At 56.2% G+C, this 115,073-nt stretch carries 105 protein-coding genes and 3 pseudogenes (1 of these 108 cut by a window edge); 68 read left to right on the top strand and 40 right to left on the bottom strand.

Features of this window, described 5'->3' with window-relative positions; translation table 11 throughout:
- Positions 1 to 309, top strand: the final stretch of a protein-coding gene (locus EBA31_RS16245) for an IclR family transcriptional regulator C-terminal domain-containing protein (RefSeq protein ID WP_122079719.1). Its footprint begins 525 nt before the window's first position; the window shows 309 of its 834 coding nt (coding positions 526-834); its start codon lies off the left edge, out of view; its stop codon occupies positions 307 to 309.
- Between the two features lie 54 nt (positions 310 to 363).
- Here EBA31_RS16245 and EBA31_RS16240 read toward each other — a convergent pair whose 3' ends face one another.
- From EBA31_RS16240 to EBA31_RS16230, 3 genes are all read right to left on the bottom strand, one after another.
- Positions 364 to 1,320: a Dyp-type peroxidase gene (locus tag EBA31_RS16240; RefSeq protein ID WP_122079718.1), complete on the bottom strand. Its 957-nt coding sequence runs from the start codon at positions 1,318 to 1,320 to the stop codon at positions 364 to 366.
- Between the two features lie 723 nt (positions 1,321 to 2,043).
- Positions 2,044 to 2,394: a hypothetical protein gene (locus tag EBA31_RS16235; protein WP_122079717.1), complete on the bottom strand. Its 351-nt coding sequence runs from the start codon at positions 2,392 to 2,394 to the stop codon at positions 2,044 to 2,046.
- A gap of 247 nt (positions 2,395 to 2,641) precedes the next feature.
- Positions 2,642 to 3,868, bottom strand: coding sequence for a Xaa-Pro peptidase family protein (locus EBA31_RS16230; protein ID WP_122079716.1), 1,227 nt, complete (start codon positions 3,866 to 3,868; stop codon positions 2,642 to 2,644).
- Positions 3,869 to 4,468: 600 nt separating this feature from the next.
- Here EBA31_RS16230 and EBA31_RS16225 point away from each other — a divergent pair.
- The 9 genes and pseudogenes from EBA31_RS16225 to kynA all read left to right on the top strand — a co-directional run bounded on the left by EBA31_RS16225 (position 4,469) and on the right by kynA (position 13,081).
- A complete protein-coding gene (locus tag EBA31_RS16225) occupies positions 4,469 to 5,677 on the top strand; it encodes an MFS transporter (RefSeq protein ID WP_044552129.1) in 1,209 nt (402 codons plus the stop codon).
- Positions 5,678 to 5,739: 62 nt separating this feature from the next.
- The gene (locus EBA31_RS16220; protein WP_197022773.1) at positions 5,740 to 6,606 is read left to right on the top strand and encodes a cupin-like domain-containing protein; all 867 of its coding nucleotides are present in this window, start codon (positions 5,740 to 5,742) and stop codon (positions 6,604 to 6,606) included.
- Positions 6,593 to 7,816 (top strand): aminotransferase class I/II-fold pyridoxal phosphate-dependent enzyme, encoded by a 1,224-nt coding sequence (locus tag EBA31_RS16215; RefSeq protein WP_122079715.1) that lies wholly within the window; start codon positions 6,593 to 6,595, stop codon positions 7,814 to 7,816. The genes EBA31_RS16220 and EBA31_RS16215 overlap by 14 nt, the downstream gene beginning before the upstream one ends.
- Complete coding sequence (locus EBA31_RS16210) at positions 7,813 to 8,676, top strand: CoA ester lyase (RefSeq protein ID WP_122079714.1); 864 nt, start codon at positions 7,813 to 7,815, stop codon at positions 8,674 to 8,676. Before EBA31_RS16215 ends, EBA31_RS16210 begins: the two co-directional genes overlap by 4 nt.
- Positions 8,673 to 9,560 (top strand): acetaldehyde dehydrogenase (acetylating), encoded by an 888-nt coding sequence (locus tag EBA31_RS16205; protein WP_122079713.1) that lies wholly within the window; start codon positions 8,673 to 8,675, stop codon positions 9,558 to 9,560. The genes EBA31_RS16210 and EBA31_RS16205 overlap by 4 nt, the downstream gene beginning before the upstream one ends.
- A pseudogene (dmpG, locus tag EBA31_RS16200) lies at positions 9,544 to 10,544 on the top strand (4-hydroxy-2-oxovalerate aldolase). The gene EBA31_RS16205 and the pseudogene dmpG overlap by 17 nt, the downstream one beginning before the upstream one ends.
- A gap of 2 nt (positions 10,545 to 10,546) precedes the next feature.
- Positions 10,547 to 11,497 (top strand): ornithine cyclodeaminase family protein, encoded by a 951-nt coding sequence (locus EBA31_RS16195; protein ID WP_122079712.1) that lies wholly within the window; start codon positions 10,547 to 10,549, stop codon positions 11,495 to 11,497.
- Positions 11,491 to 11,985 (top strand): MaoC family dehydratase, encoded by a 495-nt coding sequence (locus tag EBA31_RS16190; protein WP_122079711.1) that lies wholly within the window; start codon positions 11,491 to 11,493, stop codon positions 11,983 to 11,985. The genes EBA31_RS16195 and EBA31_RS16190 overlap by 7 nt, the downstream gene beginning before the upstream one ends.
- 253 nt (positions 11,986 to 12,238) lie before the next feature.
- The gene (gene kynA, locus EBA31_RS16185; protein WP_020827548.1) at positions 12,239 to 13,081 is read left to right on the top strand and encodes a tryptophan 2,3-dioxygenase; all 843 of its coding nucleotides are present in this window, start codon (positions 12,239 to 12,241) and stop codon (positions 13,079 to 13,081) included.
- 34 nt (positions 13,082 to 13,115) lie between these two features.
- On the opposite strand, the gene EBA31_RS16180 is transcribed toward kynA, so the two are convergent.
- Positions 13,116 to 14,045, bottom strand: coding sequence for a LysR family transcriptional regulator (locus EBA31_RS16180; protein WP_122079710.1), 930 nt, complete (start codon positions 14,043 to 14,045; stop codon positions 13,116 to 13,118).
- A 98-nt stretch (positions 14,046 to 14,143) separates the two neighbouring features.
- On the opposite strand from EBA31_RS16180, the gene pcp reads away from it, so the two are divergent.
- A complete protein-coding gene (gene pcp, locus EBA31_RS16175; protein ID WP_116691135.1) occupies positions 14,144 to 14,791 on the top strand; it encodes a pyroglutamyl-peptidase I in 648 nt (215 codons plus the stop codon).
- A 44-nt stretch (positions 14,792 to 14,835) separates the two neighbouring features.
- Here the strand turns inward: pcp and EBA31_RS16170 are convergent, their stop codons facing one another.
- The 3 genes from EBA31_RS16170 to ydgT form a co-directional block, all read right to left on the bottom strand.
- A complete protein-coding gene (locus EBA31_RS16170) occupies positions 14,836 to 15,870 on the bottom strand; it encodes an NADP-dependent oxidoreductase (RefSeq protein WP_122079709.1) in 1,035 nt (344 codons plus the stop codon).
- 77 nt (positions 15,871 to 15,947) lie between these two features.
- Positions 15,948 to 16,367, bottom strand: coding sequence for a universal stress protein UspC (uspC, locus tag EBA31_RS16165; RefSeq protein WP_122079708.1), 420 nt, complete (start codon positions 16,365 to 16,367; stop codon positions 15,948 to 15,950).
- A 151-nt stretch (positions 16,368 to 16,518) separates the two neighbouring features.
- Positions 16,519 to 16,734, bottom strand: coding sequence for a transcription modulator YdgT (ydgT, locus tag EBA31_RS16160; RefSeq protein ID WP_012145712.1), 216 nt, complete (start codon positions 16,732 to 16,734; stop codon positions 16,519 to 16,521).
- A 1,408-nt stretch (positions 16,735 to 18,142) separates the two neighbouring features.
- On the opposite strand from ydgT, the gene flhD reads away from it, so the two are divergent.
- The 17 genes and pseudogenes from flhD (at position 18,143) to umuC (ending at position 36,123) form a co-directional block, all read left to right on the top strand.
- The gene (flhD, locus tag EBA31_RS16150) at positions 18,143 to 18,493 is read left to right on the top strand and encodes a flagellar transcriptional regulator FlhD (protein WP_122079707.1); all 351 of its coding nucleotides are present in this window, start codon (positions 18,143 to 18,145) and stop codon (positions 18,491 to 18,493) included.
- Positions 18,493 to 19,077, top strand: coding sequence for a flagellar transcriptional regulator FlhC (gene flhC / locus EBA31_RS16145; protein WP_020827541.1), 585 nt, complete (start codon positions 18,493 to 18,495; stop codon positions 19,075 to 19,077). Before flhD ends, flhC begins: the two co-directional genes overlap by 1 nt.
- A gap of 158 nt (positions 19,078 to 19,235) precedes the next feature.
- A pseudogene (gene motA, locus EBA31_RS16140) lies at positions 19,236 to 20,125 on the top strand (flagellar motor stator protein MotA).
- Positions 20,122 to 21,087: a flagellar motor protein MotB gene (gene motB / locus EBA31_RS16135; protein WP_020827539.1), complete on the top strand. Its 966-nt coding sequence runs from the start codon at positions 20,122 to 20,124 to the stop codon at positions 21,085 to 21,087. Before motA ends, motB begins: the two are co-directional and overlap by 4 nt.
- Positions 21,088 to 21,091: 4 nt before the next feature.
- Positions 21,092 to 23,065, top strand: coding sequence for a chemotaxis protein CheA (gene cheA / locus EBA31_RS16130; protein ID WP_115058580.1), 1,974 nt, complete (start codon positions 21,092 to 21,094; stop codon positions 23,063 to 23,065).
- Positions 23,066 to 23,097: 32 nt separating this feature from the next.
- The gene (gene cheW / locus EBA31_RS16125) at positions 23,098 to 23,598 is read left to right on the top strand and encodes a chemotaxis protein CheW (RefSeq protein ID WP_020827537.1); all 501 of its coding nucleotides are present in this window, start codon (positions 23,098 to 23,100) and stop codon (positions 23,596 to 23,598) included.
- 171 nt (positions 23,599 to 23,769) lie between these two features.
- Positions 23,770 to 25,440 carry a methyl-accepting chemotaxis protein gene (locus EBA31_RS16120; RefSeq protein WP_046373238.1) on the top strand — a complete coding sequence of 557 codons (1,671 nt, stop codon included), beginning with the start codon at positions 23,770 to 23,772 and terminating at the stop codon, positions 25,438 to 25,440.
- Positions 25,441 to 25,524: 84 nt separating this feature from the next.
- Entirely contained in the window at positions 25,525 to 27,150 is a 1,626-nt protein-coding gene (locus EBA31_RS16115; protein WP_020827535.1) for a methyl-accepting chemotaxis protein, read from the top strand.
- Between the two features lie 28 nt (positions 27,151 to 27,178).
- A complete protein-coding gene (gene cheR / locus EBA31_RS16110; protein WP_046373240.1) occupies positions 27,179 to 28,051 on the top strand; it encodes a protein-glutamate O-methyltransferase CheR in 873 nt (290 codons plus the stop codon).
- Positions 28,051 to 29,100 carry a chemotaxis response regulator protein-glutamate methylesterase gene (locus tag EBA31_RS16105; protein WP_048760294.1) on the top strand — a complete coding sequence of 350 codons (1,050 nt, stop codon included), beginning with the start codon at positions 28,051 to 28,053 and terminating at the stop codon, positions 29,098 to 29,100. The genes cheR and EBA31_RS16105 overlap by 1 nt, the downstream gene beginning before the upstream one ends.
- Positions 29,101 to 29,385: 285 nt before the next feature.
- Positions 29,386 to 29,775: a chemotaxis response regulator CheY gene (gene cheY / locus EBA31_RS16100; RefSeq protein WP_020827532.1), complete on the top strand. Its 390-nt coding sequence runs from the start codon at positions 29,386 to 29,388 to the stop codon at positions 29,773 to 29,775.
- 12 nt (positions 29,776 to 29,787) lie between these two features.
- Positions 29,788 to 30,432 carry a protein phosphatase CheZ gene (gene cheZ, locus EBA31_RS16095; protein WP_041414707.1) on the top strand — a complete coding sequence of 215 codons (645 nt, stop codon included), beginning with the start codon at positions 29,788 to 29,790 and terminating at the stop codon, positions 30,430 to 30,432.
- A gap of 173 nt (positions 30,433 to 30,605) precedes the next feature.
- A complete protein-coding gene (gene flhB, locus EBA31_RS16090) occupies positions 30,606 to 31,757 on the top strand; it encodes a flagellar biosynthesis protein FlhB (protein ID WP_020827530.1) in 1,152 nt (383 codons plus the stop codon).
- Positions 31,750 to 33,828, top strand: coding sequence for a flagellar biosynthesis protein FlhA (flhA, locus tag EBA31_RS16085; RefSeq protein ID WP_020827529.1), 2,079 nt, complete (start codon positions 31,750 to 31,752; stop codon positions 33,826 to 33,828). Before flhB ends, flhA begins: the two co-directional genes overlap by 8 nt.
- On the top strand, positions 33,828 to 34,232 hold the full coding sequence (locus EBA31_RS16080; RefSeq protein WP_020827528.1) for a flagellar protein FlhE: 405 nt from the start codon (positions 33,828 to 33,830) through the stop codon (positions 34,230 to 34,232). The genes flhA and EBA31_RS16080 overlap by 1 nt, the downstream gene beginning before the upstream one ends.
- Before the next feature lie 210 nt (positions 34,233 to 34,442).
- Positions 34,443 to 34,877: a translesion error-prone DNA polymerase V autoproteolytic subunit gene (gene umuD / locus EBA31_RS16075; protein ID WP_122079706.1), complete on the top strand. Its 435-nt coding sequence runs from the start codon at positions 34,443 to 34,445 to the stop codon at positions 34,875 to 34,877.
- Positions 34,861 to 36,123 (top strand): translesion error-prone DNA polymerase V subunit UmuC, encoded by a 1,263-nt coding sequence (gene umuC / locus EBA31_RS16070; protein WP_046373243.1) that lies wholly within the window; start codon positions 34,861 to 34,863, stop codon positions 36,121 to 36,123. Before umuD ends, umuC begins: the two co-directional genes overlap by 17 nt.
- 61 nt (positions 36,124 to 36,184) lie before the next feature.
- Here umuC and EBA31_RS16065 read toward each other — a convergent pair whose 3' ends face one another.
- The 3 genes from EBA31_RS16065 to flgA all read right to left on the bottom strand — a co-directional run bounded on the left by EBA31_RS16065 (position 36,185) and on the right by flgA (position 37,795).
- Positions 36,185 to 36,619, bottom strand: a complete 435-nt coding sequence (locus EBA31_RS16065) for a flagella synthesis protein FlgN (protein WP_020827525.1) — start codon at positions 36,617 to 36,619, stop codon at positions 36,185 to 36,187.
- Between the two features lie 47 nt (positions 36,620 to 36,666).
- A complete protein-coding gene (flgM, locus tag EBA31_RS16060; protein ID WP_048760265.1) occupies positions 36,667 to 36,993 on the bottom strand; it encodes a flagellar biosynthesis anti-sigma factor FlgM in 327 nt (108 codons plus the stop codon).
- 148 nt (positions 36,994 to 37,141) lie between these two features.
- The gene (gene flgA, locus EBA31_RS16055) at positions 37,142 to 37,795 is read right to left on the bottom strand and encodes a flagellar basal body P-ring formation chaperone FlgA (protein ID WP_020827523.1); all 654 of its coding nucleotides are present in this window, start codon (positions 37,793 to 37,795) and stop codon (positions 37,142 to 37,144) included.
- Between the two features lie 163 nt (positions 37,796 to 37,958).
- Between flgA and flgB the strand changes: the two genes are divergently transcribed.
- The 11 genes from flgB to flgL all read left to right on the top strand — a co-directional run bounded on the left by flgB (position 37,959) and on the right by flgL (position 48,429).
- Complete coding sequence (flgB, locus tag EBA31_RS16050; RefSeq protein WP_020827522.1) at positions 37,959 to 38,372, top strand: flagellar basal body rod protein FlgB; 414 nt, start codon at positions 37,959 to 37,961, stop codon at positions 38,370 to 38,372.
- A gap of 5 nt (positions 38,373 to 38,377) precedes the next feature.
- Positions 38,378 to 38,782: a flagellar basal body rod protein FlgC gene (flgC, locus tag EBA31_RS16045; RefSeq protein ID WP_122079705.1), complete on the top strand. Its 405-nt coding sequence runs from the start codon at positions 38,378 to 38,380 to the stop codon at positions 38,780 to 38,782.
- A 12-nt stretch (positions 38,783 to 38,794) separates the two neighbouring features.
- Positions 38,795 to 39,472 carry a flagellar hook assembly protein FlgD gene (gene flgD, locus EBA31_RS16040; protein WP_122079704.1) on the top strand — a complete coding sequence of 226 codons (678 nt, stop codon included), beginning with the start codon at positions 38,795 to 38,797 and terminating at the stop codon, positions 39,470 to 39,472.
- A 186-nt stretch (positions 39,473 to 39,658) separates the two neighbouring features.
- Positions 39,659 to 40,882: a flagellar hook protein FlgE gene (gene flgE / locus EBA31_RS16035; RefSeq protein ID WP_020827519.1), complete on the top strand. Its 1,224-nt coding sequence runs from the start codon at positions 39,659 to 39,661 to the stop codon at positions 40,880 to 40,882.
- A gap of 12 nt (positions 40,883 to 40,894) precedes the next feature.
- Entirely contained in the window at positions 40,895 to 41,650 is a 756-nt protein-coding gene (locus EBA31_RS16030; RefSeq protein ID WP_020827518.1) for a flagellar basal body rod protein FlgF, read from the top strand.
- A gap of 18 nt (positions 41,651 to 41,668) precedes the next feature.
- Positions 41,669 to 42,451, top strand: a complete 783-nt coding sequence (gene flgG / locus EBA31_RS16025; RefSeq protein ID WP_020827517.1) for a flagellar basal-body rod protein FlgG — start codon at positions 41,669 to 41,671, stop codon at positions 42,449 to 42,451.
- A gap of 235 nt (positions 42,452 to 42,686) precedes the next feature.
- The gene (gene flgH, locus EBA31_RS16020) at positions 42,687 to 43,385 is read left to right on the top strand and encodes a flagellar basal body L-ring protein FlgH (RefSeq protein WP_020827516.1); all 699 of its coding nucleotides are present in this window, start codon (positions 42,687 to 42,689) and stop codon (positions 43,383 to 43,385) included.
- A 145-nt stretch (positions 43,386 to 43,530) separates the two neighbouring features.
- The gene (locus EBA31_RS16015) at positions 43,531 to 44,631 is read left to right on the top strand and encodes a flagellar basal body P-ring protein FlgI (RefSeq protein WP_046373247.1); all 1,101 of its coding nucleotides are present in this window, start codon (positions 43,531 to 43,533) and stop codon (positions 44,629 to 44,631) included.
- Positions 44,631 to 45,572, top strand: a complete 942-nt coding sequence (gene flgJ, locus EBA31_RS16010; RefSeq protein ID WP_122079703.1) for a flagellar assembly peptidoglycan hydrolase FlgJ — start codon at positions 44,631 to 44,633, stop codon at positions 45,570 to 45,572. The genes EBA31_RS16015 and flgJ overlap by 1 nt, the downstream gene beginning before the upstream one ends.
- Positions 45,573 to 45,761: 189 nt before the next feature.
- On the top strand, positions 45,762 to 47,411 hold the full coding sequence (gene flgK, locus EBA31_RS16005; RefSeq protein ID WP_115058585.1) for a flagellar hook-associated protein FlgK: 1,650 nt from the start codon (positions 45,762 to 45,764) through the stop codon (positions 47,409 to 47,411).
- 58 nt (positions 47,412 to 47,469) lie between these two features.
- Entirely contained in the window at positions 47,470 to 48,429 is a 960-nt protein-coding gene (gene flgL, locus EBA31_RS16000; RefSeq protein WP_122079702.1) for a flagellar hook-associated protein FlgL, read from the top strand.
- A gap of 317 nt (positions 48,430 to 48,746) precedes the next feature.
- Here the strand turns inward: flgL and EBA31_RS15995 are convergent, their stop codons facing one another.
- The 14 genes from EBA31_RS15995 to fliF form a co-directional block, all read right to left on the bottom strand.
- Entirely contained in the window at positions 48,747 to 50,186 is a 1,440-nt protein-coding gene (locus EBA31_RS15995) for a DUF1996 domain-containing protein (RefSeq protein WP_122079701.1), read from the bottom strand.
- Positions 50,187 to 50,682: 496 nt separating this feature from the next.
- Complete coding sequence (fliR, locus tag EBA31_RS15990; RefSeq protein ID WP_044552050.1) at positions 50,683 to 51,462, bottom strand: flagellar biosynthetic protein FliR; 780 nt, start codon at positions 51,460 to 51,462, stop codon at positions 50,683 to 50,685.
- Between the two features lie 2 nt (positions 51,463 to 51,464).
- Positions 51,465 to 51,734 (bottom strand): flagellar biosynthesis protein FliQ, encoded by a 270-nt coding sequence (gene fliQ, locus EBA31_RS15985; RefSeq protein ID WP_041414697.1) that lies wholly within the window; start codon positions 51,732 to 51,734, stop codon positions 51,465 to 51,467.
- Between the two features lie 35 nt (positions 51,735 to 51,769).
- Positions 51,770 to 52,546 carry a flagellar type III secretion system pore protein FliP gene (fliP, locus tag EBA31_RS15980; protein WP_046373249.1) on the bottom strand — a complete coding sequence of 259 codons (777 nt, stop codon included), beginning with the start codon at positions 52,544 to 52,546 and terminating at the stop codon, positions 51,770 to 51,772.
- Positions 52,543 to 52,947 carry a flagellar biosynthetic protein FliO gene (fliO, locus tag EBA31_RS15975; protein ID WP_048760257.1) on the bottom strand — a complete coding sequence of 135 codons (405 nt, stop codon included), beginning with the start codon at positions 52,945 to 52,947 and terminating at the stop codon, positions 52,543 to 52,545. Before fliO ends, fliP begins: the two co-directional genes overlap by 4 nt.
- A complete protein-coding gene (gene fliN, locus EBA31_RS15970) occupies positions 52,947 to 53,360 on the bottom strand; it encodes a flagellar motor switch protein FliN (protein ID WP_020827506.1) in 414 nt (137 codons plus the stop codon). Before fliN ends, fliO begins: the two co-directional genes overlap by 1 nt.
- Positions 53,357 to 54,358 (bottom strand): flagellar motor switch protein FliM, encoded by a 1,002-nt coding sequence (fliM, locus tag EBA31_RS15965; RefSeq protein ID WP_020827505.1) that lies wholly within the window; start codon positions 54,356 to 54,358, stop codon positions 53,357 to 53,359. The genes fliN and fliM overlap by 4 nt, the downstream gene beginning before the upstream one ends.
- Positions 54,359 to 54,363: 5 nt before the next feature.
- Positions 54,364 to 54,846: a flagellar basal body-associated protein FliL gene (gene fliL, locus EBA31_RS15960; protein ID WP_020827504.1), complete on the bottom strand. Its 483-nt coding sequence runs from the start codon at positions 54,844 to 54,846 to the stop codon at positions 54,364 to 54,366.
- A gap of 430 nt (positions 54,847 to 55,276) precedes the next feature.
- Positions 55,277 to 56,491 carry a flagellar hook-length control protein FliK gene (locus EBA31_RS15955; RefSeq protein WP_122079700.1) on the bottom strand — a complete coding sequence of 405 codons (1,215 nt, stop codon included), beginning with the start codon at positions 56,489 to 56,491 and terminating at the stop codon, positions 55,277 to 55,279.
- On the bottom strand, positions 56,488 to 56,934 hold the full coding sequence (fliJ, locus tag EBA31_RS15950; RefSeq protein ID WP_020827502.1) for a flagellar export protein FliJ: 447 nt from the start codon (positions 56,932 to 56,934) through the stop codon (positions 56,488 to 56,490). The genes EBA31_RS15955 and fliJ overlap by 4 nt, the downstream gene beginning before the upstream one ends.
- A 22-nt stretch (positions 56,935 to 56,956) precedes the next feature.
- On the bottom strand, positions 56,957 to 58,318 hold the full coding sequence (gene fliI, locus EBA31_RS15945; RefSeq protein WP_020827501.1) for a flagellar protein export ATPase FliI: 1,362 nt from the start codon (positions 58,316 to 58,318) through the stop codon (positions 56,957 to 56,959).
- On the bottom strand, positions 58,318 to 59,022 hold the full coding sequence (gene fliH / locus EBA31_RS15940) for a flagellar assembly protein FliH (protein WP_115058588.1): 705 nt from the start codon (positions 59,020 to 59,022) through the stop codon (positions 58,318 to 58,320). Before fliH ends, fliI begins: the two co-directional genes overlap by 1 nt.
- Complete coding sequence (fliG, locus tag EBA31_RS15935; RefSeq protein ID WP_012145670.1) at positions 59,015 to 60,007, bottom strand: flagellar motor switch protein FliG; 993 nt, start codon at positions 60,005 to 60,007, stop codon at positions 59,015 to 59,017. The genes fliH and fliG overlap by 8 nt, the downstream gene beginning before the upstream one ends.
- Positions 60,004 to 61,704, bottom strand: a complete 1,701-nt coding sequence (gene fliF, locus EBA31_RS15930) for a flagellar basal-body MS-ring/collar protein FliF (protein WP_122079699.1) — start codon at positions 61,702 to 61,704, stop codon at positions 60,004 to 60,006. The genes fliG and fliF overlap by 4 nt, the downstream gene beginning before the upstream one ends.
- A 481-nt stretch (positions 61,705 to 62,185) precedes the next feature.
- Here fliF and fliE point away from each other — a divergent pair, with 481 nt between their 5' ends.
- Positions 62,186 to 62,500 carry a flagellar hook-basal body complex protein FliE gene (gene fliE, locus EBA31_RS15925; protein WP_122079698.1) on the top strand — a complete coding sequence of 105 codons (315 nt, stop codon included), beginning with the start codon at positions 62,186 to 62,188 and terminating at the stop codon, positions 62,498 to 62,500.
- Between the two features lie 659 nt (positions 62,501 to 63,159).
- On the opposite strand, the gene EBA31_RS15920 is transcribed toward fliE, so the two are convergent.
- From EBA31_RS15920 to fliD, 4 genes are all read right to left on the bottom strand, one after another.
- Positions 63,160 to 64,026: a helix-turn-helix transcriptional regulator gene (locus tag EBA31_RS15920; protein WP_122079697.1), complete on the bottom strand. Its 867-nt coding sequence runs from the start codon at positions 64,024 to 64,026 to the stop codon at positions 63,160 to 63,162.
- Positions 64,027 to 64,337: 311 nt separating this feature from the next.
- Complete coding sequence (fliT, locus tag EBA31_RS15915) at positions 64,338 to 64,706, bottom strand: flagella biosynthesis regulatory protein FliT (RefSeq protein ID WP_122079696.1); 369 nt, start codon at positions 64,704 to 64,706, stop codon at positions 64,338 to 64,340.
- Positions 64,706 to 65,116, bottom strand: coding sequence for a flagellar export chaperone FliS (fliS, locus tag EBA31_RS15910; RefSeq protein ID WP_020827494.1), 411 nt, complete (start codon positions 65,114 to 65,116; stop codon positions 64,706 to 64,708). Before fliS ends, fliT begins: the two co-directional genes overlap by 1 nt.
- Positions 65,117 to 65,142: 26 nt before the next feature.
- Positions 65,143 to 66,540 carry a flagellar filament capping protein FliD gene (gene fliD / locus EBA31_RS15905; protein ID WP_122079695.1) on the bottom strand — a complete coding sequence of 466 codons (1,398 nt, stop codon included), beginning with the start codon at positions 66,538 to 66,540 and terminating at the stop codon, positions 65,143 to 65,145.
- 281 nt (positions 66,541 to 66,821) lie between these two features.
- Here fliD and EBA31_RS15895 point away from each other — a divergent pair, with 281 nt between their 5' ends.
- From EBA31_RS15895 to tcyN, 7 genes are all read left to right on the top strand, one after another.
- On the top strand, positions 66,822 to 68,060 hold the full coding sequence (locus EBA31_RS15895; RefSeq protein WP_122079694.1) for a FliC/FljB family flagellin: 1,239 nt from the start codon (positions 66,822 to 66,824) through the stop codon (positions 68,058 to 68,060).
- Positions 68,061 to 68,244: 184 nt separating this feature from the next.
- Positions 68,245 to 68,967 carry an RNA polymerase sigma factor FliA gene (locus EBA31_RS15890; RefSeq protein ID WP_020827491.1) on the top strand — a complete coding sequence of 241 codons (723 nt, stop codon included), beginning with the start codon at positions 68,245 to 68,247 and terminating at the stop codon, positions 68,965 to 68,967.
- 58 nt (positions 68,968 to 69,025) lie between these two features.
- The gene (gene fliZ, locus EBA31_RS15885) at positions 69,026 to 69,535 is read left to right on the top strand and encodes a flagella biosynthesis regulatory protein FliZ (protein ID WP_041414695.1); all 510 of its coding nucleotides are present in this window, start codon (positions 69,026 to 69,028) and stop codon (positions 69,533 to 69,535) included.
- A 127-nt stretch (positions 69,536 to 69,662) separates the two neighbouring features.
- Entirely contained in the window at positions 69,663 to 70,655 is a 993-nt protein-coding gene (locus tag EBA31_RS15880; protein WP_122079693.1) for a D-cysteine desulfhydrase, read from the top strand.
- A gap of 114 nt (positions 70,656 to 70,769) precedes the next feature.
- A complete protein-coding gene (gene tcyJ, locus EBA31_RS15875; protein WP_046373262.1) occupies positions 70,770 to 71,570 on the top strand; it encodes a cystine ABC transporter substrate-binding protein in 801 nt (266 codons plus the stop codon).
- A complete protein-coding gene (gene tcyL / locus EBA31_RS15870; RefSeq protein WP_020827487.1) occupies positions 71,570 to 72,232 on the top strand; it encodes a cystine ABC transporter permease in 663 nt (220 codons plus the stop codon). The genes tcyJ and tcyL overlap by 1 nt, the downstream gene beginning before the upstream one ends.
- Positions 72,233 to 72,235: 3 nt before the next feature.
- Positions 72,236 to 72,988 (top strand): L-cystine ABC transporter ATP-binding protein TcyN, encoded by a 753-nt coding sequence (tcyN, locus tag EBA31_RS15865; RefSeq protein WP_046373263.1) that lies wholly within the window; start codon positions 72,236 to 72,238, stop codon positions 72,986 to 72,988.
- Positions 72,989 to 73,019: 31 nt separating this feature from the next.
- Here tcyN and EBA31_RS15860 read toward each other — a convergent pair whose 3' ends face one another.
- The 3 genes from EBA31_RS15860 to putA all read right to left on the bottom strand — a co-directional run bounded on the left by EBA31_RS15860 (position 73,020) and on the right by putA (position 77,783).
- Positions 73,020 to 73,433, bottom strand: coding sequence for a type II toxin-antitoxin system HicB family antitoxin (locus tag EBA31_RS15860; protein ID WP_048760245.1), 414 nt, complete (start codon positions 73,431 to 73,433; stop codon positions 73,020 to 73,022).
- Between the two features lie 29 nt (positions 73,434 to 73,462).
- Positions 73,463 to 73,645, bottom strand: a complete 183-nt coding sequence (locus tag EBA31_RS15855; protein WP_048760244.1) for a type II toxin-antitoxin system HicA family toxin — start codon at positions 73,643 to 73,645, stop codon at positions 73,463 to 73,465.
- 166 nt (positions 73,646 to 73,811) lie between these two features.
- Complete coding sequence (putA, locus tag EBA31_RS15850; protein ID WP_122079692.1) at positions 73,812 to 77,783, bottom strand: trifunctional transcriptional regulator/proline dehydrogenase/L-glutamate gamma-semialdehyde dehydrogenase; 3,972 nt, start codon at positions 77,781 to 77,783, stop codon at positions 73,812 to 73,814.
- 556 nt (positions 77,784 to 78,339) lie between these two features.
- On the opposite strand from putA, the gene putP reads away from it, so the two are divergent.
- From putP to phoH, 6 genes are all read left to right on the top strand, one after another.
- Positions 78,340 to 79,824, top strand: a complete 1,485-nt coding sequence (putP, locus tag EBA31_RS15845) for a sodium/proline symporter PutP (protein ID WP_046373267.1) — start codon at positions 78,340 to 78,342, stop codon at positions 79,822 to 79,824.
- A gap of 248 nt (positions 79,825 to 80,072) precedes the next feature.
- Positions 80,073 to 80,918 carry an iron uptake transporter permease EfeU gene (gene efeU / locus EBA31_RS15840; RefSeq protein ID WP_122079691.1) on the top strand — a complete coding sequence of 282 codons (846 nt, stop codon included), beginning with the start codon at positions 80,073 to 80,075 and terminating at the stop codon, positions 80,916 to 80,918.
- 18 nt (positions 80,919 to 80,936) lie between these two features.
- Complete coding sequence (efeO, locus tag EBA31_RS15835) at positions 80,937 to 82,073, top strand: iron uptake system protein EfeO (protein ID WP_048760242.1); 1,137 nt, start codon at positions 80,937 to 80,939, stop codon at positions 82,071 to 82,073.
- Between the two features lie 11 nt (positions 82,074 to 82,084).
- Positions 82,085 to 83,383: an iron uptake transporter deferrochelatase/peroxidase subunit gene (gene efeB, locus EBA31_RS15830; RefSeq protein ID WP_122079690.1), complete on the top strand. Its 1,299-nt coding sequence runs from the start codon at positions 82,085 to 82,087 to the stop codon at positions 83,381 to 83,383.
- Positions 83,384 to 83,584: 201 nt separating this feature from the next.
- Positions 83,585 to 85,729: a TonB-dependent receptor PqqU gene (gene pqqU, locus EBA31_RS15825; protein ID WP_020827478.1), complete on the top strand. Its 2,145-nt coding sequence runs from the start codon at positions 83,585 to 83,587 to the stop codon at positions 85,727 to 85,729.
- 683 nt (positions 85,730 to 86,412) lie between these two features.
- Positions 86,413 to 87,198, top strand: coding sequence for a phosphate starvation-inducible protein PhoH (gene phoH, locus EBA31_RS15820; RefSeq protein ID WP_020827477.1), 786 nt, complete (start codon positions 86,413 to 86,415; stop codon positions 87,196 to 87,198).
- A gap of 217 nt (positions 87,199 to 87,415) precedes the next feature.
- Here phoH and EBA31_RS15815 read toward each other — a convergent pair whose 3' ends face one another.
- From EBA31_RS15815 to EBA31_RS15805, 3 genes are read right to left on the bottom strand one after another with little or no spacing between them, the layout of a single operon-like run.
- Positions 87,416 to 88,285: a DmsC/YnfH family molybdoenzyme membrane anchor subunit gene (locus tag EBA31_RS15815; protein ID WP_122079689.1), complete on the bottom strand. Its 870-nt coding sequence runs from the start codon at positions 88,283 to 88,285 to the stop codon at positions 87,416 to 87,418.
- A gap of 3 nt (positions 88,286 to 88,288) precedes the next feature.
- On the bottom strand, positions 88,289 to 88,843 hold the full coding sequence (locus tag EBA31_RS15810; RefSeq protein WP_198639850.1) for a 4Fe-4S dicluster domain-containing protein: 555 nt from the start codon (positions 88,841 to 88,843) through the stop codon (positions 88,289 to 88,291).
- A gap of 2 nt (positions 88,844 to 88,845) precedes the next feature.
- The gene (locus EBA31_RS15805; RefSeq protein WP_122079687.1) at positions 88,846 to 91,179 is read right to left on the bottom strand and encodes a molybdopterin-dependent oxidoreductase; all 2,334 of its coding nucleotides are present in this window, start codon (positions 91,177 to 91,179) and stop codon (positions 88,846 to 88,848) included.
- Between the two features lie 464 nt (positions 91,180 to 91,643).
- Here EBA31_RS15805 and lpxO point away from each other — a divergent pair, with 464 nt between their 5' ends.
- A complete protein-coding gene (lpxO, locus tag EBA31_RS15800) occupies positions 91,644 to 92,546 on the top strand; it encodes a lipid A hydroxylase LpxO (protein WP_020827473.1) in 903 nt (300 codons plus the stop codon).
- A gap of 34 nt (positions 92,547 to 92,580) precedes the next feature.
- Here lpxO and chaA read toward each other — a convergent pair whose 3' ends face one another.
- Positions 92,581 to 93,681, bottom strand: coding sequence for a sodium-potassium/proton antiporter ChaA (gene chaA / locus EBA31_RS15795; RefSeq protein WP_020827472.1), 1,101 nt, complete (start codon positions 93,679 to 93,681; stop codon positions 92,581 to 92,583).
- A 314-nt stretch (positions 93,682 to 93,995) separates the two neighbouring features.
- Positions 93,996 to 94,814 (bottom strand): siderophore-interacting protein, encoded by an 819-nt coding sequence (locus EBA31_RS15790; RefSeq protein ID WP_020827471.1) that lies wholly within the window; start codon positions 94,812 to 94,814, stop codon positions 93,996 to 93,998.
- A 129-nt stretch (positions 94,815 to 94,943) separates the two neighbouring features.
- Here EBA31_RS15790 and chaB point away from each other — a divergent pair, with 129 nt between their 5' ends.
- The 11 genes from chaB (at position 94,944) to EBA31_RS15735 (ending at position 105,745) form a co-directional block, all read left to right on the top strand.
- Positions 94,944 to 95,171, top strand: coding sequence for a putative cation transport regulator ChaB (chaB, locus tag EBA31_RS15785; RefSeq protein WP_122079686.1), 228 nt, complete (start codon positions 94,944 to 94,946; stop codon positions 95,169 to 95,171).
- Positions 95,172 to 95,427: 256 nt separating this feature from the next.
- Complete coding sequence (locus EBA31_RS15780; protein WP_020827469.1) at positions 95,428 to 96,123, top strand: gamma-glutamylcyclotransferase; 696 nt, start codon at positions 95,428 to 95,430, stop codon at positions 96,121 to 96,123.
- A gap of 300 nt (positions 96,124 to 96,423) precedes the next feature.
- Complete coding sequence (gene cbl / locus EBA31_RS15775; protein WP_122079685.1) at positions 96,424 to 97,377, top strand: HTH-type transcriptional regulator Cbl; 954 nt, start codon at positions 96,424 to 96,426, stop codon at positions 97,375 to 97,377.
- 107 nt (positions 97,378 to 97,484) lie between these two features.
- Positions 97,485 to 97,697 carry a hypothetical protein gene (locus EBA31_RS15770; RefSeq protein ID WP_122079684.1) on the top strand — a complete coding sequence of 71 codons (213 nt, stop codon included), beginning with the start codon at positions 97,485 to 97,487 and terminating at the stop codon, positions 97,695 to 97,697.
- 183 nt (positions 97,698 to 97,880) lie between these two features.
- Positions 97,881 to 98,666: an ATP-grasp domain-containing protein gene (locus tag EBA31_RS15765; RefSeq protein WP_122079683.1), complete on the top strand. Its 786-nt coding sequence runs from the start codon at positions 97,881 to 97,883 to the stop codon at positions 98,664 to 98,666.
- A 389-nt stretch (positions 98,667 to 99,055) separates the two neighbouring features.
- Positions 99,056 to 100,624, top strand: a complete 1,569-nt coding sequence (locus tag EBA31_RS15760; RefSeq protein WP_020827465.1) for an ABC transporter substrate-binding protein — start codon at positions 99,056 to 99,058, stop codon at positions 100,622 to 100,624.
- On the top strand, positions 100,624 to 101,676 hold the full coding sequence (locus EBA31_RS15755; RefSeq protein ID WP_122079682.1) for an ABC transporter permease: 1,053 nt from the start codon (positions 100,624 to 100,626) through the stop codon (positions 101,674 to 101,676). Before EBA31_RS15760 ends, EBA31_RS15755 begins: the two co-directional genes overlap by 1 nt.
- Complete coding sequence (locus tag EBA31_RS15750; protein ID WP_020827463.1) at positions 101,673 to 102,542, top strand: ABC transporter permease; 870 nt, start codon at positions 101,673 to 101,675, stop codon at positions 102,540 to 102,542. Before EBA31_RS15755 ends, EBA31_RS15750 begins: the two co-directional genes overlap by 4 nt.
- Positions 102,532 to 103,368: an ABC transporter ATP-binding protein gene (locus tag EBA31_RS15745; protein WP_046373277.1), complete on the top strand. Its 837-nt coding sequence runs from the start codon at positions 102,532 to 102,534 to the stop codon at positions 103,366 to 103,368. Before EBA31_RS15750 ends, EBA31_RS15745 begins: the two co-directional genes overlap by 11 nt.
- Positions 103,365 to 104,036, top strand: a complete 672-nt coding sequence (locus tag EBA31_RS15740; RefSeq protein ID WP_046373278.1) for an ABC transporter ATP-binding protein — start codon at positions 103,365 to 103,367, stop codon at positions 104,034 to 104,036. The genes EBA31_RS15745 and EBA31_RS15740 overlap by 4 nt, the downstream gene beginning before the upstream one ends.
- Positions 104,037 to 104,170: 134 nt before the next feature.
- The gene (locus EBA31_RS15735) at positions 104,171 to 105,745 is read left to right on the top strand and encodes an ABC transporter substrate-binding protein (RefSeq protein WP_046373279.1); all 1,575 of its coding nucleotides are present in this window, start codon (positions 104,171 to 104,173) and stop codon (positions 105,743 to 105,745) included.
- Between the two features lie 16 nt (positions 105,746 to 105,761).
- Here EBA31_RS15735 and EBA31_RS15730 read toward each other — a convergent pair whose 3' ends face one another.
- Together EBA31_RS15730 and EBA31_RS15725 are read right to left on the bottom strand one after the other, a co-directional pair.
- A complete protein-coding gene (locus tag EBA31_RS15730) occupies positions 105,762 to 106,328 on the bottom strand; it encodes a YbhB/YbcL family Raf kinase inhibitor-like protein (protein WP_020827459.1) in 567 nt (188 codons plus the stop codon).
- 100 nt (positions 106,329 to 106,428) lie between these two features.
- The gene (locus EBA31_RS15725; protein ID WP_122079681.1) at positions 106,429 to 107,145 is read right to left on the bottom strand and encodes an A24 family peptidase; all 717 of its coding nucleotides are present in this window, start codon (positions 107,143 to 107,145) and stop codon (positions 106,429 to 106,431) included.
- Positions 107,146 to 107,670: 525 nt separating this feature from the next.
- Between EBA31_RS15725 and EBA31_RS15720 the strand changes: the two genes are divergently transcribed.
- Entirely contained in the window at positions 107,671 to 109,176 is a 1,506-nt protein-coding gene (locus EBA31_RS15720) for a YchO/YchP family invasin (protein WP_122079680.1), read from the top strand.
- On the opposite strand, the gene narL is transcribed toward EBA31_RS15720, so the two are convergent.
- Both narL and narX read right to left on the bottom strand, forming a co-directional pair.
- Positions 109,173 to 109,823: a two-component system response regulator NarL gene (narL, locus tag EBA31_RS15715; RefSeq protein WP_020827456.1), complete on the bottom strand. Its 651-nt coding sequence runs from the start codon at positions 109,821 to 109,823 to the stop codon at positions 109,173 to 109,175. The genes EBA31_RS15720 and narL overlap by 4 nt on opposite strands.
- Before the next feature lie 11 nt (positions 109,824 to 109,834).
- Positions 109,835 to 111,618 (bottom strand): annotated as a pseudogene (narX, locus tag EBA31_RS15710) (nitrate/nitrite two-component system sensor histidine kinase NarX).
- A gap of 363 nt (positions 111,619 to 111,981) precedes the next feature.
- Here narX and EBA31_RS15705 point away from each other — a divergent pair.
- Complete coding sequence (locus EBA31_RS15705) at positions 111,982 to 113,376, top strand: NarK family nitrate/nitrite MFS transporter (RefSeq protein WP_122079679.1); 1,395 nt, start codon at positions 111,982 to 111,984, stop codon at positions 113,374 to 113,376.
- Positions 113,377 to 114,157: 781 nt separating this feature from the next.
- The gene (locus EBA31_RS15700; RefSeq protein ID WP_122079678.1) at positions 114,158 to 115,057 is read left to right on the top strand and encodes a winged helix-turn-helix domain-containing protein; all 900 of its coding nucleotides are present in this window, start codon (positions 114,158 to 114,160) and stop codon (positions 115,055 to 115,057) included.
- Positions 115,058 to 115,073: the final 16 nt, after the last annotated feature.

The raw sequence follows: 115,073 nt of genomic DNA, 5'->3' as shown, positions 1-115,073 counted from the left end.
GACGAAGCGCAGTTGGACGATTATCTGTCGCGGGTCACCTTCGAACCGCTGACAGAGTTTACCGTGGCCAGCGCTGAGCAACTGCGTGAACAGCTGGCCAAGGTGCGTCGTCAGGGGTATGCGATTAACGATCAACAGTTAGAAATAGGCTTGCGTTCGATCGCAGTGCCGATGCATTCACGCAAGGGCGGCGTAGTGGCGGCGATGAACGTAGGGGTGAATGCCTCGCAAATTTCGTCGGCGGAATTGCGTGAGCGCGTGCTGCCGCAGTTGCAGCGTACGGCAATGGAGCTGGCACTGCTGCTGTAGTCGGGAGCACTGACCCCGAGTCCGCGCTGGGATCAGTCTCCCTGCTTTTAGCGATTATTGCGGGCCGTTACGCTCAGCCAGGGCTTCCAACAGGGTTGCCGAAGGCGTAAAGAACAGGCTGCCGGTGACCGCGCGGCTGAAATCCAGCAGGCGATCGTAGTTGCCGGCCGGCCGACCTACAAACATGTTCTCCAGCATTTGCTCGATGGGCTGGGGGGAGCGGGCGTAGCCGATAAAGTAAGTGCCGAATTCGCCCATGCCGGGTTTGCCAAACGGCATGTTGTCACGCAATATTTTGACTTCATTGCCGTTTTCATCGGTCAGCGTCGTCAGGGAACTGTGGGATGACGAAGGCTTGACGTCCTCATCCAGTTCAATATTGGATTGCTTGTGGCGACCAATAATGCGCTCTTGCGTTTCGACGCTCAGTGAGTTCCAGCCTTTCATGTCGTGCAGGTATTTTTGTACCAGCACGTAGCTGCCGCCGGAAAAACCGGCGTCTTCCTCGCCAATCACCGTATAGTCGAAGGCTTCGTGTCCCTCGGGGTTTTCGGTGCCGTCGACAAAGCCAATCATTGCCCGCTGGTCGAAATAACGGAAACCGTGCACTTCCTCTATTACCGTCACGGCATCGCCAAGCTTGTTCATCAACTGTGTGGCGAGTTCGAAGCACAAATCCATCTCGTCGGCGCGAATGTGCAGCAGGATATCGCCAGGGGTCGAAACGGCAACGCGGTCGCCGGCGCCTATCTCACGAAAAGGATGAAGCAGCGCCGGGCGGGGCTGGCCGAACAACCGATCCCAGGCCGAAGAGCCAAATCCGCAGACGCAGGACAGATTGCCCGCTGGGGATCTTTTACCGACGGAACGAATTACGCCGCTGATATCCGCGCACCAGCCACGCACCGCAGCGAGCTGCGCAGGGTTGGCGGATAAAGTCGCGACCAAAAAAATGGCGTGGCGTGTAACGGGGCTGAAGACAGCCTGGGGGTGTTGATTTTGGGTAGTCATAGCATCCAGTGCCGAGGAGAGTCAGAGCTTAAAACTAATCTATTTTAGCGGTCACGCCAACTGATTAACCCCAGTTGACGTGTGGAGTCGCAGAACGGCGATGGCGAATAAAAAAATCGCCATCGGCGCAGGTAAGATTACGCCAGGCAAGCGTCAGGCAGAAGTCCCTCTGCCGTTAAGGCGTTCAATTCCTTCAGCAAGCTGAAAGTCAGTTTCATGTGTTTACGATCTATCGGGCTGCCATTTTGGCGCGCGTGGCGCAAAACAGCGGTGAGCTGGAACTGTTACCGTCGCATTTTAATCTGCCGACGAGGGCCTTATCGGTGGACATTCATGACCCGGCACTGCCGAAGAGGATTATTCAGGACACTAGTAGGGAATAAGGCGGCAGGGAAATCACTGCCGCCTCGCATTAATGAAGAAGAACATTGTGGTAAAGAACAGAAAGATCAGCTTCCCCTGAGTGGTCTGCCGAAAATGAATTTAATTATTAAGTAAATAAACCTTACCAAGGCCACACCGCAGCCAATTGATACTAACAGGACGGAAATTCCCCTCGGCGCGGGATACCATGTTGAAAAGCCTACTCCGGCCCCGCTTAGCAAGGATGAAGATAAAAATATACCCATGACAACTGATATTATTTTTAGTGCTTTATTATTCATGTGATCACCTGAGAACGACGAAAGGCCTGCCCGCTGTTATTTTCTTTAAGCTTAATGCCTACCAGGAACACTTGCCGCCTGCACTTGAGCCGCATTTATTTCCGCCTTTCCCCATGCCTACGTTACCACCGCCCCTGTTGGCATCTTTGAAACAGCCGCCGGTCACCGCACCGCCAATCAACCCCATCGCCGCCCCGGGCAATCCGCCGAATGCCCCTAAAGCCGCGCCGGCCACCATGCCATTGATGCAGTCTTCCGAGGTGTTTTTAGCATAGTAATCGCCTGAACGCCCCTGATTACCGCCGTTGTTTTTCCCTCTATTCCTGCGGCTGTTATCCGCACGGTCACCGCCATTATTGCCGCGACCGCCGGCGATAGTCCCTAACAACGCAGAATCAATTGTTTTCATAACTCACTCCTTTTTTAGTTTATGATTTTTTATTATGCCCATCCTTGAAGATCGATTGATTATTAGCGCAAGTCATATGCTATATCAACCGTTATTTTATTCTTGGGTTAGGATGGCGTTATAAATTAATAGTTATATTAAATTGAAGAATTAAATAAGATGACTAAATGAAATCGATATTAATAACCGCTATTCTCATTGGGCGGCTTATCTTTTAATTCGGGCGGCATCGCCGCCCGAAGGGAGATCAGGAGGCTAAACCAAAGGGATCATCAATAGATTTTGCCGGGGGGGTAAACCAGCGAGCCCCGTTTTCAGTGACGTAGAAATGATCCTCAAGACGAATGCCGAACTCGCCCGGCAGGCATAGCATGGGTTCAATACTGGCGCACATGCCCACGTCGAGCGGCTCCTGCTGCTTGCGGATCAGATACGGCGCTTCATGAATGTCCAGCCCGATACCGTGCCCGGTGCGGTGCGGCAGCCCCGGCAGTTGATAATCTGGCCCAAAACCATGAGAAATCAGCGCTTCGCGCGCGGCGTCATCCACTTTATGGCAGGGTACGCCGGGCGCGATAACGGCAAATGCCGCAGCCTGCGCATCATGTTCAGCCTGCCAGGCAAAGCGTTGGCGTGGGTTGGCTTCGCCGTACACATAAGTTCGGGTGATATCGGACAGGTACCCCTTGTAGCGGCAGCCGGTATCCAGCAGCACGACATCGTTATATTGCAGCGGGTTGGGGGCTTTTACGCCATGAGGAAACGCGCTATCGGATCCGAACAGTGCAATGCAGAAGTAAGAGCCGGTGGTGCCCATTTTGCGATGGGCCTGATCGACAAAATCGACCAGCTCTCTGGCGGTGATCCCTGGGCGCAATATGCTTGCCGCCGCCTGTTGGACCCGCAGAGTAATGTTATTCGCGGTTTGCATCAGCGCAATTTCAGCCGCCGATTTGCGGCTGCGGCAGTACCCGGTGACCGGCAGGGCGCTGACCAACTTTATCTCACCGGCATGCTGTTGCAGGCCGAGGAACAGTGTAACCGAAGCGGTTTCGCAAATGGCCACTTTGAGTTGGCGGCCTGAGCCTGTCAGCCCACGCGCGGCCAGTACGGTGAAGAACAACCGATAGGGATCTTCTTCCTCATGCCAGCTAAATATTTCCCCCTCAATCACCTGCGTATCCCTGAACGTGCCGATCTCAAACCAGGGCACAATATAGGCGATTTCCCCCTCGGCCGGGATCACCGCGCCCACCATACGTTCGCTGGGCGACCAGGAGGTACCGGTAAAATAGAGCAGATTGCTGCCGGCATTGAGGTAGCAGGCGTCAATGCCGTTGTCGCGCATCAGGCGCTGTGCGTGCTGTATGCGTTGCCGGTATTCCACCGCGGCGATTTCAGGCGGGTTGTCCGTGAGCGGTTGCAGCTGTTCCAGGGCCTGTTGTGGCGTACAACCGCCAATGCCTGTAGCCATGTGTTCTCCTAGCGTGATGTTAATGTCAGGGCCAATGTCCCCGCGCGTCAAACCTTCATCATAAATAAAGCGCGGCAGGAATACTTGGCTCCAATAGGGAATAAAAATGACGATTACGGCACAGTTTCTGCTTTCTGCGCCGCTATACCGCCAGAGGTCCCAGAGAGTTTGGTTCAAAGGGCGTTATTCGCGGACTGAAAATTATAATTTCCACCTTAATTAACACCTAACACACTGTATTTAATTGTAAATGCAATAACGCATCAATGTGATGCAAAAACGCTCTTGTAAATAATGATTAGCGTTGCTAATTCTTAATGCCCATGCATTAAAATTGTTTATGATAAATTTCGGGGACTTTTTAAGATGGTGAATTAATCATTATTAACCAGGATGATTTCAACGCTAACAATATCCTATGGCCTGAACGCCATTCGGGAAGGATTAACGCCTGAGCGCGTTACCTTCGCTTTATTGTTGCGCATAAATAAATATTTAAATCATTTATTCCATTGAGTGTATCCGTTCAAATAAATGAGTGGGTATGTTCGATTGATATATTCATTCGTTTTTTTAGCGAATTTCTCTTGAGAGCACCTTATGGAAACAGAGGCCGTTGAGTCCAAGTTCAGTTTTGGTTCTTATACCCGATTATTGTCTGATCCCGGACATGCGACGCTTTCATTATTTGGCCTGCTGGTCAGGTTTCCGGTGGCGATGCGGTCCATCAGTTGCATAATGTTGATTTCCGCCACTATGGACTCGTTATGGATTGCCGGAACCGTGGCGGGAACATTAATGATTACGCAGGCGATAGCCAGCCCGGTATTAGGCCGATTTGCCGATAAATTCAGTCAGCGAAAGGTGCTTATTATTACCTGCTGCTGCCATGTGATTGCGATCCTTTCGTTAATTGGCCTGGTGCTGCTGAATATGCACTTATGGGCAATTATGGCTGCGGCCATTGCTACCGGTTGTTCGTCGGTGCCGGTGGATGGATTTATTCGTACTCGCTGGGCCGCCATGGTGACCGACGAAGCGCTACGAACCGCGTACGCGTTAGAAACCGTGCTTGATGAGATCATTTTCTTGTTGGGGCCGTTAATCGCCATTGTTTTGGCCACGGCGTGGCACCCCGCTGCGGGGCTGGCGTTATGCGCCGCGCTCACCTTCAGTGGTTCTCTGGCCCTGGTGTTACATCGGCGTTCTGAGCCGGTTATTGTGCACAAGAGTGAAGAAAGCGACCGTCGGGCAATCAGCATGCTCTGGGTACGGGCGCTAATGATCTCCTATGCGGCGGTAGGCCTGTTTCTTGGCTCAATCGACGTCATGATGATCGCCTATGCCAAAGAGGTGGGCAATCCAACCCTCGCTGGGGTGCTGTTGTCCATTTGCGCCGCAGGCAGCCTGGTGGGCGGCACTTGCTACGGCGCCATGAACTGGTCTTTATCGCAACCCCGCCTGCTGCTTATCACCTCCGCCACCCTGTGCGCCGGCACGCTGCCCCTGATTTTCACCAGCGTTCCCGTTGTCATGGGCATTTCTGCTTTCATTGCCGGGCTGTCGGTGGCGCCGTTATTGATCACCTGCAGCAATCTGCTGGAATCCTTGACGCCGAAAGGGTGTTTATCCGAAGGCTTCTCCTGGTTGTCCAGCGCCGGTTGGCTGGGCTTTTCACTGGGCGTCTCGCTTGGCGGACAGCTTTCCGATCAAAGCGGAGCGGGTCAGGTGGCCTGGGTCGCCATGGCCGCCGGAACACTCGCTTTATTATCCAGCCTGTTTAGTCAGAAATTACTCAGCAATAAATAAAAACCACGCCCCAGAATAGCGGGGCCTCACATTATTATTTTCGAAACAGGAAAACGGCAATCGTGAAACAGTTAACGACGGGGGTTCCCGTTCCACGCATGACCTTTAAAGAGTTCGTCGCCTTTGGTGTTGAAGCTATTTTCCGAGCCGACGTCCCGGTCATTATTACCGATTTACCCATTGATACCAGCATAGGGGCGAGTGACCTGATTTCACAACGCCTGGGCGATGACAATGTCACCTTATTCCGGGAGGCCAGTAATAAAGAAAACACCGAACGCTGGCAAACCATGAAAATTCAGCTGCGTGGTTTTTTGGAAAATAAAGAGTACCAAAGCGACAACAATACCTGGTATCGCGTGGTTTCCAATATTATGCACCGCCCCGAGGACGTCAATAATATCCTTGGCTTCGATGCCTTTTCCCTGTTGGCCTCCCGTCGTGGGTTGAACGCCGCCAATTTATGGGTCAGCTACCACGGGGTTTTTACCCAAAGCCACTTCGATGAGCTGGAAAACTTTAATATTTCTTTGCAGGGCAGAAAACGGTTCATTCTTTTTCCTCCTGGCCGCAGAGATTACTATCCGCGATCTATCCTGCAGGGCTTCGGCGATAAATCCCAGGCCTTTGATTTTGACAATATCGACCCGCAGCGTTTTCCCCGCTTGGCGGCAAAAATCCCGCAGCGCCGCGACTTTATTTTAGAACCCGGCGAAATGCTGTATTTGCCGCTGGGGTGGTGGCACCAGGCCGAATCTTTAGACGACCTGAATATCAACGTTAATTTTTGGCTGTGGGATCTGAAAATCCTGCGTCGCCCTTATGTTTTCTACTCCGCGCTCTACACGGCGGCTTACCGCAAGTTTAAAGGCATCTACAACTATCAACCAGAACCCACCAAGAGGAAGGCACTTGATGAGCAGCCGTAAGCAGATCATTCCCACGAACAAATTCCGCAACAACGATAAGGCCATCGGCATAGGCAATCCTTTCTGGGATATGTCAGAGCAAAACGGCCTTGCGGGTATCGTTGCCGGGCTCGATAACGACCTGTTGTCTACCCAAAGTGGCCATCAGTTTGTCAATTTCAGCTGCTGCTCGTACCTGAACCTGGACTCCCACAGCAAGGTGGTCGAAGGTGCTATCGACGCGGTGCGCCACTACGGCGTGTTGGATCACTGCATTGCCCGCAGCCGGGTCCAGCTCCCTGCCATGAAGGAGTTGGAAGCGTCGCTGGGTGAGCTGTTCCAGGCTGATGTACTCAGCGGCGTGTCAGCGAGCAGCGTCAGCGGCGGCTTGCTTCCTCTTATCGCTTCGGGCCATTTAGGCAACGGTGTGCGGCCTTTGATGATTTTCGATAAGCACGCCCACGTGTCGCTGGCGGCTGCCAAACCCGCCTGTGCCGATGAAACCGAAGTCGTCACCTGCAATTATCATGATTTGAATTTCATTGAAGACTGCTGCAAGCAATATCAACGGGTCTGTTACGTGGTCGACGGCAGCGATAGCCTGGGGGGCTATGCTCCGGTCAAAGCCCTGGCTGAACTGCAGGACAAATACGGCCTGATGGTGTTTTACGACGATTCGCATTCGATCTCCGCTTATGGCGAACGCGGTGTTGGCTATGTTCGTTCCCATAGTCCGGCGTTGGATGAAAACACCATTATGGTGGTCACGCTCAACAAAGCTTTCGGCACCAGCGGGGCGGCCATATTGCTCAACGGTTATTCGCAGCAGATGCTGCGCCTGGTCGAACGCTTTGGCGGCGGGCTCAACTACTCGCAAAACCTGAATACGGCGGCCATCGGCGCCAGCCTGGCGTCGGCGGAAATTCACCGCACGGATGAATTGCCCCGGTTACAAAAGAAACTGTATGACAACATCGCGCTGTTCGATTCCCTGATCCCGACGGAGCAAAGCGGCAATACCTACCCGATCCGCCTGGTGCCGATGAGCGATGACCGGGTGATCGAGGCGGGGCGCCAGGTGATCGAGGCTGGCTTCTATGTCTCGCCGGTGTTTTTCCCTATCGTCGCCAAAGGCACCGCCGGCCTGCGAGTCATGATGCGAGCCGGACAAACGCAAGAGCAGATCCGCGGCCTGTGCCAGGTGATCTCTGCTGTCAGGGGGCCGCAATGACGGATATCGCCCGGGCTGTTCCCCGCAGCATTCTGTACACGCCGGCCTTGTCACTAAACCGTGTGGTCAAGGCTCTGTCTTATGACGCCGATGTGCATTTGATGGATTTGGAAGACTCCGTACCTGGCCCAGCCAAGGCAGAGGCCAGAAACATCTGCCGCACGGCTCTCGATAATGCACCGCCCTCTGCCAATATTGCCGTGCGAATCAACGCGCTGGGCACGATTGACGCTTTGCATGATCTGGTGATGCTGTGTTCCGGTCAAACCACGCCCAGTTTTATCGTGATGTCGATGGTTCGAACCCCTGCCGAGGTGGTTTTCCTGCGTGAAACCTTCGCCTCAGCCGGAAGGTTCCCAGAAATTTACCTGACGATAGAGACCGTCGAGGCCATTACCGATCTGGATAATGTCGCGGCGGTGGCGGATGGGCTGATTTTCGGCTCTGCAGATTTGGCGGCCACTTTAGGGGTGCCAATCACCTGGTCCGGGATGCTGGCCGCTCGTCAGGCGATGGTGTTGGCGAGTGCCAGACATGGTATTGGCTGTATCGATACCGCCAACTATCGGCTTTCCGAACCCGACGTGTTGGCCAATGAAATTCAGTGCGTCAAAGATCTGGGCTTCCATGGCAAAGCCACCGTTCATCCCAGCGAGCTCGAACTGATCAACTCGACGTTACGGCCCTGCGAGAGCGCACTCTTGGCGGCAAGCCGCATTACCGATGCTGTGAAAGCGGCGCAAGGGGGAATTGCCTTGTTGGATGGACACATGGTGGGGCCGCCTTTTGCCCGCATGGCGCGCAATACCCTGCAATCAGGCAAGGCCTGGGCCGCTCGTTTCAGTAGAGGTAACTCATGACGCTCTCCGTCGCTGTCATTGGAACCGGCGCCATCGGCATGGATCTGGTCAATAAGATCCAGCGTTCCCCGCTGCTGCATTGCGGGTTGCTGGCGGGGCGCAACAAGGACTCCGCCGGTCTTGAGGTCGCAGCCCGCTTGGGTTGCCCGACCAGCGCCGGTGGCATTGACGCTGTGTTGGCGTCGCCAACGCCTTTTGATGTGGTTTTCGACGCCACCAACGCGATGTCGCATGTCAGGCATTGGGCGCTGCTGCGCCCGCTGGGCACCTTACTGATCGACTTAACCCCCAGCCACCTGGGCAAAATGATCGTGCCTACGGTGACGGGAACCGATGCGCTGACCGAGCGCAATGTCAGCCTGATCAGCTGCGGTGGACAGGCGTCGATACCCATTTTGCATGCCCTGAGCCGACATTTTCGCATCAACGATATCGAGGTGGTGGCGACCGTCGCCAGCAATATTCTGGGGCGGGCCACCCGGATCAACATCGACGAATATGTGGACACCACGCAGCGGGCGCTCAGCGCTTTTACCGGCGTAGCCAATACCAAGGCGATCCTCAACATCAGCCCGGCCGCGCCACCCGCCATGTTCAGGGTCACCATTTTCGCCGGTATTCCAGGGGTCACAAAGGAACAGATCACTCCGGTGCTTGCTGAGGCCGTTGAGGCGGTGCGGGGATTCTCGGCGGGCTATTCGCTTACCGCTCTCAATGTCAGCGAAGGACGCGTTTCGATCTCGCTGGAGGTGGTTGCCAGCAGCAAGGTGATGCCTGAATACGCCGGGAATCTGGATCTGATTAATTCTGCCGCCATCCTGGTTGCCGAACAGTATGCGAGCTATCGAAATAAAACGGAGGGGGCTAATGGCCATTCTGATTAACGACTCAACCCTGCGTGATGGTCAACACGCCGTGAAGCATCAGCTCACGGTCGCTCAGTTACGAGACTACGCGACGGCGGTAGATAAAACGGGGGGGCGATTGTCGAGGTTGGCCATGGCAACGGGCTTGGCGCCTCCTCGTATCAGGTCGGGCGCGCGGCGTTGAGTGATGAAACCATGCTGAACACCGTGCGCGAGTGTTTGCAAAACAGCAAGATGGGCGTGTTTATGCTGCCCGGTTGGGGAACCATCGTCGATCTGTCGAAGGCGTTATCCTGCGGTGCGGATGTGGTGCGCATCGGTACCCATTGCACTGAGGCAACCCTGGCCGAACGTCATCTGGGATGGCTGCGTGATCACGGGGCAGAAGCGCATGCGGTACTGATGATGAGCCATATGGCCACTCCCCAACAGTTAGCCGATCAGGCTCAACTGCTGGTGGAGTACGGTGCGCAGGCCGTCGGCATCATGGATTCTGCCGGCAACCTGTTGCCGCAGGATGTGACCGAACGCATCACCGCGATGCGGCGGCAGGTGGATGTGCCGCTTATTTTCCACGCCCACAATAATTTGGGCATGGCGGTGGCCAACTCGGTTGCCGCCGCTCAGGCCGGCGCTAGCGTGATTGATGGCTGTGCCCGCGGATTCGGGGCTGGGGCAGGGAACACCCAACTTGAAGTTCTGGTACCGGTACTGGAACGTTTGGGGTTCAACACCGGCATCGACCTTTATCATTTTCTCGACGCCGCCGAGCTTGCCGCCCGGGAACTGATGGTCACTCCACCGATGATCGACTCCGTGGGCATTGTCAGTGGCCTGGCCGGCGTTTTTTCCGGCTTCAAAAATCCGGTGTTAAGCCATTCGGCCTCTGCGGGGGTCGATCCGCGTGACGTCTTCTTCGAATTGGGAAAACGTCAGGCCGTGGCCGGGCAAGAAGACCTTATCGTAGAAGTGGCCGCGCAGTTGAAGAGGATCGCCCTGTGACGATGCAAATCATCAATGCAGCTGAAATGTCCGGAGAGATCCGACTGCGGCAGGTCATGGCGATGCTGAGTGAGGCGTTCGGGGATTTACGTCGCGGCGACGAACAATCACCGACGCGGACCTTACTCCAGCATGGTCCTTCAGAGACGTTGATCAGCCCGGCGGCCTGGAACAGACGCGGTGTCGCCAGCGTTAAAATCACTACGCTCACGCCCGGCAATGCTGCGAGAGGGTTGCCATTGATCCATGGGGTGGTGCTGCTCACCGACATCGATACGGGCCAGATGCTGTCCTTGTTCGATGGCGCTAGTCTGACCGCGTTGCGAACCGGTGCGGTGGCCGGACTGGCGACCCAGCTGTGTGCTCCGGAGCAGGCTGGCGATCTTGCTATCCTCGGGGCAGGGGTTCAGGCACGGGCCACGCTGCTGGCGATGCTGGCGGTGCGGCAGATCCGCAGGGTGCGCATTTTTTCCCGTTCGGCGCTCAGAACGCAAGAGTTTGCGCACTGGGCTCGTACGCTGACCACCGCGCCGGTCAGCGTTTGCAGTAGCGCATTCGAGGCCGTGCAGGGGGCGGATCTTATCTGCACCACCACCTCAACCCGTGCCCGTGAACCTTTGGTGTATGCCGATTGGGTAGCGCCAGGGGCCCACCTGAACATTATCGGCGGCACCCACGAGGACGCCATTGAGGTCGACCCCGCGTTATTGAAAACCGCCTTTGTCGTGGTGGAAACCGGCGCGGCTGCCAGGGAGGATGCGGGGGAGATTCGAAGCGCTATGGCGGAAGGATACATTCAGCCTGAAGGACTGAATGAGCTGGGCGCTCTCGTGTTGGGTGAGTCCGCTGCAACGGCGGGGCAGACCACGGTATTTCGCAGCGTGGGGCTGGCCATCGAAGACACCGCTGCCGCGGTGGCGCTATACCCATTCAGGGAGAAAAAACCATGTTAAGAAAAGTCGGCGAAAATGAGTATCAGGAAGAGCACGGCGGGGACTATGAAGACTTCGAAACCGGCATGACGATCAAACACTGGCCGGGGCGCACGCTTTCCGAAGCCGACAACACCTGGCTCACCCTGTTGACGATGAATCAGCACCCTTTGCATTTCGACAAGGCCTATGGCGCCCAAGCGGAATATGGCCGCGTTTTGGTCAACAGCAGCATCACGCTGGCGTTGGTCAGCGGGATGACCGTGCAGGCATTGTCTGCCAGGGCGGTGGCCAATCTGGGCTGGGAAACGGTGCGCCTGAAAGAGCCGCTTTATGTCGGTGATACGCTTTACGCCATCAGTAAGATCCTGGCTAAACGGCCGTCAAAATCCCAACCGAACAACGGCATCATTACGGTGGAAACGCGGGGCATCAAATCCACGGGCGAAACGGTGATCACCTTCGAACGATCCTTTATGGTTCGGCGACGAGATTACAGAGAGCCTTGATTTTCAGCGGTTCGGGGATCGGCAGAGCAATGTTGATGCTCAGGAGTCGCGGATCCCATCCCCGCGGATAATCACTGCGGGGATTTTCAATCCAGGCAGACATAAGGAGGGAATCAACCTGACATGACCAACCCTGAAATCTGCGAGGCAACTCTCGTTTATAGTCCTTCGGGTTGGGGCGATATGAACTATTGTTTTCTGTTTGCAGCACGCTACACACCGCTTCCGGTCGTGGGCGCAGCGGAGATAACAGATGAACAAACGGGAATTAGAAAGCGCGATTGTCACCGATTTTTCCAAACGCATGAGCTATGGCGACTATCTGTGCCTGGATCAACTGCTGGACTGCCAGCACCCGCTGTCCAACCCGCAACACCATGATGAAATGCTGTTTGTGGTGCAGCACCAGACGTCGGAGCTGTGGATGAAGTTGATGCTGCATGAACTGCAGGCGGCGCGGATGCTGGTGCAACAAGATAAGCTCAGTCATTGCTTCAAGATCCTGGCGCGGGTCAAACAGATCCAGCGGCTGCTGTTCGAGCAATGGGCGGTGTTGGAAACCCTGACGCCGTCGGAGTACGTCGAGTTTCGCGACGTGCTGGGCAGTTCGTCGGGCTTCCAGTCCCATCAATATCGCTCGATTGAGTTTTTGCTCGGCAACAAGAATGCGGCCATGCTGGCGGTGTTCAGCAACGATGCGGAAAAACACGCGGCGCTGAAGGCCATTCTTGAAGCGCCCAGCCTGTACGATGAATACCTGCTTTACCTGTCCCGCCACGGTCTGCCGATCCCGCAGGAGTGTATCGAACGTGACTGGACGCAACCTTACCAACGTAATCCAAACCTGCTGCCGGCCTTTAAAGAGATCTATGACCATCCACAAAAGTATTGGGAAGCCTATGAAATGGCCGAAAAGCTGGTGGATATAGAGGAAAGTTTCCACCTGTGGCGTTTCCGGCATATGAAAACGGTAGAGCGGATTATCGGCTTTAAAACGGGCACCGGCGGTTCGAGCGGCGTCAGCTTCCTGAAAAAGGCGCTGGAGCTGACTTTCTTCCCTGAACTGTTGGATGTGCGCACCGAAATCGGCGCCTAGCTTAGGGCCTTAATCGTAGCAGGAAGGGCGCTTCTCATTCACTCTTCCCCCAGTTCAGTTGGGTAAGGGTGTCGCACAGCCAGGTCAGCGCCGGATCGCGCCGGGCCTGGCGACCAGCAACCAGATCGATAGAAAACGTGCTCACCGCCAGTTCTGCCGGTAGCGGCAGAAAGCGTACCTTCGTCGGATCGGCAAACTGGCTGGCGACGCTGTGTGCCAGGGTTGCGATCAGATCGCTGCCGGCGACTACCGCAGGCAGCGCCACGATATGCGAAAATGTTGCGGCCACCCGTCGCTCCAGCCCCAGTTCCGCCAGTCGACGATCGATAATCCCGCGGGCGGAGCCGTCGTCCGAGGGGGCGTAAAGGGCATGGGGCAGGCCGACGTATTGCGCCAAGCCCCAACTTTCGGCAGCTAACCGCGGATGATGCCGGCTGGCGATACAGGTAAAGCTTTCGGTAAACAACGGCTGCACCAGCATGCCCTTCACCGCCTCGATATGCCCGCCCAACGCCACATCTATCTCGCCACTCTCAAGCTGTTGCACCACATTGCGGCGATCGAGCCGGGAAACCCGGATATCGATGCCCGGCGCATCCTGCCGCAGTCGGCTGATAATGGCAGGCAGTAGCGTGATATCGGCGTAGTCGCCGGCGGCTAGCCTGAAGCGGCGCTGGCTGGCCGTCGCGGGATCGAAGCGTGTCGGCGGCGTCAGCGTCTGGTGGATTTGTTCCAGTACCGGGTGGATTTGCAGCATCAGTTGGTGAGCACGCGCGGTTGGCAACATGCCGCCGCCGCTGCGGGTAAACAGCGGATCGTCAAACAACAGCCGCAAGCGCGACAGCGCATTGCTGACCGACGGTTGGGCACGGTTCAGACGTCCGCCGGCAGCGGTGACGTTACGCGTTTGGTATAACGCCTCAAACACCACCAGAAGATTGAGATCGACGCTGGATAAATTCATTTTATGAATACTCTATATACAGATAATCCATTTCCAGAATCATAGCGCGTTGTTTAGGCTGAGAGCACGCGGATTCAATAACAACCTGAGGTGTGATGATGGAAAGGGTATTGGTGACCGGCATTGAGCCGTTTGACGGGGATAAGGTTAACCCTTCTTGGCAGGTAGCGCAGGCGCTGGCGGGAGAGCGGATCGCCGGCGCAGAAGTGGTGGTGCGTCAATTGGCCTGCGTGCTGGGGTTGTCCAACCAGCAGCTGATTGCCGCCATCGAAGAGCTGCGGCCCAAAGCCGTGATCTGCCTGGGGCTGGCCGGCGGGCGCGGCGAAATTTCCGTTGAACGGGTTGCCATCAATCTGATTGACGCTCGCATTCCCGATAACGCCGGAAAACAACCGATAGACATCCCGGTGGTGGAAGGGGGACCGGTGGGCTATTTTTCCACGCTGCCGGTGAAGGCGATCGTGCATCATTTACACCAGGCAGGCATTCCGGCCGCGGTGTCGCACACGGCAGGCACTTATAATTGCAACCAGCTTTTCTACGGGCTGAGCCATCATATCGCCAGCCAAAATTTGGCGATCAAAGGTGGGTTTATCCACATCCCTTACAGTCATGAGCTGGCGGTCAATCATCCGGGAAAACCCAGCCTGGCGTTAGCCGCAATGATTGAGGCGGTACGCAGTGTTGTGCATACCACTCTGACGGTCGATGAGGATTTATCACTCAGTGGCGGTGCGTTGCATTGAGGGCATAGCAGGGCGCGGCAGTTCATCACCGCGCCCAGTGGGGATTACTCGTCGGCGACGCGGATCACCAATTTGCCGAAGTTCTTGCCCTGCAACAGGCCAATGAATGCCTGCGGTGCATTTTCCAGTCCGTCGACCAGGTCTTCACGGAATTTGATTTTCCCCTGATCGACCCATTCGCTCATTTGCTGCAGGAATTTATCAAAGCCTTCCGCGAAGTCATCGAAAATGATGAAGCCTTGCATACGGATGCGCTTGCGTAAGATCAAGCCCTGCAGCATCGGCAAGCGGTCCGGCCCGGCGGGCAGGTCGGTGGCGTTATAGTGGGCGATAATCCCGCAGACCGGAATACGTGCCTGGGTATTCAGCAGCGGGATCACTGCATCAAACACCGCACCGCCGACGTTTTCATAATAAATATCGATGCCTTGCGGGCAGGCGGCGGCCAGTTGCTCAGCGAAGTCTGGGGCTCGGTGATCGACACAGGCATCGAAGCCCAGCTCTTCCACCACATAGCGGCATTTCTCTTTACCGCCCGCCACGCCGACTACCCGACAGCCTTTCAGTTTGGCGACCTGACCGACGACCGAACCGACGGCACCGCTGGCGGCGGCGACCACCAGGGTTTCACCGGGTTTCGGCTGGCCGATCTCCAGCAGCCCCATATAAGCGGTGAAGCCCGGCATGCCCAGGACGCCAAGCAGACGAGAAGGATGCGCCTGATGAGGGCCGAGGTTACGTAAGCCGCTTCCGTCAGACAGGGCATAATCCTGCCAGCCGTCGTAGCCTAATACCCAGTCGCCGGGTTTGAAATCGGGGTGCTGTGATGTCACGACCCGTGAGACCGTGCCGCCCACCATGGTTTCGCCAATCTGCACTGGCGGGGCATAAGAGGGCGCGTCGCTCATGCGGCCTCGCATGTAAGGATCGAGCGACAGGTAGACGGTGCGCAATAACACCTGGTCGGCGGCGGGCTGCGGCGTAGCGACGGTTTCCAGACGGAAGTTGTCTGCGACAGGTTCGCCGTGCGGGCGAGAAGCCAACAGAAAACGGCGGTTTTGTTGTGTAGACTGAGACATCAGGCATTCCTTATGCGGACAGAGAGTCTAAGTCTAGTCAATCATCGAAAAGAGCGAATGGCCTAATGTGCTCAGCGTTACAGTGGGATGATCAGCACGTCGATACGGCTGGTATTGATAAAGCGCGCGGCAGAGCAGGAGATTTTGTTCATCATGCCGTCGCTGTGATTACCGCAAACCACCAGATCAAAAGGTTGCCGTTGGCTGGCATAGTTCAGGCTGTCGGCCAGTTCGCCGTGGACGATCAGCGTGTCGGCAATCGGGTAATCCGCCTGCAGACGAAGTTCTTCCAGAAACAGCAGCGTTTCTTCTTCCATCAGCGCACGCAGGTCGCCCAGCATGGGGCCCGCAAAGTTATTGAACATTTCTGGATTGGCGATGGTGCTTAGCAGGGTAATTTTGCCGTTATAAGGACGTACGATGGAGACGGCTTTTTCAACCAGGCGGTGGCTGTCTGCCGCCACGGCGACGGTAACCAAAACGTTTTGATATCCCATCTTCCACTCCTGTTTCCTGTTGATAGGGCAAAGGGTAGAGCCTGGTGAAGTGAATAAATGTGTTTTGTATCACGCGCGCCAATAAATCCGCGACAGATGGCCGTTATTTAGCAATAAAAGATAAATTACCTGCGCGCGCAATGAATGCAAATTATAGCACCTGTGCCCACAGCGTTTTCGGCACCTTGCCCAAATCGAAGAGTTTTCCTGCAACCAGCTCAGCGCGACGATGATCGGCGGCGCGATACATGTTGCTGATTTCAATGTCATTATCGATGGAGTAGTTAAGCTTGTCGTACACTTTCTCCACGCTGTCCAAGCTGGTGCATTTACGGAAAGTCATCAGGTAATCCAGGGTATCGGTCATGATTAAAATATAGCCTGTTAAGAGTTGTAGCCGAACGAAAAAACATCACTCTGTCATCGTGACAGCAGCAAAAGCGTGATGTGCGACCTGAAAAATTAATTTCAAATAAATAAATTGCGATACGTAATAATTGTCTGCGCGCAAGTTTCCCTGCTCTGAGAATAATAATATGCCCATGCGCCGTCGGCAATGGCATCTTGCTGATCTGTACACAAAATAGGGAAAGCCTCAGGTTGGGGAGCAAGGTGCTGGGGGGCAGAACCGCTTGCCAATGCGCCTGGCGTTGAATTCCGGCTTTTTTTAGGGGCCAGCAGGGCGGTTTATAGCTGAGGTTGGACGTTTTTTATCCCGATTGCGCCCCTGCTCCGGCAGCAGGTTGCCTGTCCGAGTCGGCAGGATTAATCGAACGGCCCGCGACGCGGTATTTTCCACACCGCATGAGATAGTCGCCCCTCAGAGAAAAATAAAACGAAACTGCGTTTTACTTTATTAGTGCTACTGAAACTAACAGCACTTATTCTCGGCGCATAAACATCAGCCAAGATCTAATTTTTTTCGTGGCGCTGAAAAACTATTAAAGTTTTAATTAATACTGCCGATAAAACGTTTTGCCATTATCCTGCCTAAAAAACCACCCGAAGCTTGCGGCTTTCATTCCATTTGTCAGGAAACAAATCGTTACCTCTGTTTTCTTGTTTACAACGTAACCGAGCCGTTGTTAATCGAATTGGAACATTTGTCGAAAAATAAAACAGGAGATTCCCGCAAGCTTAAGTCAAATCCGAAACCTAATAACCTTATAGTTTACATGCGTTATATTTCAATGCGGATAGTTTATTGTTTATTAAACGGTTATTTATACTGTCTTTATCGGCTACGAGCAGATTTTTGTTCTGTTATTTTAGTTTGGTGATGCTTTTGTTCGAATTGATCTAAAAAAGATATTTTTTTGGCTTATATACATTGTTTTTAAGACGTTTTTTTACTTATGTCTGTTTTGTGAGCGAAAATGCGGTTAAAAACCATACTGGTAACGGGCTATTTGGCTTAATTATTTTTTATTTTTGTGATCTAGATCACATTGTATTTAAAATTGCCTCTCACTTACATTGTGTGTGCTAATGGTTCAGGGGTAGAGTTGCGCTGCATTAGGAATAATCTTATTAATTTTGTAAAAATAGTTTCACGGTGATTAAACACCGCTGGAGCAAAATGCTGTACATCCATACACGTTGGTTTGCGCACGTATCAAATACTGAATGATGGTCCGAATTTAGTGATGTTGAAAAATTTATAACGGTCGTTATTCAGGGCTTCATTGCCAACTTAGGGAACAAACCCAGGTCACGGGCGATAAAAATTATCACCCAGCGTATGTTTTTAAACATAGTCTGTCGGGATGGGGAATATGGGTACGTCTGAATTACTTAAGCATATTTATGACATCAATTTGTCATATTTACTTTTAGCACAGCGTCTGATTAATGATGAAAAAGCCTCGGCAATGTTCCGTTTAGGTATCGACGAAACCATGGCCGATGCGCTTTCTCAGCTCACGTTACCGCAAATGGTCAAATTGGCTGAAACCAACCAGCTGGTCTGCCACTTCCGCTTTAACGATCACCAAACCATCGAGCGTCTGACAAAAGAGTCTCGCGTGGACGATCTGCAGCAAATCCATACCGGTATTTTGCTCTCAAGCCATTTACTGCAAGAACTGTCGGCGAAAGACGGCAGTGCGACGAAGAAAAGAGCTTGATGATGGCAGAGAAAAGTATTGTTCAGGAAGCCAAGGATATTCAGCTGGCCATGGAGCTGATTACACTGGGTGCGCGTTTGCAGATGTTGGAAAGCGAAACGCAGCTCAGCCGTGGGCGTTTGATCAAGCTCTATAAGGAGTTACGCGGCAGTCCACCGCCGAAAGGGATGTTGCCGTTCTCGACGGACTGGTTTATGACCTGGGAACAGAACATCCATTCATCGATGTTCTACAACGCCTACAGTTTCCTGATGAAAAGCGGGCACTGCACGGGCGTTGAAGCAGTGATTAAAGCTTACCGTCTGTATCTGGAACAGTGCCCGCACCAGCCGGGTGAGCCGCCGTTGCTGGCGCTGACGCGAGCCTGGACGCTGGTGCGCTTCGTCGATAGCGGCATGCTGCAGCTTTCTGCCTGCAACTGCTGCGGCGGCACTTTTATCACCCACGCGCACCAACCGTTGAACAATTTTGTTTGCAGTTTATGCCAACCCCCATCCCGCGCAGTAAAAAGACGTAAACTTTCGCCGCAACTGGCCGATATTATTCCTCAACTGCTGGACGAGCAGGTTAAACGCGCAATTTGAGCCGGCGGCAGCGCCGGTTTATCCAGATTTAAACCGATTGGTGAAATGCAGGGTTCGGCGTGCCGAACCCAAAGGCGCAGCTCAGCCTGTTGTGCCTGTGCGGCTCATATGCGCGCTTAGCCCACCTTCCATCCACATTGTTAATTTAAGGAATGCGTGTGTTAGTTATTTTGGGTTATCTCGTGGTATTGGGTGCGGTCTTTGGGGGCTACCTGATTGTGGGGGCCATCTGGGCGCGCTTTATCAGCCGGCAGAATTTCTGATTATCGGCGGCGCGGGTATCGGCGCTTTTATCGTGGGCAACAACGGTAAGGCAATAAAGTCCACCCTGCGCGCCATTCCCAAACTGATGCGCCGTTCGAAATACAGCAAAGATCTCTACATGGATCTGATGGCGCTGCTGTTCCGGCTGCTGGCCAAATCCCGTCAACAAGGCATGCTTTCCCTCGAGTTCGATATTGATAATCCGCAGGAAAGTGAAATTTTCTCTAATTATCCCCGCATTCTTGCCGATAACACCCTGGTGGAGTTTATTACCGATTACTTACGGCTGATGGTGAGCGGCAACATGAATGCCTTTGAGATCGAAGCCTTGATGGACGAAGAGATCGAAACCTTTGAACAGGAAAGCGAGGTGCCGGCAGGCAGCCTGGCGATGGTCGGTGACTCGTTGCCGGCCTTCGGCATTGTTGCGGCGGTGATGGGGGTGGTGCATGCGCTGGCCTCGGCCGACCGCCCGGCAGCCGAGCTGGGGGCGTTGATCGCCAACGCGATGGTCGGCACCTTCCTGGGCATTTTGCTGGCTTACGGCTTTATCTCACCGCTGGCGACCCTGTTGCGACAAAAAAGTGCCGAAAACGTCAAAATGATGCAGTGCATCAAGGTCACTTTGCTGTCCAGTTTGAATGGCTACGCGCCGCAGATTGCGGTCGAATTCGGCCGTAAAACGCTATACACCACCGAGCGTCCCTCCTTCGTTGAGCTGGAAGAACATGTGCGTCGCGTGAAGGCGCCGGCACAGCAGGCGACGGAAGAAGAACAGGCATGAAACAGAATCACCCGGTTGTTTTGGTCAGAAAACGCAAGTCGCATCACGCCAGCCATCATGGGGGTTCCTGGAAGATTGCCTACGCCGATTTTATGACGGCGATGATGGCTTTCTTCCTGGTGATGTGGCTGCTGGCGATTGCCAGCCCGCAGGAACTGACGCAAATCGCCGAATACTTCCGCACGCCGCTGAAGGTGGCGCTGACTTCCGGCGACAAGAGCAGCTCTGAAAGCAGCCCGATCCCCGGCGGCGGCGACGATCCTACCCAGCAAGACGGGTTGGTGAAAAAGCAGATTGATACGCTCGAGAAGCGTGACGAAGAGCTGCGGCTGAACAAGCTGCGGGAAAAACTGGACGAACTGATTGAGTCCGATCCGCGCCTGAAAGCGCTGCGGCCGCATCTGTTGATCAACATGATGGATGAAGGCTTGCGCATTCAGATCATCGACAGTCAAAACCGTCCGATGTTCAAAACCGGCAGCGCGCAGGTAGAAAGCTATATGCGCGACATCCTGCGGGCGATTGCGCCGATCCTCAATGACCTGCCGAACAAAATCAGCCTGTCCGGCCACACCGACGATATTCCCTACGCCACCGGCGAGCGCGGTTACAGCAACTGGGAGCTTTCTGCCGATCGCGCCAACGCGTCGCGGCGCGAGCTGATTGCCGGCGGGCTGTCGGAAGGGAAGGTCCTGCGGGTGGTCGGCATGGCCGCCACCATGAGCCTGAAACAACACGGCGCCGACGATGCCATCAACCGTCGCATTACCGTACTGGTGCTCAACAAACAAACCCAGCAGGGCATTGAACATGAAAATGGCGAAAGCAACGCGATGGAGATTGCTCAGCCGGTCGATTTAAAACCGTTGGCCCCGTCGGCGACGGCTCCGGCCACCCTCATTGCACCGGAGCAGCCGGCGGCTGTCCCTGCACCGACTAACAGCGACTCACAGCAGAGGTGACCCCGTGAGCATGGATATTAGTGCGTTTTATCAGACCTTTTTTGATGAAGCAGACGAGTTGCTGGCCGACATGGAGCAACATCTGCTGGAGCTGGATCCGCTGGCTCCGGACATTGAGCCGCTGAACGCCATTTTTCGCGCAGCGCACTCGATCAAGGGCGGTGCGGCGACCTTTGGCTTTTCGGTGCTGCAGGAAACCACCCACCTGCTGGAGAACCTGTTGGACGGTGCGCGGCGTCAGGAAATGAGCCTGAGCACCGAGATTATAAACCTGTTTCTGGAAACCAAAGACATTATGCAGGAGCAACTGGACGCTTATAAAACTTCGCAAAAGCCTGACGTCGACAGCTTTGAATACATCTGTCAGGCGTTGCGGCAGCTTGCGTTGGACGCACAGCAGCAAGATGCCCCCGCAGCACCTGCCGTCGCGCAACACGCCGTCGCAGCACCGGCGGCCATCGAAGGCGGCATGCGGGTTTGCCTGTGTGGTCTGAAGCCGAACGAAGTCCCGTTGATGCTGGAAGAGTTGGGCAACCTGGGTGAGGTGAAAAACCCGCATCAGACCGAAAACAGCCTGGAAGTGACGCTGCTGACCTCCGCCAGCGAAGATGACATCAGCGCGGTGCTGTGTTTTGTACTGGAGCCGGAGCAAATCAGTTTCACCACGCCGCCTCAGGCTGAGCTGCCGCCGGTAGCGATCGAGCCGGTCGCTCCCGTTGCCGTTGCGCCCGTGGCCGCCAAACCGGCGCCGACGGTGGCGGAAACGCCCAAACCGCGCGCCAAGGCCAGCGAATCCACCAGCATCCGCGTCGCGGTAGAAAAAGTGGACCAATTGATCAACCTGGTCGGGGAGTTGGTGATCACCCAGTCGATGCTGGCGCAGCGCTCCGGCAGTCTGGATCCGGTGAATCACGGCGATCTGCTCAACAGCATGAGCCAGTTGGAACGCAACGCACGCGACCTGCAAGAGTCGGTGATGTCGATCCGTATGATGCCGATGGAATACGTATTCAGCCGCTTCCCTCGTCTGGTGCGCGATCTGGCCGGCAAGCTGAACAAGCAGGTGGAATTGCAGCTGCAGGGCAGTTCTACCGAACTGGATAAGAGCCTGATTGAACGCATTATCGATCCTCTGACGCACCTGGTGCGCAACAGCCTGGATCACGGCATTGAAGATCCGGCCACGCGCCTCGCCGCGGGCAAGTCGGAGGTGGGGAACCTGATCCTGTCGGCAGAGCATCAGGGCGGCAATATCTGTATCGAAGTCACCGACGACGGCGCCGGCCTGAACCGCGAGAAAATTCTCGCCAAAGCGGCTTCACAAGGGCTGGCGGTCAGCGACAGCATGAGCGACGAAGACGTCGGCATGCTGATTTTCGCGCCGGGCTTTTCTACCGCCGAGCAGGTGACCGATGTTTCCGGCCGTGGCGTCGGCATGGACGTGGTGAAGCGAAATATTCAGGAAATGGGTGGGCACGTCGAAATCCATTCCCAGGCGGGCAAGGGGACCTCTATCCGGATCTTGCTGCCGTTAACGCTGGCGATCCTCGATGGCATGTCGGTCAAGGTGAACAATGAAGTGTTTATCCTGCCGCTCAACGCGGTAATGGAATCGCTGCAGCCGCAGGCTGAAGATCTGCATCCGTTGGCCGGTGGCGAGCGGGTGTTGCAGGTGCGCGGGGAATATTTGCCGCTGGTGGAGCTGTTCCGGGTGTTCGATGTGGCGGGGGCCAAAACCGACGCCACCCAGGGCATTGTGGTGATCCTGCAAAGCGCCGGCCGCCGCTATGCGCTGTTGGTGGATCAACTGATCGGCCAGCATCAGGTGGTGGTGAAGAATCTGGAAAGCAACTATCGCAAGGTGCCGGGCATTTCCGCCGCCACCATTCTCGGTGACGGCAGCGTGGCGCTGATTGTCGATGTCTCGGCGCTGCAAACCCTGAACCGCGAGCAGCGTCAGACGGACGCGGCTGCATAATAATTAATCTATTGATTTAAAGGGTGAATGACATGGCAGGACTGGCAACCGTCAGCAAACTGGCTGGCGAAACGGTAGGGCAGGAGTTCCTGATTTTTACCTTGGGTAACGAGGAATACGGCATTGATATCCTCAAGGTGCAGGAGATCCGCGGTTACGATCAGGTTACGCGCATTGCCAATACTCCGGCCTTTATCAAGGGCGTCACCAACCTGCGCGGCGTGATTGTGCCGATTATCGATTTGCGGGTGAAGTTCGCCCAGCAGGACGTGTCCTACGATGAAAACACCGTGGTGATCGTGTTGAACTTTGGTCAGCGTGTGGTGGGTATCGTGGTTGACGGCGTGTCTGACGTGCTGTCGCTGACCACCGAACAGATCCGCCCGGCGCCGGAGTTTGCCGTGACGCTGGCCACCGAATACCTCACCGGGCTGGGCTCGTTGGGCGAACGCATGCTGATCCTGGTCGATATCGAAAAGCTGCTGAGCAGCGAAGAGATGTCACTGGTCGACAGCGTAGCGAAAAGCGCCTGATCCGCTACCCGTAGGGGCGCGGCATGCCGCGCCCTGATTCGAAAACCGGACAAACCCAAACTCTGCACAAAATAGTTACCTCTCCTCATAAAGTTCTTCCCTGCCGCGCCGATAACTCTGTCAATCAACGTAATCAGGGCCTGTCCGCGCGGGCATTCAACAAGGGAAAACATGTTTAATCGTATGAAGGTGGTCACCAGCCTGTTACTGGTGCTGGTGTTATTTGGCGCCTTGCAGCTGGTTTCAGGCGGGCTCTTTTTCTCCTCACTGAAGAATGACAAAGAAAACTTCGCCGTTTTGCAGACCATTCGCCAGCAGCAGTCCGAGCTGAACGAAAGCTGGGTCAACCTGCTGCAGGCTCGCAACACGCTGAACCGTGCCGGTATTCGTCACATGATGGACGCCAATAACATCGGCAGCGGCGCCAGCGTCACCGAACTGTTGGCTCGCGCCAAGAGCAACCTGGTGGTTGCGGAACAGCACTATGCCGCCTATGACAAAATTCCTCTCGACGCCCGCCAGGACGCGCAATCGGCCGAAAAGCTGAAACAGCAATACGGCATCTTGCAGGGCGCGCTGACCGAACTGACCCAACTGCTGGGTGAAGGCAAAATTAACGCATTCTTTGATCAGCCGACGCAAAGCTATCAGGACGCGTTCGAAGACATCTACAACATCTATCTGGCGCAAAACGACAAGCTTTACCAGACCGCGGTTGAAGACAGCAATAAGTCATTCAGCTTCGCCATCTGGACGCTGGTGGTGGTGCTGCTGGTGGTACTGGCCGTGATTGTGCTGGTGTGGAGCGGTATTCACCACATTCTGGTGCGCCCGCTGAACCGAATGATCGAACACATCAAGATGATTGCCGCCGGCGATTTGACTCAGCCGATCGCCGTGACCAGCCGCAATGAAATGGGCGTGCTGGCAGCCAGCCTCAAGCATATGCAGAGCGAATTGATCGACACCGTCAGCGGCGTGCGTCAGGGTGCCGACGCCATCTACAGCGGCGCTTCCGAAATTGCCGCCGGCAACAACGATCTCTCTTCACGTACCGAACAACAGGCTGCCTCGCTGGAAGAAACCGCCGCCAGCATGGAGCAGCTGACCGCGACGGTGAAACAGAACGCCGAAAATGCCCGTCAGGCCAGCCAACTGGCATTGAGCGCCTCCGAAACCGCGCAGAAAGGCGGCAAGGTGGTGGCTAACGTGGTGCAGACCATGCACGACATCGCCGGCAGTTCGCAGAAAATTGCCGACATTACCGGCGTGATCGACGGCATTGCCTTCCAGACCAATATCCTGGCGCTGAACGCGGCGGTCGAAGCGGCGCGTGCCGGTGAACAGGGCCGTGGCTTTGCGGTGGTGGCCGGTGAAGTGCGTAACCTGGCGCAGCGCAGTGCCCAGGCGGCGAAAGAAATCAAAGGCCTGATCGAAGACTCCGTCAATCGCGTCGATATGGGCTCGGTACTGGTAGAAAGCGCCGGGGAAACCATGGGCGATATCGTCAATGCCGTGACCCGCGTTACCGACATCATGGGTGAAATCGCTTCGGCCTCGGACGAACAGAGCCGCGGTATCGATCAGGTCGGCCAGGCGGTGGCGGAAATGGACCGCGTCACTCAGCAGAACGCCTCGTTGGTAGAAGAGTCCGCGTCTGCGGCAGCGGCGCTGGAAGAACAGGCCAGCATGCTGACCCAGTCCGTGGCGGTATTCCGCTTGAAAGCGGCAGGTCAGGAAGAGTTCAAAATGCCCGTCAGCAGCAAGGCGGCAGTAACACCGGTACTCAATCATAAAAAAATGAACGCCAGCGATCCGCAGGATAACTGGGAAACGTTCTAACCGGCATTGGGCCTCCCTGCATTCCCGGGGGAGGCCGATTCCCCGTCGTAAGCTGGCCATCGGCCGGCTGCAAGGAGGTTCATAGTGTTTAACCGAATCCGCGTCTCTACCAGCTTGTTTCTGTTGTTGATGACTTTTTGTGTTATGCAGTTGGCCACCAGCGGCTTGTCGTACACCGCTTTCCGTTCCGATAACCACAATCTGAACCTGATCACCCTCGGCAGCCAACAGCGCGACGCCCTCAGCCTGAGCTGGGTTTCCCTGCTGCAGGCCCGCAATACGCTGAACCGTGCCGGGACCCGTGCGGCGCTCAAACTGCCGCAGGATCAGGTCAATGCCTTGATGGGCAACGCGCGCAGTTCGCTGCAGAAAGCCGACCTCTATTTCAACCAGTTCCTGGCCGTGCCGCGTAACAGCGAGCAGGAACAGCAGCTGACCGAAACCACCAAAGCCAGTTACGACCGGTTGCGCAGCGCGTTACGTGAGCTGATCGGTTTCCTGGAAAACGATCGGCTGCAGGCCTTTATGGACCAGCCGACGCAGAAAACTCAGGATTTGTTTGAAGCGGATTTTGTCCAGTACCTGCAGTTGGTAAACGCCAACGTGAGCGAAGCCAATGCGGCGAATCAGCAATCCTTCACCCTGTCCGGTTGGCTGGTGGCCGGTGCGGTACTGATGTTGCTGGTGGTGACCGGCAGCGCCATGTGGTGGTTACGCAATATGCTGGTGCAGCCGCTGAACATTATGCGCAGTCATTTTGACCGCATTGCAGCCGGCGATCTGGCCACGCCGATTCAGGTGTATGGCCGCAATGAGATCAGCCAGCTGTTCGCCAGTTTACAGCGCATGCAGCAGTCGCTGATCGGCACCGTTGGTGCGGTACGTGACGGTGCCGAGTCGATCCTGATTGGCCTGCAGGAAATCTCCGAAGGCAACAACGATCTCTCTTCCCGCACCGAGCAGCAGGCCGCCTCGCTGGAAGAAACGGCCGCCAGCATGGAACAGTTGACCGCGACGGTGAAACAGAACGCTGATAACGCACGTCAGGCCTCTCAGCTGGCGCGTGACGCCTCTACCACCGCAGCCAAGGGCGGCGAACTGGCGGGCGACGTGGTGACCACCATGCATGACATTGCCAACAGTTCGCAGAAGATTGGCGCTATTACCAGCGTGATCGACGGCATTGCCTTCCAGACCAATATCCTGGCATTGAACGCAGCGGTCGAAGCGGCGCGTGCCGGTGAGCAGGGGCGCGGTTTTGCGGTGGTGGCGGGCGAAGTGCGTAATCTGGCACAGCGCAGCGCCCAGGCGGCAAAAGAAATCAAAGGCCTGATCGACGAATCGGTCAGCCGGGTCAAGCAAGGTTCGGTGCTGGTGGAAAACTCCGGTGCCACCATGCAGGACATCGTCCGTTCGGTCACCCGGGTTACCGACATCATGGGCGAAATCGCCTCGGCGTCCGACGAACAAAGCCGCGGCATTGAACAGGTCACGCAGGCCGTGACCCAAATGGATCAGGTAACCCAGCAGAACGCCGCGCTGGTAGAAGAAGCCGCCTCGGCGGCCACCGCACTGGAGGATCAGGCGATTACCCTGGCCGATGCGGTGTCGGTATTCCGCCTGGCGGACGATAACTTCACCGCGCAGGCCAACCATCAAGACGCAGTTTCACCCGTGGTAAAGGAAGCCCCAGATTGTCAAACCGCATAAGCAGCCCGTTTTTTTTGAGTGATATGGCATGAAGCCGGCGCCGTCGAACCCTAACAGAGACCCTGCGACATTGTTGACGCAGATGGTGCAGCGCCTGCCGTTGCTGGACGTGCATTTTCGTCGCATCAGCCAACTGATTTATCAGCGTGCCGGCATCGTGCTGGCAGAGCACAAGCGCGAGATGGTTTATAACCGCCTGGTGCGACGCCTGCGGCTGCTGGGCCTGAACGACTTTGGCGATTATTTGGCGCTGCTGGAAAGCGATCCTAACAGCGCCGAATGGCAGGCGTTTATCAATGCCCTGACCACCAACCTGACGGCGTTTTTCCGCGAAGCGCATCACTTCCCGATCCTGGCGGAGCACGCGCGTCAGCGGCCGAACGGCTACAGCGTGTGGAGCACGGCGGCCTCGACCGGCGAAGAGCCTTATTCGATTGCCATCACCTTAAGTGAGGTGCTCGGGCAGCGCGCCACCGGCTGCCAGGTATGGGCCAGCGATATCGATACCCAGGTGCTGGAGAAAGCGGAAGCGGGCGTTTATCGCCAGGAAGATCTGCGTACCCTGACGCCGGCGCAAATGCAGCGTTATTTCCTGCGCGGCACCGGTCCGCATCAGGGGTTGGTGCGGGTGCGACCGGAGCTGGCGGGGCGGGTGAATTTTCAGGCGCTCAACCTGCTGGCGCCTGAATGGGCGTTGCCGGGGCAATTCGACGCCATTTTCTGCCGCAACGTGATGATCTATTTCGATAAGGCGACACAGGAGCGCATTCTGCGCCGCTTCGTGCCCTTGCTTAAACCGGGGGGCCTGATGTTTGCCGGCCACTCCGAGAATTTCAGCCAGATCAGCCGGGATTTCTACTTGCGTGGGCAGACCGTGTATGGCCTGACCAAGGAGAGGTAATGAATAAAATCAGAGTATTGAGCGTAGACGATTCGGCCCTGATGCGGCAGCTGATGACCGAAATTGTCAACAGCCATCCCGATATGGAGATGGTGGCGAGCGCGCCCGACCCTCTGGTCGCGCGCGATCTGATCAAAAAGTTTAACCCGCAGGTGCTGACGCTGGACGTCGAAATGCCGCGCATGGACGGCCTCGACTTCCTCGAAAAACTGATGCGTCTGCGGCCGATGCCGGTGGTGATGGTGTCGTCGCTGACAGGCCAGGGGTCGGAAATCACGCTGCGCGCGCTGGAGCTGGGGGCGGTGGATTTTGTCACCAAACCGCAGCTTGGCATCCGCGAAGGCATGTTGGCCTACAGCGAGCTGATAGCCGAAAAAATTCGCACCGCGGCCAAGGCGCGCTTGCCGCAACGCTCCAGCAGCCCGGCACCGGCGATCCTCAGCCATACGCCGCTGTTGAGCAGCGAAAAACTGATTGCCATCGGGGCCTCTACCGGCGGCACCGAAGCCATTCGGCAGGTGCTGCAACCGCTGCCGGCCACCAGCCCGGCGTTGTTGATCACCCAGCATATGCCGCCGGGGTTTACGCGCTCGTTCGCCGAGCGGCTGAACAAGCTGTGCCAGATTACGGTGAAAGAGGCCGAGGACGGCGAACGCGTGCTGCCGGGCCATGCCTACATCGCACCGGGCGATCGCCATATGGAACTGTCACGCAGCGGTGCCAACTATCAGGTGAAGCTGCATGACGGCCCGGCGGTCAACCGTCACCGGCCATCGGTAGACGTGCTTTTCCGCTCGGTTGCGCAGTACGCCGGTCGAAATGCGGTTGGCGTGATCCTGACCGGCATGGGCAATGACGGCGCGGCGGGCATGTTGGAAATGCATCGTGCCGGTGCCTATACCCTGGCGCAAAACGAGGCCAGCTGTGTGGTGTTCGGCATGCCGCGTGAGGCGATCGCCACCGGTGGGGTGAATGAAGTTGTCGAACTGGATCGCATGAGCCAACGCATGCTGGCGCAAATTGCCGGTGGCCAGGCGCTGCGTATTTGATTTTTACCCTTAATTATACCCGTCGCCTTTCGAGCCGCAGCGTTGTTACCTGCTTACAAGGCCCATCCATGGTCCTTGCCCTTTCAGGGCCGCTGCAAGCAGCGTACAAATCTGTTCCCGACAGATTTGTCGCTCACCCCAGTCACTTACTTGAGTAAGTTCCTGAGGATGAGCGAGCTGGTCGCCTGGCTGCAACTCGAAATTCATAGGGTATATAGGGGGTTATAGCGAACAGCTGCCGTGAGGCTGGCTGTTGTTTGGATTAGGTAAACCTTGGGAGTATATATGGCAGATAAGAGTCTCAGATTTCTGGTGGTGGATGACTTTTCCACTATGCGTCGCATCGTCAGAAACTTGCTGAAAGAGTTGGGATTCAACAACGTAGAAGAGGCCGAGGACGGTGCGGATGCGCTGAACAAACTGCGTGCCGGCGGCTTCGATTTCGTGGTGTCCGACTGGAACATGCCGAACATGGACGGCCTGGAACTGTTGCAAACCATTCGTGCCGATGGCGCATTGGCGGCGATGCCAGTGCTGATGGTGACGGCGGAAGCCAAGAAAGAAAACATTATCGCGGCGGCGCAGGCCGGTGCCAGCGGTTACGTGGTGAAACCTTTTACGGCGGCGACGCTGGAAGAAAAGCTCAATAAGATTTTTGAAAAACTGGGCATGTAAGGAGAGAGGGCGATGAGAGACATTCCAATGCCTGCCAGCGATGCGGCAACCGCGGGGGAGATCATCTCGCGCATTGGCCAACTGACGCGGATGCTGCGCGACAGCATGCGCGAACTGGGGCTCGATCAGGCGATCGCCCAGGCGGCAGAGGCAATCCCGGATGCACGCGATCGTCTTGATTACGTGGTCACCATGACGGCGCAGGCGGCGGAACGGGCGTTGAACTGTGTGGAAGCGGCGCAGCCGCGCCAGGCACAGCTGGAGTCCGAAGCCAAAGGATTGAAAGGCCGTTGGGACGAGTGGTTCGCCAACCCGATCGAGTTGGACGACGCCCGTGAATTGGTTACCGATACCCGTCAGTACCTGGATCAGGTGCCGGAGCATACGGCGTTCACCAATGCCCAACTGCTGGAAATCATGATGGCGCAGGATTTCCAGGATCTGACCGGTCAGGTGATCAAACGCATGATGGACGTGGTGCAGGAGATTGAAAAGCAGCTGCTGATGGTGCTGATGGAAAATATTCCTGAGCAACCGGCGAAAGAGAAAAAACCGAACGACAGCCTGCTCAATGGCCCGCAGCTCGACCAGAATGGCGCCGGCGTTATCGCCAATCAGGCGCAGGTGGACGATCTTCTGGACAGCCTGGGTTTCTGATAGCTCCTGGGGCGCATTTTGTTGCGCCCCAGACAGGCAGCACTGCTCCTGCGTCCCCAATCTTCCCCATCCCGCAAATAACCGTCCTTTTCTCCCGTTGTTCCACCAATGAAATCAGCATTTTTTTGGCATGCTGACCGCAATTTTATTCCCTCCGGCACAGGAACCGCCCCGTGGCTGAAGACAGCGATCTGGAAAAGAGCGAGGCCCCCACGCCCCATAGGGTGGAGAAGGCGCGTGAAGATGGCCAGATCCCGCGTTCCCGCGAGCTGACGTCGGTGCTGATGCTGGTGGCAGGCTTGTCGATCATCTGGGTTTCCGGCGGCAACATGGCGCAACAGTTGGCGGCCATGCTGACCCAGGGCCTGAATTTCGACCACGGCATGGTCAGTAACGACAAGCAGATGCTGCGCCAGTTGGCGATGTTGTTACGCCAGGCGGTATGGGCGCTGTTGCCGATCATGGCCGGGTTGGCGCTGGTCGCGCTGACGGCGCCGATGCTGCTGGGCGGCCTGCTGCTGAGCGGTAAATCGCTCAAGTTCGATCTCAAGCGCATGAACCCGCTGTCCGGGCTGAAACGCATCTTTTCCAGCCAGGTGCTGGCGGAGCTGTTGAAGGGCATCCTGAAGGCGACGCTGGTAGGGTGGATCACCGGTTTATACCTGTGGCACAACTGGGCGGCGATGCTGCATCTGGTGACGCAACAGCCACTCGATGCGCTGGGTAACGCGCTGCGAATGATCATCTTTTGCGGCCTGCTGGTGGTACTCGGGCTGACGCCGATGGTGGCGTTTGACGTGTTTTACCAACTGTGGAGCCATTTCAAAAAGCTGAAGATGACCAAGCAGGACATCCGCGACGAGTTCAAGGAGCAGGAGGGTGACCCGCACGTTAAAGGGCGCATCCGACAGCAACAGCGTGCCGTTGCACGGCGGCGAATGATGGCCGACGTCCCCAAGGCCGACGTCATTGTGACCAACCCGACGCATTACGCCGTCGCGCTGCAGTACAACGATAAAAACATGAGTGCGCCGAAGGTGCTGGCCAAAGGGGCCGGTGAAATTGCGCTGCGTATTCGTGAACTGGGGGCGGAACACCGTATTCCCATGCTCGAAGCACCGCCGCTGGCACGTGCCCTATATCGACACAGCGAGATTGGACAACACATTCCCGCCACCCTGTATGCCGCCGTGGCCGAAGTATTGGCCTGGGTTTACCAGCTGCGACGCTGGCGGCGCGAAGGGGGGCTGATCCCGAAAAAACCTGAACGTTTACCGGTGCCGGAAGCACTGGATTTTGCTGGAGAAAGTAATACAAATGGCTAATTTGGCCGCCTTGCTTCGTTTGCCGGGCAGTTTTAAAGATACGCAGTGGCAGGTGCTGGCCGGCCCGATACTGATCCTGATGATCCTGTCGATGATGGTGCTGCCGTTGCCAGCATTTATCCTCGATCTGCTGTTCACCTTCAATATTGCTTTGTCGATCATGGTGTTGCTGGTAGCGATGTTTACCCAGCGTACGCTTGAATTTGCCGCATTCCCCACCATTTTGCTGTTCTCAACCTTGCTGCGCCTGTCGCTCAACGTAGCTTCGACGCGCATCATCCTGATGGAAGGGCATACTGGATCTGCCGCCGCAGGCCGCGTGGTAGAGGCCTTCGGTCACTTCCTGGTGGGCGGTAACTTCGCCATCGGTATCGTGGTGTTTATCATTTTGGTGCTGATCAACTTTATGGTTATCACCAAGGGTGCCGGGCGTATCGCCGAAGTGGGCGCACGCTTTGTGCTGGACGGCATGCCGGGCAAGCAGATGGCGATCGATGCCGATCTCAACGCCGGTTTGATCGGTGAAGAAGAGGCGAAAAAACGTCGCTCTGAGGTCACGCAGGAAGCGGACTTCTACGGTTCGATGGACGGTGCCAGTAAGTTTGTCCGTGGCGATGCGGTCGCCGGTCTGATGATCATGATGCTAAACGTGGTCGGTGGTCTGTTGGTCGGCGTGCTCCAGCACGGAATGGAACTGGGCACGGCGGCGGAAACTTACACCTTGCTGACCATCGGTGACGGCCTGGTGGCGCAGATCCCGGCGTTGGTGATTTCGACCGCCGCCGGCGTGATCGTGACTCGCGTGGCGACCGATCAGGACGTTGGCGAGCAGATGGTTGGCCAACTGTTCAACAACCCGCGGGTTATGTTGCTCAGCGCCGCGGTGCTCGGCCTGCTTGGGCTGGTCCCGGGGATGCCGAACCTGGTATTTCTGCTGTTTACCGCCGCTCTGTTAGGGTTGGCCTGGTGGCTGCGCGGGCGCGATCAGCAAGCGCCCAAAGTGCAGGAAGTGCCGGTCACGCAGGATAATCCGCAGGCGGTGGAAGCCAGTTGGTCTGACGTGCAGCTGGAAGATCCGTTGGGGATGGAGGTCGGTTACCGGCTGATCCCGATGGTGGATTTCCAACAGAATGGTGAATTGCTGGGCCGTATCCGCGGCATCCGTAAAAAATTCGCGCAGGAGATGGGCTATCTGCCACCGGTGGTGCATATCCGCGACAACCTGGAACTGCCGCCGGCCAGCTACCGTATTTTGATGAAGGGCGTAGAAATCGGCAGTGGCGAAGCGCAACCGGGCCGCTGGCTGGCAATTAACCCAGGCAATGCGGTGGGCGAGTTGGCGGGGGATAAAACCACCGATCCGGCGTTTGGGCTGGAAGCGGTATGGATTGACAGCGCGCTGCGCGAGCAGGCGCAGATCCAGGGCTTCACCGTAGTGGAAGCCAGCACGGTGGTCGCGACGCACCTTAATCATTTGATTGGCCAGTTTGCCAGTGAGCTGTTTGGCCGACAGGAAGCGCAGCAATTACTGGATCGCGTCGCACAGGACATGCCGAAGCTGACCGAAGATTTCGTGCCGGGCGTGGTAAGCCTGACCACGCTGCACAAGGTGTTGCAGAACCTGCTGGCGGAACGGGTTTCCATCCGCGATATGCGCACCATTATTGAAACGCTGGCGGAGCATGCCCCATCACAAACCGACCCTTATGAGCTGACCACCGTGGTGCGCGTGGCGCTGGGAAGGGCGATCACCCAACAGTGGTTCCCGGGCAACGGTGAAATTCAGGTGATTGGCCTGGATACCCAGCTCGAGCGTCTGTTACTGCAAGCGCTGCAGGGCGGCGGCGGTTTGGAACCGGGCCTGGCGGATCGTTTATTGGATCAGGCCAAACAGGCGTTGCAGCGGCAGGAAATGCTCAGCGCGCCGCCGGTACTGTTAGTGAATCACGCACTGCGGGCCTTGCTGGCGCGTTTCCTGCGTCGCAGCCTGCCGCAGATGGTGGTGTTGTCGAATCTGGAGATCAATGACGACCGCCAAATCCGCATGACCTCCACCATTGGGGCCGCATAATGAAACACCGTCTGGCGTTAATTTGCCTGTTAGCGCCGTTGAGCGTGCAGGCAGCATCCGGTTCTTGGGTAGCCGACAGCGTCGGCGCAACGCTGGAATATGGTGGTGAGCGGGGGGAATCGCCGGGGTTACGCGCCCCCAATGCGTTGCCGGACGCCAATGCCCGCATCACCAGCGTAAGCTGGCGTTACCGGCTGCTGGCCGATGAGCCGGCGGGCATGCAGGCGCAGCTTTGCACCCTGACGCGCTGCATTGTGTTGGGCGGCGGCAGCGGCAGCAGCACCGGGCTGAAAGGGGAACCGGCGAACGCCGAACTGCGTTTTGTTTATTACGTGCAGGCGCGCGGCAGCCTGAATCCGCCGCTGCGCGTGATCAGCAATCAGGTGATTGTGAATTACGAGTAAAACTAAAACGACACAAGCCAAGTCCCTCAGGCCGTTGCCTTCGACCTGGTTTTATTCCGTTGCCCCAAAGTGTGTTTAGCCACGGGGCAGGTAAGCCAATTTAAATTTCCTGATGCTTCAACTGCTTTCAGGAATTTTATTATACGCCGCTTGATCGTTGCTGACGATCATGGATACTGTATATAAATACAGTTATTCGGATCCGCCATTATGCAGTTTATTCACCCCAGTCAGCTCACTCCCGGTTTATTACTTCCCCTCTTTATGGAGCGAGTCTCCTGCGGTTTTCCCAGCCCGGCTCAGGACTATGTCGAAGACAGTCTCGACCTGAATAAGCTGGTGGTGAAACACCCCAGTGCGACGTACTTTGTCCGGGTCAGTGGTGATTCGATGATCGGCGCAGGTATCAGCCACGGTGACTTACTGGTGGTTGATCGTTCCTTGACCGCCGTTCATGGCGACATCGTCATAGCGGCAGTGGCCGGCGAATTTACCGTGAAGGAGCTGCAAACCCATCCACGTATTCAGCTGGTGCCTCATAATACGGATTATTCTCCGATCGTTTTCCAGGCCGAAGAAGAGCTGGAAATCTTTGGCGTTGTGACATTTACCTTGAAATCAAACCGACATGTTCGCACTTGTTGACGTCAACAGCTTCTACACGTCCTGCGAGACTGTTTTTCGGCCAGATCTTAAGGGCAAACCGATCGTCGTCGTTTCAAACAATGACGGATGCGTTATTTCACTTTCGGCGGAAGCCAAAGCGCTGGGCATCAAAATGGGGGCGCCTTACTTCAAAATCAAAGAGCAATTACGGCGCCAGCAGGTCAGCGTTTTCAGCTCGAATTATACGCTTTATGCCGATCTCAGCCATCGGGTGATGCTGACGCTAATCGAGATGGCCCCTGTCGTAGAGATATATTCCATCGATGAAGCTTTTATCGATGTGTCTGGCCTGAGTAGCAGCCTTCCGCTGAGCACCTTTGGCCATCAAATGCGCGATCGGGTGTTAAAGAATACCGGGTTAACCGTTGGCGTGGGGATCGCGCAAACCAAGACACTGGCGAAGATCGCCAATTTTGCGGCAAAGAAGTGGCGTCAAACGGGGGGCGTTGTTGAGTTGTCCGATCCTGAGCGTCTGCGAAAACTGCTGGCGTTAGTGCCGGTGGACGAGGTGTGGGGCGTGGGCCGTCGCATCGGCAAGAAGCTCAGCTTTATGGGAATCGAAACGGCGCTACAGCTTGCTGACTGTTCAACCTGGGTGATCCGTAAACACTTTAATGTGGTACTCGAACGTACGGTTCGTGAATTGCGCGGCGAATCCTGTTTGGCATTGGATGAGTTTGCGCCCACCAAACAGCAGATCATCTGTAGCCGCTCATTTGGTCACCGCATCACGGCTTATCAAGATATGCGCCAGGCCATTTGTACCTATGCGGAACGCGCAGCCGAAAAGCTCAGGGCAGAGAAGCAGTTCTGCTGTGTGATCAGCGTCTTTATGCGAACCAGTCCCCATGCCGAAAATGAAACATTTTACGGCCCTCAGGCCAGCGGGCGCCTGGCGATCCCTTCCAACGATACGCGTGACATTATTCGCGTTGCTGTCAGCGCGCTTGACCGCATCTGGAAAGACGATTTTCGCTATATGAAAGCCGGTGTGATGCTGAGTGATTTCTTTAGCCAGGGGGTGGCGCAGCTTAATTTGTTTGATGAACACCAGCCCAGGCCTAACAGCAGTGAGTTAATGCAGACCCTTGATCGGCTTAATCAGTCCGGTCGGGGCACGGTGTGGTTTGCCGGGCAGGGGATCCAAAAAAGCTGGGCGATGAAACGCGAAATGCTGTCCCCCAGTTATACCACAAGATACTCGGACCTGCCGTTCGTCAAATAGCCCTGGGGTCTTATCATCCACCGGTTGAGCCCGCTCAGGTGTATCAACAATCATTCTTTGATTAAACGCCGATTTTTCGCCCCAGCAGGCTGGCATTGCGCGACTGGCCATCCGGGCCGTAGAGCGATTTGTTTTGCTTGCTCAGGATCGCCAGCGCCTGAGCGTTGTGATCGATCTGTTGATTGAGCAGCATGCCGTTATGCTGGTTTTTTTCCCGCAGCTGCTGGCTGAGCGTTTGTACTCGTTGCCAGCCGTCCGCCAGGCGCGGGTGCGCGGAATAGGGTGCCTGTTGCCCCTGTGCGCGCTCCAGGTTCAGCCGCTGCTGCTCCAGATAGTTTACCGTGGCCAGCAACTGGCTCTTGGCATCGGTAGCGCGTTGCAGCGCCACGCCCGGTAATTGTCCCGAACAGAGCAGATGATGTTCTTCCGTCAGCACCGTACTCAGCGCATTCAGGGTTTCCAACAGCTTATCAATCAGTTGCGCCAGACTTTCCATTACGAATAACCACCTGTCAAAGAATTCCTTGGTGTTTAACCCGAGGGTTAAGCCTCCGGCGTTTGCTGGCCGTTAGCCATCCACAGGGCATCGCTTTGCGCGTCTTTCAGTAGCGCATCGGCAATTTTCCCGGCATCCATTTTCAGTTCGCCGTTGCGGATCGCCTGCTTGATGGCGTCCACCCGATTCATATCAATATCTTGCGTACCCGGCTGCATCAGGCGCGCTTGCGCGTCGCTCAATTTTACCTGGGTGCCGCTGACGGTGCTTTCCGTCTGGGCAGCTTTGCGTGGCTGAAGTGGGCTTTCAGTCGCGGTTTCACGAGGTTGCACCGTTGGAACGGGTTGCAGCCGCTGGGTGCGATCGATACTCATGGTCAATCTCCATCGATGCCATCGCCGCGAAGGCAATGGCTGATATTTTTGTGGCCCTGGCGGCCAATAAAAGTCTGCTTATGATTTTCTTATCGGCAGGTTTTGATAAACCTTTACCTTTTTATAACCCAATACGGATCGTACCGTCTTATAACCCAATACGGATCGTACCGTCATCACTGGCTATACCGCTGACGATTTGTCCGGAAGCCATACGCACACGGACATTGTCTTCGGCGGCAGCATTGTTCATGGCTTTGCCCGTACCGCTGATGTTAAATCCACTTCCCTGCGCGGTCACCTGTACCGCCTGACCGGCCTTGATCACCCAGGCGCGACGCAGCATGGCGAAGGTCAGCGGCTGACCGGGACTGATATTGCGCAGGCTGACGGCCCCCAGCGCTTTGCCGGTTTCGCTTAGCGTGCGCGGTGGTAAGGTGTCGAGCCGGCCACTTTTAAAGGTGATATCCGCCGCTGTCAGCTTGCTGCCGGCGCTGATGCCGCGGGCCGACACCAGATATTGGCCGATCACCTGAACCTGGGTCTGGATAAAGCGCCGTTCCTGGCCGCAGCGTGCCGAAACGCTGATATTACCCCAACGCCGCGCATTCTGCGGCAAAGAGAGCTGCGGGAATTCGCACTGCGGCCATTGGGTGGCGGGCGTGCGCACCAGCACTTTAACCTGCACCGGACTGCCGCTGAACTGGCTACTGATGAAGCGATCGATCTGCGCCGCCAGATCTTCGGCCCGTGCGTTCAGGCTGCACAGCAGGGCTGCCAACAACAGCATTTTCGCTTTCATCTCCGCTTCTTCCTCAAAAAGCCTCAGGGTGCGCGTAAGTGTACCCGGAGTGCGCGCAGGCTAAGCAGATAAATAGCGACGCATTTTGCCCTTATTCCCACGATAGGCTGGCGGAAGGGACGTTTATGCTGTCGGCTCCAAATTCTAACCTCGCGGAGGGAGCATGATCGACAAACTGGACGCTGCTCTGCGCTTTGGTCAAGAGGCGCTGAACCTGCGCGCCCAGCGGCAGGAAATTCTGGCCGCCAACATCGCCAACGCAGACACCCCGGGTTATCAGGCGCGGGATATCGATTTCGCCGGCCAACTGAACAAGGTGCTGGAGCAAGGGCGCGCCAGCGGCAGCGGCATTGCGCTGAACATGACGTCATCGCGCCATATTCCGGCGCAGAACATGCAGCCGCCACAGCTCGACTTGCTGTTCCGCGTGCCGGATCAGCCCTCCATGGACGGCAACACGGTTGACATGGATCGCGAACGCACCAACTTCGCCGATAACAGCCTGAAGTATCAGACCGACCTGACGCTGATCAACGGTCAGATCAAAGGGATGATGTCAGTGTTACAACAAGGATAAGGCGCATGTCGCTACTGAATATTTTTGATATCTCCGGCTCGGCGCTGTCTGCCCAGTCGCAACGCATGAACGTCAGCGCCAGCAACATGGCCAATGCCGACAGCGTCACCGGGCCGGACGGCCAACCCTACCGCGCCAAGCAGGTGGTGTTTGAAGTTGCCGCCGCGCCCGGACAACCTACCGGCGGCGTACGCGTAGCGCAGGTGGTTGACGACCCGGCGCCGGAGCGTCTGGTTTACCAGCCGGGTAACCCGCTGGCGGATGGCAAGGGCTATGTGCGCATGCCTAACGTGGATGTGGTGGGTGAGATGGTCAACACCATTTCCGCCTCCCGCAGCTATCAGGCCAACGTCGAGGTGCTCAACACCACCAAGTCGATGATGATGAAAACCCTGACGCTGGGTCAATAACCGGAGCTTGCCATGGCGATTGCCGCAACCACCACTGAATCGCTGGATAACAGCGTCATCGGTGCCAATGCAAAAAAGAACACCAGCCAGGATCTGAGCAACAGCTTCCTGACGCTGCTGGTGGCGCAGTTGAAGAATCAGGATCCGACCAACCCGATGCAGAACAATGAACTGACCAGCCAATTGGCGCAGATCAATACCGTTCAGGGCATCGAGAAACTCAACACCACGCTGGGGTCGATCTCCGGGCAGATCAACAGCAATCAATCGCTGCAGGCTACCGCTTTGATCGGCCACGGCGTGATGGTCCCGGGCAGCAATATTCTGGCTGGCAGCAAAGACGGCAAGGTCAGCACTACGCCGTTTGGTCTGGAACTGGAGCGTGCGGCCGACTCGGTGACCGCCACCATCACCGACGCCACCGGCAAAGCGGTACGCACCATTGATCTCGGCGGCCTGACCGCCGGCGTGCATTCGTTCAGTTGGGACGGATCGATGACGGACGGCACCACCGCACCGGACGGTGCCTACAGCTTTACGATCAACGCCAAAGCCAACGGCGAACAGCTGGTGGCGCGCAATCTGCATTTTGGCATGGTCAACGGCGTCATTCGCGACGCGAACGGCGCGAAGCTGGATCTGGGCCTGGCGGGCAGCGCCACGCTGGAGGATGTCCGGCAGATCCTTTAACCCAATACCCTTCATCCTTCAGGCTGCAGCGTTGTTGGCTGTGCGCACTCACCCCAGTCACTTACGTGAGTAAGCTCCTGGGGACTCCTGCGCTTGCCGCCCGGCTGCAACATGAAAGTCATTGGGTATATCAAAACACTATCAGGCGTTATCGGACGATAGCCTGACCACTATTCGGAGAATGACATGGCCTTTTCTCAGGCAGTAAGCGGCTTAAACGCGGCAGCAACCAATCTGGACGTGATCGGTAACAACATCGCTAACTCCGCCACTTCTGGTTTTAAATCAGGCAGCGTTTCCTTTGCTGACATGTTCGCCGGTTCACAGGTTGGCCTGGGCGTTAAGGTGGCGGGGATCACCCAGAACTTTAAAGGCGGCACCACCACTGGTACCAGCCGTGCACTGGACGTGGCGATTTCCGGCAACGGTTTCTTCCGTCTGCAGGATCAGGACGGCGGCATTTTCTACAGCCGTAACGGCCAGTTCAAACTGGATGAAAACCGTAACCTGACCAACATGCAGGGCCTGCAACTGACCGGCTACCCGGCTGCCGGTACGCCGCCGACCATTCAACAGGGCGCGAACCCGGTGCCGCTGAGCATTCCGGAAGGCATGATGAACGCCAAGGCATCAACCTCCGGCAACATGGTCGCCAACCTTAAATCCACGCATAAGGTTCCGGATAACCACACCTTCGATCCCGCCAAGAAGGATTCTTACAACTACGTCAACACCATCACCACTTATGACTCGTTAGGTAACGCGCACAACATCAACGCCTACTTTGTGAAAACCGACGAGAACAAGTGGCAGGTTTATACCCAGGATGGAACGGCTGCTCCGGTAGATGCCGGTACCATGACGTTCGACACCAGCGGCAATCTGGCCAGCACCACCAGCAAACAAGGCACCGCCGGCGAATTCAGCATGCTGATCCCGATGGAAGCCAAAGATGGCGCGCCGGCACAGAACTTCACCCTGAATTTCGCCAAGAGCATGCAGCAGAGCGTCAGCGCCGACTCCGTCAGCAAAGTGTCGCAGGATGGCTATGGCGCAGGCGAATACACCAACTTCCAGATCAACAACGACGGCACGGTGATGGGCATCTACTCCAACCAGCAGACTCAGGTGCTGGGTCAGATCGTCATGGCCAACTTCTCCAACCCGGAAGGCCTGTCTTCTCAGGGCGATAACGTTTGGCAGGAAACCGGCGCATCCGGCCAGCCACGCGTAGGTCTGGCGGGCAACGGCGGTTTGGGCAAACTGACCAGCGGCGCGCTGGAAGCCTCCAACGTCGATCTGAGCCAGGAACTGGTGAACATGATCGTCGCACAACGTAACTACCAGTCGAACGCCCAAACCATCAAAACGCAGGACTCGATCCTGCAAACGCTGGTTAGCCTGCGCTAATAGGACTGATTTATGGATCACGCGATTTATACCGCGATGGGCGCAGCGCGACAGACGCTGGAGCAGCAGTCTGTCACCGCCAATAATCTGGCCAACGCATCGACGCCGGGCTTTCGCGCCCAGCTGTCGGCGCTGCGTGCCGTGCCGGTGGATGGGCCAAGCTTGCCGACGCGAACGCTGGTTACCGCGTCAACGCCGGGCGCGGACATGAGCCAGGGGGCGCTGAATTACACCGCCCGCCCGCTGGACGTGGCGCTGCAGCAGGACGGCTTTCTGGCCGTCAGCCTGCCGGACGGCGGCGAAGCCTACACCCGTAACGGTAACATCCAGATCTCCTCCACCGGGCAGTTGACGGTGCAGGGCGTGCCGCTGATGGGCGACGGCGGACCGATTGAGGTACCCCCGTCGGCAGAGATCACCATTGCCGCCGACGGGACCATCTCGGCGCTGAATGCGGGCGATCCGCCGAACAGCATTGCACAGATCGGCAGGCTGAAACTGGTGAAGGCCGACGCGCGCGAAGTGATGCGTGGCGATGACGGGTTGTTCCGCCTGACGCCGGAAACCCAACGGCAGCGCGGCAATCAGTTGCCGAACGATCCGCTGGTGCAGGTGATGCCGGGCGTGCTGGAAGGCAGCAACGTCAAACCGATGGAAACCATGGTCGACATGATTGCCAACGCCCGCCGCTTTGAAATGCAGATGAAGGTCATCCACAGCGTGGATGAAAATGAACAGCGCGCCAATTCATTGTTATCAATGAGTTAATTAGCAAGGAAATAACCCATGATCCCATCTTTATGGATTGCCAAAACCGGTCTGGATGCGCAGCAGACCAATATGGACGTGATCGCCAATAACCTGGCCAACGTCAGCACTAACGGTTTTAAACGCCAGCGTGCAGTATTCGAAGATCTGCTGTACCAGACCATGCGTCAGCCGGGGGCGCAGTCCTCCGAGCAGACGACGCTGCCGTCCGGGCTGCAGATCGGTACCGGCGTGCGGCCGGTGGCGACCGAGCGTCTGCACAGCCAGGGCAACCTGTCGCAGACCAACAACAGCAAGGATATCGCCATCAAGGGGCAGGGCTTTTTCCAGGTGATGATGCCGGACGGCACCCTGGCCTATACTCGCGACGGCTCGTTCCAGAGAGATCAAAACGGCCAACTGGTGACCGCCAGCGGCTTCCAGGTGCAACCGGCGATCACCATTCCGGCCAATGCCCTGAGCATCACCGTCGGCCGCGACGGCATCGTCAGCGCCACCCTGCAGGGGCAGACTGCCGCCCAGCAGGTGGGCCAACTGACGCTGACCACCTTTATCAATGACAGCGGCCTGGAAAGCATGGGCGAGAACCTGTACCAGGAAACCGAGAGTTCCGGCGCGCCGAACGAGAGCACGCCTGGGCTAAACGGTGCCGGTCTGCTGTATCAGGGCTATGTGGAAACCTCCAACGTCAACGTGGCGGAAGAGCTGGTCAACATGATCCAGACCCAACGTGCTTACGAAATCAACAGCAAAGCGGTATCGACGTCCGATCAGATGCTGCAAAAGCTGACGCAACTGTAATTGACGGGCGCCGCTGCGCCCGCAAGGTCGTTAACCAATCTTAAAACAGGGTTGGAAGGTCAGGATTTGCTAACAAAAAATGAAGGAAAATCAAATTATTGATTTTCGGCTAATAACCACAAAGTGGGGAAAAACCACGCTTTTTCCCCACTTTGTCAACACATTCACGGGTGCTGCAGCGCCCGTAACCCTATTTTGTGAAACAAAGGCGATACCCGTGGTAACCACAACTCTGATGGAAAATCCGCCGCAAGGAAAACGCTGGCTGGCGGCAATGGTGATGCTGACGCTGAGCGGCTGCGCTTACATTCCACATAAACCCCTGGTTGACGGGGCTACCACGGCACAGCCGGCGCCGGCGGGCGCGCCCGTGCCGAACGGTTCCATTTTCCAGACGGTGCAGCCGATGAACTACGGTTATCAGCCGCTGTTTGAAGACCGTCGTCCGCGCAACGTCGGCGATACCCTGACGATCGTGCTGCAGGAAAACGTCAGCGCCAGCAAAAGCTCCTCTGCCAACGCCAGCCGCAACGGGGCCAGCAAGTTCGGCGTGGCCACCTCGCCACGCTACCTCGATGGCTTGCTAGGCAATGCGCGTGCCGACATGGATATCTCCGGTGACAGCACCTTCGGTGGCAAGGGCGGGGCCAACGCCAACAACACCTTTAACGGCACCATTACCGTGACGGTCAATCAGGTGCTGGTGAACGGAAACCTGCACGTGGTGGGGGAAAAACAGATCGCCATTAATCAGGGCACCGAATTCATCCGTTTCTCCGGGGTCGTCAACCCGCGCACCATCAGCGGCAGCAACTCGGTTACCTCCACCCAGGTGGCGGATGCGCGCATTGAATATGTCGGCAACGGCTATATCAACGAAGCGCAGACCATGGGGTGGTTACAACGCTTCTTCTTAAATGTCTCACCGTTTTGAGTACAGGCTATTTTACTTGCCATTTTGAGGTTGGGCAGTGCTCGGGGCAGTCACGTACTGCGTGTACGCTCCATTCCCTGTGCGCCGCCCGCCCCCAAACTGCCTGCGACAATAACGCCTTGTGGGTAAGGCGAATGAGGTTCCAATGTTAAAGAAATTTCTAATGGCGCTGGTGATTAGTGCGCTGAGCCTGCCGGCCGCGGCGGAGCGCATTCGCGATCTGGTCACGGTGCAGGGCGTACGCGATAACGCGCTGATCGGTTACGGACTGGTGGTGGGGCTGGACGGTTCCGGTGACCAGACCATGCAGACCCCGTTCACCACCCAGAGCCTGAGCAACATGCTGTCGCAGTTGGGTATCACCGTGCCACCGGGCACCAACATGCAGTTGAAAAACGTGGCGGCGGTCATGGTCACCGCCAAGCTGCCGCCGTTTTCGCGCACCGGGCAGAATATCGACGTGGTGGTGTCCTCCATGGGTAATGCCAAGAGCCTGCGTGGCGGTACTTTGCTGATGACGCCGCTGAAAGGGGTAGATAATCAGGTTTACGCGCTGGCGCAGGGCAACGTGCTGGTCGGCGGAGCCGGCGCTTCGGCCGGTGGCAGCAGCGTACAGGTTAACCAACTGGCTGGTGGGCGCATCAGCAACGGCGCCACCATTGAGCGCGAGCTGCCGACCACCTTCGGGGCCGGCGGGGTGATTAACCTGCAGCTCAACGATGAAGATTTTACGCTGGCACAACAGATCAGCGACGCAATCAACCGTCAACGCGGCGGTGGCACGGCTTCACCGTTGGACGCCCGTACCATTCAGGTGCTGGTGCCACAGGGCAACAGTTCGCAGGTGCGCTTCCTGGCGGAGATCCAGAACATTAACGTCAGCGTCGGGGCGATCGACGCCAAGGTGATCATCAACTCACGCACCGGTTCGGTAGTAATGAACCGCGACGTGATCCTGGATTCCTGCGCGGTGGCGCAAGGCAACCTGTCGGTGGTGGTCGATCGGCAAAATACCGTCAGCCAGCCAAATACCCCGTTTGGCGGCGGGCAAACGGTGGTGACGCCGAACACCCAGATTTCGGTGCAACAGCAGGGTGGCTCGCTGCAGAAGGTTAACGCCAGCGCCAATCTGAACAACGTGATCCGCGCGCTTAACGCGTTGGGGGCAACGCCGATCGATCTGATGTCTATCCTGCAGGCGATGCAAAGCGCCGGCTGTCTGCGTGCCAAGCTGGAAATTATCTGATGGCTGGCGATCTGATGGCAATGTCGGGCGCCGCCTATGATGCGCAGGCGCTTAATGGACTGAAACGCGATGCGGCGAGCGATCCGCAGGGCAACCTGAAACAGGTGGCGCAGCAGGTTGAAGGCATGTTCGTGCAGATGATGCTGAAAAGCATGCGTGCCGCGCTGCCGCAGGATGGGATCTTGAGCAGCGATCAGTCTCGGCTCTACACCTCAATGTATGACCAGCAAATTGCCCAGCAGATGTCGCAGAAAGGCCTGGGGTTGGCCGACATGATGGTGAAGCAGATGAGCAACGCCAACGCGGTGCCGAGCGAAACGGCGGGCACGTCGCCGATGGCGCTGGACGATGAGGTGTTGCGAACGCTGCCGAATCAGGCGCTGGAGCAGACTCTCCGCCGCGCGGTGCCAAAAGCGCCGAGCGCGGCCGCGCTGTCGCTCAACAACGGCAACTTTGTTGCCCGGCTGTCTACTCCTGCACGCGTCGTCAGCCAGCAGAGCGGCATTCCGCATCAGCTGATTGTGGCACAGGCCGCGCTGGAATCCGGCTGGGGTCAGCGTGAGATCCCGGCCGCCGACGGTTCGCCGAGCTACAACCTGTTTGGCATCAAGGCGGGCGGCAGCTGGGACGGGCCGGTGACCGAGATCACCACCACCGAGTTCGAGCAGGGTGCGGCGAAGAAGATCAAGGCGAAGTTCCGGGTTTACGGTTCTTACGTCGAGGCGATGGCCGACTACGTCAAGCTGTTGACCAATAACCCCCGCTACGCCGGGGTGGCCAACGCCCGCAGCCCGGAGCAGGCGGCGCAGGCGCTGCAACAGGCCGGTTACGCCACCGATCCGCAATATGCCAGCAAGTTGGTCAGCGTGATACAGCAGATGAAAAACGCCGGCGAGCAGGTGGTGAAGGCGTATACCCACGACCTGAAGGATCTTTTTTAGCCACTGGGCGCAGCATGCAGCGCCCCTACGCAATAGGCCGTATTTAAATGTAGGGGTCCAGCATGCTGGACCCGGATTTTTCCCTCAAGTTTCCCCCGTTTTTGCCGATAACCAAGACAGGCTGAGTGAACGGCTCAGCAGATTAATTGACTCCTGTGGGCCACCGGCGCCGCAGCAAAAGGAACTTCTATGTCCAACAGCTTAATCAATACCGCGATGAGCGGGCTGAATGCGGCTCAGGTGGCGCTCAGCACCGTCAGTAACAACATCTCTAACTACAACGTGGCGGGCTATAACCGACAGACTGCGATCCTGGCGCAGAACGGCGGTATGAGTACCATGAGTGGCTTCATTGGCAACGGGGTCACCGTGACCAGCGTTAACCGTGAGTACAACCAGTTCATCACCAATCAGTTGCGCGGAGCACAGAGCCAGGCCGGGGCACAGAACGCCTACTTCGAGAAAATCTCGCAGATCGATAACCTGCTGGCGAGCAAAACCAATACCTTGTCGACCAATATGCAGGATTTCTTCAGCAACCTGGAGAACCTGGTCAGCAACGCCGGCGATGACGCCGCGCGCCAAACGGTGCTGGGCAAGGCCAATGGGTTGGTCAATCAGTTCAATAACACCGACAAATACCTGCGCGATATGGACAGCGGCGTTAACCAACAGCTCAGCGACAGCGCTAACCAGATCAACAGCTACAGCCAGCAAATCGCCAAACTGAACGATGAAATTACCCGCCTGCGCGGCAGCGGCGGTGAGCCGAATGCCTTGCTCGATCAGCGCGACCAACTGGTGACTGAGTTAAACCAGGTGGTGGGCGTGCAGGTGATGCAGCAAGACGGCGACGCTTATACCGTGTCTTTCGCCAACGGCCTGACGCTGGTGCAGGGGAGCAATGCCTACCAGGTGGAGGCAGTGCCTTCCAGCGGCGATCCTTCTCGCCTGACCATCGGCTATAACCGCGGCAACGGCGTCAGCGAAGTGCCGGAAGGGCAAATTACCAGCGGCAGCGTCAGCGGCGTACTGAAGTTCCGCAGCGAATCGCTGGATAGCGCACGCAACCAGTTGGGGCAATTGGCGCTGGCGATGGCGGACAGCTTTAACCAGCAGCACCGTGCCGGGTTCGATCTCAACGGCGACGCAGGCACCGATTTCTTCAGCTTCGGTGGTGGGCGCGTGGTGGATAACAGCCGCAATGCCGGCGATGCGGCGCTGTCGGTGTCCTACACCGATACCAGCAAGGTGAAGGCCAACGATTACCGGGTGGAGTTCGACGGCAGCAACTGGCAGGTCAGCCGTCTGCCGGACAACGTGAAGGTCAACGCCACGGCGGGCGTCGATGCCACCACCGGCAAACCGACGCTGAGCTTTGACGGCCTGAAGGTCGACATCGACGGCACGGCACAAAAGAACGACAGCTTTACCGTGAAGCCGGTCAGCGACGTGGCGGGCAGCTTGAAAGTCGCGATTACCGACTCGGCGAATATCGCTGCCGCCGGCAAAGACGACAGCGGCCGCGGCGATAACGAAAACGCCAAAAAGCTGCTCGATCTGCAGACCAAAAAATTGGTCGACGGCAAAGCCACCTTCAGCGGCGCTTACGCCAGCATGGTGAGCAGCGTTGGTAACCAGACGGCATCGGCCAAGGTTTCGGCGACTTCTCAGGCCAATATCGTCAAGCAGCTGACTATTCAGCAGCAGTCGATCTCCGGCGTCAACCTGGACGAAGAGTACGGTGAACTGCTGCGTTTTCAGCAATATTACATGGCCAATGCACAGGTCATTCAAACCGCCAGCTCAATGTTTGACGCACTGCTGAATATCCGTTGATTTCCACTTTGACCGGAGCCCTGGCGGTTCCGGTCGCTGATTTTGAGGAACCCGCACCATGCGCATGTCCACCAGCATGATGTACCAACAGAACATGTCCGGTATTACCGGTAACCAGTCGCTGTTTATGAAAGCCGCCGAGCAGCTTTCCACCGGCAAAAAAGTCAGCAATCCGTCCGACGATCCTCTGGCGGCTTCGCAGGCGGTGATGCTGGCTCAATCACAGTCGGAAAACACCCAATATGCCTTGGCGCGGACCTTTGCCCGTCAAAGCGTGTCGATGGAAGAGACCGTGCTGGCCGGGGTGACCAGCACCATCTCCGATATGAAAGCGCTGATCGTCAGCGCCGGCGGCACCAAAAGCGACGACGACCGCGATTCGCTGGCGACCCAGCTGCAGGGGCTGAAAGATCAGTTGCTCAACCAGGCCAACAGCACCGATGGCAACGGCCGCTATATGTTTGGCGGTTTTGTGAACGACAAGCCTCCCTTTGAAGACAAGGGCGGATCGGTCAGCTATGTCGGCGGCAACACGCCGGTCGAGCAGAAAGTGGATGCCAACCGCACCATGACCATTGGCCATACCGGCGATAAGGTCTTCATGGCATTGACCAGCAACCCGAAGCCGGAACCGGATGGCAGCGCCTCCGTCGCTAACGTGTTTGAAAGCATTGATATCGCGCTGAAAGCGTTGAAAACACCGCAGAAGGATGCGGATGATGCCACCAAGCAGCAGGTGAACGATGCGCTGGCCAAAGCCAACCGCGGCCTGGACAACTCTTATAACAGAGTGCTTAGCGTGCGCGCGGAGCTGGGCAGCCAACTGCAGGAAATGGATACGCTGGACAGTATCGGCAAGGACCGCGACATGATCAACAAAACGCAAATGAGCGCGCTGGTTGATGCCGATCTGGCCGAGTCGATTTCCAGCTATTTCATGCAGCAGGCGGCCTTGCAGGCGTCATACAAAACCTTCGGGGATATGCAGGGGATGTCGCTGTTCCAGTTGAACCGCTAATCCCCTTTGCTGTGCGGGGCCGATAGATCCACTCCAGTATGGTTGTTACGGGCGCAGCATACCGCGCCTCTACGCTAGCTGGGGTGGGGCATCGAAATCCATAGTACCGGGTAATAAATAGCTCTTAGCCTGCCGTGCAGTCACGGCGGGCAATCTCTTTGGGTGTGCTTAGAAGACGTTATTGCTGCGTAGCAGCGGTAGGGAATTCTTGAAACCGGGCGCACTTGTTTGGCACGTCACGCTTCCCCCACACAGGTTTGGCGTGACGTGCCTTTTTTTATCGCCATGAACTCATCCGTTGAGCAGGCGTTAACGTTTTATTTGATGGCTGAGGCTTCGGCCACCGGGTCAAAATCGAAACGCAATATCGGCCCACGCTTGCCTTCTTTACTGCTAAATTCAGCGTCGGCTGAGGTACTTCCGCTCAGGCAGAAGGCGATTTCGCGCTTTCCTGCCTGCAGGGCCTGCTGTACGGTTTGGGTGACATCGAAGGTTTTCATCACCGTGTCTTTCCACATCTGGGCACGATCCAACACTGGTGTCGATGGGCATTGCGTGATGGCAGGCTGATTGCCATTTTCATCCCAGTCGGTGTTCGGCAGTGCATATAACCGTACCTGCCCGGTTTCGCCGCTTACCTGGTGGCCGTAAAGGCGCAAATCAGCCTTGGTGATGCTATGGCTGTCGAGGCGCTCTGGCAGCGCGAATTTGATCAGGCCAATGTTATTTTCGCCCCCGACCTTGATGACCGCATCATCAAAATGTTTTTGTCCCTCTTTAGCTGAAATCCAACCGTCGGCGCTGCTGCGTTCGAAATCGCCGGTAATGTCTTTATCACAGGCCACCTTACGATTGAGGCACTCTTCAACGCTGTAGCGGGTGGTGCGCGGGTTCCAGGCAGCGAAGAAGTCCGCATGGGCACTGTTCAGATCGCCCCAAACCGGGATGATGGCGCCGTGCTCGTCAACTGTCGGGTTCATGGACAGTTTGGCACCCTTAAGATTGCCGTCATCATTCATTGCGTAGTGGATCCGCATGTTCAACTGCGGGATCTTCACGGGGAAAGCCGCGGGACATACGCCATTCTCACTGAATGCGGCATTGCGATTTTTAGGATTGGCGGTGGTTTTCAGGTTTTTACCATCCCAACAATCAGGGAAGCTTAACGAAATATTGAACTCGGCACCTTCATCAAACCCCGGGATTTGCGGGCAACTTTCTGGTGGTTGGTTTGAATGTTCGCCACCTTGCAGCGACGTGCGGCAATAGAACCATACGTGCGGATCGTATTGGCCCGCGGGGCGGTGGTGGTTGCCGGCCAGCAGCTGTAACCCTGGTGGGATAGGGGCAGCAGCCTGCTTTTCCGGGTTGTCGTTGCGGTAATACACTTTGATGTAGGAGGGTTTGACGAGGGTACCGTTAGCGCGCATCAGCTGCGGTGCCCAGTACGATGAACTGTCATACGCAGAGGTGCAGGTGGTTCTTGGTGCGTGCTGCAGCGACTCAGTGGTGGTCATGGCGTCGGCGCTGGTGTTGCCGAAGAAGTCATGCATCATTGAATAGCCAGGACGGCCAGGCATGACAATGGCATCATCGGCCAGCGTATGTGAATAATCGCATACTACGTTAAAAATACCGGTATCGTAATCGGCAATCACTTCTACTGGGGTAAAGTCAGGGACCAGTGGTGATGCACCGACAAGACAGGGGATAAATAATGATGAGGCAATAGAGTAAGCTAATTTATTCCTTAACATAACGACTCCTTGGTTAGAGATATTTTTAAAAGGTGGTAACGACCGGAAAATATAAATTCCTCGGCTAATTTCGAGAAATTACTATTTACTGGTTAAATGACTTTCTTCACCTTTACTATTCCACGAAATCTGGCTGGTGACCTTATTGTTACGATGTGCGACCTTTCACAGGACAAGACTACATAATATTTCCTATCAGTGGGTTAGGTGTTTTTATTATGGGCGCTTTCATCGTGAGGTTCATTGGGAATGCTGGGTTTAAACGTGTTTAATTGTAACTCAGGGCCGATGTGTGATTGGGTTGTAATAGAATTGAAGAAAATAATGGGTAACTGTGGGCGTTATGCTGGGTGAGAGGTACATTTTATTAAAGACAAGTAACACCGGGGCTGGATTATTATGACTTTGGAAGGAATAAGAATAAAAGTGTTTTCGATGGCCGGACGATGCACCTGTCCGGTTTTATCCTTCGCCGAAGGACATCTTTATAATTCGGTCATGACATACCGCGTATCACTTCGGACAGTTGGTTGAAGAACTCGCCAAACAGGTGCTCACAAAACGGCGCCAGCATCGGCATCATCATGCCGATGGTCATAATGCCAATGGTCATGGTCACCGGGAAACCGATGACGAACACCGACAGCTGCGGTGTCATGCGGTTAAGCAGGCCGAGCGCCATGTTCAGCGTCAGCAACAGGCAGATCAGCGGCAGTGCCAGCATCATGCCGTTGATGAAAATCAGCGAACCGGCCTGGGTCAAGGCGAGAAAGCCATTGCCGTTAAGCGGCTCGGCCTGGATCGGCAGGGTATGGAAGCTGTCGACCAACAGAGAAATCAGCCACAGATGGCCGTTGAAGCTGAGAAACAGCAGCATCGCCAGCAGGTTGAGCAGCCGAGCCAATACCGGCATGTTTGGCCCGCCGCTGGGATCGAAGAAGGTGGCGAACGACAAACCCATCTGCATGCCGATCACTTCGCCGGCCAGCCGTATCGCCGCGAAGGCGAACTGCATGGTCAGGCCCAGCGCGACACCGATCAGGATTTGCTGGGCCGCCAGCCACAAACCGGCCGCAGAGAAAATAGGCACGGTGCTGGTGGGCAGCCCGGGGGCAATCAGTATCACGATCAGCCCGCCGAGGCCAATTTTCACCTTCTTGCTGATCTGCTTTTCGCTGAATACCGGCGCGGTGCTGATCAGCGCCAAAATGCGCAGCAGCGGCCAGAAATATTGGCTGAGCCAGACGCCGAACTGCGCGCTGTCAAATGTGAGCATGGTTAACCAATCAGGTTGGGCAGGTTAGTGAACAGCGTGCGCATATAGTCCAGCAGCAGGTTCAGCATCCACGGTCCGGCAATCACGATGGTCGCGACCACCGCCAGGATTTTGGGAATGAACGACAGCGTCATTTCGTTGATCTGGGTCGCGGCCTGCAGCAGGCTGACCACCAGGCCGCTGACCAACGCGGCGAGCAACAGCGGCGCGGCCAGGGCCAACGCCACCTTCATCGCCTCGGTGCCCAGCGCCATAACCGATTCTGGTGTCATTATGGATCCCTCAGTGGCGGCGGGTATGCCGCGAATTACGAATAGAAACTTTGCGCCAGCGAACCCAGCAGCAGTTGCCAGCCGTCCACCAGAACAAACAGCATCAGCTTGAAGGGCAACGAGATGGTTGCCGGTGGCACCATCATCATCCCCAGCGCCATCAACACGCTGGCGACCACCAGATCGATAATCAGGAACGGAATAAACACCGTGAAGCCGATTTGGAACGCGGTTTTCAGTTCGCTGGTGACGTAGGCCGGCAGCAGGATGCGCATCGGCACCGCTTCCGGCCCGGCCAGCGGCGGCTGGTTGGCGAGCTTGGCATACAGCGCCAGATCGGTTTCACGCGTTTGGCGCAGCATAAACTCGCGCAGCGGCTGTGAACCTTTATCCAGCGCGATGTCCAGGCTGATTTTGTCCTGGCTGAACGGCAGATAAGCGTCCTGATAAACCTTGTCGAACACCGGCGACATAATGAAAAAGGTCAGGAACAGCGCCAGGCCCAACATCACCTGGTTGGGTGGGGCAGAGGGGGTGCCGAGGGCATTGCGCAGCAGACCCAGGACGATGATGATGCGCGTGAAGCTGGTCATCATCAGCAGCATGGCCGGCAAGAAACTGAGCGAAGTCAGCAACACCAGGGTTTGCACCGGCAGCGACCAGCTTTGGCCACCGTTGGCTAATGGCTGGCTGATCAGACCGGGAAGTTGTGCGAAAGCGGTGGGGCTGAGCAACAGTAAAGCCGCTGCCAATACGCGCAGAAGTATTTTGCCTCGCCCACAGAAGGCGACACACTGAACGAGGGATTTCATGCCGATTTTTCCGGACGTTTGAGAACTTTTTGCATCAGTTGGCGAAAATCCGCCGGCGTGGTCACTTCGGCGGCGTCGGTGTCCTGCACCGGCGCGGGCAGGCTATGCAGCGGGGTGATTTGCTGGGCGGTGACGCCCAACACCAGCAAGGTGTTATCCACTTCGATCACCACCACGCGTTCGCGCTGTCCAACCTGACAGCTGGCGCGCAGATTGAGCAGTTTGCTGTTGCGTGCCTGCGGGGCAAACCCCAGGCGACGAAACAGCCAGCCGGCCAGCAGGATCAGCAGCAAAATGCCGCCAAGTGCGCTGCTGACCTGCGTCAGCACTGAACCGGCCGGCAGTGCCGGCTCGGTGGATTGCAAGGTGCCCGCGGTGGGCGTGGCGGCGCTTGGGTTCATCAGCGGCTCAGGCGGCGCATGCGCTCGGAAGGGGTGATGATATCGGTAATGCGCACGCCGAATTTGTCGGCCACCACCACCACTTCGCCCTGGGCAATCAGATAACCGTTGATCATAATATCCAGCGGTTCACCCGCCAGCCCGTCCAACGCCACGACAGAGCCCTGCGACAGGCGCAGCAGTTCCTTGATGGTCATCTTGGTGCGGCCCAGTTCAACGGTCAATTTGACCGGGATGTCGAGGATCAGATCGATATCCTGCAGGCTGCCGCTGGTATCCTGCGGCTCCAGCGATTTGAACACCGCATCGCTGGCAGACGTCTTTTCGGTTGCTTGCTGTTCGTTAAACGCATCAGCCCACAGATCGTCCACGGATTCCTTTCCTTCGCCAGACGGTTGCTTAGGATCACTCATTTGGGCTGTTCCTCACTCAGAGCATTCAAAATAGGGTTAATCAAATGTTCAACACGCAGGGCGTACTGCCCGTTTAACGTGCCGTATTGGCTGGTCAAAACCGGCACGCCGTCGACGTGGGCGATGAGGCGATCCGGTTTATCAATCGGTAATACATCGCCCGGCTGCAACTTCAGGATCTTCGACAGGCGCATCGGGATATCGACGAAGTTGGCAATCAGCTCCAGCTCGGAATGCTGCACCTGCTTCACCAGCGTTTCACGCCAGTGGCTGTCTTCCTGCCGCGAATTCTCCAACGGTGGGTTGGTCAGCAGTTCGCGCAGCGGTTCGATCATGGCAAACGGAATGCAGATGTTGAATTCACCGCTCAGCGCGCCAATTTCCACCTGGAAAGGGGTGGTGACCACGATGTCGTTTGGCGACGTGGTGATGTTGGTGAACTTCACCTGCATTTCAGCGCGCACGTATTCCACGTCAATCTTGTAAATTGCGCTCCAGGCGTCGCCGTAGGCGTCCAGCGCCAGCCGCAGCATGCGCTTGATCACCCGCTGTTCGGTTGGCGTAAATTCGCGGCCTTCCACTTTGGTGGGAAAGCGACCGTCGCCCCCGAACAGGTTATCGACGGCGATAAACACCAGGCTCGGTGCGAACACGAACAGCGCAGTACCGCGCAGCGGGTTCAGGTGCACCAGGTTCAAGTTGGTGGGCACCGGCAGGTTGCGAGCAAATTCGTGGTACGGCTGGATCTTGATCGGGCCAACGGTAATGTCCGGGCTGCGGCGCAGCAGGTTGAATAACCCCATGCGGAACTGCCGGGCAAAACGTTCGTTGATGATTTCCAGCGCGTGCAGCCGTTCGCGCACCACTCGGCGCTGGGTGGTCGGATCGTACGGCTTGACCTCGCTCTCATTGAGGGCAACCGCTTCGGGTTCATCACCCGCGCTGTCGCCGTTGAGCAAGGCGTCGATCTCTGCCTGTGAAAGAATGCTGTCGCCCATAGTGATTACCGCAATATGAAGGCAGTGAACAGCACGTCGCTGACCACCTGCTTCGGTTGTCCCTTAACCAGCGGCGGGCTAAGCACGTCCTTAATCTGCGCCACCAGTTGCTGCTTTCCTTGTTCACTGCTCAACTGGCCCGCTTCCTGACGAGACAGCAGCATCAGCAGACGGCTGCGCACCTCCGGCAGGAAATCATTCAGTTGGCGGCGGGTACTTTCATCCGGCAAGCGTAACGTCAGGCCGATATACAACACCCGATCCGGGTTGTTATCGGGCGTCAGCAGATTGACGGTAAAGGTGTCCAGCGGCATAAACACCGGTGCGGCCGGGGGGAGTTCTTTGGCTACGGGCTGCGCGCCCTCCTGGTGCTGCTTGAGCTGCCACCAGCTGTAGCCGGCCGCGCCGCAGGCGACGAGGGTTATCAGCACCAGCAGTATGACCAGAAGGGAGCGTTTCGGTGCTGCCGGTAGGGTATTTTGAGACATAGCTAAATCAAATTCCTGTTGTTATACCCGTCGTCTTTCAAGCTGCAGCGTTGTTCCCTGCACTCACTCCCCCAGTCACTTACTTGAGTAAGCCCCTGGGGATGAGTGAGCTGGGCGCCTGGCTGCAACTTGAAATCCATAGGGTATATGCCCTTCATTTTTCAAGCTGCAACCTAAGATCTCGCGGGTATATAGCGCGTGTAAAAGCCGCACGCATGACATTATTTACCCAAAATATTTGGAGTTGCATCGCGACGGCAAGTTTGTAAGTCCTCAGCAGCATAGATAACTATGTGACCGGGGCGCGCAAATGCAGCCAACAATGATGCAGCTTCAAGTATGAAGGGTAGCGGTATTATCGCGCCTATTCCGGCACGCAATAGCCAGAATAGGCAGGGAAAAGCGTGCCAGCTTGGGCGTTTGCGGCCACTCAGGCGAAAATATCAACGCCGCTGACGGCGCGGGCCATCGCCTGTAATTCCAGCGGTGCGCTGTGGGCATCGACGGACAAATCGCCGTCACCCTGACGCTCGCGATAATCCGGGCGCCCCTGCTGCCCGCCATTGTGCTGCTGCGCCTGTTGCCACTGCGGCATCTGGTCGCCGCCCACGCTGCTTTGTCCCAAATTGATGCCACTCTCAGCCAGCGCGTGACGCAGTTGCGGCATCGCGGCCTCCACGGCGGCGCGAACCTGTCCGTGTGCCGAGGCAATGTGCAGCTGCGCCTGGTTGTCATCCAGCTTGAGGGTGATCTGTAACGCCCCCAATTCCTGCGGATGCAGACGCAGCTCGGCGCTTTGCTGACCGTTGCGATGGAACATCAGCACCTGTTGGTTCAACGCCTGCTGCCACTCCGGGCTGCCCAACTGGGCGTTTAGCTGCGGCGTAGGCGGGGCAGTGACCAACGCAGCGCCTGGCGCTGCCGCGATCGTCGGGCTGGAGACCGGTGGGGCCATCAGAGGGACGTTTGGCGTTGGCGATTGGCTATCGGCGCCAAGCTTCAACGCCGCTGCATCCGGTTTTTCGTGCGCAACTGCAATTTGCTGTGGGATGTCGGCACGGCTTTCACTGCCGAGCGAAGCTGGAGTTACCGGCGTTGGTGCCTTTTGCGTGCCGGTTACCTCAGCCTGGCGTCCCAGTGAAGCGCTCTGGATCGTTGCAGCCTGAGGGGTATCTTGATCGCCTTCAAGGCTCAGTTCCGCCGCGCCGGTACCTGCATCAGGCATTGCTGGGGGAATAGCGATTGGCAGCATGGCGAACAGCGCTTGCAGCGTAGCTGCGTCGATCTCACCGGCAGGCCGCAGCGCGGCGTCGTGCGACGGTTGCTTCAACGTCGGCTCTTCGTCGTTACTGATGGCGGCTGGCTGGCCTTGCGTTAACAGCGAAGGCGCCAACAGCCCATCGCGTTCGCCGAATGCGGCCAGTAACTGCGTCAGTTGGTTGCGGCTCAGCGGCGCAGAGTCTTCTTCTGCACTCAACGCCATCGGTGACAGTTTGCCTGCGGACTTGTCGGCCGGCAGCACGCGGGCGCCAAGCAGTTGAGCAAAAGCGGAAGAGAGCGATGACTCATCCAGCGGGAGCTGCGCGTCCGGCAGCAGGCCGGTATCGCCCGGCAGCGACAGGCCCGGCAAAGCGTTCAGGTTCATTGATGTATATTCCTTTGTGCACTGCGTTGAGCGAACTCATCCATCAGTTTTTGATCCCGTTTGTTCTCCAACTGCAACTCCGCGCTCTGGGCTCGGGTATGCAGGGTTTCGAAAGCGTTCAACCGTTGCTGTTTGTCCTGCCATTGTTTCATCGCGTGGTCCACTTTCTCTCCCCACTGCGTCAACTGCTGGCGGTGCTGGGCGATCGCCTGTTCCAGCGTGCCGATAAACTGCTGGTAGTTCTGCCAGTTGGACGATTCCATACCGCCGCTCAGTTGATTATTCAGCTTCTGACGGTACTCATCCTGATAGTTGAGCAGCATGGAAAGTTGCTGTTCAGCGGCTTGCTGAGCTTTGCGCACCTGGCCCAGTTGGCGAGTCGCCTGTTCTACTGCATCCTGCGCCAGATCGCGCAGGGTAATCAGGGGGGACTGTGGTTTCATCGGGTTTGCGCCTTTGGTGACGTTAAACGATCAACTGCTGTAGCTGCTGGCAGGCGTCCTGATAGCCGCTGCGTTCGAAAATGCCTTGCTGCAGATAGGCTTCCATCTGCGGATACAGCGTCATGGCCTTATCCAGCAGCGGGTCGCTGCCTGCGACGTAAGCGCCTACGCTGATCAAATCGCGGTTGCGTTGGTAGCTGGCCAGCATCTGTTTGAAGTTACGCACCCGACGATAGTGTTCTTCGTCGATCAGCGAGGTCATGGCGCGGCTGATGGAGGCTTCAATGTCGATGGCCGGATAGTGGCCGGCTTCCGCCAAGCGTCGCGACAGCACCACATGGCCGTCGAGAATGGCGCGTGCCGAGTCGGCGATCGGATCCTGTTGGTCATCGCCTTCGGTCAGCACGGTATAAAAGGCGGTAATCGACCCGCCGCCGCTGATGCCGTTGCCCGCGCGTTCAACCAGTGCCGGCAGCTTGGCGAAGACGGAAGGCGGATAGCCTTTGGTGGCCGGCGGCTCGCCGATGGCCAGGGCTATCTCACGTTGCGCCATGGCGTAGCGCGTCAGTGAATCCATGATCAACAGCACGTGCTGGCCGCGATCGCGGAAATCTTCAGCGATGCGTGTGGCGTAGGCCGCACCCTGCATGCGCAGCAGCGGTGAGACGTCCGCCGGTGCGGCGATCACCACCGAACGCGCCCGGCCTTCAGGGCCGAGGATGTTTTCGATAAAGTCTTTCACCTCACGGCCACGTTCGCCGATCAGACCGACGACAATCACGTCGGCCTGGGTGTAGCGCGCCATCATGCCCAACAGCACGCTTTTACCGACGCCGGAACCGGCAAACAGCCCCATGCGCTGACCGCGACCGACGGTCAACAGGCCGTTGATGGTGCGCACGCCGACGTCCAGCACCTGTTCGATCGGCGTTCGTTGCAGCGGGTTGAATGGGGCGGTGATCAGCGGCGCACGGTAGCCGGTTTCCGGTGCGGGCAGGCCGTCGAGCGGCTTGGCGCTGCCGTCCAGTACCCGGCCCAGCAGGGCAGGACCGAGCGGCAGCTGCTTACTGGCGCTTTGGCCTTCCGGCGAGATGCGGGCGTAAACCCGGGCGCCGGGCACGATGCCTTCCACTTCTTCCAGCGGCATCAGAAACAGCCGCTGGCCGTTAAAACCGACCACTTCGCTTTCTACTTCCTGGACCTCACCGGCGTCGTGACGCTCGATCAGGCAGGTGGCACCGATCGGCAGCTGTAGCCCGGTGGCTTCCAGCACCAAACCGGTGGCGCGGGTCAGGCGGCCGTAGCGGCGTACCGTCGGGGCGTGTGCGATGCGTTTTTCCAGCGCATCCAGTGAGGTCAGCCAGCGGCCGAGGCGCAGGGTCATTACACGTCTCCCGGAGCGGCCAGACGGCAGAGTTCATGCCAACGGGTTGCCAGGCTGGCGTCAAGATCGCCTTCGTCGGCGCTGACCTTGCAGCCACCAGGATGCAACTGACCGTCCGCCAGCAACCGCCAGCCGTGCAGGCTGAGCGTGGCACCCAACTGTTGCTCGATTCGCTGATAGTCATCCGGGTGCACGCGCAATTGCGGCTTGCCGCTGAACATCGGCTCTTGCTGGATCAACTGTTGGATCTGCGCCAGCAGGGCAGTGCCGTCGCACACCGGCGGTTGGCCCAGCACCTGTTTGGCGGCAGTCAGGGCCAACTGCATCAGGCGCGAGGCAATCACGCTGTCGAGGGCGTCCAGCGTGTGCTGGAATTCCGTCACCAGATGCTGCCAGTGCGCGGTCAGCGGTTGTTGCTGTTGCTGAGCTTCCAGCAAGCCCTGCTGGCGACCCTCTTCCATGCCAGCCTGGAAGCCGGCGTCGTAGCCTTTTTGCTGCCCGTCCGCATAGCCCAACTGCTGGCCCTGCTGCTCGGCCTGCAGGCGGAGCTGAGTGAGTTGTTGTTCCCGAACCAGGCTGTCGTCCAGCGGTGCGCCGTCGGTGATTTCCACCGGCAGCGGCAGCGGGTCGAGCGCCGGTTTGGGCTCGTTGAGATCGTTGAGCGACCAGGGCTGCCAGGGCAGGGTATTAATGCGATCAGACATAGGTGTCCTCGCCACCGCCGATAATCATTTCGCCACTCTCGGCCAAACGACGGACCACCAGCAGGATAGCCTTCTGCTCGTTCTCCACCTGCGACATGCGCACCGGGCCACGGTTGGCCAGATCGTCGCGCAGGATATCTGCGGCGCGTTGCGACATGTTTTTGAGGAACTTCTCGCGCAGTGGTTGTTCCGCGCCTTTGAGCGCCACCAGCAGGGATTCGCCTTCCACTTCCTGCAACAGGCGCTGGATGCTGCGATCGTCGACTTCCACCAGATTCTCGAACAGGAACATCTCGTCGATGATCTTCTGCGCCAGCTCGCCGTCGTATTCGCGCATGGCGTCGATAACCGCCTCTTCCTGCTGCGTTTTCATCAGGTTGATGATCTCGGCTGCGGTGCGTACGCCGCCCATTTTGCTGCGCTTGAGGTTCTGACCGTCGAGCAGGTTGTTCAGCACTTCGGTCAGTTCCGCCAGCGCCGCCGGCTGCACGCCGCCGAAGGTGGCGATACGCAGCATCACGTCGTTGCGCAGACGTTCGTCGAACAGCGCCAGAATGTCCGCTGCCTGGCCACGCTTGAGGTGAACCAGGATGGTGGCGATGATCTGCGGATGTTCGTCGCGGATCAGATCGGCCGCGCTCATTGGTTCCATAAAGTTGAGCGTTTCCATGCCGGTGGTGGTCTCGCGAGATTCGAGAATATCCTCCAGCAGGCTGGCGGCACGTTCTTCGCCCAACGCCTTGACCAGCACCGAACGCAGGTAGTCGCTGGCGTTGACGCTCAGCGCGGCATACTGTTCGGCGTCGTCTTCAAATTCGCGCAGGATTTCATTGAGCTGCTTGTGCGACACCTGGCTCATGCTGGCCATGGTGCCACTCAGCTGCTGCACTTCACGCGAGGAAAGGTGTTTGAACACCTCGGCGGCGCGATCTTCGCCCAGCGTCATCAGCAGGATGGCGCTTTTTTCGGTTCCGGTCAGACTCATAGTTCGTTACTCATCCATTGGCGGATTACCAGAGCGACCACGCGTGGGTCTTTATCAGCCAAATCGCGGATCCGCTGGCTCTGGACTTCTGCACTGACGCGCTGCTGGGATTTCCTGTGCTGCGCCAGCTCCTCATTGCTGGGTTTGCTGCTGTCAGCCGGTTTGGCCATTGGCGTAGCGGCGGCGGCGAGCGCGGCCTTTTGTACCGCCTGACGGTTTTGCAGTTGTGGGCGTACCAGTTTGCGCCACAGCACCCAGGCGACCAGCAGGATCAGCAGGTAGCGACCGGCATCGATCAGACGATCGATAAACGACTGGCTTTGCCAGAACGGCAGTTCGCCGCCGGTAATTTCGTTATCGGTAAACGGCGTGTTGACCACGTTGAGGGTATCGCCACGGGCGCTGGAGAAGCCCATGGACTCACGCGCCAGCGATTCGATCTGCGCCAACTGCTCTTTGCTCATCGGCAGTGGTTTGCCGTCCTTATCGGTGCCGCGATAGTTGATGACCACCGCGACCGACAGCCGCTGTACCGTCCCGGCTTTGTGCTGGGTATGGCGAATGGTGCGATCGACCTCATAGTTGATGGTTTCATCGCGGCGGGAGTTTTGCGGCCCGCTGCCCTTGGCTGCCGAACTGCGCGCCGTGGCCGTATCGGTTTTAGCTGCGTCGGCATTATTGCCGGCGGTGGCCGGTTGAGCGGTTTCAATCGGGGCAGCAGCCGGTGCGCTCGGCTGATTTGACAATGCGCCCGGCACGCCGCCGACCAATGGCCCGCCAATTTGGTCGCTTTGACTCGTTTGCTGTGAGCGTACGGCGGCCTTATTTGGCTCTTGGTTAGGTTGGTACTGTTCGTCAGTTTGCTCGCGAGTGGAGAAGTCGATCTGTGCGGTGACCTGAGCACGCACGTTAGCGCTGCCGACCATCGGGGCCAAAATCGCTTCGATACGGCGCTGGTAGCGGTTTTCCACTTCGCTGGCGTACTTAAGCTGTGCGGCGTTCAGATCGCGCCCGGTGCCGTCGGACTGCGTTAACAGGCGGCCGGCCTGATCGACCACCGTCACGTTGCCCGGTGGTAGACCGGCTACGCTGCTCGAGACCATATAAACGATGGCGTTGATCTGGCCGTCATCCAGGGCCCGACCCGGTTGCAACGTCAGGGTCACGGAAGCGGAAGGGGATTTTTGCTCGCGGACAAACAGCGAAGGCTTGGGCAGAGCCAAGTGCACCCGGGCGTTTTGTACCGGCCCCAGTGATTCGATGGTACGGGACAATTCACCTTCCAGCGCGCGCTGATAGTTGATTTGCTCGCTGAACTGGCTGATGCCGAATTTTTCCTGGTCCAGCAGTTCGAAGCCCACGGCACCGCCTTTAGGCAGGCCGAGCTGCGCCAAACGCAGACGGGTTTCATGCACTTTTTCGGCTGGGATCAGCAACGCCGCGCCATTTTCGGCAAAGCGGTAGGGGATGTTCATCTGCGTCAGTTGGGTGACGATGGCGCCGCCGTCGCGATCGTTAATGTTGCTGTACAGCACCCGGTAGTCTGGACTTTTCACCCATAACAGCAGCGCGACCACGATGGCGATGGCTGCGGAGGCCGCAATCAGCAGCGGGACTTTGGGGTTGGCGCGCAGGCGGTTCCACATGGCCAGCAGGCCATTATCGCGGCTTTCGGTAGCGGAGATTGAAGCATTCATTTTAGCCCGAGTCCTTCAATGACGCTCAGGATCCGGTGCGGGCCACGGCGTAGCTCCCTGCCAGGCTGATGAACGGTGTGGTTAGCGTTGTGTGACAAAACAGACTCCCTGATACACATATAAATATACCCTATGCCTTTCAAGTTGCTGCCAGGCGACCCGCTCGCTCATCCCGGGGGCTTGTAGGGGCGCGGCATGCTGCGCCTGAGTTAATCGGGGCGATTATATTCGCCCCCTACAGTCATTGGGATGAGCGCGGGCAGACAACAACGCTGCAACTTGAAAAGCGACGGGTATAGCGGCGCTCCCATTTCTGGGCATGTTATTATTCGCCCTTAGGGCCCATTTCGATGGCCCGATAAGCCGGGTTTTTTGCAGTTAATTAACCGCTTTAGGATGAAAATGCTGTGTTAGGGTGTTCAGCATCAAAGTAGTGTCTGATGCAACAACGTCCGGCAGCAGCGTTTTTATTGAGGTCATAATGGCAATTCAGGGTATTGAAGGGGTTTTGCAGCAGTTGCAGGCCACGGCGATTCAGGCAGGGCAGATGGAGCAAGGCGCATCCGCGCAGGGCGTCAGTTTTGCCAGTGAGTTGAAGGCGGCGATCGGCAAGATCAGCGATACCCAGCAGGCTGCGCGCAAACAGGCACAGGATTTCGAAGTCGGGGCGCCGGGCATCAGCCTGAATGACGTGATGGTCGATCTGCAAAAATCGTCCATCTCGCTACAGTTAGGGGTGCAGGTGCGTAATAAGCTGGTTTCGGCTTATCAAGAAGTAATGAATATGCCGGTGTGATGAGACTGGCCTCGTACCCGCAGCCAGAAATGAAAGCCTGAATTCTTTGCTGAATAGGGAAAGGCCGCTTAAGAACTGACCCTAAACCCACCCACGGTGGGTTTTTGCTTTTTAGCGCAAGGCAAATATGGGCTTCGGATTCTGGATGCAGAACTTCTCTAAAGACGAGACAAGTGTCTGGCCGGGAACATCAATCGCTGGAGTAGCAGGGCAGAAACCCCGGTTAAACTCACATTGCCACGGTATTCACGGGGCTATAATTTCCGGGTTAAGGCCGTTTCAATTACCGGATAAGATAATGTGTAGCAAAAGTGAACGCAGATGGCGGTTGTTCAGTATTTTAATTCTGATCGTTTTGGTTGTATTAATAAGCGTTTTAATTAAAGAAAGCTAAAATAACCCGGGCCACGATGTGTGGCCCTGCCGCTTTATTTTCCCGCCAGCAGCCGCATGGCGTCTTCTTCGTAGGTCAGGCCCAGCAACCATAGGCCGAGTAGCAACACCGCGAGGGAAAATAGCAGTTTTTCGTTGAGCATGATTTATTCACCTCTGATGACCTGAATGCTCGCCGATGCTATCCCACTCGCCTGTTTTGCGCCAATATTGCCGCTATAAACCACAGTTTCATTGTTCAATGATTTAATTTACGCCGGCAGCAATCACTCCGGGGCTTGCATCATGCTGAAATGATCGGGACGAATGGCCATGGGTTCCATGGCCCGCTGATGTCCGCGAATGGCGGTGGGCGCAAAGCCGAAACGTTTGCGAAAGCGCTCGGCAAACCGCGAAGCGCTTTCATACCCCACGTGCTGGGCGATCGCCGATATTGGCCAATCGGTAGATTGCAGCAGGGCCAAGGCGCTGCTCATTCGCACGTCTATCATCAGATTACGCAGCGCGGTATTCTCCGCCGACAGCTTGCGTCGCAGCACCACCTCGCTCATTGACAAGGTTTCGGCGACTTCGGCCGCGGTCCAGATGTTGTGCGGATCGGTGGCCAGACAGCGGCGTACGCGTTGGGTTAAATTCCTGGCTTCGTTATGGATGAAGCTGATATTGAATTGTTTTAACCACAGTAGAATTTCCAGCATTTTATGGCGAATGATGACCGTGGGGAAACGCTGCTTAAGCGCCAGTGCCAGGCTGGTGGTCTCAAAACTGTGCATCAGCGCGCAGGGCAGATTGCATAATGTCATCACCGCGTCGAAGGGAGTCGGTGATGTGCTTTCAACCTGAGGCGGCGATAAGATGAGCAACTGCGGATCGCAGGTCAATAGCTGACAGCTGAATACCCCGTCCTCAGAGAGTTCGTTGATAATATCCACGGTTTGCCCCCCGTCGATAATCAACAGCTCGCCCGCATGCGCCACCACTTCACGCTGTTGCCAACGCACGCGTTTGTGACCTTGCTGCACCAGGTAGAGATGCGGCTGTTCAAAATAGACTGAAGGAAATAATAATTCAGTATGCTGAATGATGTGTGCCGATGCACCAATTCCTGGACAAAGATTAATTGTACGTTCCATCGATATTCATTTCGCAGCCATTATCTATGAATATCTTTACGCTTTGATTGGCGTTGGAGCAACATCTTTCCATAGGTTGTGAAACACAACAGCGTGTTTTATCTATCAAAAATCAATTTCCTGCTGAACAGAAAACGTCCGTGTCGGAGTGGTATTTATCCGTTAAAGTGAGAGCAAGGCTCGAATTGCACATTTTTTCTAATTACCCAATATCTGAATAATTCAAATGGCATGGATTAATATTCTGACTTAACCGGGGAATAATAGTGCATGCTGCTATCTATTCCGTTGTCGCCGTTATTGCTGCGAACTCATCTGATTTGTGGATCTCCCAGCAACAAGGCGCGATCGTGAAACTGGCCGTAAGTGCTGTTCACCACGTTTTGGCGCGTCGACTGGCCGATTAATTCTTTCAATTGATCCATGCGTTGCTGCAGCAGACGTTTTAGTTCGGTCTCGTTGTCGAGGATTTGCTGCAGCTTATGGCGCAGCAATTCCTGTAACGCCATTGAGGGACCGGCCTGCCCGGTAAAGGCGGCGGTTCTTTCCACCGCCGTCACGTAGGACAGTTCCAGCTCGACCAGGTCTTCCCATCTTTCCGTTTGTGCCAGAACGATCATCTGGCTACTCAGGCTATACACCTGCTGATAGGCGGCTAACAGCTGTTGTTGACGTTCCATTACACGGCGTCCTGAGTGGGGTGGTAGTTGGGGCCAATCTGGCGCCAGGCGTCAGCAATATTTTCCAGCAGCTTCACCACTTCGGTAATCGCCGCTTCGTCATTGTGCAGGTTGGCTTGCATCAGGCGTCGCTTCATATAGTCATACAGCGCCGCCAGGTTATCGGCCATTTCACCGCCCTGCTGGTGGTCGAGACCGCTTTTCAGGCCGTTATCGATAATATTGATGGCCTTTGACAGAGCCAGTCCTTTGCCGGCGATATCACCCTGATTCATCAGTATCCGTGCGCGTAACAGGGCGCTAAGCGCCCCGTCGAACAACATCACGATTAACTGGTGCGGGCTGGCGCTCATTACGCCACTTTCCAGACTGACCTGGGCGTAGGCCTGAGTTCCGCTACGGTTATACATGTGATTTTTACCTGGTTAAAAAGTTCTTACTTGAACTGTTGTTTTAAATAATCACCGGTGCCACTCAGCTTGGACATCATGGTATCCAGTTGGACGAATTGTTGTTTATAGCGATCGATAGTGCTTTGAATGCTGGCCGTGACGGTGGTGATCTTGCTGTTCAGGCGGTCAAGGCTGGTATTGATGCTTTTGGTCGAGTTCTCAATGATGCCGCCGGCCTTGATGTAGCTTTGGATCTCATTGTGGATCTCGGTGGCCATGCCGGTATCTTTGCCGTTGCCGGCGAAGAAGTTGGCAACCTGCTCCGGTTTTTCATCGATGGCTTTGTTGAGCTTGGTGCTGTCGATCTCCAGCTTGCCGGTTTTGGTGTTGGTGGTGATCCCCAGGTTACCCAGCCCCTTCAGCTCCGGGTTGTCCTGCGCGCCGCTGAGCGCACTTTTAATCGAAGACTGAACACCGCGCAGGGTGTTATCCCCCAGCAGCGCGCCGTTTTTGGCATTCTGCGCCTCGCCGGTTTTGACCGGGGTATATTTGGTCAGCGAGTTAAAGGTATCCAGCAGTGAGTTATAGTTGTCGACCCAGTCTTTGATTTTGTCGGCGGTGCCGGTTTTATCGGTGCTGATCACCAGGTTCTGCGGCTCATCTTTCTTGGTGACGGTTTTCAGATCGATGGTCACGCCCTGCAGGGCATCGGCAATTGAGTTGGTGCTGCGTTTGATTTTCGTGCCGTTAACCAAGACTTCAGCATCCTGACCGGCCACGGTTTGCTTCATTGCGTTGCTTTTGGCAGCGGAGTCGTAGTTGAGGATGGCGCCCAACTTATCGTCATTGTTGACCTGGACCGAAACGGTGTTTTTCTCGCCGGTGGCCGTGGAGCTGATCGCCAATTGATAGTCGTTGTCACCCACCCGCATGATGCTGGCGTTGACGCCGGCTTTGGCATTGTTAATCGCATCGCGCATTTCCACCAGCGAGGTTTGATCATCGCTCAGTGGGATCTTCACTTCTTTCTGCGGGTCCCCTGCGGTGATGGTGATTGAGCGGTCAATGCTGCCGGGCGTGCCGAGTTTTTCCGTCTGATTGGTAATCGACGCCTGTGTGGTTAGCGTTTGCGGCTGTGCCAGTTTTTGAACTTCGACAATGTAGTTCCCCGCCACGGCCTTGTCGGTGGTGGTGATGGCAAACTGATCGTGTTTGCTGGCGGTGGTGTTATTGAAAAACGTCGGTTTCGCCAGCTCTTTACTGAGGTTATCGAACTTTTCCAGCGAGCCTTTCAGGGTGCCGTAGGCGGTCAACTGGGCGTTGTAGCTGGTCTGCTGGGTGGTGTACGGGGTCAGACGCTGCTGTTCCGCTTTGGTCAGCTTGTCCAGCAAGCCGTTGAGGTCGAGTCCTGAGCCGATGCCTAATGAACTGATCGATGCCATTCGTAATTCTCCTTAATAATGACTTTATTCGCTTTACGCGTTTATCGGCCCAGCGGAGAAAAAGTTTACCGAAAAGTTTAAAAACCGATGGCGCAATAGAGGAAGGAAAAACCGCGTTATTTCTGCCATTGCGGCGAAGCGAAAAAAAAACAAAAAATTTCTAAAGGTTGCAGGGGGAGGGCCGATACCTGATGGGACGGTGGTTGACGCCGTGGGCAAAGCAGCCCGAACCTTTTAACTACGTTGCGAAGATCGCAACTGACACGTAAGGAAAGCATACAATGGCACAAGTAATTAATACCAACAGCCTGTCGCTGATGGCGCAGAACAACCTGAACAAATCTCAGTCTTCTTTGGGTACTGCGATCGAGCGTCTGTCTTCCGGTCTGCGTATCAACAGCGCCAAGGACGATGCCGCGGGTCAGGCGATCTCTAACCGTTTCACCGCTAACATCAAAGGCCTGACTCAGGCTTCCCGTAACGCCAACGACGGTATCTCTCTGGCGCAGACCACTGAAGGCGCACTGAACGAAGTTAACGACAACCTGCAAAACATCCGTCGTCTGACCGTACAGTCTCAGAACGGTTCTAACTCTTCCAGCGACCTGAAATCCATCCAGGACGAAATCGGCGAACGTCTGGCTGAGATCAACCGTATCTCTGAACAAACCGACTTCAACGGCGTGAAAGTGCTGAGCGGCGACCAGAAGCTGACCATTCAGGTGGGCGCCAACGACAACGAAACCATCCAGATCGATCTGAAAAACATCAACTCTAAAACTCTGGGCCTGGATAAGTTCAGCGTGGCAGACGGTGTTGATACCACCAAAGTTGGCGGTGCAGTAACTACCATTGCAACCGGTAAAGATCTGACTATCACCAATACCACGAACAAACAGGCTAACGGTGCTGCACCAGCCAGCTACCTGAAAGACAATACCACTGGTGATATTTACGCTGTAGGTACCGATGGCAAGAACTACAAAGCTACCATCGACAAAACTTCTGGTGACATCACCGCTATTGCAGCAGCAGAAACCACTGGTTTGACCGATACTGCGGCTACCACTACTGTTAAGGAAGAAGTCACTGCAACGGGTGACACTACTGGTCTGAAATCTTATGACGGTGGCAAATCTTACCTGATCCAGGAAGGTACCGGTGCAGATGCCAAATACTTCAAGGCCACTGCAGACAGCGCAGGTAAAGTAACCAAAGGCGCTGAAATGAGCACCACGCCTAAAACTGCCGACCCACTGGCAACCCTGGACAAAGCACTGTCTCAGGTTGATGGTCTGCGTTCTTCCTTGGGTGCGGTACAGAACCGTTTCGATTCTGTTATCAACAACCTGAACAGCACCGTGAACAACCTGTCTGCTTCTCAGTCTCGTATTCAAGATGCTGACTACGCGACCGAAGTGTCTAACATGAGCCGTGCCAACATCCTGCAACAGGCTGGCACCTCTGTTCTGGCACAGGCTAACCAGTCTACTCAGAACGTGTTGTCCCTGCTGCGTTAATCGACTCTCCCCGATTAACCTGTCGCAAAAGAACCCCGCTTCGGCGGGGTTTTTTTATGGTCGCGCACCGCTCAGCTAATGCATGGCGCAAATAAGGCCCGTTTTGTACGACTGTTCTGCCGATTGGCATTTTGCCCCCTACGGATAATAGCGCTGACTCTCTTATCCGCAGGTTTTAGACATAGTGAGCGATCTGTATACCGCCGAAGGCGTGATGGACAAAAATTCTCTCTGGCTGCGCTACGTTCCGTTAGTGCGCCACGAGGCGTTGCGCCTGCAGGTCAGGCTGCCCGCCAGCGTGGAGCTCGACGATCTGCTGCAGGCCGGGGGAATTGGGTTGTTAAACGCCGTTGAGCGTTATGACGCCCTGCAGGGAACCGCCTTTACCACCTATGCGGTGCAACGCATTCGCGGCGCCATGCTCGATGAGTTGCGCAGCCGTGACTGGGTACCGCGCAGCGTGCGTCGCCATGCCCGTGAAGTGGCGCAGGTGATGCGGCAGTTGGAACAGCGGCTCGGCAGGCCGGCCAGCGAAGTGGAAGTGGCGCAGACGCTGAACCTGCCACTGGATGAGTACCGTCAAATTCTGTTGGACACCAATAACAGTCAGCTTTTTTCCTACGACGAATGGCGGGAAGAGCATGGCGAAAGCGCGGAACCGCTGCTGGAAGGGCACGAAGAGGCCAATCCGTTACATCATCTGCTGGAGGGCAATTTACGCCAACGGGTGATTGACGCCATTGAGGCGTTGCCGGAACGCGAAAAAATGGTGCTGACGCTGTATTACCAGGAAGAGTTGAACCTGAAAGAGATCGGTGCCGTGCTGGACGTAGGGGAATCACGTGTCAGCCAATTGCATAGCCAGGCAATAAAACGCCTGCGCTCCCGCCTGGCGAACGAGAACTGACATGCACTCAACTCTGCCCCTTCAACCTGATCACCATTGCGATAATCGGACTGCTTCTATGCCAGGAATATTATTGAAAAAGCGGCCGCTGAGCCGTTATTTGAAAGATTACAAACACAGCCAGACCCATTGCTCTCAGTGCGGCAAGCTATTGGATCGCATGGCGTTGGTGTTTCGTGGCAAGATCATCAATAAAGATGCCATTGCGCGCATGGATCAGCCGATTGACGATCACGTTTGGCTGAATGTGCAAAATGAGCTGACGGCGCTGTGCCGCTTTTGCAGTGAGATCTCCTGCAATAGCCATCCGAGCTATTTCGATATTATGTCGTTCAAGCAATATCTGTTTGAGCAAACCGAAATGAGCCACAGCACCATCCGTGAATACGTGGTGCGCCTGCGTCGGCTGGATGAAATGCTGGTGGAACGCAACTATCCGGCGGATAAATTCGCCAGTAACGCCAGCCATCAGCGTATTATCGAAGACTTGCCTTCTGCGGCGCACAACAATTACCGCATTGCGCTGCGCAAATATGACCAGTACCTTGCCTGGCAAAAAAGTTACTGATCTGGCTTCCCCGGCACGCCAGCCGGGGATCTTACCCTTTCCCCGTCACGAATAAAGAGTGATTATTAGGTTCACATCTGCTAAATCTATCGTTTAGATGTTGATACCTGATTCCCTGGGGGAAGTTGTGAATCTGCAACACAAACTGGCGCAATTCCCGCGCCTCGATTTAGTGGGCTCTGCCACTCCGCTCGAAAAACTGTCTCGCCTTTCAGACTACCTTGGCCGCGAAATTTACATCAAACGTGACGACGTCACGCCGATGGCGATGGGCGGTAACAAATTGAGAAAACTGGAATTTCTTGCCGCAGAAGCGCTGCGTCAAGGCGCGGACACGCTGGTCACCGCCGGCGCCATCCAATCCAACCATGTGCGCCAAACGGCTGCAGTGGCGGCCAAGCTGGGTCTGCACTGCGTAGCGTTGCTGGAAAACCCAATCGACACTCAGGCAGAAAACTACCTGACCAACGGTAACCGCTTGCTGCTCGGGTTGTTTAACGCGGAAGTGGTGATGTGTGACGCGCTGCATGACCCGCAACAGCAGTTGGCCGATCTGGCGACCCGTCTTGAAGGGCAAGGCTTCCGGCCTTATGTGGTGCCGGTAGGAGGCTCCAATGCGCTGGGGGCGCTGGGTTACGTGCAGTGTGCGTTGGAAATTGCCGAGCAGAGCCAGCGCAGCAACGTCGCATTCAGCTCGGTGGTAGTGGCCTCCGGCAGCGCAGGGACCCATGCCGGGCTGGCCGTTGGCCTGCAGCAGTTGCTGCCGGAAACGCAACTGATTGGTGTAACTGTTTCACGCAAGGTGATCGACCAGTTGCCCAAGGTGGAGCTGATCCAAAAAGCGCTGGCCTGTTCATTGGATATTGACCAACTGGCACCGATTACGCTGTGGGACGACTATTTTGCGCCGCAGTACGGTATGCCAAACGAAGAAGGCACGGCGGCGATACAGCTTTTGGCGCAGCAGGAAGGGGTGTTGTTGGATCCGGTTTACAGCGGCAAGGCGATGGCCGGTCTGATCGACGGCGTAGCCCAGCAGCGCTTCCGTGACGAGGGCCCGATCCTGTTTATCCATACCGGCGGTGCGCCGGCGTTGTTCGCCTATCATCCACAGGTGTAAGCGCGCTTTGTTATTCCATTTTGAACTATATTTATAAGGTTATATTCCTTCAAGCAGGCGGTCACACTGTTAAAGTGCTGATATCAAAAAAGATAAACAACAGATGGGGTGTTTATGATCTTTTCCAAAGTTCGTCGTCAATTGCTGCTGGGCGTGATGAGCGTTGCGCTGACCGCCGGTTTGAGCACGCAGACCTATGCCGCCGATAACCTGCTGGAGCAGGTGAAGCATCACGGGACCCTGGTTGTCGGGTTGGAAGGCACTTATCCGCCGTTCAGCTTCCAGGGGGAAGACGGAAAATTGACCGGTTTCGAGGTGGATTTCGCCAACGCCCTGGCGGAGCATCTTGGCGTTAAAGCCAAGCTGAACCCTACCAAGTGGGACGGCATGCTGGCTTCGCTGGACTCAAAACGCATCGACGTGGTGATCAATCAGGTGACCATTTCCGACGAGCGCAAAAAGAAATACGATTTCTCGACGCCTTATACCGTCTCCGGTATTCAGGCCTTGGTGAAGAAAGGCAACGAAGGCACCATCACCAAGCCGGAAGATCTGAAGGGTAAAAAGGTCGGCGTGGGCCTGGGCACCAACTACGAGCAATGGTTGCGTGACAATGTGCAGGGCGTGGACGTGCGTACCTATGATGATGACCCGACCAAATACCAGGATCTGCGCGTAGGCCGTATCAACGCTATTCTGGTTGACCGTCTGGCGGCGTTGGATCTGGTGAAGAAAACCGGCGACACGCTGGCGGTAGCGGGCCCGGCTTTCTCTCGTCAGGAGTCTGGCGTGGCGGTGCGTAAAAACAACCCGGAACTGCTGGCTGCGATTAACCAGGCGATTGCCGAAATGCAAAAAGACGGCACGCTGGCGAAGATCTCCGAGAAATGGTTTGGCGCGGACGTAACTAAATAATGCACGAAAGTATCCAACTGGCGCTGGATTCAGCGCCATTTTTATTGCGGGGCGCGATCCTCACTCTCCAGCTCAGTCTGGGGGGCATGGCGCTCGGTTTACTGCTCGGTTTTCTGCTGGCGCTGATGCGCCTTTCGCCGTTATGGCCGCTGTCATGGCTGTCGCGCATCTATGTGTCGCTGTTTCGCGGCACGCCGTTGATTGCCCAGCTGTTCATGATTTACTACGGCCTGCCGCAGTTCGGCATCGAGTTTGATCCCTTCCCGGCGGCGCTGATTGGCCTGTCGCTCAATACTGCCGCCTATACTTCGGAAACCCTGCGTGCCGCGATTTCGTCGATCGAAAAAGGGCAGTGGGAAGCGGCAGCCAGCATCGGCATGACCCGCTGGCAGACGCTGCGTCGGGTGATCCTGCCGCAGGCGGCGCGTACCGCATTGCCGCCGTTGGGCAACAGCTTTATCGGCCTGGTGAAGGACACCTCGCTGGCGGCGACCATTCAGGTGCCGGAACTGTTCCGTCAGGCGCAGCTGATTACCTCGCGTACCCTGGAAGTGTTCACCATGTATCTGGCGGCCTCGCTGATTTACTGGGTGATGGCGACCCTGCTTTCTGCGCTGCAAAATCGTCTGGAAGCCCACGTAAACCGCCAGGATCAGGAGTAACGCATGAGTGCCATTGAAGTGAAAAAACTGACCAAGCAGTTCAACGGTCAAACGGTGCTGCATGGGATTGATCTGGAAGTCGGTGCCGGTGAGGTAGTGGCGATTATCGGGCCAAGCGGCTCGGGGAAAACCACTTTATTGCGCAGCATCAACCTGCTGGAAGTGCCGGATTCCGGTACCATTCGCGTCGGCGATATACTGATCGACGGTTCCAAGCCACTGAGCAAACAGAAAAAACAGGTTCGTGCCTTACGTCAGCAGGTGGGGTTCGTGTTTCAGAACTTCAATCTGTTCCCGCACCGTTCGGTATTGGAAAATATTATTGAAGGTCCGGTCATCGTTAAAGGCGAGCCCAAGGCCAGCGCGGAACAGCGCGCACGGGCCTTGTTGACCAAAGTGGGGCTGAGCGGCAAAGAGTCGGCCTATCCGCGCCGTCTTTCCGGCGGCCAGCAGCAGCGGGTGGCGATTGCCAGGGCGCTGGCGATGCAACCGGAAGTGATCCTGTTTGACGAACCGACCTCGGCGCTCGACCCGGAGCTGGTGGGCGAGGTGCTCAACACCATACGTTCGCTGGCGGAAGAAAAGCGCACCATGGTGATCGTCACGCACGAGATGAGCTTTGCCCGCGACGTGGCCGACCGCGCCATTTTTATGGACCACGGTCGTATCGTGGAGCAAGGGCCGGCAAAAGAGCTGTTCGCTAATCCGCAGCACCAGCGTACCCAACAATTCCTCGACAAGTTTTTGAATCAGTAAGCAGGGGGGCGTTCAGCCCCCTGGCTATTGACTACCCGGCTTTCAATAATTCATTGCGGGCGGCGGCGGCCAAAAAGGCGCTGCGGCTACCGTAACCGGGATGCTGCTGCACCAGAGAATCTATGCGGTTCAGCAGCCGGTGCGGCAAGGTAATATTGATACGCTCCGCCCGACCATCAAACTTATCCATATTAATATTGACCAACAACCACTGCCCGCCATTCAGACTGTCGTTATTCTGTGCCAGATGAAAGGTCACGGCCTGTGGGCCGGGAATGGGCTGATTGTCTTCGCTCAAGAATTCGAAATGGGCATCCAGCGCACTTCTGGCGTCTTCAAAGGCTCTGTCCAGGGTATCTCCGGCAAAATAGCAGCCTGGCACATCGGGAAAGAAGCCGCTGGCACTGCCGTCCGGTTCAGAATGTACATAAGCAGGGTAGAACATAATTTCTCCTGTTAACTCATGGCGTCGGGTTAGCACAATCCGGCATCTTTCATGATTTGGCGCAGCGTCCCCGCTTTCAGATCCTTTCGCGGGTGTGGGACGGTGATCACCAGACGGGAGTTCGGGTGCTTAAACTGATGGTGGCTTCCCTTGATCCGCGTTAAAACCCAACCTTCCTGTTCTAATAGCCCGATCAGTTCTGAACTTTTCACGCGATTACCGTCCCTTTATGATACACACCATACACACTTTTTGACAATCAGGGCGATACGCTAGCGTGTAGAAAGGGCGCAGACAATAAAAAACCCTGCACGAATGCAGGGTTTGCGGGAGGGTTCGCAGATTAAGTGACCTGCGGCGGTCATCCAGTCAGACGGATTACCCTATGGTCATCAGGCTGGCGTTACCGCCGGCAGCTGCGGTATTGACGCTCAGCGAGCGCTCGATCAGCAGGCGTTCCAACAGAATATTGGTTTCGCCGTGAGCAAAGCCCTGCACTGAAACGATCGCGCCGCTGCGCTGGGCGATTTGCTCGCACAGGGTGCGCAGCTGATCGGCGTCGCCATGGTAAATGGCGGCATCGAACTCCACCTTGTCCTGCTGCCAGTCTTTGCTGAAGCTGATGCTGGCCTGAACCGCCGCCGGCAGGCGGCGATACAGGGTGCGTTGCAGCTCGGCTTCCGGCCACAGCACGCTGCTGCCGACGGCCAGTACTGCAGCCAACTGCGTCAAGGCATCGGCCTCGTTATCGGCCAGGCAGAGTACGCGCTCACGCGGCAACAGGGCATAGGTATTGCGCTCGCCGGTAGGGCCAGGCAGTGGACGTAGGGTACCGCCCTGGCCCAGTTCGGCGTAGCGTTGCGCCAACGTCACCAGATCGCGCTGGTTTTCGGCAATCGCCCATTGCTCCAGTGCCTGATGGGCTTTGAGCAACTGTGGCCGCGCGGTGGCTTCCAGCGGGCGTTCTTCGTCCTGACGGTGCAAGGTGCGTTGCACCGCATCATCCGGGCGGTTGGCCAGCAGGCGATACAGGTACAGCGGACCACCGGCTTTAGGACCGGTGCCGGACAGGCCTTCGCCACCAAATGGCTGCACGCCGACCACGGCGCCAACCATGTTGCGGTTAACGTACAGGTTGCCCACCTTGGCGCGTTCGGTCACGCGGGCGATGGTTTCATCAATACGGGTGTGAACGCCCAGCGTCAGACCATAGCCGGCGGCGTTGATCTGATCGACCAGCGACTCCAGATTGGTGCGTTGGAAGCGGACCACGTGCAGCACCGGGCCGAAGATCTCTTTTTGCAGCTCGTCGAAGCTGTCCAGTTCGATCAGGGTTGGCTTGATAAAGGTGCCACGGGACCACTCTTTCTCATCCTGCACGTTGCCTTTCGCGGCCTGATAGACCTTACGGCCCTTGGCGCGCATCGCCTGAATATGACGTTCGATGCCGGTTTTGGCCTCGGTGTCGATCACCGGCCCGATATCGGTCGACAGGCGTTCCGGGTTGCCCATGCGGCATTCGGCCATCGCGCCGCGCAGCATTTGCAGCGTGTGTTCCGCCACGTCTTCCTGAATGCACAGGATACGCAGGGCGGAGCAGCGTTGGCCTGCGCTGTCGAATGCGGAGGCGACCACGTCAGTCACTACCTGTTCGGTCAGAGCGGAAGAGTCGACGATCATGGCGTTCAGACCACCGGTTTCGGCAATCAGCGGCGTTGGACGACCTTGCGGATCCAGACGGCCTGCGATGCTGCGTTGCAGGATACCGGCAACGTCGGTCGAGCCGGTAAACATCACGCCGCGAACCCGAGCGTCATTAACCAGAACCGAGCCGACGCTTTCGCCCTGACCCGGCAGCAGTTGCAGCACGCCTTGCGGAATGCCGGCTTCCAACAGAATGCGCACCGCCTGTGCGGCGATCAGCGGTGTTTGCTCTGCCGGTTTGGCCAGAACGCTGTTGCCTGCCGCCAGCGCAGCGGCAATCTGGCCGGTGAAGATGGCCAGCGGGAAGTTCCACGGGCTGATACACACCACCGGGCCCAGCGGACGGTGGCTGTCATTGGCGAAATCATCGCGCACCTGACCGGCGTAGTAATGCAGGAAGTCGACCGCTTCGCGCACTTCGGCGATGGCGTTGTTAAAGGTTTTGCCCGCTTCGCGCACCAGAATGCCCAACAGGCTTTGCAGTTGGCCTTCCATCAGTTCGGCGGCGCGCTCAAGAATGGCGGCGCGCTCGGACGGCGGGGTGGCAAACCAGATTGGACCGGCGGCAGCGGCGGCGTCGAGCGCCCGGCTGACTTCACCTTCGGTGGCTTCACGCACGTAACCGACCACGTCGCCCGGTTCGGCAGGGTTAATGACCGGTTGCTCCACGCCCTGATCCAGCTCGGCGTCAATAATCGGCTCTGCGCGCCAGGGTTGAGTAGCGCTGGTCAGCAGTGCGCTGGACAGAGACGCCAGACGCTGTTCGTTCGACAGGTCCAGGCCGCTGGAGTTGATGCGCTTGGTGCCATAGAGTTCACGCGGCAACGGAATGCGTGGGTGCGGCAGTCCAAGTTGACCTTCGCTGGTGGCCAGGGCTTCAACCGCGGTGACCGGATCGGCAACCAGTTCGTCGAGCGGCAGGGTGGCATCGGCGATACGGTTAACGAACGAGGTGTTAGCGCCGTTTTCCAGCAGGCGACGCACCAGATACGCCAACAGCGTTTCATGGGTGCCGACCGGTGCATAGATGCGACATGGACGGTTCAGCTTACCGTCGGCCACTTTACCCACCACTTGTTCGTAAAGCGGTTCGCCCATGCCGTGCAGGCACTGGAACTCATACTGGCCCGGGTAGTAGTTGTTGCCCGCCAGATGATAAATCGCGCTCAGGGTATGGGCGTTATGGGTCGCGAACTGCGGATAAATCAGGTTCGGCACCGCCAGCAGTTTGCGGGCGCAAGCCAGGTAGGAAACGTCGGTGTAGACCTTGCGGGTGTAAACCGGATAGCCTTCCAGCCCGTCCATTTGGGCGCGTTTGATTTCGCTGTCCCAGTAGGCGCCTTTCACCAGACGGATCATCAGGCGACGGCGGCTGCGTTGTGCCATGTCGATGACTGCATCGATGGCGAACGGGCAGCGTTTCTGATAGGCCTGGATCACAAAGCCGATACCGTTCCAACCGGCCAGCTGAGGTTCGAAGCACAGCTTCTCCAGCAGGTCGAGCGAGATTTCCAGGCGATCGGCTTCTTCTGCATCGATATTGATGCCGATGTCGTATTGGCGCGCCTGCAGGGTCAATGACAGCAGGCGAGGGTAAAGCTCTTCCATTACGCGTTCGTACTGCGCGCGGCTATAACGCGGGTGCAAAGCGGACAGCTTGATCGAAATGCCCGGGCCTTCATAGATGCCGCGGCCGTTCGACGCTTTGCCGATCGCATGGATTGCCTGCTGGTAAGACACCAGATAGGCCTGCGCGTCGGCTTCGGTCAGGGCGGCTTCACCCAGCATGTCGTAGGAATAACGGAACCCTTTGTCTTCCAGCTTGCGGGCGTTGGCCAGCGCTTCGGCGATGGTTTCGCCGGTCACGAACTGTTCGCCCATCAGGCGCATCGCCATATCCACGCCTTTACGGATCAGCGGTTCGCCGCTTTTGCCGATAATGCGGTTCAGCGAGCGTGACAGGTTGGCTTCATTATGGGTGGATACCAGTTTGCCGGTGAACAACAGGCCCCAGGTGGCGGCGTTAACAAACAGCGATGGGCTACGGCCGAGGTGAGAATGCCAGTTGCCGTTGCTGATTTTATCGCGGATCAGCGCATCGCGGGTTGGCTTGTCTGGAATGCGCAGCAGGGCTTCGGCCAGGCACATCAGCGCCACGCCTTCCTGTGAGGAGAGTGAGAACTCTTGCAGCAACCCTTGCACCATACCGGCGCGGCCATTTGCACTCTTCTGGTTACGCAACTTCTCGGCGATGTCGTAAGCCATCTTGTGGGTGGCTTTGGCAAGATCGGCAGGTAATCGCGCCTGTTCGAGCAACATCGGCACCGCTTCAGTCTCAGGGCGGCGATAGGCCGCGGTGATGGCTGCGCGATTAACCGACTGCGGCAGAATTTGTTCTGCAAATTCAAGGAATGGCTGGTGGGACTCTTCCTGCACTTGCGGCATAATGTCGTCCGCTTCGGCCTGGCCGGCAGCGGCAAGTGCTGGAATTTCAGGGATATCGGAACCGTTCTCGAGACGTTCGAGATAATTAAAAATGGCCTGCTTGATCAGCCAGTGCGGCGTGCGATCGATACGCTGTGCGGCGCTTTTGATTCGCTCGCGAGTGGCCTCGTCGAGTTTCACGCCCATTGTGGTAGTGCCCATGCCAATCCAACTCCTGTGTTAAGAACCTATCCCATCAGGCTATACAAACTGCGGGCCAGATAGGCTGCTGGGATAGGTTCGTGCGTTGTGTGCTGTGATGAATGCAGACAATATCCTGCATGTTGCAACTTTGTGCAACCGTGTTAAATCAGGCGGATGAACGAAGTGTGAGTTCCATCGATTTTTTAACATCAATAATCGGCATGGTTCTTGCTCTGCCAGCGGGGTGGTATGTCGAGGGGCGGTCGTCTATACGCGTTAACCCCAGCAATATCAGGGGTAACGTTGAATTAGTATGAGGTGCAACTCTGTTTTTGAATGCGGGGTGTAACCTTGCAGGTGGTTAAATGTGACGCAGGGTAAACTTTGTGTAACTTTGTTGTTAAATGTCTTGTTGGATAATCAACAGGTCAACTAGGATAGCCGACGGTCAGACAATTGCGGGGGGAAACTATTTTCACTCGCGGGAGTGTCCGCTTTTCGCCACGTTCCGGCGGAATGGCAAGCAGTAACTATCGCAATACAGCGCGAAATAATAATGAGAGTGGAGAATTTCATGACAATGAGCACACCAATGCTGGTCACCTTCCTGGTGTATATCTTCGGGATGGTGTTAATCGGCCTACTTGCCTACCGGGCAACCAATAACTTTGACGACTACATTCTGGGCGGTCGTAGCCTGGGCAGCGTGGTGACCGCGCTCTCTGCCGGCGCATCGGATATGAGCGGCTGGTTGCTGATGGGCCTGCCGGGCGCCATCTTCCTGTCCGGCATTTCCGAAAGCTGGATTGCGATAGGCCTGACCATCGGCGCTTACCTTAACTGGAAGCTGGTGGCGGGGCGGCTGCGTGTTCATACCGAAGCCAACAATAACGCCCTGACGTTACCGGATTATTTCACCAGCCGTTTTGAAGACAACAGCAAGCTGCTGCGGGTGATCTCCGCCATTGTCATTCTGGTGTTCTTCACTATCTATTGTGCTTCCGGCATCGTCGCCGGTGCGCGTCTGTTCGAAAGCACCTTTGGCATGAGCTACGAAACGGCGCTGTGGGCCGGCGCTGCGGCCACTATCCTTTATACCTTTATCGGCGGATTCCTGGCGGTGAGCTGGACCGACACCGTCCAGGCCAGCCTGATGATTTTCGCGCTGATCCTGACGCCGGTGATTGTTATCTTTGCCGTTGGCGGCATCGATACTTCGATGCTGGTTATCGAAGCGAAAAACCCGGCCAATATCGACATGCTGAAAGGCCTGAACTTTGTGGCTATTCTCTCGCTGCTGGGCTGGGGGCTGGGTTACTTCGGTCAGCCGCACATTCTGGCGCGCTTTATGGCGGCCGACTCTCACCGCACTATCCGCAGCGCACGTCGCATCAGCATGACCTGGATGATCCTGTGTCTGGCGGGCACCATTGCCGTCGGCTTCTTCGGTATTGCTTACTTCGCCAATAACCCGGACCAGGCGGGCAACGTGTCGCAAAACGGCGAGCGCGTGTTTATCGAGCTGGCGATGATTCTGTTCAACCCGTGGATCGCCGGCATTTTGCTGTCGGCAATTTTGGCGGCGGTAATGAGTACCCTGAGCTGCCAGCTGTTGGTGTGTTCAAGTGCGATTACCGAAGATCTGTACAAAGCCTTCCTGCGTAAGGGCGCCAGCCAGCGTGAGCTGGTATGGGTAGGGCGCATCATGGTGCTGGTGGTGGCGTTAGTGGCTATCGCGCTGGCGGCAAACCCGGAAAACCGCGTGCTGGGTCTGGTGAGCTACGCCTGGGCCGGCTTCGGCGCTGCCTTCGGTCCGGTGGTGCTGATCTCGGTCATGTGGTCACGCATGACGCGTAACGGCGCCCTGGCCGGCATGCTGGTTGGCGCAGTAACGGTGATCGTCTGGAAACACTTCGCCTGGCTGGATCTGTATGAAATCATCCCAGGCTTCCTGTTCGGCTGTATCGCCATCGTGGTGGTGAGCCTGATGGGGCGTTCTCCTTCCGCCACCATTACCGAGCGTTTCGATCAGGCGGAAGCCGAATTCAAAACCGTTTAATCTCTCGCATCGCGAGTCAAAAAGGCGCTTAAGGCGCCTTTTTTATTTCATCCTCCCAGGTTTTTCGTCATCTTGCGGAAACAACTGGCGACATTTGATTAGAAAAAATCACCCTTGGCGCTCTTGTATTTCTTTCAGCCAGAATGATAATCACTATCGTTGTGTTTTACTTTTCTTTACATTGGCGCTGCCGTCATTTCTGACGTGCGGGCGCTTCGCTGCAGATGCCTTTTTAGGGGTTATTACTTATGTTTGTTCCCTTCCTTATCATGTTCCGTGAGGGGCTGGAGGCGGCGTTGATCGTCAGCCTGATTGCCAGCTACCTGAAACGCACGCAGCGGGGTCAATGGTTAGGCGTGGTATGGATAGGGGTGATCGTTGCCGCCGCCCTGTGCCTGGCGCTCGGTATCTTCATCAATGAAACCACCGGCGAATTCCCGCAAAAGCAGCAAGAGCTGTTCGAAGGCATAGTCGCGGTAGTGGCTGTGCTGATCCTGACCTATATGGTGTTCTGGATGCGTAAGGTCTCCAAATCGGTCAAGGTGCATCTGGAAGGCGCCATCGACAATGCGCTCAATTCCGGCAAAGGTCAGGGCTGGGCGCTGGTGGCGATAGTGTTTTTTGCCGTGGCCCGCGAAGGGCTGGAGTCGGTGTTCTTCCTGCTGGCGGCTTTCCAGCAAGACGTGGGAATTGAAGCCCCGATAGGTGCGGTGCTTGGCCTGGTGGCCGCCATTGTCCTGGGCATGATGATCTACTGGGGCGGCGTGAAACTGCACCTGGCCAAATTCTTCAAATGGACCAGCCTGTTTATCCTGTTCGTTGCCGCCGGCCTGGCCGCCGGGGCGATCCGCGCCTTCCACGAAGCCGGGTTGTGGAACCACTTCCAGGACATCGCGTTTGATCTGAGTAACCATCTGTCGACCCACTCCCTGTTTGGTACCCTGCTCGAAGGCATCTTCGGCTACCAGGAAACGCCAACGGTAAGCGAAGTGGCGGTCTACTTCTTGTATTTGATCCCAGCACTGATTTTCTTTTTCCTGCCGCAGCGTGTGGAACCGGTCGCGGTTTCGACGCAACGTAAAATCAATCATTAATTTAATAGGGAATCTTGTATGTCTACTCCGTTATTCCGCCGCAAGGCTTTGCACGCAGCATTACTGGCTATCCCGGCGTTCGCGCTGAGCATTGATGCCCTGGCGGCGGACGTGCCGCAGGTAAAGATTACCGTTAACGACAAACAGTGTGAGCCGATGCAACTGACGGTGCCGGCCGGTAAAACCCAGTTTGTGGTGCACAACACCAGCCAGAAAAACGTGGAGTGGGAAATCCTGAAAGGGGTGATGGTGGTGGAAGAGCGCGAGAATATCGCACCGGGCTTCACCCAGAAGATGACCGCCAATCTGGAAGCGGGCGAATACGACATGACCTGTGGGCTGCTCAGCAATCCGAAAGGCAAGCTGACCGTGACCGCGGCGGCCGGTGCTGCCACCGACGGCAAACCGAACGCCATGGATTTGGTTGGGCCGATTGCTGAATACAAAGTCTACGTCACCAAAGAAGTGGAAGGGCTGGTCAAACAGACCAAGCTGTTCACCGATGCCGTGAAGGCCGGCAACGTGGCAGAAGCGCGTAAACTCTATGCGCCGACCCGTCAGCATTACGAGCGAATTGAGCCGATCGCCGAGCTGTTCTCCGATTTGGACGGCAGTATCGACGCCCGCGAAGATGACTACGAGAAAAAAGCGGAAGATCCGAAGTTCACCGGTTTCCACCGCCTGGAGAAAGCGCTGTTTGCCGACAACACCACCAAAGACATGAACCAATACGCCGATCGGCTGTACAAGGACACCCTTGAGCTGCAAAAACGCGTGACCGACCTGACCTTCCCGCCAAGTAAGGTGGTGGGCGGCGCTGCGGGCCTGATCGAAGAAGTGGCGGCGAGCAAAATCAGCGGTGAAGAAGACCGTTACAGCCGCACCGACCTGTGGGACTTCCAGGCCAACGTAGACGGCGCGCAAAAAATCGTTAACCTGCTGCGCCCGCTGTTGGTCAAGGCCAACAAGCCGTTGCTGGACAAGATCGACGCCAACTTTAAAACCGTCGATACCATTCTGGCGAAATACAAAACCAAAGATGGCTATGAGTCTTACGAGAAGCTGACCGATGCCGATCGCAACGCCATGAAAGGGCCAATCACCACTCTGGCGGAAGATTTGTCACAGCTGCGTGGCGTTCTGGGTCTGGACTGAGGCAAAGCATCATGAGTAACAAGATCGGCCCGGAAAACGGGCCGCATCCACAAACGCAGGGCGCGGCGTCACCGTCGCGCCGTCGTTTATTGCAGGGATTGGGGCTGGGCGTACTGGCGCTGGGCGGCAGTCGTCTGACCCAGGCGGCAGATAAAACGGCGGAACCGCTGGCGGTCGCCAAAGATGAACGCTGGCAGAAGCAACCGTTCTACGGCGCGCACCAGGCCGGGATCCTCACGCCGCAGCAAGCGGCGATGATGCTGGTGGCCTTTGACGTGCTGGCCAGCAACAAGCAGGATCTGGAGCGGCTGTTTCGGCTGTTGACCAACCGCATTGCGTTTTTGACCACCGGCGGCAAAGCGCCGGAAGTGGATCCCAAGCTGCCACCGCTTGATTCGGGCATCATGGGGCCGGAGATCTACCCGGATAACCTGACCATCACCGTGTCGGTTGGAACCTCGCTGTTTGACGAGCGTTTCGGTCTGCAGGCCCACAAGCCGCTGCGGCTGCAAAAAATGACGCGTTTTCCAAACGACTCGCTGGACGCCAGCCTGTGCCACGGTGATTTGGTGTTGCAGATTTGCGCCAATACCAATGAAACCGTGATCCACGCGCTGCGTGACATCATCAAGCATTCGCCGGATCTGCTCAGCGTGCGCTGGAAGCGAGAAGGGTTTATTTCCGCCCACGCCGCACGTAGCAAGGGCAAAGAAACGCCAATCAACCTGCTGGGCTTTAAAGACGGCACCGCCAACCCGAAAACCGACGATAAGCCGCTGATGGATCAGGTGGTGTGGGTGGCCGATAACGCCGGGGAACCGGCATGGGCGGTGGGCGGTAGCTATCAGGCCGCGCGTATTATCCGTTTCCACGTGGAGTTCTGGGATCGTACTCCGCTGCAGGAGCAGCAAACCATCTTCGGCCGCGAAAAGCACAGCGGTGCGCCGCTGGGCATGAAGCATGAACACGACGAGCCGGACTATGAGAAGGATCCCGAAGGGAAGATGATCCCGATGGATGCGCATATCCGCCTGGCAAACCCGCGCACCCCGCAAACTCAGAGTAATTTGCTGTTGCGCCGGGGTTATAGCTATTCGATCGGCGTGTCCAACTCCGGCCAGTTGGAAATGGGGCTGCTGTTCGTCTGCTACCAGGCCGATTTGGAGAAAGGTTTCCTGACGGTGCAAAAACGTCTGAACGGCGAGGCGCTGGAAGAGTACGTCAAACCTATCGGCGGTGGTTATTTCTTTGCGCTGCCAGGGGTCAAAGACAGCAACGACTATCTGGGCAGCGGCTTGCTGAAAGCCTGAGCCTCACTTCACCAGGCGGGGTTTCCCCGCCTTATTTTTTAATCAACAGCCGTTAATTAAAATCAACCCTGGGCTTGCGAAATCGAGAGCTCCGTCTTTAATTAGGCTAACTATTTTCATTTTTTGTTAAAAGCATTAACATATCGGCCATAACGTTCCAAATGGTTCATATTTTCCGATCCCTTTAACGGCATTCTCCTGATGAAAAGCACTCATAAAAACCGGTTGGCGGTTTCAGCTCTGGTTATCCCTGCCTTACTGCCTGTCTGCGCCCTGGCGCAGGACAAGGATAGCGAACAGACCATGGTGGTCACGGCCAAACGCAGCGGCCTATCCGAACTGTCCACCCCGGCTGCCGTCAGCGTGGTGAATGGCGATCAAATCCGTGAGGCCAGGCCGCAGATCAACCTGTCGGAAAGTCTGGGCAGCGTGCCCGGCCTGCAAATTCAGAACCGCCAGAACTACGCGCAGGATCTGCAGCTTTCGGTGCGGGGCTTTGGTGCACGTTCAATGTATGGCGTGCGCGGCGTACGTATCTATGTCGATGGTATTCCTGCCACCATGCCGGATGGTCAGGGCCAGACGTCGAACATTGACCTTAACTCGGTTGAAAAGGTGGAGGTGCTGCGCGGGCCGTTTTCCGCCCTCTACGGCAATGCCTCCGGCGGCATGGTGAATGTGGAAACCGAAACCGGCCAGCAACCTGCGCGCCTTGAAGCCAGTTCGTACTTTGGCAGTTACGGCACCTGGCGTTATGGCGTCAAGGCGACCGGGGCAACCGGCGACGGCACCCACGCCGGTGACGTTAACTACACTATTTCCGGTACCCGGTTCACGACACAGGGCTTTCGCGATCACAGCGGCGCGCAGAAAAACCTCGGCAATGCCAAGCTGGGCGTACGCATCGACGATGTCAGCACCCTGACGCTGTTGTTCAACAGCGTCGATATTCACGCCAATGACCCAGGTGGCCTGACGAACGCGGAATGGCACGATAATCCGCGCCAGGCGCCGCGTGCCGACCAGTACAACACCCGAAAAAGCACTTCGCAGACCCAGGCCGGGTTGCACTATGAGCGCCAGATGGGGGCCGATGACGACCTGAGCATCATGATGTACGCCGGTGAGCGCGAAACCACCCAGTACCAGTCGATCCCGGTTGCGGTGCAGCAGCGTAGCGCCCAGCATCCTGGCGGGGTGATTGACCTGACGCGCCATTATCAGGGGATTGATACCCGTTGGACGCACCGCGGTGAGCTGGGCGTACCCTATACCCTGACCGGCGGGTTGGACTATGAAACCATGACCGAGCAGCGTAAAGGCTATGAAAACTTTACCCAGGTTAACGGCGTAACCGAGTTGGGCACCCAGGGGGCGCTGCGCCGCAATGAGCGCAACCTGATGTGGAACCTGGATCCCTATCTGCAAAGTTCGTGGCAGTTGACGCAAAAACTGACGCTGGATGCCGGCATGCGTTACAGCACGGTCAATTTCGACTCCAACGACCACTACGTGACCAGCAGCAACGGTGATGACAGCGGTAACGCCAGCTACCATAAATGGTTGCCGGCAGGCTCGCTGAACTATGCGGTGATGAGCGGCTGGAACCTGTATCTGTCCGCCGGTCGCGGGTTTGAAACCCCGACCATTAACGAACTGTCGTACCGTTCCGGCGATCAGGCTGGGCTTAACTTCGGTTTACAGCCTTCGACCAGTGACACTGTTGAGTTGGGCAGTAAAACCCGCATTGGCAACGGCCTGCTGACCGCCGCAGTATTCCAGACCGACACGCGTAACGAAATTGTGGTGGATGAAAGCAGCAACGGCCGCACCAGCTACAAAAACGCCGGGCAGACCCGCCGACGCGGGCTGGAATTGGCGCTGGATCAGCAATTCGCCTACGATTGGCGAGTGCAGTTGGCCTGGACACTGTTAGACGCGCGTTACCGCGATGATGTGTGCGGCGACAGCCAGTGTTCAGAAGCCAATAAGGTGCCAAGCGGCAACCGTATGCCGGGTATTGCGCGCAATATGGGCTATGCCTCATTGGCCTGGTCCCCACCTGAAGGGTGGTATGCCGGTGCGGAGGTACGTTACATGAGCGATATCGAAGTTAATGATGCCAACACTGAACAGGCTCCGGCCTATACCACCGTGGGTTTAAATACAGGCTATCGTTATCCAATGGGGAACTGGATGCTGAATGTTTTCGGTCGGGTGGATAACCTGTTTGACCGCCAATACGTGGGGTCGGTGATCGTCAATGAAGGCAATGGCCGTTACTACGAACCGGCTCCGGGAAGAAACTGGGGCGGCGGGGTAAGCGTTTCTTATACCTTCGAATAACGCTAAACAGCGTTACCGACGCAATCAAAGAACGGCAGGGCGGGAGCTTTCCCGCCTTTTTTATTTATAAATTTGGGGCGATGTGCAGGTTTTTGTTTGTGCAAAATTTAATCAGGAAACCGAAATGTCATCCGCGTATTTTAATCATAACAGCATGATATCTAACGTGATAAAAATTTTATTGAATGACGTAATCGGCGTGATATAGTGTTCTTGTGGCGCCTAAAAACAAAAAATATTAAATTTTTTTACATTTTAGCAACGTGCGCGGTTTGAATGTCATTATACTGTAATCATCTGGCGGTAGTTTTCACAAGGTGCACAGCTCGAAGCTGTAAATAACACTGCGGGGATCGCTAATGGTAAAGTCCTTGGTTGGGCTAGAAAGAAAAAATAACAGTTCTTCCCTGATGACTCGTTGTAACGAGGGCTCTCTCTCCGACTCTCTTTTTCTGACCAGATCGCACTCCCGTTATCACAAATTCCTGTCACTTTTCTCTCTCGTTTTAATTATGCAATCGCGTTGTCCCGTGAAAAATCGGCGTGCCGAAATGCCCGTCGGATATTCACTTTTTCTATTGGCTATCGTCGGCTCAAAAGGGAGCCAAACCCGCATCTGTATGTGAAACATAATCGCACGGCCAGGCCGTTGCGGTAGGTGAAACAAACTGTAAGGTGCCACTATGAGACAAAAAGCAGTGATCAAAGCACGTCGTGAAGCGAAACGCGTTATTCGCCGTGACGCTCGTAGTCATCGCCAGCTGGAAGAAGAGTCCGTAACCTCGCTGGTACAAATGGGTGGTGTTGAGTCTATCGGCATGGCACGTGACAAGCGCGATAGCTCCCCCATTCTGGCTCGAACCGAAGCTCAGGGTCATTACTTAATAGCCATAGACAAGAAGCAGTTGATATTTGCCACCGGTGAAGCCGGCTGCGGCAAAACATTTATCAGCGCTGCGAAAGCGGCAGAAGCCCTTATACATAAAGAAGTGGATCGGATTATCGTTACTCGTCCGGTTCTGCAGGCGGATGAAGACCTCGGTTTCTTGCCGGGGGATATCTCTGAGAAATTCGCCCCTTATTTCCGACCGGTGTATGACATTCTGGTGCGCCGTTTAGGATCGTCCTTTATGCAATACTGCCTACGCCCGGAAATCGGCAAGGTGGAGATCGCGCCTTTCGCTTATATGCGCGGGCGTACTTTCGAAAATGCGGTGGTTATTCTGGATGAAGCCCAGAACGTTACCGCCAGCCAAATGAAGATGTTCCTGACCCGTCTGGGTGAGAACGTCACGGTCATCGTCAATGGTGACATCACCCAGTGCGACTTGCCGCGCGGCGTGAAGTCCGGCCTCAGCGATGCGATGGAGCGCTTCGAAGAGGATGAAATGATCGGCATCATCCGCTTTGATAAACAAGACTGCGTCCGCTCCGCCTTGTGCCAGCGTACGCTCAACGCCTACAGTTAACACCTGCCCGTTCACAAAAGGCCGCCTCGGCGGCCTTAGTCTGATGACAAACACCCGAAAAGCGTGGTTTTCGGGTGTTTGGGGTAAATCAGAAGAGATAATCCTTTGTTTTTATTAGTCCCCAGATCGGGACTTTTAACTGCAAAGGACTTTGTCAGCAACCTGAGGCCGCCTCGGCGGCCTTTTTCTTGCCTTGAATATCAGCGCAGCCGCAACATTAAAACCAAGGGTATTGGCTCATGACGCCGGCGTAAAACAGCATTCGGCCACCAATACAGGCTGAGAGCAGCGTTAGCATCAGTGCGCCCGCCACGCCAACGTTCAGAACCGGCCGTTGGTACAGATAGGCCGCCAATCCGCTGCCGGTAATCAGCGCGCCAAAAATAAGCCACCCCATCAGACCCGAGCCAAAAACGGTGACGGCGCTGGCGAGCATTTTCCCTTGCTGGTTGAACCCGGCGCTGTAGCCCAGGATCACGACTAACAGCAATACCACGCCGCATAAAATGCCTGTCGGCAACGCGACGGGGAGCCACCTTTCGCGATCATTTTGAGCCGCATTGAACACGCTGAGCCGCAGCCCAAGGGTGGTAAACCCCAGCAACAGGGCCGTGGCGATAAAACCGAGGTGAGTGAGCGGCGAATGCCACAGAGGGTGACTCGCCATCTGGTAATAAACCTGTGCGGAAACCAGGATTGCAGCCACGCCAGCTCCCGATGCCAGCAGGCTAACCTGGCGAATCAGCCTGGGGTTTGAGTTAAAGCGAAACATCATGGCGGCCCAGATGACGACCACCGCGTTCAGCAAGGAGAAAGCGATGACTTCCCGGCTGAGCCAGGAATGGCCGATCCCCAGAATCGCTCGATAGGCGCCGGTGGGTGAACCCAGATGCAACAGCGACAGCACGGAGCCGAGGATATTGATCGCCACAATCCCTAACGCCAGTTGTCGCAGGACATTAAAGCGCTTTTCGTCGCTTAGCCAGCTCGGCTGCGCCAGAATCAATACCGTGATGGCTACGATAGTGCCGACCGCCCACTGACAAAACACGGTAAAAAAGACCAAGGGAAGTTCATATTCAGACATGGGCTATTCCTTATCACCGGCGGGAATAATGACGATATTGGGCTGACTGATTCGATGATCCGGCAGTGAGTAGCGGGTCTCGATACGCGCCAAATCAGCGGAATGGCGAGTGCGCAGCTCGTCAATATCGCCAAACTGCAGCACACCGGCCGGGCAGGACGCGACGCAGCGGGGCAGCAGCCCTTCATCCAGGCGTTCAGCACACAGATTGCACTTACTGGTTTTTCCTTCGACGGGATCAAATACCGGCGCATTATAAGGGCAAGCCATAATGCACATCCGGCAACCAATACATTTGTCATGATCCTGCACGACAATGCCGTCAGGTCGCTTGCTGTAGGTATCCGCCGGGCAGACTTTCATGCACTGCGGATCGTCGCAGTGGTTGCATGACATCGAGATAAACGCCATCGCGTTCGGGGCGTCAAAGTGAAATTCTCTGACCCGCCGCCACAGCACGCCAGCCGGGGTGGCATTTTCAGATTTGCAGGCCATCGAGCAGGTTTTGCAGCCATAACAGCCGCGCATATCGACTAAAAATCCATATTGTCTGACCATGGTTATGCCTCCGCCCGGACGTCGACCAGGGTACTGTTACAGCAATGACCGTTGCCCAGCACTTCCGCATGGTCGTTGGTGACGTGGCTGCTGCTGCCGCCTTGCTGTTCCCACCAGCCGTTATCCAGGCATACCACGCCGCGTTTGATTTGACGCGTTACCACCGCCAATGCCCGGTGTTCTCCACGGTGATTAAAAGCAATCGCCCATTCACCGTTCCTGATATGGCGGCTGGCGGCATCATCCGGATGGATCATGATATTGGGCTGATTGCGTTGCACCTCGAGGATCCATTCATTCATGCCGTGGCTGGAGTGGATGCTGCGCGCCAGCTTGCGCTGAACGGCCATTAATGGATATGTTTTCGCCAACTCCGGCGAACCTTTCGGCGACTCTTTCACCTGCATATAGGTCACAATCGGCGGGAAATCCTTCTTCTGCCACTCTTCGATAAAGAAGTGGGCCTTTTTGGTCGGAGTGCGAAAAATACCGTCTTTGAACGGGATCCACGGCGTGGGGGCGGGTTTAATCGGTCCTTTACGTAGCTGTTCGATAGTGAGGCCGGTTCCGGCCAAACAGTTTTCTATATAGTGTTCGATCGGCTGGTTAAACACCTCGCCGAAGCCGAAGCGTTCCGCCAACCGGGCAAAAATCCAGTAATCCGGTTTGGCCTCCGCCACCGGTTCTACCGCCTTTTCCATCAGTTGGACATAGTGGCTGCGAACGCCGGCCATCAGGCTGAGATCTTCAAAGATGGTGGTGACCGGCAACACCAGATCGGCATACAGCGTGGTGGAACTCATCAGGTTATCGGCCACGACGACAAACGGCACCTTCTTCAGAGCTTTCTTCACCATATTGGTGTTGGGTAACTGGGTCAGCGCGCCCATGGTCATGATCCACCAAAAGTTAATCGGGTGAGGGCGATCGTTGACAATCCACTCGCCGGTTTTGGCGACCGGTATCGGCGGAATTTTTTGTACGTTGGGTGCCGGAGGCAGCGGCGGACTGAACTTCATCATTTGTTTGGCGCCGCCCGCGTCGCAGACTCCGCCTCCGGCTTTGCCCATATTGCCAGTCAGCAGCGCCAGATAAAACTGGCTGGCCGCCACGTAGGTGCCGAATTCGGTACGCTGAGCGCCGGACATCTTCTGTACGATCATCGAAGGTGTATTGCTGGCATATTCACGCGCCAAACGGAACAGGGTGGCCGCCGGGATGTCGGTTTCCGCCGCCACTTTCTCGACGGTCCAGGGAGCCGACTCCTGACGGATCAGTTCAAATACCGTGGTATAAGCCGCATCGGCAGGCAATTCGGCCTGGGTGAGCGCCGGGACGATGGTGGGTGTGTCATGGCGCACCAGGCGGCGGCTTAGGGTGTCGTACACCAGATAGCTTTCTTTGTCCTGCGGATCTTCTCTGAGCTGTTTTTGCTGGGGGTTCACCAGATAAACGGCCCCGGTGTGTCGTCGCAGGAAGTCAGCGTCGTAGCGCTGTTCATCGATGATGATTTTGATCATCCCCAGTGCCAACGCGGTGTCGGTGCCGGGAACGATAGGGATCCACTCATCGGCCTTGGCGGCGGTTTCGTTAAAGCGGGGGTCGATCACCACCAGCCGCGCGCCTCTTTCCTGCGCCTTAATATATTCTTTGAAATAGGCCTGCATGGTCACGGCCGGATTATTGCCCCAGCAGAGAATGTAGCGGCTGTCGGCAATGGTGTCGCGCATATCCGCGTAGCGCAGGCCAAGCATCGGGATCATGGCGGCGGTCACCGCAGAGCAGCATAAGGAACCGGAGCGTTTTGTCGCCCCGCCGAGGTAATCAAAGAAGGCTTTCCCCATGTCGTTTTTAATGGAATCCATATTCCCGGCATGGCTTGAAATTAACAGGCCTTTATTACCGTGACTGGCAAGAGTATTACAGATATTAAGTTCAACCAGATCGAGCGCCTCATCCCAGGATATGGGTTTGAATTTCCCTTCACCTTTTTCGCCCACCCGAAGCAAAGGCGTTTTAACCCGCTGTTGGTGATAGACCCATTTGGTCCGGCTGATGCCGCGCAGGCAGCATTTGACGTTAAAATCTTTGCTGGCTTCTATTTTTTTGAGCTCCCCCTGATAGACATAAGCCGTTAAATTACAATGTAAACACTCCATCGCGCAGGTTGAACGAAACGTCTGGTAGTCACTGAGTTTGAGACGCACCCGGGGCAGGGGTTTGCCCTTGTCCATTGCCATGGAAAATACGCAGGGCGATATGCTGGCCAGCCCAATCACGCCAAGCCCTTTTAACAAGGTTCGGCGATTCATTCTGATGTCAGATATATTTTTCATGATGTATTCCGTACGTATTATTTGTTTTTATTATTGTTTAATGGCTTGCCTTGGGATTAATCAGGCCCCCTGAGTTAATCATGGTTGAATTGCTGCACACTGATCAAAATCAAATTAGTCATTTATTATTCTGGAGTGAATAACGGATATCGTTAATAACCCAAGCCTGAAATACCCGCTTATTTTTATTTCAAAGGCTATTTTATCTAACCCGGAGGGCGGGCAGTCATCGGTTTGGGCGCCAACCAGCGAATCGACAGAGGGCAAGCGGTTCCCGCCCATAACGCCGGCTCGTTTAGCCTTTGTGTAAACTATTGTGGTTTTTTGTATAGATTTTTGTTGGTTTAGCGTTAATGCTTAGGGGTGTTCCAGACGGGCGCAACAACTTATTGGCCTAAAGGAAATATCTGGGGTGCACGCCGGATGGGCGTGCAAGGTATTGGGATCTTCAATGCGGTTCAATCATGAAATATATTATTTTACTTCTATTTATTTTATGCGTTGTGTATGTCCATTACCGTGGGCGGGTGCGTTACACCTTCTGGCGGCAGCTCTCCGATCATTCCACATTTACTGCTCCGCTGAACGTTTTCATGTACCTGTTTTCACGCGTACCGACCACGCCCTATCTGCAGCCGGAGCAATTCCCGGAATTGCAGGCGCTGCGGGATAACTGGCAAAGCATCCGCGATGAAGGTCGGCAGCTGATGGCTATCCAGCAGATTAAAGCCTCGGACCAATATAATGATGCCGGTTTCAATTCGTTCTTCAAAACCGGCTGGAAGCGCTTCTATTTGAAGTGGTATGAAGACAACCACCCGTCGGCGATGAGCCTGTGCCCGCAGACTACCGCACTGTTGCGCAGCCTGCCTTCGGTCAAGGCGGCGATGTTTGCCGAACTGCCGGATGGCAGCCGCCTGCCACGCCACCGCGATCCCTACGCCGGTTCACTGCGTTACCATCTGGGGCTGATCACACCGAATGATGACCGTTGCTTTATCGAGGTGGATGGCGAACGCTACAGCTGGCGCGACGGGGAGGCGGTGATGTTCGACGAAACCTACCTGCATTATGCCGAAAACCAGAGTGGGCAGAACCGGTTGATTCTGTTTTGCGATATAGAGCGACCAATGCGTTTCCGCTGGGCACAGGGCATTAACCACTGGCTGGGACGCAACCTGATGAGCGCGGCTACCGCACCCAATGAAGAGGGCGATCGTACCGGTGGCGTCAACAAGTTGTTCAAGTATATCTATGCGGTACGCAAGGTGGGGAAACGGCTGAAGGCGTGGAACCGAACCGGGTACTACATCATTAAATGGATTTTGTTTGGCGGTATCGCGGCGGGTATTTTTTTCGCGATTTAAAAAGGGAGGGCGCTACGAAAGCGCCCTCCGGCAATCAGGCAAAAATGGTCATCATATAGGCGGCAAACAGCGCCAGATGCGCGGTGCCGTTCAGCACGTTGGTTCTGCCGGTCGAGAATGACAGCTGGCACAGCAGCAACACGGTCAGCATCACGACGATATGCGGCGTCTGCAGGCCGAAAATCAGCGTTTGCCCGGTCAGGGTGGCGATGATGGTTACCGCCGGTACCGTCAGTGAAATGGTCGCCAGTACCGAGCCGAAGAACAGGTTCATCGCACGTTGAACCTGATTGTTCAACACCGCACGCAGTGCCCCCAGGCCTTCTGGCGACAGGATCAACAGCGCGACCAGGAAGCCGGTAAACTGCGCAGGGGCATTCACCTTGGTCAGCAAACCTTCCAACGGGTTGGCGTTGAACTTGGTCACGGCGATCACCGCAATCAAATGCACCACCAGCCAGCCGGCATGCCAGGCACTGCTGTGCGAAGAAGGTTTGCCGTGGTGCGGGTCACCGTCGTCATCTTCGTGCTCGTAGACAAACAGGCTCTGGTGGGTTTTGGTCTGGATCACCAGGAACACGCCGTACATGGCGGCGGAAATCACCGCGACCAGCAGCGCCTGCCCAGTGCTGAAGTTGCCGCCCGGCAGCGCACTGGGGAACACCAGTACGATCACCGCCAGCGGGAAAATCGCCATCAGATACTGTTTGATACCGCCCAGATTGACGTATTGGGTGGCGAATTTGCGACCGCCCAGCAATAAAGCGAAGCCCACCAGGCCGGCGCTGACAATCATAATGATGGAGTAAAGCGTATCGCGCATCAGTGCCGGTGCGGCGTCGCCGGTGGCCATCAGCGCAGAAATCAGGCTCACTTCCAGAATAACCACCGACAGGCTGAGGATCAGCGAGCCATAGGGTTCACCCAGACGGTGAGCCAGCACGTCGGCGTGGCGCACAACGCTGAACGCGCTGCTGAGAATACCGACCAGGGCAATGATGTTAATGCCGACGATCAGCGGGAAATTGCTGGTACTGCCCCACAGGTTCAACACCACCAAGGCGGCGATGGGGAAAAGCAGCGAGTATTCAGTGTGGCGGGATTTGGATCGGCCAGGATCGTTTTGCGACTTCATTTCGATGGTACTCCTTCTCAAACAGCGTGGTCCCGTCATCGCTGACTGCCGTTAAGGGCAATTATGCGCATCCAGAATGTATTTATATTTAATAATAATAGGATACACCCGCAGGCTTGTGCCGGGGAATGATGTGATGTTGTTTTACTTGTAAAAGCAAAAGCTTGCTTTCTGTGACTAGGTTAACAAAAAAACCGCATTGGATGCGGTTTTATTTACTTACTTTTACGTAGTGAGATGAGTTTTCTTCATTAACGGCACATAAATTGCAGTTTGTAGCTTCGCCGCTTGATTAATAAAGGGGAAAATCACAGTCAATCGTCAATATTGTCCATGATTTCATGCCGTTTATTATGATAACCCTCTTCGTTTAACCCCTCACGCCAGTAAGGTACGGCATAAAGCTGATTACGGTCACATTGGCGCTCGCGGCGCAGGTAACGGCGCAGGTCTACCACCAAACGATCTTCCCCGGCCAGCCAATACTGGATTTTTGTCTCAGGTAGCGGCAATGAGCAAAATTGCGTCACCAACTCGGCGGTTTTTTCGGTGCCGCCGATAATCCAGCTCAGTTCGAAGCCTGCCGGTTTTTTCAGATCGATAACGTCAGCCGCAGTGTCGACGCGGATAAAGGCGTGGCCTTCGCTACGTGCCGGTAACCCTTCCAGCAAGGCCGCGAGCGCGGGCAAGGAGGAAGGATCGCCGGCCAGACAGTAGAAATCGGCCTCTGGCAGCATAGGTTTAGGACCGCCCGGGTTACTGATGCCGATTTTATCGCCTGCTTTGGCCGATCGCGCAAAGTTAACCGCCGGGCCGCTGTGATCGTGAATGGCGAATTCAATGTCGACTTCCGCCAGCTCCGGGCGTACTGCGCGAATCGAATAGGTGCGGACAATCGGACGAACCGCATCGGCCGCCCAGCGAGGGCCGTTTTCGGTCAGCGTCGGCAGGTCCGGCTGCGTCTGGCCTTCGAGCGGCAGGAAAACCTTGATGTGCGCGGCGGCGGCGTTTGCCGGGTAATAACGCAGGTCCGGGGCGGTGAAAGTGATGCGGCGCAGGTGCGGGGTAACATCGCGAATCGCGCTGACAGCAATCAGGTAGGGTGCGCGTGAGCGTGGGGCTTCGGTAGTCACGGGGTTCTCCTTATGTTCGTTTGGCGAGGAGTATAACATGCCATGTGATAATGAGAATTGTTTGCTAATTGAGGCGGGCGGGGGTGTCATCTAAGCTTAAGGTTCACTGAATATCTGCGGGAGGAAATGATGCCCTACAACAGCACAAATGCCTTGCCGGACAACGTCAAACACGTGTTGCCGGCCCATGCGCAAGAGATCTATAAGGAAGCTTTTAACAGCGCCTGGGATCAATATAGCGATCCGGATGACCGGCGCGGCGACGATAGCCGAGAGGAAACCGCCCACAAGGTAGCCTGGGCGGCGGTGAAGCAAAGCTACCGCAAAGGTGATGACGACCGCTGGCGCAAAAAGTAAGGCGTTCCCCGGCGCCTTTGTGCGCCGGTAAATCATGAAATCCGAACCTATTACGCGGGCAATTAATATTATTGCTGCTGAGTACAAATACTTTTTCACTTTAAAGCTCTTTTGAAACTTGATTGCTCACTGAGAAAAGAATAAGGTCATTATTATCGCGGGAAGATTATTGTATTAATATAATTCCGCACTTAATAAATAAGATTGAACAGTGGCGAGGGAGTATGGGCAATCCTATTCCCGGGAGGTTGTTAAGGTGTTAACGCGAGATTTTCTGCAAAATGCGGATTGCAAAACTGCATTCGGCACCATTGAGGAGTCGCTGTTACTGACATCAGAGCAGCGGGCGGCCTCGTTGGATTGTACTTTATCCCGTCGGCCGGATAACAGCCCGGTGTGGGTCTTCGGCTACGGTTCACTGATGTGGAATCCGGTGTTTGAATCCGAAGAGGTGCGGCCGGCCACGCTGCAAGGCTGGCACCGCGCCTTCTGTTTGCGGCTTACCGCCGGGCGCGGCACCTTGCACCAGCCGGGGCGGATGCTGGCGTTAAAAGAAGGCGGCCATACCACCGGCCTGGCGTTTCGCCTGCCGGAAGCCAAGCTGCGCGAAGAGCTGGAACTGCTGTGGAAACGCGAAATGGTCACCGGCTGTTATTTGCCGACCTGGTGCGATCTCACCTTGGCAGATGGCGAAGTGGTGACCGCGCTGGTGTTTGTCATGAACCCGCAGCACCCGCTGTTTGAAGAAGATACCAGCCATCAGGTGATAGCCCCCCTGATCGCCAGCGCCAGCGGGCCGCTGGGAACTAACGCCCAGTACCTGTTCTCGCTGGATAACGAGCTGAAAAACCACGGTATGCAGGACGACTGCATTGGCGATTTGGTCAGCTACGTGCAGCAATGGCTGCAGCAAAATACCTCCGGCCCTATCGGCGGAGAGGCAACTGCCTGATCCCGCTCATATGACGCTTTCGATAGGCTCAGCTTGCTGAGCCTTTTTTTGTTTATATATCTAATGCCTATATTTAATAACTTTATTTTGCATAAGCATTTAATCCACATTTTTAAAGTGGATATATATGTTGTTAATTTTAAAGCTATTCGATAATTTAAGATTAAAAAACAGCTAATTTGCAATGGTGAAAAATTCACTTAGCATGAAAATGCATAACTAAAGGTTATTTCTTATTTGTCCCCTCCCGCCAGACTCCGTATCACTGGTGTTAACAATATTGCTCGTCAGGGGGAGTGGATGAACTTTCAACAATTAAAAATTATTCGGGAATCGGCGCGTTGCAACTACAACCTGACCGAGGTGGCCAATACTTTATTTACCTCGCAGTCTGGGGTCAGTCGTCATATTCGGGAACTGGAAGAAGAACTGGGCATTGAGATATTTATCCGCCGCGGCAAGCGTTTATTGGGCATGACCGAACCGGGTAAAGAGCTGTTGGTGGTGGCGGAACGCATCCTGAATGATGCCAATAATATCCGCCGACTGGCGGATGTGTTCAGCAGCAACGACACCGGCCAACTGCATATTGCGACCACCCATACGCAGGCGCGCTACAGCCTGCCGGGTGTCATCAAGGAGTTTCGTGCGCTGTACCCGCGGGTAAGGGTGGTGCTGAATCAGGGCAGTCCGGAAGAAATCGTCGCGATGCTGGCCTCGGGCGAAGCCGATATCGGCATTGCCAGTGAACGGCTGATGAGCGATGAATCTCTTGCGGCGTTCCCTTACTACCGCTGGCATCACACCATCCTGGTACCGGAAGGGCACGAACTGACCCGGCAACCGCAGGTGACGCTGGAAATGCTCAGTACCTTACCGTTGATAACCTATCGCCAGGGCATTACCGGTCGCTCGCGGCTGGATAGCGCCTTCAAAGCCGCCGGGCTGACGCCGGACATTGCCTTAAGCGCTCAGGATTCCGACGTAATAAAAACCTATGTCGAGCTGGGGTTGGGGGTCGGCGTACTGGCGGACATGTCATATGAGAAAGAGCGCGATCGTGGGCTGGTCAGCCTTAACGCCGAGCACCTGTTCGAGCCCAATACCGTGTGGTTAGGTTTGAAACGCAGTCAGTTACAACGTAACTATGCCTGGCAGTTTATCCAGCTGTGCAACCCGACGCTGTCACTGACGGAAATCAAAGACAAGGTGTTCTCTTCACAGCTGGAAACGGTGATCGATTATCAGATTTGAGCATTGCGGCTTTGAGCATTGCGGCGACGGAAACAGCAGCGCAGATAGCAGGCGGGATACACGTTACGTATTTGCGCTGACCTGTTCTACAGGGGCAGGAGTCTGGCGTGCAGAAGTCAATCGCTGATGGAGGTTCTGCTGTTGTACAGGCCTTTATCTTCGAGCCCTTTACTGACACTGCCAATCGCTACTTTCGTCTTTTCATTGATATCAACGCCAGGGATGGCTTGTCCTTTGGCCCTTTCTGGGCGTTGAAAGATTATTTTGTTACCGGGAAAGTACCTACTCTGCATTTTGAGCCTTACAAGGTGAGGCTCTGACCCCAAACCAGGTGTCTGGATCGTAAAACACTCGGACTTTCACGCTTGATGTCACCGTATGAAAATTTGCTGGTGCCTTCGTCGAAAAATTTATGTTCTACTCAATGGCGTCACCACCATTTTATTCCATAAAATCAGCGTGATTCAGACTGACTGGATTTATTATTCCTATGGGGCCCATACATGCAAATTATCTATCCTGATGATTATTCGAATTTGTGCAAACCGGATGAAACTTTTGAACTGGAGTATCTTTGTGCCCGGCAACGTGGGATACATTGCCTGTTACTTGCCTCAGAAGCGGCAGCGATGGGTAAATATCAGTTTTCGGCTCCCTTTGAGTCCGGTAGTCCCGTGGTCTGGCGAGGATGGATGCTGAACGCCGATGAATATCGTCAATTGTACGGTGCTGTGGCCGCACGGGGAGGGAAGATGCTCGAGTCCCCTGAAGAATATATCAGTAATCACTATATAACGGGTTGGTATGACCGCTGTAAAGCCTATACACCGGAAACTATTATAACCACAGCAGATGCTGATTTTGGGCGTCTCGTCAGCCAGCTTCAATGGCCCGCTTATTTTGTTAAGGACTACGTGAAATCCTTGACGACGTCCCGGGGCTCTGTGGCTAAGGATGCTCAGGAAGTCGCAGAAATTCTCAATCTTATTGCGCATTTTCGCGGGAGTGTAGAAGGAGGGGTTAGCCTGAGGCGCGTTGAGGAATTTGTTAATAACACTGAGCGTCGCTATTTTTCGCTTAACGGGAGAGTGTTTTCATCCGACGATCAAATACCTGAATTTGTTTATGAGATTGCACGCTGCGTGGAGACTCCGTTTTATTCAATAGATATTGTAGAAAATACCCAGGGAGAATTGCGCCTGGTAGAGATTGGAGACGGGCAGGTATCAGATATTAAGGAGTGGGAAGCTGAAAAATTGATTGAGGCATTTTGCTTATCAGGTATTTAATGTATTGAAATGTAATAATTATCTACTCCACTGATACTGTGGCGACGGTGATTTCATTCAACCTGATTGTCGGGGCATGTCCTCTCGCCAACACCTGTAAGGCTCTTGGTTCGTCGTCTGTTACAACCTCAGATTGACGTTGTCAGTAGAATAGTAAGCCTGCCAAACGTGATGGCGCTTTATGAGGAGTGGTTACCGCCTGCATCGAAAAGATATATTTTGCCATAGTCCTTGCACAACTGACGGTATCCTCCCGCCTGCTTAATAATCAAAATCTCAGCTATAGACAGAAAAAGAATATCTATAGTTATTTAAGTACCTTCGCCTGCCGAGAGCTCTCACATACACTCGCGAAATTACTATAAATTCCATCCGCTTGGAGAGTTTTGATGAAAGCGTTCGTTCCCTCTTTGGTGTTTTTGGCCGTGGCGGCCAGTTTCAACGCACAGGCAGCAACCCCGGCAAACACGTTGGTGATTGCCCAGTCCATCGATGACGTGGTCAGTTTTGATCCGGCCCAGGGTTTTGAGTTAACCACGGTGCAGTCGTTCAACAGCCTCTACCAGCGGCTGATCCAGTCCGATCCCAAAAATCCTATCGAACTCAAACCGACGCTGGCCAGCGAATGGCAGGCGGGCAGCGATAACCGCAGCCTGACCTTTACTCTGCGGCCGGATGCCAAATTTTCCAGCGGCAATCCGCTGCGCCCGGAAGACGTGATTTTCTCACTGTCGCGGGTAGTGAAACTGAATCTGGAACCCTCGTTTATCCTCACTCAGTTGGGCTGGGACGCCAAGAACGTCGACCAGCACCTGACCAAGGTGGATGATCAACGGGTCAAAATAAGCTGGAGCGAAAACGTCAGCCCGGCCTTTGTGCTTAGCCTGCTTTCGGCGCCGGTGTCTTCTATTGTCGATGCCAAAGAAGCCTTGTCGCACCAGCAGGGGGATGACCTGGGTCACCAATGGCTGAACAGCCATTCCGCCGGCAGCGGCCCGTATAAAATTCGCACCTACGTACCGCACGAAGTTGTAGTGCTCGACGCCAACCCAAGTTCGCCGGAAGGCGCCCCGACGCTGAAGACTATCCTGATCAAGAACGTGCCTGATCCGGCTGCGCGTCGGTTGCTGATCGAACAGGGCGACGCCGATATCGCGCGTAATCTGGGGGCAGATCAGATGGCTGCGCTGAAAGGCAAGCCGGGCGTCAAGCCGTTGGCCATCCCTTACGCCTCACTTTATTTCCTGCAGTTCAACGCCAAGGCTTCACCGGCGCTGGGCAATCCGGCGTTCTGGGAAGCCGCGCGTTGGTTGTTCGACTATAAAGGCATTGCTGACGATCTGCTGAAGGGCCAGTTCCAGACCCATCAGGCGTTTCTGCCGGAAGGTTATCTGGGCGCACTGAAAGATCGCCCATACAGTTTTAACCCGCAAAAGGCCAAAGAGATCCTGGCGAAGGCCGGCCTGACCAACGTCAGCTTCAAGCTGGACGTCAACAATCAGCCGCCGTACCTGGATATCGCGCAGGCCTTGCAAGCCAGCTTTGCCCAGGGTGGGGTGAAGGTGGAACTGGTGCCGGGCCTCAGCGCGCAGGTTTCCACCAAGGTGAAATCCCTGAACTATGACGCGACCCTGACCTCCTGGGGACCGGATTATTTTGACCCGAACACCAACGCCGCCGCCTTTGCCTATAACCCGGAAGACGGCAGCAAAACGCTGGCCTGGCGCGCCAACTGGCAGATCCCTGCGCTAAGCAAGCTGACGCTGGCAGCCACGGCGGAAAACGACACCGCCAAACGGGTTGCGGATTATCAACAGCTACAGCAGGCCGTGCAGCAGAGTTCGCCGTTTGTCATCGGCCTGCAGGCTCGCAGCCTGATTGCGGTACGTGACAACCTGAAAGGCTACGAGCAGGGCATCAACCCTGACATGGTGTTCTACAGCAAGGTCAGCAAGTAATGATAAGCCGTACCGCTTCCGCCGGGTTCGCCCGGCACAGTTGGCGTTGGGGACGCCGGCTGCTTACCGGCTTGCTGTCATTGGCGCTGACGCTGCTTGGGCTGCTGCTGTTCACCTTTATGCTCTCGCATCTGGCGCCGATCGATCCTACGTTGCAGATCGCCGGCGATCATGCCAGCGAGGCCACCTACGCACAGGTCCGTCACGACCTGGGGCTGGATCAGCCGTTGCCGGTGCAGTTCTGGCGCTATCTGGTGCGCCTGGCGCACGGGGATATGGGGATATCGCGCATTACCGCGCAGCCGGTGCTGAGCGATCTGTTGCGTACCTTCCCGGCCACGGTGGAACTGGCGACCTGCGCCATTATCCTCGGTGCGTTCGGCGGCATTACGCTGGCGTTTTTGGCGGTGATAAAACCGGGCAGTTGGCTGGATAACGCCGCGCGCCTGCTGTCGCTGATCGGCTATTCGGTGCCGATTTTCTGGCTCAGTCTGTTGGGGCTGCTGCTGTTTTACGCCACGCTGCACTGGTCGGCGGGGCCGGGGCGGCTGGACGATATCTACCTTTACAGCATGGAACCGCGCAGCGGATTTGTGCTGATCGACACCTGGCTGTCCGGCGATCGCGACATGTTCTACAACGCCATCAGTCACCTGTGGTTACCGGTGGTGGCGTTGGCGCTGTTGTCGATGGCGGGTATCACCCGCTTGCTGCGGGCGGCGATGCTGGAAGAGTGCAATAAAGAGTACGTCACCCTGGCGCGATCCAAGGGGGCCAGCCGTACGCGTATTTTGGTGCGGCACGTGTTTCCCAACGTGCTCGGCACGCTGATCACCGTTCTCTCCCTGTCCTATGCCAGCCTGCTGGAAGGGGCGGTGCTGACCGAAACGGTGTTTGCCTGGCCGGGCGTGGGGCGTTACCTGACCACCGCGCTGTTTGCCGCCGATACCCCGGCCATTCTTGGCGCTACCTTGCTGATTGGCACCTGCTTTGTGGTGTTGAACGCGCTGGCCGATGCGCTGACCTATTTAGTGGACCCGCGAACCCGATGAGCCAATATCTTTCTGAACATGAACCCCAGAGCGAGCCTGCGGTCGGCTACCGCCAGCGCGGCAAACTCACCACGCTGACGCTGGGGGCGACGCTGGTGGCTGTGCTGATCCTGACCGCGCTGCTGGCTCCCTGGCTGGCGCCTTTCGACCCTAACTTGCAACACATCGAACTGCGCCTGTTGCCGCCGTCCTCCGGGCATTGGCTGGGGACCGACGGCTTTGGTCGCGATCTGTTATCGCGCGTGATTTATGGTGCACGGCCAACGTTGATCCTGGTGTCGTTAATCCTGCTGCTGACCATCCCGATTGGGCTGTTGGTGGGCATCAGCGCCGGTTATCTCGGCGGCTGGGTCGAGCGTATTCTGATGCGCGTCACCGATATTTTTCTGTCATTGCCCAGCCTGGTGATTGCGCTGGCGTTTGTCGCGGTATTGGGGCCGGGGCTGATGAACGGCGCACTGGCGCTGGCCTTGACCAGTTGGCCGGCTTTTGCCCGACAAGCCCGGGCGGAAACGCTGGCGCTGCGTCGCAGTGACTATCTGGCGGCGGCGCGTATGCAGGGCATCGGTGGGCTGCGGCTGATGGCGGGGCATATTTTACCCCTGTGCCTGCCAAGCGCAGTGGTGCGTGCGGCGCTGAGCTTGGGCGGGATAATTCTTTCCGCCGCGGGATTGGGCTTTCTCGGCATGGGCGTGGCTCCGCCGACCGCCGAGTGGGGCTCGATGGTGGCTGAGGGCAGCAAAGTGATTTTTGATCAGTGGTGGGTCGCCGCTGCACCGGGCGGGGCTATTCTGTTTGCCAGCCTGGCCTTTAACCTGCTGGGCGATGGCCTGCGCGATAAAATGGATCCTCGTCATGGACATTGATAACCCATTATTGACCGTCGAACGCCTGTCGGTGCTGTTACCGGCCTCGCCACCGTTGGTGAAAGGCATCTCTTTCAGCATGGGACAGGAGCGGCTGGCGCTGGTGGGGGAGTCCGGTTCCGGCAAATCCCTGACCGCCCGTGCCCTGATGGGGCTGTTGCCACCGCCGTTACAGCTGCAGGCGCAGCGTCTGACGCTGGGCGACAACGATCTGACGCGCTTGAACGAGCGCCAGTGGAACCGGCTGCGCGGGAACAAGGTGGCCATGGTGATGCAGGATCCCAAGCACGCGCTGAATCCAACCCAGCCGATTGGGCGTCAGGTGGAGGAGCCGCTACTGTTGCATACCCGCCTGGGCCGCGCCGAGCGGCGGGAGAAGGTGCTGGACATGCTGGCGGCGGTTGGCTTGCCCGATCCGCAGGCGCTGAGCCAGCGCTATCCGCATCAGCTGTCCGGCGGCATGGGGCAGCGAGTAATGTTGGCCATCGCATTAATCAACGATCCGCAGCTGTTGATTGCCGACGAACCGACTTCGGCACTGGATCACCAGATGCGCGATCAGGTGTTGCAACTGATCGAAAATCTGGTGGAGCAACGTAATATGGGCCTGATTTTGATCAGTCACGATTTACAGCAGGTGGCGCACTACTGCGAACGGGTGCTGGTGATGTACAAGGGCGAACTGTTGGATCAGTTGCCTGCCGATCGTTTGGCCTCCGCCACCCATCCTTACACGCGCACGCTGTGGTCATGTCGGCCAAGCCGCGAGACTCACGGCAAAACGTTGCCGGTCCTGGATCGCGCACTGCTGGAGTCACTGAAATGAGCCTGATTACCCTGGAAAACCTCAGCGTCAGCCACCGCCAGGGGTATGAGATACGCACCGTGGTGCATGATGTCAATCTGCACATCGAACCGGGCGAGTGCTTCGGCCTGGTTGGCCCGTCCGGCTGCGGCAAGTCATCGCTGCTGTGGGTGTTGGCCGGGCTGAATGAAAGCTGGAGCGGCGGTTTTCAGCTGCTCGGTCGTGATTTGCAACCGGGCCGTCCTTTTACCGGTGATCTGCGGCGTGAGGTCCAGATGGTATTCCAGGACCCCTATGCCTCGTTACATCCCAAGCACCGATTGCTGCGCACGCTGGCGGAACCCCTAAAGTTGCTGAAAGAGAGCAATATCGAGCAGAAAATCAGCGCCGGTTTTCGCCAGGTGGGGTTGGATCCCAGGCTGTTGGACCGTTATCCGCACCAGCTTTCCGGCGGGCAACGTCAGCGGGTGGCGATCGTGCGCGCGCTGTTGCTGAAGCCAAAGCTGTTGTTGCTGGATGAGCCGACTTCGGCGCTGGACATGTCGGTGCAGGCGGAAATCCTCAACCTGCTGAACGAGCTGAAGCAGGCGGGCGATCTGACAATGATCCTGGTCAGCCATGATGCCGACGTGATTGACCACATGTGCGATCGTTCGGTGGCGATGGCGCATGGCCGGTTGGTGAACTGAAATCAGCCTGCCGTTCACTCGGCGGGCTTATTCATCTGCGTAATAAATAAAGCAATTTATAGTCGTTCTTCTGCTAAGCCGCTGCCCCTACACTCGCCAAATAACGCATCCGCGTGACTCTGGAGAGTGCATCAATGAAACGGCTAATCCCAACGTTATTGTTCAGTGCCCTGGCGGCGAGCTTCGGCGCACAGGCCGCCACCCCGAAAGACACGCTGGTGGTGGTCAGTTCGCTGGAAGGCATCATCAGTCTTGATCCTGCCGAAAGCTTTGAAACCGTCAGTTCGGCCAACCTGGTCAATCTGTATCAGCGCCTGCTGACACCGGATCGGACCACGCCGGAAAAGCTGGCGCCGGAACTGGCCAGCAGCTGGCAAACGGGAGCAGACGGCCACAGTTTGATATTTACCCTGAACGCCAACCAACGGTTTGCCTCCGGCAACCCGGTACGCCCGGAGGATGTGATCTTCTCACTGGTGCGGGCGGTGAAACTGAACAAGGCACCGTCGTTTATCCTTGGTGAATTCGGCTGGACGCCGGAAAACGTCGAGAGTCAGTTGAAGAAACTGGGCGATAACCAGGTGCAGCTAAGCTGGTCGGCCAATATCGGCAGTGGGCTGGCGCTGCGGCTGTTAACCGCGCCGGTGGCGTCGATAGTCGATGAAAAGCTGCTCAGTCAGCACGGTCAGCAGGGGGACTTCGGCAATGCCTGGCTGCGTTCGAACTCAGCCGGTGCCGGCCCTTATCGCGTCAGCAACTATGTACCTCACGAGGCGCTGTTGTTTAGCCGCAATGATTACGCTCAACCGCAGGCCAAGCTGAAAACGGTGTTGCTGAAAAACGTCAGCGATGCCGGCACCCGCCGTTTATTGCTGCTGAAAGGGGATGCTGACGTGGCCTACGATCTGGGGGCCGATCAGTTCAACTCGCTGCGTAATGAAAAGGGCATCAGGATTGAGCAGCGCGATTCGGCCAAAGTCTATTACCTGGGGTTCAATACCGGCAGCAAGCAGGTACCGGCTTTGAGTAACCCGGCCTTGTGGCAGGCGGCACGCTGGCTGGTGGATTACCAGACGATTGCCGACAACCTGTTGAAGGGGCAGTATCGCGTTCACCAGGCATTCCTGCCGCAGGGGTTGGATGGCGCCTTGGATAATCAACCTTTTAAGCTCGACGTGGCCAAAGCCAAACAGATTCTGCATGACGCGGGTATCGCCGAAGGAACGCGTATTGATCTGATCGTCATCAATCAGCCGCCGTATACCGATATCGCCCAGGCGCTGCAGGCCAGCTTTGCCAAGGCCGGTTTGCAGTTGGACATTCATCCGGTAGTGGAGAGCGATCTGTGGGGCAAAATGCGCGGCCGTGATTTCCAGGCCATCTTCACCTACTGGGGGGCCGACTATCTGGATCCTAACACCAACGCCAGCGCCTTCGCCTACAACGTGCCGAATGGGCCGAAAACCCTGGCCTGGCGTACGCAATGGAACATCCCGACATTGAGTGCGGAAACCCGTGCAGCCGCGGCAGAGGGGGATGCTGCAACCCGCGCCGCGCGTTACGTCACGTTGCAGCGCGAACTGCAGGCCAGTTCCCCTTACGTTGTGGCCTTACAGGGGCAAACCCTGGTGGCGCTGCGCGATAATGTTAAAGATGCGCATGTGGATATCGCCAACAGCATGCTGTATCTGGATCGCGTGAGTAAGTAGGCCACCCCGGCACCGGTTATTGACCGAAACGACCGATAATACCCGCACCTCCCTTGGCATGGCCCTGCAATTTTTCCAACAGCTGTTCGCGGGTTAACCCTGGCCCCAGCGCATGCGGCGGGAGATCGGTGGCGATCAGCACGAAGGTATAGTGGTGCAACCCAGAGCCTGCCGGTGGGCATGGGCCGTGATACACCGCGGTACCCGGTGAGTTCTTGCCGCCGACAAAGCCTTTGCCCTGGGTAAGATCGCCTTCAGCGAAACCCTGAGCCGTGGCTGGAATACCGTAGGCCACCAAGTGGCTGGCGCCCAATCCGGCACGGCCTTCGGGATCGGACACCAGCAAGGCGAAGCTGGTAGTGCCCGCCGGCGGGTTGGCCCAGTTCAGCGCAGGTGAAACATTGTCGCCGGTGCAACTGGCGTTGCCCGGGGTGGCCCCGGCATATTTCTGGGCCAGCATGCCGCCATCCTGAAACGCCGATGAGCTGAGGGTAAAGGTACCGGCAGCCTGCGCCGCGAACGACAGCGAACCGGAAAGTAATGCCGCGCTGAGCGCGAGAGCAGATAAACCACGACCGATCATACAGCCTCCTGTGTTTGGTTAAATAAAGCATAGTGGTGCAGAGACAGGCTCGCTATAACAGCCTGGCCAACAGTCGGCTATAACAGCGCCAACCACGGCATTAATCCGCCATGGGGGTGAAATAAGCTGAAATGAGAGAATTTCCCTTGCTGAAGGGCGTGATATCCATGTCGGCCATCGAAAGCAGGGTAAACCAGCCGGAAAGCGCCAGATAAAGGCCGAACGGCAGCGGGGCATCTTTGCCGGGGCTGCGGCGTAACTGGGCCACAATCGCAACGCATAAGCCTGCCATGGCTGCGCCGGTCACCAACATCGGCAGGGCAGACCAGCCACTCCAGGCCCCCAGGGCCGCCAGCAATTTAAAGTCGCCCTGGCCGATACCCTCCGTTTTCCGCCGAAGGCGATAAAGGGCGTTAAGCCACCATAGCGACAGATAGCCGACGACGGCCCCGATCACTGCCTCGTCGAGCGAGGTAAAGCAGCCTTGCTGATTGGCCAGCAGCCCGGCCCATAACAGCGGTTGCGTCAGGCGATCCGGTAACAGCCTGTGCCGCCAGTCGATAAGCGCCAGCGCGAGCAGCAGGGTCGCCACCGGCAGCAAGCTGATTCGCTGCAGTGGCGATAGGCTAAAAGGCAATGCCGCCAGTCCGGCGCAGGCGGCTATCAACATCAGAGTACGGGTTTTTAGCAGCGGCAGGCGTTGCCCCACGTCCTGAAGTACGGAATGCATAAGCCATCTGGCGATCACCGCCGACAGTAACATAGCCACAATAAACAGGCCGCGAAACCAGAGATCCCCCTGCGGTTCGTTAAACATAAGCATCCTTGCTGAACTGAAATTAACGTTCAAAATAGCGGCAAAATGGGTTTTACAGCAGAGCAGGTGCCAGGTAATGACGCGCTTTGCGCAGGCGATCGCAAAGCATTGTTTATAGCCAGGTAAAATACGTTGAAAATGAGGGTTTCCGCGCATAATCAACGTATTACTGCGTTTTATGAAAAGATGAATGCCGATTAATCAGGCAAAATCTGCGATGAAATTTAGTGAATTTATCCTGACCGACGGCGAGTGTTCGGCGCGTTCGGGAATGACCACGCTTTGCAAGGCAATATCAACCGCAATTGTGACGTTGTCACATAATAAACTGAGGTTTATCTGATGGTTTATCATCAGAAACCGATTAGAATTTGGGGTTCATGATGCACTTTGGCGCCCCGGTACCCGACAGGGGCAATACCCCGGTTGTTCGCTGTGCAAAGGTCGTTGTTCTGCTGCCTGGAGTGGCCGCAGCAAAAAAGGTTTTTCCGCCCACTCTCGGGATGAGGGAACGGCGGTGGTGTAATGACTGACGTTATTCTTAAAGCGCGTAACAGATTGAAAAAAGCCGTTGATTTCCTCTCACTCCCTGCCCGTTTACCGGCGGTGGGTTTGGCGTGGCTGTTGGGCAGCTTGCCCGCCGGTGCCGAATCTCCCCCTGCGCCGCCCTCGGTTAGCCATCAAGCGAACGCAAACGACAACTTGCCCGAGCTGGGGGGCAACGCCTCGAATGACGCAGAGCGAGAGAAAGAGTGGGCCACCATGGCCAAACAGCTGGGTGAGCGTAACCTGAATAATGTCTCCGGCCAGCAGGTGCGAACCCGCGCCGAGAGTTACGCGGTAGGGCAAGCCGGTGAGGTGCTGCAACAACAGGCGCAAGAGCTGCTGTCACCGCTGGGCACCGCCAAACTGTCGCTGGTGATGTCCGACCAGGGGGATTTTTCCGGCAGCAGCGGCCAGCTGTTCAGCCCTCTGTATGACGTTAACGGCTTGCTGACCTACAGCCAGCTCGGTCTGCTGCAGCAAAGCCAAGGTTCATTGGGTAACTTTGGCCTTGGGCAGCGTTGGGTCGCCGGTGATTGGCTGCTGGGGTATAACACGGTGCTCGACAGCGATTTCAAGCGCAATCAAAACCGCGCCAGCCTGGGGGCCGAAGCCTGGGGTGACTTCCTGCGTTTTTCCGCCAATTATTACTATCCGTTATCGGCACTGGCGCAACAGAAGGATAACGCCGAATTTCTCAGTCGTCCGGCAAGCGGTTACGACATCACCACCCAGGGCTACCTGCCGTTTTACCGCCAGATCGGCGGCTCTCTCAGCTACGAGCAGTACTGGGGGGAGAACGTCAACCTGTTTGGCAGCGGTAAAAAACAAAACGACCCGCGCGCCATGCAACTGGGGGTGAATTACACGCCGGTGCCGCTGGTGACGGTGAAAGCACTGCACAAGATGGGGGAAGGCGGGGTGAGCCAGGATCAGGTCGAACTGGCGCTGAGCTATCGCCTTGGTGTACCGCTGGTAAAGCAGATATCCCCGGAGTATGTGGCCCAGGCCAAATCGCTGCGCGGCAGCCGCTATGACAATATCGAACGGAAAAATGTCCCGGTAATGGAGTTCCGCCAGCGTAAAACGCTGCAGGTCTTCCTGGCCACGCCGCCCTGGAGCCTGCAACCGGGGGAAACGCTGCCGTTGAAGCTGGAGATTAAAACCACCAATAAAATCACCCGCGTCAGTTGGCAGGGGGATACCCAGGCACTGAGCCTGACGTCGTCGCAAAACAGCAACGATCCACACGGCTGGAGCCTGATTGTGCCGCAGTGGGATGACACGCCGGGGGCGGAAAACCGCTACCGTTTATCGGTCACGTTGGAAGATGACAAGCAGCAATTGGTGACGTCCAACTGGATCCAACTGCAGGTGACGCCGCCGCTGACCGCCTCTTCCGGGGAGGGCGAGGGCTTGCCGCCGCCAAAAACGCTGCAAACGCCCACCATTCCGGCAGAGACCGGGCCGTTGAATGGCGCTGACTAGCCGTTTTTGCCCTGCAGTACCCACACGGCGGCCTCAACGCGCGATTTCAGCTTCATTTTTTTCAACAGGTGTTTGACGTGCACCTTGACGGTACTTTCGGTGATGGTCAGCCTGCGTGCGATCATCTTGTTCGGCAGACCCTGGGCAATCAGTTTGAGAATATCGCGCTCGCGCGGTGTCAGTTGCTGAATATCCCGTTCGGCGCTCGGGCGGTTTTCACGCAGGCTGGCGGCCAGAATGGGGGTTAACGCCTCGCTCAATACCATCTGGCCAGCTGCAGCCTGGTGCAGCGCCTTCAACAGTTCCTCCGGCTCCATGTCTTTTAGCAGGTAGCCGTCTGCGCCGCGTTTTAGCGCGCTGACCACGTCATCTTCGTGATTCGACACGCTAAACACCACAATGCGGCCAGAAAGCGCGGTCATGCGCAGGCGATCCAACGTTTCCAGCCCGTTGATGCCAGGCATATTCAGATCGAGCAGGATCAGGTCAGGATCGTGCTCCTCGGCCAGCGAAACGCCTTGTTCACCGTTGCCGGCTTCGGCAATCACCTGCAGGCGCGGGTCCATGCCGATAAGCTGTTTTACGCCGTTGCGCAGCATCGGGTGATCGTCAATCAATAAAATGGTGGCGGCAGTTTCGGTCGTCATGGTTTCTCCCATTAGTCGATGGCGTGGTTGTCCGGCTTGAATACCACCCGGACTTCGGTGCCGCCGCCGTTGCGGGGCAAAATTTCGCAGCGGCCGTGCAGGCTTTTGGCGCGATCGCGCATGATGATCAGGCCATAGTGATCGGGGCGAAGAGTATCTTGAGGCAGGCCGCAGCCGTTATCGCAGACGCTCAGGGTGACTTCGCCCCGTTGATTGATCACCTGAATGCTCACCTGGCTGGCCTGGGCGTGTTTATGGATATTGCTGAGCGCTTCACGGGCAATCTGTAGCAGGTGGATAGCCTGATAAGTGGGCACGGTGCGCGGCGTCAACTGATAGTCGAGGCTGATGGGAATGCCCAGCCGTTGGCTGAACTCCTGCACCGTTGATTGCAGCGCCGCCAGCAGCCCCGGTTCTGTCAACCGCAGACGGAAGGTGGTCAGCAGCTCGCGCAGTTGGCGATAGGCAATGTTAAGTTCCTCTCGCATCTGTTGCACCAGCCCCAGGTTGGCGGGGGAAAGTTCCGCGCCCTGCATTTGCAGGCAACTGAGTTGCATCTTCAGGCACGACAGCGACTGGGCGATAGAGTCATGCAGTTCACGCGCTATCGCCGCACGCTCTTCCATCAGCATCAGTTGCTGCTGGTGATCAACCTGGCGTTCAATCGCCAGCACGCTGGTCAACTGCTCCACCAGGGTGTTCATCAACTGTTTATGGTCGTCATTCAGCGGGAGCTGTGGCGCATGTTGCGCGACAATCACCCCATAATCTCCCAGCTTGTCGCTGAGGCTCCAGCTCAGCGATGGGTGGCTGGCATGCTGTTGCTCGTCGTCGTTCAGGCAGGCGCTGCACACCGGATTATTGCAGTACTCAGGTCGCAGAGGCTGGTTGCCGCTTAACTGCACAAACTGCTCCTGGCTGTTGTTTTCATACAGCCGCACCTGAATGGCGCGCAATGGCGTCAGGGTTTGCAATTGATTGAGTATTGGCGTCAGGCGGCTGCACAGCGGTTCATTGGCGTGCAGTTGCCGGCTGGCGCGGTACAAAAGCTCAATACCTGATTTTTTTGCTGCAGATCGGCAGTTTTCTCCGCCACCCGTTGCTCCAGCCCGCTGTACATGGTGGCCAGTTCGTCGGACATGGTGTTTAACGCGCCACCCAGTGAGGCCATTTCATCCTGGTGGCCACGTTGGGTGAAGCGGCGGCTGAAATCGCCGCGGCCCACCGACAGCGCCATCGCCACCAATTGCCGCCAGGGATGCAGCAGGCGCCGGCGCAGGTAACAAATGGTACCTACCAACAGCAGCAGCGTCAGGGCAATAAACACCGCCTGCACCAGCGTCACCGTCAACAACCGACGTTCGGTATGACGATCGATGTCCGAGACCAGCGCGTCCAGCAGGGTGACGAAATGTGCTACCTGCGGCGCAGCGTTGGCGGGTTGACGTGCCTGGCGCAATTGCGGCAGCAGCGTCAGTCGCCAGTAGTCGTGCAGCGCCTGAAACTGTTCGGTTAAGCCTTCTTGTTCCAGCGGGCGTTGCAGGTCGGGGCTGTTGGCATCCTGATCCAGTTCGCGTATCAGGATTTCGCTGCGCGCATCCAGCGGCACCTGTGCCAGCAGGCGATAGCTCTGCATCCGCAGTGAACCGGCTTTGTTGATGGCGTGGGCGTTGCCCTGAATGCTTTGTGACATCCAGGCGGAAATGCTCATGCCGGCCACGCCCAGTATGCCGAGCAGCAACATCAAAATGGCCACCTGGTTAACGATGGAAAGTGGAGCTAACAGGCGTTTCATAGGCTTTGGATCCCTGGCGCATAGCAAAACAACGGCTGGAAACCAGAGGGCGAAAGCGGGTGGTGCCAGCGAAGGTGGTAACGATTCCGCGTTATTTTTCATCATACCCAGGCATAACCCCATACCTCTAACGAAGTACCCATTAGTTTCCGCTCGGCAATATGGCATCGTGGCAGCGGTATGGGGTGATTTTCAATCGCTTGATTTGTTTTGCTTTTAGCGGCGTTAGCGGCTTACTCATAAAGGGATGGCGAGCATTTTCCGGCAACTGGCTACCTGCATCCGGGTTGATTTACATCAACTTTGCCGTAGGGAGCGCCGCCTAGGGTGAGCGAAGTTATCACCCTGTGTCTGAGGTTTTTTATGTCGCAATCAGCAACGTCATTATCAAAATCAAAAAAAACAGGCGCGGTTATTCAGGACTGGCAGCCTGAGGATGCCGCATTTTGGCAGCAACGTGGCCAACGTATCGCTAACCGCAACCTGTGGATTTCCATTCCTTGCCTGCTATTGGCCTTCTGCGTCTGGATGCTGTTTAGCGCGGTGGCGGTCAATTTGAACAAGGTAGGTTTCAATTTCACTACCGATCAGCTGTTCCTGCTTACCGCGTTACCTTCCGTTTCGGGTGCCATCCTGCGTGTGCCTTATTCATTTGTGATCCCGATGTTCGGTGGGCGTCGCTGGACGGCCATCAGTACCTGCTTCCTGCTGGTACCCTGCCTGTGGCTGGGCTTCGCGGTACAGGATGCCACTACCCCATATGGCGTGTTTGTCATTATCTCATTGCTGTGTGGTTTTGCCGGTGCCAACTTTGCTTCCAGCATGGCCAATATCAGTTTCTTCTTTCCCAAGGCTAAACAAGGCGGTGCTCTAGGCCTGAACGGAGGGTTAGGCAACCTGGGCGTGAGCGTGATGCAGTTGGTGGCCCCACTGGTCATATCCGTCGCTGTCTTTGGCGCGTTTGGCGGGACGGCACAGCAGCAGCCGGACGGCAGTTCACTGTGGTTGGAGAATGCGGCCTGGATCTGGGTACCGTTCTTGTTGGTCGGCACGCTGGCAGCCTGGTTCGGCATGAACGACCTGGCGGCCTCTAAAGCGTCGTTGCGTCAGCAACTGCCGGTACTCAAACGGGGTCACCTGTGGGTACTGAGCCTGCTGTACCTCGCCACCTTTGGTTCCTTCATCGGCTTTTCCGCCGGTTTCGCCATGCTGTCTAAAACCCAGTTCCCGGACGTGGTCATTCTGCACTATGCCTTCTTTGGGCCATTCCTGGGGGCGCTGGCCCGGCCGGTAGGCGGCGCGTTATCTGACCGCTTTGGCGGTATCCGCGTCACGCTGATTAACTTTGTGCTGATGGCGGTGTTCGCCGCCATGTTGTTCCTCACTTTGCCGGGGGCAGGGCACGCAGGATCGTTTATCGCGTTTTACAGCGTCTTTATGCTGTTGTTCCTCACCGCCGGGTTGGGCAGCGGTTCTACCTTCCAGATGATTGCGGTTATCTTTCGCAAAATCACCGTCGATCGGGTTAAGGCGGCCGGGGGCAGTGACGAAAGTGCTCAGCGCGAGGCCGTCACTGATTCTGCCGCGGCATTGGGCTTCATCTCAGCGATTGGCGCCGCCGGTGGCTTCTTTATTCCACAGGCCTTCGGTACCTCATTGGCGCTGACCGGTTCGCCGGCGGGCGCGATGAAAATCTTCCTGGTGTTTTATGTGGTGTGCGTGTTGGTGACCTGGTTCGTTTACGGCCGTAAAAGATAGCCAGCTACTGACAACTTCTGCGCCTGCTCGTCAGGGGAGGCGCTTTTTATCCCTCGCTTTAAGTGAAGCTTTTTACTTCCCCAGTGAAATCCTCGTAGTTTTAGGTAATATTCTTATTATCACGCACTGCTTTTTCCTTTGTTTATAGATGTATCTCTCCCACTTTGATTTTTTTCCTGTCTTTGCGAAAAATGTTATTCCGACATTATTTTTTCATTTTTACGTCGAATTCCTTACGAAAATAACGCACCGTGAATGCTGCCTTGTACGGCAATGAAATTCTGTTTCTTCAGGCTGGCAGAGATTCATTTCATCAAGTTAACAATACGCCTTTGTATTTGATGCTATATTTTAACCAAGCATTCGGAGAGAGGCTAAATCAGATAACTCTCATTCTGTTTTAGCAGGCTTTTTGTAGGCTATCTGACAATCAGATTAGGTGGAAAAACAGATGATATTGTTTGATGTCAGGATGAAATTTCATAATTTCATTTAACTAACATTTGTTTAACATTTTTATATTTTTTGTTTTAAAACAATAAGATGGTTGAGTTTTATTGCCGGAAATCATGATGAGAAACCATGTTTCCAACAGGGAAATAAAGTCATTCAAAGAAACATAGCCTCCTTTTGAGCGGTGTTGTAAAAAATGAAATCAGTAATTTTTTATAAAAATAAATATCCCATGAATGCAACCTGTTGAGTTTACATTTAATTTCTTGAACATTTTTTCATATTTCTATACAAAGTGTGCAGGACAGGCACGCTAAGGAAATTAAAAGTGAATCTTGATAAAAGAATAAAGATTAGGAATCTAGATGTTCTGACACCGTCCAGGGAAAAATTCCGCCTACGTTGGAAGGAGTATCAGATACTTTCACTTCTTGTCGCCAGATCCCCAGAACTGGTTAGCCGTACGGAAATTATAGAAAACATTTGGAAAGGAACTTATTGTTCGGATTCAACGATAAATCAAACAATTAAATCAATTCGTCAAAAGATCGGTGATGCCGAGCATACGCTTATCAGAACCATTCCTCGCTTAGGTTATAAGGTGGAAAACAAGGCCGTTTTTCACTTTATTTCTGAAGAGGAAGAATATGCCGACGATGAAATATGGGGTGGCGACACTGACGATAATAAAGATATTCAAGCGGAACTTTCTGAAAGTAACGATAAGCCGGATGAAACTCTTGCTGAAGAAATAGAGCTTAATGATGAAAACATGGCTCCCGTTGATCCTCCTGTCGTACCAGTAACGCTTAAAAATACGTCAATCAGAAAAAAGATACCGGCTTCGGCGGGTTTTTTCTCTGTGCCTGCCGTCAGAGTTGTGAAATACCTGTCAGTATTCGTGTCGTTGCTCATTATTTCACATTTCTCCTACGTGCTGGGGAATCAAACCCGCCCGCCGATTATCAATGATATTCAAAACAATACCCGCGTAGTGCTGACGTTGACGCTGAATAACGCCCGTACCAACAGCCCGCAAACCCTGCTTTGTCTGTATCAGGGCGAAAGTCTGGAGCAGGCAACCATCGAGTGCGTCGACCCTAAGCAAGGAAGGTTGAAACAGCCGGTGAAATACGAAACTTCAGATGCGCAAGGGACGGGTAAGATTAATCTCATACTGCCGAATAAAACCATGGAATATCAGGTCGCTTATGATGTTAAAAATTAGCACGCGATGATATTTC

Source organism: Serratia sp. P2ACOL2, assembly GCF_003691565.1.
GTDB lineage: Bacteria > Pseudomonadota > Gammaproteobacteria > Enterobacterales > Enterobacteriaceae > Serratia > Serratia liquefaciens.
This window is presented reverse-complemented; position numbering and strand designations above follow the sequence as displayed.

Excerpts from the sequence above, each read along its gene's own strand:
- EBA31_RS16240 (WP_122079718.1), bottom strand. The coding sequence starts at position 1,320 with ATGACTACCCAAAATCAACACCCCCAGGCTGTCTTCAGCCCCGTTACA.
- EBA31_RS16235 (WP_122079717.1), bottom strand. The coding sequence starts at position 2,394 with ATGAAAACAATTGATTCTGCGTTGTTAGGGACTATCGCCGGCGGTCGC.
- EBA31_RS16230 (WP_122079716.1), bottom strand. The coding sequence starts at position 3,868 with ATGGCTACAGGCATTGGCGGTTGTACGCCACAACAGGCCCTGGAACAG.
- EBA31_RS16225 (WP_044552129.1), top strand. The coding sequence starts at position 4,469 with ATGGAAACAGAGGCCGTTGAGTCCAAGTTCAGTTTTGGTTCTTATACC.
- EBA31_RS16215 (WP_122079715.1), top strand. The coding sequence starts at position 6,593 with ATGAGCAGCCGTAAGCAGATCATTCCCACGAACAAATTCCGCAACAAC.
- EBA31_RS16210 (WP_122079714.1), top strand. The coding sequence starts at position 7,813 with ATGACGGATATCGCCCGGGCTGTTCCCCGCAGCATTCTGTACACGCCG.
- EBA31_RS16205 (WP_122079713.1), top strand. The coding sequence starts at position 8,673 with ATGACGCTCTCCGTCGCTGTCATTGGAACCGGCGCCATCGGCATGGAT.
- EBA31_RS16195 (WP_122079712.1), top strand. The coding sequence starts at position 10,547 with ATGCAAATCATCAATGCAGCTGAAATGTCCGGAGAGATCCGACTGCGG.
- EBA31_RS16190 (WP_122079711.1), top strand. The coding sequence starts at position 11,491 with ATGTTAAGAAAAGTCGGCGAAAATGAGTATCAGGAAGAGCACGGCGGG.
- kynA (WP_020827548.1), top strand. The coding sequence starts at position 12,239 with ATGAACAAACGGGAATTAGAAAGCGCGATTGTCACCGATTTTTCCAAA.
- EBA31_RS16180 (WP_122079710.1), bottom strand. The coding sequence starts at position 14,045 with ATGAATTTATCCAGCGTCGATCTCAATCTTCTGGTGGTGTTTGAGGCG.
- pcp (WP_116691135.1), top strand. The coding sequence starts at position 14,144 with ATGGAAAGGGTATTGGTGACCGGCATTGAGCCGTTTGACGGGGATAAG.
- EBA31_RS16170 (WP_122079709.1), bottom strand. The coding sequence starts at position 15,870 with ATGTCTCAGTCTACACAACAAAACCGCCGTTTTCTGTTGGCTTCTCGC.
- uspC (WP_122079708.1), bottom strand. The coding sequence starts at position 16,367 with ATGGGATATCAAAACGTTTTGGTTACCGTCGCCGTGGCGGCAGACAGC.
- ydgT (WP_012145712.1), bottom strand. The coding sequence starts at position 16,734 with ATGACCGATACCCTGGATTACCTGATGACTTTCCGTAAATGCACCAGC.
- flhD (WP_122079707.1), top strand. The coding sequence starts at position 18,143 with ATGGGTACGTCTGAATTACTTAAGCATATTTATGACATCAATTTGTCA.
- flhC (WP_020827541.1), top strand. The coding sequence starts at position 18,493 with ATGATGGCAGAGAAAAGTATTGTTCAGGAAGCCAAGGATATTCAGCTG.
- motB (WP_020827539.1), top strand. The coding sequence starts at position 20,122 with ATGAAACAGAATCACCCGGTTGTTTTGGTCAGAAAACGCAAGTCGCAT.
- cheW (WP_020827537.1), top strand. The coding sequence starts at position 23,098 with ATGGCAGGACTGGCAACCGTCAGCAAACTGGCTGGCGAAACGGTAGGG.
- EBA31_RS16120 (WP_046373238.1), top strand. The coding sequence starts at position 23,770 with ATGTTTAATCGTATGAAGGTGGTCACCAGCCTGTTACTGGTGCTGGTG.
- cheR (WP_046373240.1), top strand. The coding sequence starts at position 27,179 with ATGAAGCCGGCGCCGTCGAACCCTAACAGAGACCCTGCGACATTGTTG.
- EBA31_RS16105 (WP_048760294.1), top strand. The coding sequence starts at position 28,051 with ATGAATAAAATCAGAGTATTGAGCGTAGACGATTCGGCCCTGATGCGG.
- cheY (WP_020827532.1), top strand. The coding sequence starts at position 29,386 with ATGGCAGATAAGAGTCTCAGATTTCTGGTGGTGGATGACTTTTCCACT.
- cheZ (WP_041414707.1), top strand. The coding sequence starts at position 29,788 with ATGAGAGACATTCCAATGCCTGCCAGCGATGCGGCAACCGCGGGGGAG.
- flhA (WP_020827529.1), top strand. The coding sequence starts at position 31,750 with ATGGCTAATTTGGCCGCCTTGCTTCGTTTGCCGGGCAGTTTTAAAGAT.
- EBA31_RS16080 (WP_020827528.1), top strand. The coding sequence starts at position 33,828 with ATGAAACACCGTCTGGCGTTAATTTGCCTGTTAGCGCCGTTGAGCGTG.
- umuD (WP_122079706.1), top strand. The coding sequence starts at position 34,443 with ATGCAGTTTATTCACCCCAGTCAGCTCACTCCCGGTTTATTACTTCCC.
- umuC (WP_046373243.1), top strand. The coding sequence starts at position 34,861 with ATGTTCGCACTTGTTGACGTCAACAGCTTCTACACGTCCTGCGAGACT.
- EBA31_RS16065 (WP_020827525.1), bottom strand. The coding sequence starts at position 36,619 with ATGGAAAGTCTGGCGCAACTGATTGATAAGCTGTTGGAAACCCTGAAT.
- flgM (WP_048760265.1), bottom strand. The coding sequence starts at position 36,993 with ATGAGTATCGATCGCACCCAGCGGCTGCAACCCGTTCCAACGGTGCAA.
- flgA (WP_020827523.1), bottom strand. The coding sequence starts at position 37,795 with ATGAAAGCGAAAATGCTGTTGTTGGCAGCCCTGCTGTGCAGCCTGAAC.
- flgB (WP_020827522.1), top strand. The coding sequence starts at position 37,959 with ATGATCGACAAACTGGACGCTGCTCTGCGCTTTGGTCAAGAGGCGCTG.
- flgC (WP_122079705.1), top strand. The coding sequence starts at position 38,378 with ATGTCGCTACTGAATATTTTTGATATCTCCGGCTCGGCGCTGTCTGCC.
- flgD (WP_122079704.1), top strand. The coding sequence starts at position 38,795 with ATGGCGATTGCCGCAACCACCACTGAATCGCTGGATAACAGCGTCATC.
- flgE (WP_020827519.1), top strand. The coding sequence starts at position 39,659 with ATGGCCTTTTCTCAGGCAGTAAGCGGCTTAAACGCGGCAGCAACCAAT.
- EBA31_RS16030 (WP_020827518.1), top strand. The coding sequence starts at position 40,895 with ATGGATCACGCGATTTATACCGCGATGGGCGCAGCGCGACAGACGCTG.
- flgG (WP_020827517.1), top strand. The coding sequence starts at position 41,669 with ATGATCCCATCTTTATGGATTGCCAAAACCGGTCTGGATGCGCAGCAG.
- flgH (WP_020827516.1), top strand. The coding sequence starts at position 42,687 with ATGGAAAATCCGCCGCAAGGAAAACGCTGGCTGGCGGCAATGGTGATG.
- EBA31_RS16015 (WP_046373247.1), top strand. The coding sequence starts at position 43,531 with ATGTTAAAGAAATTTCTAATGGCGCTGGTGATTAGTGCGCTGAGCCTG.
- flgJ (WP_122079703.1), top strand. The coding sequence starts at position 44,631 with ATGGCTGGCGATCTGATGGCAATGTCGGGCGCCGCCTATGATGCGCAG.
- flgK (WP_115058585.1), top strand. The coding sequence starts at position 45,762 with ATGTCCAACAGCTTAATCAATACCGCGATGAGCGGGCTGAATGCGGCT.
- flgL (WP_122079702.1), top strand. The coding sequence starts at position 47,470 with ATGCGCATGTCCACCAGCATGATGTACCAACAGAACATGTCCGGTATT.
- EBA31_RS15995 (WP_122079701.1), bottom strand. The coding sequence starts at position 50,186 with ATGTTAAGGAATAAATTAGCTTACTCTATTGCCTCATCATTATTTATC.
- fliR (WP_044552050.1), bottom strand. The coding sequence starts at position 51,462 with ATGCTCACATTTGACAGCGCGCAGTTCGGCGTCTGGCTCAGCCAATAT.
- fliQ (WP_041414697.1), bottom strand. The coding sequence starts at position 51,734 with ATGACACCAGAATCGGTTATGGCGCTGGGCACCGAGGCGATGAAGGTG.
- fliP (WP_046373249.1), bottom strand. The coding sequence starts at position 52,546 with ATGAAATCCCTCGTTCAGTGTGTCGCCTTCTGTGGGCGAGGCAAAATA.
- fliO (WP_048760257.1), bottom strand. The coding sequence starts at position 52,947 with ATGAACCCAAGCGCCGCCACGCCCACCGCGGGCACCTTGCAATCCACC.
- fliN (WP_020827506.1), bottom strand. The coding sequence starts at position 53,360 with ATGAGTGATCCTAAGCAACCGTCTGGCGAAGGAAAGGAATCCGTGGAC.
- fliM (WP_020827505.1), bottom strand. The coding sequence starts at position 54,358 with ATGGGCGACAGCATTCTTTCACAGGCAGAGATCGACGCCTTGCTCAAC.
- fliL (WP_020827504.1), bottom strand. The coding sequence starts at position 54,846 with ATGTCTCAAAATACCCTACCGGCAGCACCGAAACGCTCCCTTCTGGTC.
- EBA31_RS15955 (WP_122079700.1), bottom strand. The coding sequence starts at position 56,491 with ATGAACCTGAACGCTTTGCCGGGCCTGTCGCTGCCGGGCGATACCGGC.
- fliJ (WP_020827502.1), bottom strand. The coding sequence starts at position 56,934 with ATGAAACCACAGTCCCCCCTGATTACCCTGCGCGATCTGGCGCAGGAT.
- fliI (WP_020827501.1), bottom strand. The coding sequence starts at position 58,318 with ATGACCCTGCGCCTCGGCCGCTGGCTGACCTCACTGGATGCGCTGGAA.
- fliH (WP_115058588.1), bottom strand. The coding sequence starts at position 59,022 with ATGTCTGATCGCATTAATACCCTGCCCTGGCAGCCCTGGTCGCTCAAC.
- fliG (WP_012145670.1), bottom strand. The coding sequence starts at position 60,007 with ATGAGTCTGACCGGAACCGAAAAAAGCGCCATCCTGCTGATGACGCTG.
- fliF (WP_122079699.1), bottom strand. The coding sequence starts at position 61,704 with ATGAATGCTTCAATCTCCGCTACCGAAAGCCGCGATAATGGCCTGCTG.
- fliE (WP_122079698.1), top strand. The coding sequence starts at position 62,186 with ATGGCAATTCAGGGTATTGAAGGGGTTTTGCAGCAGTTGCAGGCCACG.
- EBA31_RS15920 (WP_122079697.1), bottom strand. The coding sequence starts at position 64,026 with ATGGAACGTACAATTAATCTTTGTCCAGGAATTGGTGCATCGGCACAC.
- fliT (WP_122079696.1), bottom strand. The coding sequence starts at position 64,706 with ATGGAACGTCAACAACAGCTGTTAGCCGCCTATCAGCAGGTGTATAGC.
- fliS (WP_020827494.1), bottom strand. The coding sequence starts at position 65,116 with ATGTATAACCGTAGCGGAACTCAGGCCTACGCCCAGGTCAGTCTGGAA.
- fliD (WP_122079695.1), bottom strand. The coding sequence starts at position 66,540 with ATGGCATCGATCAGTTCATTAGGCATCGGCTCAGGACTCGACCTCAAC.
- EBA31_RS15895 (WP_122079694.1), top strand. The coding sequence starts at position 66,822 with ATGGCACAAGTAATTAATACCAACAGCCTGTCGCTGATGGCGCAGAAC.
- fliZ (WP_041414695.1), top strand. The coding sequence starts at position 69,026 with ATGCCAGGAATATTATTGAAAAAGCGGCCGCTGAGCCGTTATTTGAAA.
- tcyJ (WP_046373262.1), top strand. The coding sequence starts at position 70,770 with ATGATCTTTTCCAAAGTTCGTCGTCAATTGCTGCTGGGCGTGATGAGC.
- tcyL (WP_020827487.1), top strand. The coding sequence starts at position 71,570 with ATGCACGAAAGTATCCAACTGGCGCTGGATTCAGCGCCATTTTTATTG.
- tcyN (WP_046373263.1), top strand. The coding sequence starts at position 72,236 with ATGAGTGCCATTGAAGTGAAAAAACTGACCAAGCAGTTCAACGGTCAA.
- EBA31_RS15860 (WP_048760245.1), bottom strand. The coding sequence starts at position 73,433 with ATGTTCTACCCTGCTTATGTACATTCTGAACCGGACGGCAGTGCCAGC.
- putA (WP_122079692.1), bottom strand. The coding sequence starts at position 77,783 with ATGGGCACTACCACAATGGGCGTGAAACTCGACGAGGCCACTCGCGAG.
- putP (WP_046373267.1), top strand. The coding sequence starts at position 78,340 with ATGACAATGAGCACACCAATGCTGGTCACCTTCCTGGTGTATATCTTC.
- efeU (WP_122079691.1), top strand. The coding sequence starts at position 80,073 with ATGTTTGTTCCCTTCCTTATCATGTTCCGTGAGGGGCTGGAGGCGGCG.
- efeO (WP_048760242.1), top strand. The coding sequence starts at position 80,937 with ATGTCTACTCCGTTATTCCGCCGCAAGGCTTTGCACGCAGCATTACTG.
- efeB (WP_122079690.1), top strand. The coding sequence starts at position 82,085 with ATGAGTAACAAGATCGGCCCGGAAAACGGGCCGCATCCACAAACGCAG.
- pqqU (WP_020827478.1), top strand. The coding sequence starts at position 83,585 with ATGAAAAGCACTCATAAAAACCGGTTGGCGGTTTCAGCTCTGGTTATC.
- phoH (WP_020827477.1), top strand. The coding sequence starts at position 86,413 with ATGAGACAAAAAGCAGTGATCAAAGCACGTCGTGAAGCGAAACGCGTT.
- EBA31_RS15815 (WP_122079689.1), bottom strand. The coding sequence starts at position 88,285 with ATGTCTGAATATGAACTTCCCTTGGTCTTTTTTACCGTGTTTTGTCAG.
- EBA31_RS15810 (WP_198639850.1), bottom strand. The coding sequence starts at position 88,843 with ATGGTCAGACAATATGGATTTTTAGTCGATATGCGCGGCTGTTATGGC.
- EBA31_RS15805 (WP_122079687.1), bottom strand. The coding sequence starts at position 91,179 with ATGAAAAATATATCTGACATCAGAATGAATCGCCGAACCTTGTTAAAA.
- lpxO (WP_020827473.1), top strand. The coding sequence starts at position 91,644 with ATGAAATATATTATTTTACTTCTATTTATTTTATGCGTTGTGTATGTC.
- chaA (WP_020827472.1), bottom strand. The coding sequence starts at position 93,681 with ATGAAGTCGCAAAACGATCCTGGCCGATCCAAATCCCGCCACACTGAA.
- chaB (WP_122079686.1), top strand. The coding sequence starts at position 94,944 with ATGCCCTACAACAGCACAAATGCCTTGCCGGACAACGTCAAACACGTG.
- cbl (WP_122079685.1), top strand. The coding sequence starts at position 96,424 with ATGAACTTTCAACAATTAAAAATTATTCGGGAATCGGCGCGTTGCAAC.
- EBA31_RS15765 (WP_122079683.1), top strand. The coding sequence starts at position 97,881 with ATGCAAATTATCTATCCTGATGATTATTCGAATTTGTGCAAACCGGAT.
- EBA31_RS15760 (WP_020827465.1), top strand. The coding sequence starts at position 99,056 with ATGAAAGCGTTCGTTCCCTCTTTGGTGTTTTTGGCCGTGGCGGCCAGT.
- EBA31_RS15755 (WP_122079682.1), top strand. The coding sequence starts at position 100,624 with ATGATAAGCCGTACCGCTTCCGCCGGGTTCGCCCGGCACAGTTGGCGT.
- EBA31_RS15750 (WP_020827463.1), top strand. The coding sequence starts at position 101,673 with ATGAGCCAATATCTTTCTGAACATGAACCCCAGAGCGAGCCTGCGGTC.
- EBA31_RS15745 (WP_046373277.1), top strand. The coding sequence starts at position 102,532 with ATGGACATTGATAACCCATTATTGACCGTCGAACGCCTGTCGGTGCTG.
- EBA31_RS15740 (WP_046373278.1), top strand. The coding sequence starts at position 103,365 with ATGAGCCTGATTACCCTGGAAAACCTCAGCGTCAGCCACCGCCAGGGG.
- EBA31_RS15735 (WP_046373279.1), top strand. The coding sequence starts at position 104,171 with ATGAAACGGCTAATCCCAACGTTATTGTTCAGTGCCCTGGCGGCGAGC.
- EBA31_RS15730 (WP_020827459.1), bottom strand. The coding sequence starts at position 106,328 with ATGATCGGTCGTGGTTTATCTGCTCTCGCGCTCAGCGCGGCATTACTT.
- EBA31_RS15725 (WP_122079681.1), bottom strand. The coding sequence starts at position 107,145 with ATGTTTAACGAACCGCAGGGGGATCTCTGGTTTCGCGGCCTGTTTATT.
- EBA31_RS15720 (WP_122079680.1), top strand. The coding sequence starts at position 107,671 with ATGACTGACGTTATTCTTAAAGCGCGTAACAGATTGAAAAAAGCCGTT.
- narL (WP_020827456.1), bottom strand. The coding sequence starts at position 109,823 with ATGACGACCGAAACTGCCGCCACCATTTTATTGATTGACGATCACCCG.
- EBA31_RS15705 (WP_122079679.1), top strand. The coding sequence starts at position 111,982 with ATGTCGCAATCAGCAACGTCATTATCAAAATCAAAAAAAACAGGCGCG.